The 115,343-nt window shown below is 34.3% G+C and carries 103 protein-coding genes (2 of these 103 cut by a window edge); 60 read left to right on the top strand and 43 right to left on the bottom strand.

Going from position 1 to position 115,343, the window contains the following annotated elements; all coding sequences use genetic code 11:
- The 5 genes from clpB to ASD98_RS15010 all read left to right on the top strand — a co-directional run.
- Positions 1-637, top strand: the final stretch of a protein-coding gene (gene clpB, locus ASD98_RS15030; protein ID WP_056205897.1) for an ATP-dependent chaperone ClpB. 1,967 nt of this gene lie to the left of the window's left edge; only the last 637 of its 2,604 coding nucleotides appear in the window; its start codon lies beyond the left edge, outside the window; its stop codon occupies positions 635-637.
- Positions 638-989: 352 nt separating this feature from the next.
- Complete coding sequence (locus ASD98_RS15025) at positions 990-1,874, top strand: DUF808 domain-containing protein (RefSeq protein WP_056205896.1); 885 nt, start codon at positions 990-992, stop codon at positions 1,872-1,874.
- A gap of 346 nt (positions 1,875-2,220) precedes the next feature.
- On the top strand, positions 2,221-2,634 hold the full coding sequence (locus tag ASD98_RS15020) for a hypothetical protein (protein WP_056205895.1): 414 nt from the start codon (positions 2,221-2,223) through the stop codon (positions 2,632-2,634).
- A gap of 173 nt (positions 2,635-2,807) precedes the next feature.
- Entirely contained in the window at positions 2,808-3,221 is a 414-nt protein-coding gene (locus tag ASD98_RS15015) for a hypothetical protein (RefSeq protein ID WP_056205894.1), read from the top strand.
- A 168-nt stretch (positions 3,222-3,389) separates the two neighbouring features.
- A complete protein-coding gene (locus ASD98_RS15010; RefSeq protein WP_056205893.1) occupies positions 3,390-4,280 on the top strand; it encodes a carbon-nitrogen hydrolase in 891 nt (296 codons plus the stop codon).
- Positions 4,281-4,355: 75 nt separating this feature from the next.
- Here ASD98_RS15010 and ASD98_RS15005 read toward each other — a convergent pair whose 3' ends face one another.
- Positions 4,356-5,615, bottom strand: a complete 1,260-nt coding sequence (locus tag ASD98_RS15005; protein ID WP_056205892.1) for an OmpA family protein — start codon at positions 5,613-5,615, stop codon at positions 4,356-4,358.
- Positions 5,616-5,817: 202 nt separating this feature from the next.
- Positions 5,818-7,338, bottom strand: coding sequence for a choice-of-anchor I family protein (locus tag ASD98_RS15000; RefSeq protein ID WP_056205891.1), 1,521 nt, complete (start codon positions 7,336-7,338; stop codon positions 5,818-5,820).
- 187 nt (positions 7,339-7,525) lie between these two features.
- Here ASD98_RS15000 and ASD98_RS14995 point away from each other — a divergent pair, with 187 nt between their 5' ends.
- Positions 7,526-8,566 (top strand): agmatine/peptidylarginine deiminase, encoded by a 1,041-nt coding sequence (locus tag ASD98_RS14995; protein WP_056205890.1) that lies wholly within the window; start codon positions 7,526-7,528, stop codon positions 8,564-8,566.
- Positions 8,567-9,001: 435 nt separating this feature from the next.
- Here ASD98_RS14995 and fahA read toward each other — a convergent pair whose 3' ends face one another.
- Complete coding sequence (gene fahA, locus ASD98_RS14985) at positions 9,002-10,285, bottom strand: fumarylacetoacetase (protein WP_053472192.1); 1,284 nt, start codon at positions 10,283-10,285, stop codon at positions 9,002-9,004.
- A gap of 109 nt (positions 10,286-10,394) precedes the next feature.
- Here fahA and glyA point away from each other — a divergent pair, with 109 nt between their 5' ends.
- The 5 genes from glyA (at position 10,395) to ASD98_RS14960 (ending at position 14,891) form a co-directional block, all read left to right on the top strand.
- Positions 10,395-11,669: a serine hydroxymethyltransferase gene (gene glyA, locus ASD98_RS14980; RefSeq protein ID WP_056205888.1), complete on the top strand. Its 1,275-nt coding sequence runs from the start codon at positions 10,395-10,397 to the stop codon at positions 11,667-11,669.
- Positions 11,670-11,804: 135 nt separating this feature from the next.
- Positions 11,805-12,398 (top strand): tRNA-(ms[2]io[6]A)-hydroxylase, encoded by a 594-nt coding sequence (locus ASD98_RS14975; RefSeq protein WP_053472194.1) that lies wholly within the window; start codon positions 11,805-11,807, stop codon positions 12,396-12,398.
- A gap of 245 nt (positions 12,399-12,643) precedes the next feature.
- Positions 12,644-13,684: a GMP reductase gene (locus tag ASD98_RS14970; protein WP_056205887.1), complete on the top strand. Its 1,041-nt coding sequence runs from the start codon at positions 12,644-12,646 to the stop codon at positions 13,682-13,684.
- Between the two features lie 18 nt (positions 13,685-13,702).
- Positions 13,703-14,200 (top strand): GNAT family N-acetyltransferase, encoded by a 498-nt coding sequence (locus ASD98_RS14965; RefSeq protein ID WP_056205886.1) that lies wholly within the window; start codon positions 13,703-13,705, stop codon positions 14,198-14,200.
- A 31-nt stretch (positions 14,201-14,231) separates the two neighbouring features.
- Entirely contained in the window at positions 14,232-14,891 is a 660-nt protein-coding gene (locus ASD98_RS14960) for a hypothetical protein (RefSeq protein WP_056205885.1), read from the top strand.
- A gap of 24 nt (positions 14,892-14,915) precedes the next feature.
- Here the strand turns inward: ASD98_RS14960 and ASD98_RS14955 are convergent, their stop codons facing one another.
- Complete coding sequence (locus tag ASD98_RS14955) at positions 14,916-15,494, bottom strand: pentapeptide repeat-containing protein (protein WP_056205884.1); 579 nt, start codon at positions 15,492-15,494, stop codon at positions 14,916-14,918.
- A gap of 136 nt (positions 15,495-15,630) precedes the next feature.
- Between ASD98_RS14955 and aspA the strand changes: the two genes are divergently transcribed.
- From aspA to ASD98_RS14920, 7 genes are all read left to right on the top strand, one after another.
- Positions 15,631-17,040 carry an aspartate ammonia-lyase gene (gene aspA, locus ASD98_RS14950; protein WP_056205883.1) on the top strand — a complete coding sequence of 470 codons (1,410 nt, stop codon included), beginning with the start codon at positions 15,631-15,633 and terminating at the stop codon, positions 17,038-17,040.
- Positions 17,041-17,187: 147 nt separating this feature from the next.
- A complete protein-coding gene (locus tag ASD98_RS14945; protein WP_056205882.1) occupies positions 17,188-18,462 on the top strand; it encodes a BamA/TamA family outer membrane protein in 1,275 nt (424 codons plus the stop codon).
- Between the two features lie 111 nt (positions 18,463-18,573).
- Positions 18,574-19,191, top strand: coding sequence for an outer membrane beta-barrel protein (locus tag ASD98_RS14940; RefSeq protein WP_056205881.1), 618 nt, complete (start codon positions 18,574-18,576; stop codon positions 19,189-19,191).
- Positions 19,192-19,355: 164 nt separating this feature from the next.
- On the top strand, positions 19,356-20,030 hold the full coding sequence (locus ASD98_RS14935; protein WP_056205880.1) for a response regulator transcription factor: 675 nt from the start codon (positions 19,356-19,358) through the stop codon (positions 20,028-20,030).
- 1 nt (position 20,031) lies between these two features.
- Positions 20,032-21,435, top strand: coding sequence for a HAMP domain-containing sensor histidine kinase (locus ASD98_RS14930; RefSeq protein WP_056205879.1), 1,404 nt, complete (start codon positions 20,032-20,034; stop codon positions 21,433-21,435).
- Positions 21,436-21,512: 77 nt separating this feature from the next.
- Entirely contained in the window at positions 21,513-22,232 is a 720-nt protein-coding gene (locus tag ASD98_RS14925; RefSeq protein ID WP_056205878.1) for a hypothetical protein, read from the top strand.
- Between the two features lie 194 nt (positions 22,233-22,426).
- On the top strand, positions 22,427-23,374 hold the full coding sequence (locus ASD98_RS14920; protein WP_056205877.1) for a bestrophin family protein: 948 nt from the start codon (positions 22,427-22,429) through the stop codon (positions 23,372-23,374).
- Positions 23,375-23,450: 76 nt separating this feature from the next.
- Here the strand turns inward: ASD98_RS14920 and ASD98_RS14915 are convergent, their stop codons facing one another.
- Complete coding sequence (locus tag ASD98_RS14915; protein WP_056205876.1) at positions 23,451-24,875, bottom strand: PLP-dependent aminotransferase family protein; 1,425 nt, start codon at positions 24,873-24,875, stop codon at positions 23,451-23,453.
- Between the two features lie 101 nt (positions 24,876-24,976).
- Between ASD98_RS14915 and ASD98_RS14910 the strand changes: the two genes are divergently transcribed.
- Together ASD98_RS14910 and ASD98_RS14905 are read left to right on the top strand one after the other, a co-directional pair.
- Positions 24,977-25,894: an EamA family transporter gene (locus ASD98_RS14910; RefSeq protein ID WP_056206536.1), complete on the top strand. Its 918-nt coding sequence runs from the start codon at positions 24,977-24,979 to the stop codon at positions 25,892-25,894.
- Between the two features lie 303 nt (positions 25,895-26,197).
- Positions 26,198-28,456 carry an acyl-CoA dehydrogenase gene (locus tag ASD98_RS14905; protein WP_056205875.1) on the top strand — a complete coding sequence of 753 codons (2,259 nt, stop codon included), beginning with the start codon at positions 26,198-26,200 and terminating at the stop codon, positions 28,454-28,456.
- A gap of 256 nt (positions 28,457-28,712) precedes the next feature.
- Here the strand turns inward: ASD98_RS14905 and ASD98_RS14900 are convergent, their stop codons facing one another.
- Complete coding sequence (locus tag ASD98_RS14900) at positions 28,713-29,057, bottom strand: 5-carboxymethyl-2-hydroxymuconate Delta-isomerase (RefSeq protein ID WP_056205874.1); 345 nt, start codon at positions 29,055-29,057, stop codon at positions 28,713-28,715.
- 146 nt (positions 29,058-29,203) lie between these two features.
- Between ASD98_RS14900 and ASD98_RS14895 the strand changes: the two genes are divergently transcribed.
- The 4 genes from ASD98_RS14895 to ASD98_RS14880 all read left to right on the top strand — a co-directional run bounded on the left by ASD98_RS14895 (position 29,204) and on the right by ASD98_RS14880 (position 35,274).
- Positions 29,204-30,847, top strand: a complete 1,644-nt coding sequence (locus ASD98_RS14895; protein ID WP_056205873.1) for a DUF6377 domain-containing protein — start codon at positions 29,204-29,206, stop codon at positions 30,845-30,847.
- 206 nt (positions 30,848-31,053) lie between these two features.
- Positions 31,054-33,270 carry a glycoside hydrolase family 3 C-terminal domain-containing protein gene (locus ASD98_RS14890; RefSeq protein ID WP_056205872.1) on the top strand — a complete coding sequence of 739 codons (2,217 nt, stop codon included), beginning with the start codon at positions 31,054-31,056 and terminating at the stop codon, positions 33,268-33,270.
- Between the two features lie 138 nt (positions 33,271-33,408).
- Positions 33,409-34,056: a DUF1349 domain-containing protein gene (locus tag ASD98_RS14885; RefSeq protein WP_056205871.1), complete on the top strand. Its 648-nt coding sequence runs from the start codon at positions 33,409-33,411 to the stop codon at positions 34,054-34,056.
- Between the two features lie 90 nt (positions 34,057-34,146).
- Positions 34,147-35,274 (top strand): acyltransferase, encoded by a 1,128-nt coding sequence (locus tag ASD98_RS14880; protein WP_056205870.1) that lies wholly within the window; start codon positions 34,147-34,149, stop codon positions 35,272-35,274.
- A 342-nt stretch (positions 35,275-35,616) separates the two neighbouring features.
- Here the strand turns inward: ASD98_RS14880 and ASD98_RS14875 are convergent, their stop codons facing one another.
- On the bottom strand, positions 35,617-36,723 hold the full coding sequence (locus tag ASD98_RS14875) for an NADH:flavin oxidoreductase (protein ID WP_056205869.1): 1,107 nt from the start codon (positions 36,721-36,723) through the stop codon (positions 35,617-35,619).
- A 7-nt stretch (positions 36,724-36,730) separates the two neighbouring features.
- Positions 36,731-37,033, bottom strand: a complete 303-nt coding sequence (locus ASD98_RS14870; RefSeq protein ID WP_056205868.1) for a helix-turn-helix transcriptional regulator — start codon at positions 37,031-37,033, stop codon at positions 36,731-36,733.
- Between the two features lie 382 nt (positions 37,034-37,415).
- Here ASD98_RS14870 and ASD98_RS14865 point away from each other — a divergent pair, with 382 nt between their 5' ends.
- A complete protein-coding gene (locus ASD98_RS14865; protein WP_056205867.1) occupies positions 37,416-37,907 on the top strand; it encodes a TlpA disulfide reductase family protein in 492 nt (163 codons plus the stop codon).
- Positions 37,904-38,389, top strand: a complete 486-nt coding sequence (locus ASD98_RS24135; protein ID WP_199866305.1) for a hypothetical protein — start codon at positions 37,904-37,906, stop codon at positions 38,387-38,389. The genes ASD98_RS14865 and ASD98_RS24135 overlap by 4 nt, the downstream gene beginning before the upstream one ends.
- 100 nt (positions 38,390-38,489) lie before the next feature.
- Here the strand turns inward: ASD98_RS24135 and ASD98_RS14855 are convergent, their stop codons facing one another.
- The 5 genes from ASD98_RS14855 to ASD98_RS14835 form a co-directional block, all read right to left on the bottom strand.
- Positions 38,490-39,242 (bottom strand): SDR family oxidoreductase, encoded by a 753-nt coding sequence (locus ASD98_RS14855; RefSeq protein WP_056205865.1) that lies wholly within the window; start codon positions 39,240-39,242, stop codon positions 38,490-38,492.
- 144 nt (positions 39,243-39,386) lie between these two features.
- Entirely contained in the window at positions 39,387-40,793 is a 1,407-nt protein-coding gene (lpdA, locus tag ASD98_RS14850) for a dihydrolipoyl dehydrogenase (protein WP_056205864.1), read from the bottom strand.
- 155 nt (positions 40,794-40,948) lie between these two features.
- Entirely contained in the window at positions 40,949-41,449 is a 501-nt protein-coding gene (locus tag ASD98_RS14845) for a hypothetical protein (protein WP_056205863.1), read from the bottom strand.
- 55 nt (positions 41,450-41,504) lie between these two features.
- Positions 41,505-42,371: a chromate resistance protein ChrB domain-containing protein gene (locus tag ASD98_RS14840; protein ID WP_056205862.1), complete on the bottom strand. Its 867-nt coding sequence runs from the start codon at positions 42,369-42,371 to the stop codon at positions 41,505-41,507.
- A 16-nt stretch (positions 42,372-42,387) separates the two neighbouring features.
- A complete protein-coding gene (locus tag ASD98_RS14835; RefSeq protein WP_056205861.1) occupies positions 42,388-42,771 on the bottom strand; it encodes a hypothetical protein in 384 nt (127 codons plus the stop codon).
- Positions 42,772-42,983: 212 nt separating this feature from the next.
- Here ASD98_RS14835 and galA point away from each other — a divergent pair, with 212 nt between their 5' ends.
- Positions 42,984-45,806, top strand: a complete 2,823-nt coding sequence (galA, locus tag ASD98_RS14830) for a beta-galactosidase GalA (protein ID WP_056205860.1) — start codon at positions 42,984-42,986, stop codon at positions 45,804-45,806.
- 125 nt (positions 45,807-45,931) lie between these two features.
- Here the strand turns inward: galA and ASD98_RS14825 are convergent, their stop codons facing one another.
- Both ASD98_RS14825 and ASD98_RS14820 read right to left on the bottom strand, forming a co-directional pair.
- Positions 45,932-46,912: an L-dopachrome tautomerase-related protein gene (locus ASD98_RS14825; protein WP_056205859.1), complete on the bottom strand. Its 981-nt coding sequence runs from the start codon at positions 46,910-46,912 to the stop codon at positions 45,932-45,934.
- Positions 46,913-47,013: 101 nt separating this feature from the next.
- Positions 47,014-47,601: a Crp/Fnr family transcriptional regulator gene (locus ASD98_RS14820; RefSeq protein WP_056205858.1), complete on the bottom strand. Its 588-nt coding sequence runs from the start codon at positions 47,599-47,601 to the stop codon at positions 47,014-47,016.
- Between the two features lie 236 nt (positions 47,602-47,837).
- Here ASD98_RS14820 and ASD98_RS14815 point away from each other — a divergent pair, with 236 nt between their 5' ends.
- The 3 genes from ASD98_RS14815 to ASD98_RS14805 all read left to right on the top strand — a co-directional run bounded on the left by ASD98_RS14815 (position 47,838) and on the right by ASD98_RS14805 (position 50,493).
- Entirely contained in the window at positions 47,838-48,707 is an 870-nt protein-coding gene (locus ASD98_RS14815; protein ID WP_056205857.1) for an AraC family transcriptional regulator, read from the top strand.
- A gap of 229 nt (positions 48,708-48,936) precedes the next feature.
- A complete protein-coding gene (locus ASD98_RS14810) occupies positions 48,937-49,344 on the top strand; it encodes a cupin domain-containing protein (RefSeq protein WP_056205856.1) in 408 nt (135 codons plus the stop codon).
- A gap of 93 nt (positions 49,345-49,437) precedes the next feature.
- A complete protein-coding gene (locus tag ASD98_RS14805) occupies positions 49,438-50,493 on the top strand; it encodes an NAD(P)-dependent alcohol dehydrogenase (RefSeq protein ID WP_056205855.1) in 1,056 nt (351 codons plus the stop codon).
- 233 nt (positions 50,494-50,726) lie between these two features.
- Here the strand turns inward: ASD98_RS14805 and ASD98_RS14800 are convergent, their stop codons facing one another.
- Positions 50,727-51,314, bottom strand: coding sequence for a DUF4142 domain-containing protein (locus ASD98_RS14800; RefSeq protein WP_056205854.1), 588 nt, complete (start codon positions 51,312-51,314; stop codon positions 50,727-50,729).
- Positions 51,315-51,562: 248 nt separating this feature from the next.
- Here ASD98_RS14800 and ASD98_RS14795 point away from each other — a divergent pair, with 248 nt between their 5' ends.
- From ASD98_RS14795 to ASD98_RS14765, 8 genes are all read left to right on the top strand, one after another.
- Complete coding sequence (locus tag ASD98_RS14795; protein WP_056205853.1) at positions 51,563-52,057, top strand: hypothetical protein; 495 nt, start codon at positions 51,563-51,565, stop codon at positions 52,055-52,057.
- Positions 52,058-52,151: 94 nt separating this feature from the next.
- Positions 52,152-52,796: a hypothetical protein gene (locus ASD98_RS14790; RefSeq protein WP_056205852.1), complete on the top strand. Its 645-nt coding sequence runs from the start codon at positions 52,152-52,154 to the stop codon at positions 52,794-52,796.
- A gap of 4 nt (positions 52,797-52,800) precedes the next feature.
- Positions 52,801-53,670, top strand: a complete 870-nt coding sequence (locus ASD98_RS14785; protein ID WP_056205851.1) for a hypothetical protein — start codon at positions 52,801-52,803, stop codon at positions 53,668-53,670.
- A 42-nt stretch (positions 53,671-53,712) separates the two neighbouring features.
- Positions 53,713-54,405 (top strand): hypothetical protein, encoded by a 693-nt coding sequence (locus tag ASD98_RS14780; protein ID WP_128414847.1) that lies wholly within the window; start codon positions 53,713-53,715, stop codon positions 54,403-54,405.
- A gap of 339 nt (positions 54,406-54,744) precedes the next feature.
- A complete protein-coding gene (locus ASD98_RS14775) occupies positions 54,745-54,984 on the top strand; it encodes a hypothetical protein (protein ID WP_056205849.1) in 240 nt (79 codons plus the stop codon).
- 139 nt (positions 54,985-55,123) lie between these two features.
- Positions 55,124-56,179 (top strand): DNA topoisomerase IB, encoded by a 1,056-nt coding sequence (locus tag ASD98_RS14770; protein ID WP_242412120.1) that lies wholly within the window; start codon positions 55,124-55,126, stop codon positions 56,177-56,179.
- A gap of 83 nt (positions 56,180-56,262) precedes the next feature.
- Positions 56,263-56,424: a DUF1328 family protein gene (locus ASD98_RS23740; protein ID WP_082577870.1), complete on the top strand. Its 162-nt coding sequence runs from the start codon at positions 56,263-56,265 to the stop codon at positions 56,422-56,424.
- 88 nt (positions 56,425-56,512) lie between these two features.
- Positions 56,513-57,160: a DUF5661 family protein gene (locus ASD98_RS14765; RefSeq protein WP_056205847.1), complete on the top strand. Its 648-nt coding sequence runs from the start codon at positions 56,513-56,515 to the stop codon at positions 57,158-57,160.
- Between the two features lie 69 nt (positions 57,161-57,229).
- Here ASD98_RS14765 and ASD98_RS14760 read toward each other — a convergent pair whose 3' ends face one another.
- On the bottom strand, positions 57,230-57,790 hold the full coding sequence (locus ASD98_RS14760) for a hypothetical protein (protein WP_056205846.1): 561 nt from the start codon (positions 57,788-57,790) through the stop codon (positions 57,230-57,232).
- 188 nt (positions 57,791-57,978) lie between these two features.
- On the opposite strand from ASD98_RS14760, the gene ASD98_RS14755 reads away from it, so the two are divergent.
- From ASD98_RS14755 to ASD98_RS14745, 3 genes are all read left to right on the top strand, one after another.
- The gene (locus tag ASD98_RS14755) at positions 57,979-58,551 is read left to right on the top strand and encodes a ferritin-like domain-containing protein (RefSeq protein ID WP_056205845.1); all 573 of its coding nucleotides are present in this window, start codon (positions 57,979-57,981) and stop codon (positions 58,549-58,551) included.
- Between the two features lie 77 nt (positions 58,552-58,628).
- Positions 58,629-59,360: a DNA-formamidopyrimidine glycosylase family protein gene (locus ASD98_RS14750; RefSeq protein WP_056205844.1), complete on the top strand. Its 732-nt coding sequence runs from the start codon at positions 58,629-58,631 to the stop codon at positions 59,358-59,360.
- Positions 59,357-60,070: a DUF72 domain-containing protein gene (locus tag ASD98_RS14745; RefSeq protein ID WP_056205843.1), complete on the top strand. Its 714-nt coding sequence runs from the start codon at positions 59,357-59,359 to the stop codon at positions 60,068-60,070. Before ASD98_RS14750 ends, ASD98_RS14745 begins: the two co-directional genes overlap by 4 nt.
- Before the next feature lie 111 nt (positions 60,071-60,181).
- Here the strand turns inward: ASD98_RS14745 and ASD98_RS14740 are convergent, their stop codons facing one another.
- On the bottom strand, positions 60,182-60,682 hold the full coding sequence (locus ASD98_RS14740; protein ID WP_056205842.1) for a pyridoxamine 5'-phosphate oxidase family protein: 501 nt from the start codon (positions 60,680-60,682) through the stop codon (positions 60,182-60,184).
- A 210-nt stretch (positions 60,683-60,892) separates the two neighbouring features.
- Between ASD98_RS14740 and ASD98_RS14735 the strand changes: the two genes are divergently transcribed.
- The gene (locus ASD98_RS14735) at positions 60,893-61,324 is read left to right on the top strand and encodes a response regulator (protein WP_056205841.1); all 432 of its coding nucleotides are present in this window, start codon (positions 60,893-60,895) and stop codon (positions 61,322-61,324) included.
- Between the two features lie 60 nt (positions 61,325-61,384).
- Here ASD98_RS14735 and ASD98_RS14730 read toward each other — a convergent pair whose 3' ends face one another.
- On the bottom strand, positions 61,385-64,591 hold the full coding sequence (locus tag ASD98_RS14730; RefSeq protein ID WP_056205840.1) for a PAS domain-containing protein: 3,207 nt from the start codon (positions 64,589-64,591) through the stop codon (positions 61,385-61,387).
- A 206-nt stretch (positions 64,592-64,797) separates the two neighbouring features.
- On the opposite strand from ASD98_RS14730, the gene ASD98_RS14725 reads away from it, so the two are divergent.
- A complete protein-coding gene (locus tag ASD98_RS14725) occupies positions 64,798-65,136 on the top strand; it encodes a hypothetical protein (RefSeq protein ID WP_056205839.1) in 339 nt (112 codons plus the stop codon).
- Positions 65,137-65,458: 322 nt separating this feature from the next.
- The gene (locus ASD98_RS14720; RefSeq protein WP_056206534.1) at positions 65,459-66,253 is read left to right on the top strand and encodes a hypothetical protein; all 795 of its coding nucleotides are present in this window, start codon (positions 65,459-65,461) and stop codon (positions 66,251-66,253) included.
- Positions 66,254-66,502: 249 nt separating this feature from the next.
- Here ASD98_RS14720 and ASD98_RS14715 read toward each other — a convergent pair whose 3' ends face one another.
- Both ASD98_RS14715 and ASD98_RS14710 read right to left on the bottom strand, forming a co-directional pair.
- Positions 66,503-66,763 (bottom strand): SemiSWEET family sugar transporter, encoded by a 261-nt coding sequence (locus ASD98_RS14715; RefSeq protein WP_056206533.1) that lies wholly within the window; start codon positions 66,761-66,763, stop codon positions 66,503-66,505.
- A 170-nt stretch (positions 66,764-66,933) separates the two neighbouring features.
- Entirely contained in the window at positions 66,934-67,782 is an 849-nt protein-coding gene (locus tag ASD98_RS14710; RefSeq protein ID WP_056205838.1) for an SDR family oxidoreductase, read from the bottom strand.
- Between the two features lie 371 nt (positions 67,783-68,153).
- Between ASD98_RS14710 and ASD98_RS14705 the strand changes: the two genes are divergently transcribed.
- From ASD98_RS14705 to ASD98_RS14685, 5 genes are all read left to right on the top strand, one after another.
- Positions 68,154-69,368, top strand: coding sequence for a response regulator (locus ASD98_RS14705; RefSeq protein WP_056205837.1), 1,215 nt, complete (start codon positions 68,154-68,156; stop codon positions 69,366-69,368).
- A 15-nt stretch (positions 69,369-69,383) separates the two neighbouring features.
- Complete coding sequence (locus ASD98_RS14700) at positions 69,384-72,956, top strand: response regulator (protein WP_056205836.1); 3,573 nt, start codon at positions 69,384-69,386, stop codon at positions 72,954-72,956.
- A 97-nt stretch (positions 72,957-73,053) separates the two neighbouring features.
- Positions 73,054-73,419: a response regulator gene (locus ASD98_RS14695; RefSeq protein WP_056205835.1), complete on the top strand. Its 366-nt coding sequence runs from the start codon at positions 73,054-73,056 to the stop codon at positions 73,417-73,419.
- 7 nt (positions 73,420-73,426) lie between these two features.
- On the top strand, positions 73,427-74,236 hold the full coding sequence (locus ASD98_RS14690) for a protein-glutamate O-methyltransferase CheR (protein WP_056205834.1): 810 nt from the start codon (positions 73,427-73,429) through the stop codon (positions 74,234-74,236).
- The gene (locus ASD98_RS14685; protein ID WP_056205833.1) at positions 74,218-74,805 is read left to right on the top strand and encodes a chemotaxis protein CheB; all 588 of its coding nucleotides are present in this window, start codon (positions 74,218-74,220) and stop codon (positions 74,803-74,805) included. Before ASD98_RS14690 ends, ASD98_RS14685 begins: the two co-directional genes overlap by 19 nt.
- Here ASD98_RS14685 and ASD98_RS14680 read toward each other — a convergent pair.
- Both ASD98_RS14680 and ASD98_RS14675 read right to left on the bottom strand, forming a co-directional pair.
- Positions 74,802-75,575: a porin family protein gene (locus tag ASD98_RS14680; protein ID WP_056205832.1), complete on the bottom strand. Its 774-nt coding sequence runs from the start codon at positions 75,573-75,575 to the stop codon at positions 74,802-74,804. The two genes, ASD98_RS14685 and ASD98_RS14680, sit on opposite strands and share 4 nt — an antisense overlap.
- Positions 75,576-75,585: 10 nt before the next feature.
- Positions 75,586-76,707 (bottom strand): hypothetical protein, encoded by a 1,122-nt coding sequence (locus ASD98_RS14675; protein ID WP_056205831.1) that lies wholly within the window; start codon positions 76,705-76,707, stop codon positions 75,586-75,588.
- A gap of 269 nt (positions 76,708-76,976) precedes the next feature.
- Between ASD98_RS14675 and ASD98_RS14670 the strand changes: the two genes are divergently transcribed.
- From ASD98_RS14670 to ASD98_RS14650, 5 genes are all read left to right on the top strand, one after another.
- Positions 76,977-77,300, top strand: a complete 324-nt coding sequence (locus ASD98_RS14670) for a DUF6660 family protein (RefSeq protein WP_242412119.1) — start codon at positions 76,977-76,979, stop codon at positions 77,298-77,300.
- Positions 77,301-77,395: 95 nt separating this feature from the next.
- The gene (locus ASD98_RS14665; protein WP_056205830.1) at positions 77,396-80,521 is read left to right on the top strand and encodes an efflux RND transporter permease subunit; all 3,126 of its coding nucleotides are present in this window, start codon (positions 77,396-77,398) and stop codon (positions 80,519-80,521) included.
- Positions 80,522-80,661: 140 nt separating this feature from the next.
- Positions 80,662-81,906 carry a TolC family protein gene (locus tag ASD98_RS14660; RefSeq protein WP_056205829.1) on the top strand — a complete coding sequence of 415 codons (1,245 nt, stop codon included), beginning with the start codon at positions 80,662-80,664 and terminating at the stop codon, positions 81,904-81,906.
- Positions 81,907-81,908: 2 nt separating this feature from the next.
- The gene (locus ASD98_RS14655) at positions 81,909-83,144 is read left to right on the top strand and encodes an efflux RND transporter periplasmic adaptor subunit (RefSeq protein WP_056205828.1); all 1,236 of its coding nucleotides are present in this window, start codon (positions 81,909-81,911) and stop codon (positions 83,142-83,144) included.
- Between the two features lie 367 nt (positions 83,145-83,511).
- Positions 83,512-85,509, top strand: a complete 1,998-nt coding sequence (locus ASD98_RS14650) for a heavy metal translocating P-type ATPase (protein WP_056205827.1) — start codon at positions 83,512-83,514, stop codon at positions 85,507-85,509.
- Positions 85,510-85,553: 44 nt separating this feature from the next.
- Here ASD98_RS14650 and ASD98_RS14645 read toward each other — a convergent pair whose 3' ends face one another.
- The 9 genes from ASD98_RS14645 to ASD98_RS14605 all read right to left on the bottom strand — a co-directional run bounded on the left by ASD98_RS14645 (position 85,554) and on the right by ASD98_RS14605 (position 94,171).
- Positions 85,554-85,970, bottom strand: coding sequence for an arsenate reductase ArsC (locus tag ASD98_RS14645; protein WP_056205826.1), 417 nt, complete (start codon positions 85,968-85,970; stop codon positions 85,554-85,556).
- 130 nt (positions 85,971-86,100) lie between these two features.
- On the bottom strand, positions 86,101-86,574 hold the full coding sequence (locus ASD98_RS14640; RefSeq protein WP_056205825.1) for a DUF6428 family protein: 474 nt from the start codon (positions 86,572-86,574) through the stop codon (positions 86,101-86,103).
- Positions 86,575-86,632: 58 nt separating this feature from the next.
- Positions 86,633-86,959, bottom strand: a complete 327-nt coding sequence (locus tag ASD98_RS14635; RefSeq protein ID WP_056205824.1) for a helix-turn-helix transcriptional regulator — start codon at positions 86,957-86,959, stop codon at positions 86,633-86,635.
- 214 nt (positions 86,960-87,173) lie between these two features.
- A complete protein-coding gene (locus ASD98_RS14630; protein ID WP_056205823.1) occupies positions 87,174-88,511 on the bottom strand; it encodes a DUF3526 domain-containing protein in 1,338 nt (445 codons plus the stop codon).
- Position 88,512: 1 nt separating this feature from the next.
- Positions 88,513-89,964: a DUF3526 domain-containing protein gene (locus ASD98_RS14625; RefSeq protein WP_056205822.1), complete on the bottom strand. Its 1,452-nt coding sequence runs from the start codon at positions 89,962-89,964 to the stop codon at positions 88,513-88,515.
- A 5-nt stretch (positions 89,965-89,969) separates the two neighbouring features.
- A complete protein-coding gene (locus ASD98_RS14620) occupies positions 89,970-92,264 on the bottom strand; it encodes a TonB-dependent siderophore receptor (protein WP_056205821.1) in 2,295 nt (764 codons plus the stop codon).
- A gap of 30 nt (positions 92,265-92,294) precedes the next feature.
- Entirely contained in the window at positions 92,295-92,990 is a 696-nt protein-coding gene (locus ASD98_RS14615; RefSeq protein WP_056205820.1) for an ABC transporter ATP-binding protein, read from the bottom strand.
- A gap of 243 nt (positions 92,991-93,233) precedes the next feature.
- Entirely contained in the window at positions 93,234-93,584 is a 351-nt protein-coding gene (locus ASD98_RS14610) for a hypothetical protein (protein ID WP_056206528.1), read from the bottom strand.
- A gap of 152 nt (positions 93,585-93,736) precedes the next feature.
- Positions 93,737-94,171 (bottom strand): DUF1810 domain-containing protein, encoded by a 435-nt coding sequence (locus ASD98_RS14605; protein ID WP_056205819.1) that lies wholly within the window; start codon positions 94,169-94,171, stop codon positions 93,737-93,739.
- 406 nt (positions 94,172-94,577) lie between these two features.
- On the opposite strand from ASD98_RS14605, the gene ASD98_RS14600 reads away from it, so the two are divergent.
- Positions 94,578-95,327, top strand: coding sequence for a dihydrodipicolinate reductase C-terminal domain-containing protein (locus ASD98_RS14600; protein WP_056205818.1), 750 nt, complete (start codon positions 94,578-94,580; stop codon positions 95,325-95,327).
- A gap of 303 nt (positions 95,328-95,630) precedes the next feature.
- Here the strand turns inward: ASD98_RS14600 and ASD98_RS14595 are convergent, their stop codons facing one another.
- The 3 genes from ASD98_RS14595 to ASD98_RS14585 form a co-directional block, all read right to left on the bottom strand.
- Positions 95,631-97,094 (bottom strand): sulfatase, encoded by a 1,464-nt coding sequence (locus ASD98_RS14595; RefSeq protein ID WP_056205817.1) that lies wholly within the window; start codon positions 97,092-97,094, stop codon positions 95,631-95,633.
- Positions 97,095-97,290: 196 nt separating this feature from the next.
- Positions 97,291-100,209 (bottom strand): PQQ-dependent sugar dehydrogenase, encoded by a 2,919-nt coding sequence (locus ASD98_RS14590; protein WP_056205816.1) that lies wholly within the window; start codon positions 100,207-100,209, stop codon positions 97,291-97,293.
- A gap of 256 nt (positions 100,210-100,465) precedes the next feature.
- Positions 100,466-100,855, bottom strand: a complete 390-nt coding sequence (locus ASD98_RS14585) for a helix-turn-helix domain-containing protein (RefSeq protein ID WP_082577869.1) — start codon at positions 100,853-100,855, stop codon at positions 100,466-100,468.
- A gap of 107 nt (positions 100,856-100,962) precedes the next feature.
- Here ASD98_RS14585 and ASD98_RS14580 point away from each other — a divergent pair, with 107 nt between their 5' ends.
- Positions 100,963-101,571, top strand: coding sequence for an FMN-dependent NADH-azoreductase (locus tag ASD98_RS14580; protein WP_056205815.1), 609 nt, complete (start codon positions 100,963-100,965; stop codon positions 101,569-101,571).
- A 100-nt stretch (positions 101,572-101,671) separates the two neighbouring features.
- Here the strand turns inward: ASD98_RS14580 and ASD98_RS14575 are convergent, their stop codons facing one another.
- A complete protein-coding gene (locus tag ASD98_RS14575) occupies positions 101,672-102,952 on the bottom strand; it encodes an acetyl-CoA C-acetyltransferase (protein ID WP_056205814.1) in 1,281 nt (426 codons plus the stop codon).
- A gap of 216 nt (positions 102,953-103,168) precedes the next feature.
- Between ASD98_RS14575 and ASD98_RS14570 the strand changes: the two genes are divergently transcribed.
- The gene (locus ASD98_RS14570; protein WP_056205813.1) at positions 103,169-105,592 is read left to right on the top strand and encodes a TonB-dependent receptor; all 2,424 of its coding nucleotides are present in this window, start codon (positions 103,169-103,171) and stop codon (positions 105,590-105,592) included.
- Positions 105,593-105,769: 177 nt separating this feature from the next.
- On the opposite strand, the gene ASD98_RS14565 is transcribed toward ASD98_RS14570, so the two are convergent.
- From ASD98_RS14565 to ASD98_RS14555, 3 genes are read right to left on the bottom strand one after another with little or no spacing between them, the layout of a single operon-like run.
- Positions 105,770-106,792, bottom strand: a complete 1,023-nt coding sequence (locus ASD98_RS14565) for an LLM class flavin-dependent oxidoreductase (protein WP_056205812.1) — start codon at positions 106,790-106,792, stop codon at positions 105,770-105,772.
- Positions 106,793-106,846: 54 nt separating this feature from the next.
- Positions 106,847-107,254 carry a DUF1634 domain-containing protein gene (locus ASD98_RS14560; protein WP_082577868.1) on the bottom strand — a complete coding sequence of 136 codons (408 nt, stop codon included), beginning with the start codon at positions 107,252-107,254 and terminating at the stop codon, positions 106,847-106,849.
- On the bottom strand, positions 107,241-108,077 hold the full coding sequence (locus tag ASD98_RS14555) for a sulfite exporter TauE/SafE family protein (protein WP_056205811.1): 837 nt from the start codon (positions 108,075-108,077) through the stop codon (positions 107,241-107,243). The genes ASD98_RS14560 and ASD98_RS14555 overlap by 14 nt, the downstream gene beginning before the upstream one ends.
- 268 nt (positions 108,078-108,345) lie before the next feature.
- Between ASD98_RS14555 and ASD98_RS14550 the strand changes: the two genes are divergently transcribed.
- Complete coding sequence (locus tag ASD98_RS14550; protein WP_056205810.1) at positions 108,346-110,265, top strand: tetratricopeptide repeat protein; 1,920 nt, start codon at positions 108,346-108,348, stop codon at positions 110,263-110,265.
- A gap of 92 nt (positions 110,266-110,357) precedes the next feature.
- Positions 110,358-110,750, top strand: a complete 393-nt coding sequence (locus ASD98_RS14545; RefSeq protein WP_056205809.1) for a hypothetical protein — start codon at positions 110,358-110,360, stop codon at positions 110,748-110,750.
- 437 nt (positions 110,751-111,187) lie between these two features.
- Here the strand turns inward: ASD98_RS14545 and ASD98_RS14540 are convergent, their stop codons facing one another.
- The 4 genes from ASD98_RS14540 to ASD98_RS14525 all read right to left on the bottom strand — a co-directional run bounded on the left by ASD98_RS14540 (position 111,188) and on the right by ASD98_RS14525 (position 114,604).
- Entirely contained in the window at positions 111,188-111,622 is a 435-nt protein-coding gene (locus ASD98_RS14540) for a DoxX family protein (protein ID WP_056205808.1), read from the bottom strand.
- 372 nt (positions 111,623-111,994) lie between these two features.
- Entirely contained in the window at positions 111,995-113,044 is a 1,050-nt protein-coding gene (locus ASD98_RS14535; RefSeq protein WP_128414846.1) for an alpha/beta hydrolase, read from the bottom strand.
- A gap of 78 nt (positions 113,045-113,122) precedes the next feature.
- Positions 113,123-113,992 carry an AraC family transcriptional regulator gene (locus ASD98_RS14530; RefSeq protein ID WP_056205807.1) on the bottom strand — a complete coding sequence of 290 codons (870 nt, stop codon included), beginning with the start codon at positions 113,990-113,992 and terminating at the stop codon, positions 113,123-113,125.
- 51 nt (positions 113,993-114,043) lie between these two features.
- Positions 114,044-114,604, bottom strand: a complete 561-nt coding sequence (locus tag ASD98_RS14525) for a GNAT family N-acetyltransferase (RefSeq protein WP_056205806.1) — start codon at positions 114,602-114,604, stop codon at positions 114,044-114,046.
- A 233-nt stretch (positions 114,605-114,837) separates the two neighbouring features.
- Here ASD98_RS14525 and ASD98_RS14520 point away from each other — a divergent pair, with 233 nt between their 5' ends.
- A protein-coding gene (locus ASD98_RS14520) for a zinc-binding alcohol dehydrogenase family protein (RefSeq protein ID WP_056205805.1) crosses the window boundary here: on the top strand, positions 114,838-115,343 show its 5' portion. 508 nt of this gene lie beyond the right edge of the window; 506 of the gene's 1,014 nt are visible here — the first part of the coding sequence; the start codon lies at positions 114,838-114,840; the stop codon falls past the right edge of the window.

Here is a 115,343-nt window from a genome sequence, read left to right as displayed (position 1 = left end):
AGGAGGTCAATTGACTGAAGCTGTTCGTAGAAAACCGTATTCTGTAATTTTGTTAGACGAGATCGAAAAAGCGCATCCGGATACGTTCAATATTTTATTGCAGGTTTTAGATGAAGGTAGATTGACAGATAATAAAGGCCGTCTTGCTGATTTCAAAAACACGATTATTATTATGACCTCAAATATGGGAAGTCATATTATTCAGGAAAAGTTTGAAAACCTAAAAGGAAGCGTTGAAGCAGCGACAGAAGCCGCTAAAAATGAAGTTTTAGGATTATTGAAACAAACCGTTCGCCCTGAATTTATAAACCGTATCGATGAAATTGTAATGTTTACACCGCTTACAGTTGAGAATATTTCTAAAATTGTAAGCCTGCAATTGAAAAGTGTTACAAAAATGCTGGCGCTGCAAGGTATTACGATGGATGCGACACCAGAAGCAATCGCTTATTTGTCAGACAAAGGATATGATCCGCATTTTGGTGCAAGACCAGTAAAACGTGTGGTTCAGAGAGAAGTACTGAATCAATTGTCAAAAGAAATTCTGGCAGGAAATATAACAACAGACAGCATAATCTTAATAGATGCTTTCGACGGGAAATTGGTTTTTAGAAATCAAACACAACCCGCACTATAATTTGTTTGGTTAATTATTTTTTGAGGAGGAAACACCAGTCGAAAGGCTGGTGTTTTTTTATATCCGTGAATAATGAAACTTTTTTCAAAAGTCATATAAACAGAAATTCTGATTTAATTCTCAAATTTACTATAACATAAAACTAATTATCATGAACAATATATTTAGAGGATTAATCGCGGGATATGGAGCGAAAAAATTAGGCGGCGGATGCTTTGGTACGATACTGGTATTTGTAATTATCTGGCTGTTATTAGGTCAATGCAGTTAATTTTTGAGGAAAAATTAAATCAAAAGTGGTAGATTCGCACAACCAAAATTAATTAGGTTTAAGAATTAAAAATTAAATATAATGGCATCAGGTTTTTTCGTACTATTAGATGATATCGCAGCAATTATGGACGATGTTGCAGTAATGAGTAAAGTTGCAGCAAAAAAAACAGCAGGAATCTTAGGCGATGATTTAGCTGTAAATGCTGAAAAAGCCTCAGGATTTGCATCATCGAGAGAACTTCCGGTATTGTGGGCAATAAGTAAAGGATCTCTTCTTAACAAAATTATTATCTTACCTATCGCTTTTTTATTAAGTGCTTTTTTTCCTGTTGCTATCATTGTAATTTTGGTTCTTGGCGGACTTTTCCTTGCATATGAAGGAGCCGAAAAAATTTACGAATTTATTTTCCCTCATGCACACGAAGAATCAGAAGGAATTACCGAAGAAATTCTAACAGAAGAACAAATTTTAGAAGCCGAAAAAGGCAAAATAAAATCAGCAATTGTAACCGATTTTATATTATCTGTAGAAATCGTAATTATAGCTCTGGGAACTGTTATTGGTAAACCTATTGTGCAGCAAATTGTTGTAACTTCAATAATTGCTTTAATAGCAACTATTGGAGTGTATGGTATCGTAGCTCTTATTGTTAGAATGGATGAAGCGGGTTATAAGCTTATCAAATTTAGTAAAAGAGAAAAAAGTATATCAAAATTCATCGGAAATATTTTAGTTAAAGCGCTTCCATTGGTTATTAAAAGTTTAACTGTAATTGGTACAATAGCTTTAATATTAGTTGCCGGTGGTATCTTCGTGCATTATATTCCATATTTCCATCATTTAGCTGCAGAAATTAATATCCCTTCAATTATAAAAGAATTTGTAATTGGATTGGTTTTAGGACTTGTAGTTTTAGGACTTGTGAATGTCTTCAAAATGATATTCAAAAAGAAAAAACAATAGTTTAAAATAATATTAAATAATTTATGAAACACTAGTCGTAAGGCTGGTGTTTTTTTTTGAAGCAAACCTATCGTTTTCAAATGAGACCAATATTCCCGCTATCCACTATATCTTTTATGGTCTCGTTAAATAAACGAGACCATAAAAGGATACCGTTTCTATCGGGGCTAAACGAGAAAATTTTTGTTTTCATAAGAAATTATGCTTCTTTTTAAAATTATTTTTGTCGAATAAGTTTCTTAATAACAAGTGTTTAATCTTTTTATTATTCAAATTAACATTTAACCAAAGCAACCATTTTATTTATCCTGCATCTTCATATTATAACATTAAATTATTATTTTATATGAAAAGTTTTAAATTAAAATCAGTTTTAGTAGTTTTATTCTTGTCAATTGTATCTTTTTCATGCAATAATGATGATGACGAGAAACCGGCAGACAATCCAGTTTTAAAAGCAGCGTTAGTCACTGGAATTACTGGACCGGCGACTGGAAAAGTTAATGACGAGTTAAGCTATGAGATAACTTACATTGTTGATAATGCTTGTGGAGAATTCGATAAAATTTCTGAAGTAAAAATTGGAACCATAAATGGATTACAGGTTATAGCGAAATACCCAACTGGAGTTTGCACGCAGCAAGTTCCGGATCCTAAAAAGACAGTTTATAAATTTAAGGCAACTGCAAAAGGAACTTTTGATATCAAATTCAAAAAATCAGAAACAGAATTTTTAACTAAGACAGTTGTTATAGACTAAGCATTTCTTAGTAGATTACTTTAGGTGGTAAAACCATTTTGCAAAAGTTTAAATTTTTAAACCGATGTAAAATGGTTTTTATTTTAAGAATATTATAAAATATTTAGCATTTTTTAAAGCAACCTTTGTACTTTAGCCTCATCTTATAACAATAAACAATTAATAAAATTTATATGAAGATTTTTAAATTACAATCGGTTTTAGCAGTGTTTTTTTTAACTGTTTCTTTGGTTTCATGCAGCAGTGACGATAATGGGAAAGAAACACCTCAAACTACTTCTAGAGCAGCAAATGTTACAGCAATCAGCGGGCCGGCGACAGGTAAAGTCAACGTCGAAATTAATTATGAAATATCTTTTATTGTAGATAACGCATGCGGTCAATTTGACAGAATCGCTGATATATCACTTGGTAAAGACGAAGGATTTCAAGTAGAAGCAAAATATCCTTTAACAACTTGTGCAAACCAAACACCAACTGCTTTGCACACAACATATACATTTTTGGCACCATCAAAAGGAACTTATAATATCAAATTCAAAAAATCTGAAACTGAATTTATAACTAAGACAGTAGTTATCGATTAATTGAACTGATTTTTAGGTTGAAAAAACCATCTTACAGCAATTTAATTTTTAAGTTGATGTAAGATGGTTTTTTATTTAGGGATATACTTCGATTTAATTATATCATAAAACACTGAGTTTTTGCCATTCCTCCAAAATTTACTATTTTTGCACTCTAAATTTTATGTCATGTCGAAAAGAAAATATAAAATATCGGTAATTCAGTTAAACCTGAATGATGTAGCCGAAAATAATCTAAAAAAATGTATCAGCTGGGTAAGAGACGCGGCAAGTCAAGGCGCAGAAGTTATCTTACTTCCGGAATTATATAGCAGTCATTATTTTTGCCAAAGCGAAGATGTAGACAATTTTGCATTAGCAGAACCACTTTACAGCACTTCATTTATTGCGTTCAGCGAGTTGGCAAAAGAACTTGGAGTAGTAATTATTGTTCCTTTCTTCGAAAAAAGAATGGCAGGAATTTACCATAACAGCGCTTATATCATCGATACAGATGGTACAGAAGCTGGTTTATACCGTAAAATGCACATTCCGGACGATCCGCATTTCTACGAAAAATTCTACTTCACGCCAGGTGATTTAGGTTTTCAGGCAATAGAAACTAAAAAAGGAACTGTTGGAACATTAATCTGCTGGGATCAATGGTATCCTGAAGCAGCTCGTATTACAGCTTTAAAAGGTGCTGAGGTTTTATTTTATCCAACAGCAATTGGATGGCATCCAAAAGAAAAAGAACAATACGGAGAAAATCAATACGGAGCCTGGATGAATGTAATGAAAGGACACGCCGTTGCAAATGGTGTTTTCGTTGCAGCAGCAAACCGAATTGGTCTTGAAAAATATCTTGAAGGAACAGAAGGAATTCAATTTTGGGGAGCGTCATTTATTGCTGGTCCGCAAGGTGAAATTTTAGCTCAGGCTTCTCACGATAAAGAAGAAATCTTAATTGCTGAGGTTGACTTGGATTTACAGGAAAATGTACGTCAAAACTGGCCATTCTTCAGAGATAGAAGAATTGATGCTTTTGGTGATATTACAAAAAGAGCAATTGATAAATAATCTTATCTATCCTTTATCAAACAAAAAAGGCCGTTTCAAATTATTGAAACGGCCTTTTTTAATGTAATATATAATTTACTTTACCTGAAAAGTAACTCTTCTCACGATTTGACGTGCCTCTTTTGAATTTTTGTTAACGGAAGTATCTTCTCCATTAGCAATTACATTCAATCTTGAAGCATCTATTCCCGCATTAACAGCCACTTTCTTCACAGCTTCAGCTCTTTTTCTTGATAATTCAGTATTGTAACTTGTTTTTCCAATTTCGTCAGCATAACCAATAATATCTGCAGATTTTCCAGGATTATTTTTTAGATATTTCACTAAGAAATCAACACCTGATAAAGAAGCATTTGTTGGTTTAGACGAATTAAAATCAAAATAAACATTTACATATCCTCCATTAATTAATTCTTCAACGGTACTGTTTGTTGCGCCTTTACCGTTTTGTCCGTATGTTTTCTCTAAATAACTTTCCAGCTCATCCGGTACACCATTTTGATTGTTATCAATAGATTGTCCTTTTGTATTTACAGCAACTCCTGCAATTGTATTTGGCTCTAAATCATATAAGTCAGCAACACCATCTTTATCACTGTCAATAAGGCCAGTTTCAATAGTTGTAACCCTGTCTTCTAATTTGTTTAGTCTTTCATTTTCTTCAGAATACCAGTCAGCATGCTTTTCATTTTTACCAAGATAGAAAGTCAAACCAACAGATGCATTTAGTAATATACCGTCAAATGAGCCTGTTGTAGTATTTCCCATTCCGTCAAAATTCCAGTTTTGTCTTCCGTTAATAATTCCGGTAAGATCACCAGTCAAAGCAACTCGGTTACTTAATTTAATTTGTCCTGTCAAACCAGCGATTCCGTGGGCCATATAATCCTGACCGCCAAAACCGGTTTCAGTACTAATTTGCGACACTCCAAAACCTCCATGTGCCAAAATCCCAATAGTATTTGTCCATGTTTCAAAATTTAAGGCACGTCCAACATTAATAACCCCTTGTAAACTAGCACGAACATATCGGCTTTCGAAATCGGGAGTATTGTCTTTTTCAGTAAATTGATCGTATCCAACATCTAACTTTACACCAAATTTTGGATTAAACATATATCGTACACCTAAATCACCATGAAACAAATTCAGGCTTTCAGTAGCATATCCCGGAGTCATGGCTCTTGTTGGTTTATTAACACCACCATTTAATTCGATAGACCATTTATTATATTCAGGCTTTTCAATACTTGGTGTTGTAGACATGGTAGTCATTTGTGCATTTGCAGCGAAGGCTAATAGTAAAAGAGATACAGATGCTAATTTCTTTTTCATAATATCAAAAAATTTAATTCGGCTTTTATTTAAACTCTTAGCAAAAGTAGGGCTGGCATTTTAGGAATGTGTTGTATCCCGTCTTACATAATTCCCATTGTTTTGTCTATGAATCTGAAAATGCGGTAATTAAATTTTTATTTTTAGAAAAAAAAAAGGATAAAATCTAAATTTTACCCTTTTAAGAATTTTAAAATACTGGTTATTTTAAGTCTGGCTGATATATTTTTATAGTTCCGTCGCCTTCGCTGCTTACAACAACTAAACTTCTTTTAGTCGGACTTTTTGAAGCCGGAATAAAAAGAATTCCTTCTGGTGCATCACCCGTTTTTACCGTTTGTAAATATTGAGGCGAGGCAGGATTCGTAACATCATAAGTCATAAAAGCATCAGATCTTTCAAGACCCACAAATAAAATATTCTGATTTCCCATTTTTGTAACAACTACTGCTTCTGGTTCAGAACCTTTATCATCGCTTCGTTTGTCATCATAAGTGCCTAATTCATTTGTTTTTTTATCAACATCATTTTTACTGTCATAAACAATTTTTCCAGTGTTTCCATTCCAAATAGAAAATGATCTTGCACCAAAACTTACCATTTCATCTAAATCGCCATCACCATCAGTATCTCCCATATCAGTAATAAGATTCAATCTTCCTAAATTAGCATCTAGTTTTAAAGTCGCGGCATCAGGAAAAACAGTTGCATCAAGCTTCAGGCTTTTCATACGTTTAATGTCTGTATAAGCATCATATTCTCTTGCGTCACCTTCATTAGCAGTAACAAAGTAAGGAACATTATTAGAAGAAAAATGACTAATAGCATCCGGCATATACAATCCCTTTACTTTCCATGGGCTAAATGCAATTTTATCATCACTATCACTTACATCAATAGCATTTTCTGCCGTATTGTAATCTTTTAATCCCAGAGGATAAATTGCAGTAATAGTTTTTGAAGTCAAATCCACTTTTGCAACACCATTGTTTTCTTGTAAAGTTACCCAAGCTGTTTTTGAATCATCAGAAATTGTAATGTATTCTGGCTCAATATCCTGAGCAAAGCTTTTAGCATACTTAGAAATTCTGAATCCGTCTTTAGCCAATGCCGCTGCCTGGTTACTGAAAGAAGCAAAATCAAGAGTTGTAACACTATAATTGCTAGTTTCGATAATAGAGATAGTTCCGTTTGGGTCTTGCAAATAATCTGTACTTGGCTCACCTTCATTTGCTGTCATAATATATTTTCCATCAGCAGAAAATGTGATCATATCTGGCAAAGCACCCACTGTAACTTGTTTTATTAAGCTGTAATCGCTTGTATTAAAAATAACAACCTTTCCGTTTCCTTGTTTGTTAACCGTTGATTCTAAAGCTACAGCAAGTTTTCCATCATAAACAGAAACACTGTTTGATGCACCTTCATAAGCAGCTAAATCAATTTTACCAATTTTAACCGGTTTTGTTGGGTCGGCTAAATCAATAACATCAATTTGATTAGTTCCGCTGTTATTTACAGTAAAAAGTCTTTTTGTTTTTTCGCAGTAAGCAGAGATTTCAGCAGCAGCAGCTTCTCCAATTTTAATCGAACCAATTTCTTTAAAAGTGGCAGGATTTTCATTTACAACAACTTCCGGTTCTTCGTTGTTAGAGTTTTCATCGTTATTACAGCTTGTCATTAAAAATAAAGCAGCTAATAATGTGATACTAATTTTTTTCATTTGTTAGTTTTTTAGTTTCGCCAAAAGTAATTAGCCAATCTCGGTCAAATATTAAGCCTTCATTATTTAATCTTTAACTTAATTTTTGGAAGATATTCTTTGTGAAATAACACATCATTTTTATTCAGATGTTTTAAAATCCTAACGAATGCTTATCTTTGTACACTTTTAAAAATTAGAACCTTTTATGGCAGCAAATAATAGAAGATTTCCAGCAGAGTGGGAAAAACAACAAGGAATTGTATTATGTTTTCCGCATAACGGTAACGACTGGCCGGGAAAATATGAAGCAGTTCAATGGGCTTTTGTAGAATTTATTAAAAAAGTAGCGACGTTTGAAACTGTTTTTTTGGTTGTAGCCGATGAAAAGCTAAAAGAAAAAGTAGCCGAAATGCTTGAAAGAGCTCGTGCTAACCTTAAAAACATCTCTTATATAATCCATAAAACAAACAGAAGCTGGATGCGTGATTCCGGGCCGATTATTGTAAAAAATGGTTCAAAAAGAGAAGCATTAAATTTCAATTTTAATGGATGGGCGAAATATAAAAACTATCAATTAGATAAATTTGTTCCGGGTAAAGTGGCCGATTTTATTGATGTGCCTTTAACTCAGGTTACTTATAAAGGAAAACCAGTAATCGTTGAAGGCGGTGCAATTGATGTAAATGGAAAAGGAACTTTATTGACTTCTGAAGAATGTTTAATGCACCCAACAATTCAGGTTCGAAATCAAGGTTTTACAAAAGAAGATTACGAAGCGGTTTTTAAAGAATATCTAGGAGTTACCAATGTTATTTGGCTTGGTGACGGAATAGAAGGTGATGATACACACGGGCACATTGATGATTTATGCCGATTCGTAAATGAAGATACAATCGTAACTATTGTAGAAACAGATAAAAACGATTCAAATTACAAACCTTTGCAGGATAATTTGAAACGCTTGCAAAACGCAAAACTAGAAAACGGAAAATCTCCGGTTATTGTAGCGTTACCAATGCCAAAACGTGTTGATTTTGAAGATTTAAGATTACCAGCAAGTTATGCTAATTTCTTAATTTTAAATAATTGTGTTCTGGTTCCGACATTTAATGACAGTTATGACCGTGTAGCTTTAAATATACTTTCAGAATGTTTTCCTGACAGAGAAGTTATCGGAATAAGCTGTATAGATTTCATCTGGGGATTCGGAACATTACATTGTTTAAGCCAGCAGATTCCGGCATAATTTTTTTGCCACGAAGACACAAAGTTTTTTGAACTGTTTTGTAAGGCTAAAGCTAAGTCCAAGTTCCGCAAAGATTTTTGTCAAAGTATTCTATACAGATTTAATCTCGCAAAGTCGCGAAGGTGCAAAGTTTTTTTTAGTTGCTTCCAGTTTTAACTGGAGGTATTTATATTTTAAAAAAAAAAAAGGCTTTAGCCAAACTATTTTTTTGGCTAAAGCCCTTAATTAGACTTTATTTTCCCTCCAGTTAAAACTGGAGGCTATTGATAAATTATAAAAACTTTGCGGCTCTGCGACTTTGCGAGATTCAAAACATTCAGATGAAAAAAATATTTTTAATCTTTTAATCTGTGGCAAAAAAAACATAAAAAAAAACCTTGGCTCTCACCAAGGTTTTTAATTTTTCTATATCTCTTAAGATACTTTATCTGCTCTTCATTGTCTGATGAATGGAGGTAACAGCTGACTCGCAACTTCTCCAAAACCAATTCTAACTTCTGCATTTTCACAGAAACCTCTAATAATTACAGTATCATTATCTTCTATAAATTTACGTTCACTACCATCTTTTAAGGTAAGCGGATTTTTCCCGCCCCAAGTCAATTCTAACATCGAACCAAAACTATCAGGAGTTGGCCCTGAAATCGTTCCTGATCCCATCATATCACCAGAATTTACACGGCATCCGTTTGAAGTATGATGCGCTAATTGCTGACTCATTGACCAGTATAAATATTTGAAATTAGATTTTGAAACCACAGTTTCTTCAGCCTCTTCAGGTTTGATTGAAACCTCTAAATGAATATCAAAAGCTTTTTTTCCTTTTGTTTGTAAATACGGAAGCGGTGATGGATCTTGTTTAGGGCCTTTTGTTCTAAAAGGCTCCAAAGCATCCATAGTTACAATCCAAGGAGAAATTGATGTTGCAAAGTTTTTAGCTAAGAATGGTCCAAGAGGTACATATTCCCATTTTTGAATATCGCGCGCACTCCAGTCATTCAATAAAACCATCCCGAAAATATAATCTTCTGCTTCATACGTTGGGATATTTTCTCCCATAATATTCACATCAGTAGTAATAAAAGCAGTTTCAAGTTCAAAATCTACTAAACGAGACGGACCAAAAACAGGATAATCTCCGCCAGCAGGCATCGTTTGTCCCATTGGTCTGTGAACCGGAATTCCAGACGGAACAATTGTAGAACTTCTTCCGTGATATCCAACCGGGATATGTAACCAGTTTGGCAGAAGCGCATTTTCTGGATCACGGAACATTTTACCAACATTTGTAGCGTGTTCTTTGCTTGAATAAAAATCAGTATAATCACCAATTAAAACGGGCAGTTGCATTTCGACATCGTCGATATTAAAAATAACAATATCGCGGTCTTTTGTTGAATCTCTAAGCTGAGGATTGGTTTCGTCGAAAATATCAGCGATACGATTTCGCACCAGACGCCATGTTTTTTTTCCATCAGAAATAAAATCATTAAGCGTGTCCTGCATAAACATATCATCGGTTAAATCTATTCCTTCAAAATAGTTTAATTGTTGTAAAGCCCCTAAATCTATAGCGTAATCGCCAATTCTAGTTCCTACTGTAACGACATTTTCTTTGGTAAGAAATACACCGAAAGGGATATTTTGAATAGGGAAGTCGCTATTTTCTGGTACTTCTAACCATGATTTTCTTTTAGTATCGTTGGCGGTTATTGGCATGTGAGATGTTAATTATTTGTTGAAAAATTACATGTCAAATATATCATAATCTAACAGTATCACAAACGTTTTTTTGTATTTTTGCAGGAAATTAACGAAAAACGAAGAAATGCAACGCGACGAACAAATTTTTGATCTTATTCTAGAAGAAAAAGATAGACAAATTCACGGATTAGAACTAATTGCTTCAGAAAATTTTGTAAGTGATCAGGTAATGGAAGCAGCCGGGTCTGTTTTAACTAACAAATATGCTGAGGGGTATCCTGGCAAAAGATACTACGGCGGTTGCGAAGTAGTTGACGTTATCGAGCAAATTGCTATTGACAGAGCTAAAGAATTATTTGGTGCTGAATACGCAAACGTACAGCCTCACTCTGGTTCTCAGGCAAATACTGCTGTTTATCACGCATGTTTAAATCCTGGAGATACTATTTTAGGTTTCGATTTATCTCACGGTGGTCACTTAACGCACGGTTCTCCTGTAAACTTTTCAGGACGTTTATACCGTCCGGTTTTTTACGGTGTAGATGCTGAAACTGGTCGTTTAGATTATGATAAAATTCAGGAAATTGCAACTAAAGAACAGCCAAAATTAATCATTGCCGGAGCTTCGGCTTATTCTCGCGATATGGATTTTGAGCGTTTCAGAAAAATTGCAGACAGCGTAGGAGCAATTTTATTTGCTGATATTTCTCACCCTGCAGGTCTTATTGCAAAAGGATTATTAAATGACCCAATTCCACATTGTCATATCGTTTCTACAACGACTCACAAAACATTACGCGGACCTCGTGGAGGTTTGATCTTAATGGGGAAAGATTTCGAAAATCCACAAGGATTAAAAACTCCAAAAGGAGAAATCAGAATGATGTCTTCATTATTGGATTTAGCTGTTTTCCCAGGAAATCAAGGTGGGCCTTTAATGCACATTATCGCTGCTAAAGCAGTTGCTTTTGGTGAAGCATTAAAAGACGAATTCTTTTCTTATGCAATGCAATTACAAAAAAATGCAAATGCAATGGCTGATGCTTTCGTAAAAAGAGGTTACAATATTATTTCTGGCGGAACGGATAACCATATGATGCTTATTGACTTAAGAAATAAAAACATTTCTGGAAAAGAAGCTGAAAACGCATTAGTAAAAGCTGAAATTACTGTAAATAAAAACATGGTTCCTTTTGACGATAAATCACCATTTATCACTTCTGGAATTCGTGTTGGAACAGCTGCAATCACAACTCGTGGTTTAGTTGAAAAAGATATGGAAACTATCGTTGCTTTAATCGATAAAGTTCTTACTGATCATACCAATGAAGACGTTATCGAAGAAGTTGCTGAACAAGTAAACGAATTAATGAGCGAAAGACCGATTTTTGCATACTAAAAATTAGTCGTAAAGTTTTAAAGTCGAAGGTCGAAAGTCTTAGAATAGAATATATTTCTATCTTGGTTTTGATCTTCGACTTTTATTTTTAAGACTTTACAACTTTTGACTTTCAAACTTTAAGACTTAAAAAAAATGGGCGTATTAAGATTACAATTGCCAACCGACCCAAGATGGGTAAATATCGTTGAGAAAAACATAGAAGAAATCTTAACAGATCACGCTTGGTGCGAGCAAAAAGCGGCAACAAACGCAATTACAATCATTACCAATAATTCTGAACATCAGGATTTGGTGAAAGATTTATTGGCTTTAGCCAAAGAAGAAATCGATCATTTCGAGCAGGTTCATAATATCATCATCAAAAGAGGATTAAAATTAGGACGCGAACGTAAAGATGAATACGTAAACGAACTATACCAATACATGAAAAAAAGCGGTGACGGAAGCCGTGTTTCCGGTCTTGTAGAAAGATTATTATTCTCAGCAATGATTGAAGCCAGAAGCTGCGAACGTTTCAAAGTTTTATCTGAAAATATTCAGGACGAAGAATTAGCCGTTTTCTACCGAGAATTAATGGAAAGCGAAGCTGGACACTACACCACATTTATCACTTACGCAAGAAAATACGGAACTGGAATTGACGTTGAAAAACGCTGGAGAGAATGGTTAGAATTTGAAGAATCGATTATTAAAAATTACGGAAAAAACGAGACGATACACGGGTAGTTAAATTAAAATTCCAATTCTAAGAAATCCAAATTCCAAAATAACAGCGTGTAAACTTTTGTGAGTCTCTGTGAAACTCAGTGTGCCTCTGTGAAATTTCAAAAATAAAAATCGGTGTCAAATCCGCGTTTTCGCTTTAGCGAATCTGTGTCATCCGTGTGCCAAAATTAACACCACTTTAAATCTAAAATCTGCAATCTAAACTCTAAAATTTCTATCTTTGGAAGTAACCAAAATTCAAAGCCATGAGAATAGAAACTGATCTGAAATTAGGATTCAAAGACGTAATGATTCGCCCAAAAAGATCAACGCTCAAAAGCAGATCTGAAGTTTCATTAGAACGAAATTTTAAGTTTTTACACAGCACCTCAGATTGGACAGGAATTCCCATAATGGCCGCCAATATGGATACAGTCGGTACTTTTGAAATGGCTCAGGTTTTGGCAAAAGAAAAACTTTTTACCGCCATTCATAAACATTATACTTTAGAAGAATGGAATAGTTTTTTGAAAAATGTAACGCCGGATTTCTACAACTATATAGCCATAAGCACCGGAACCGGAAAAGAAGATTTTGATAAAATAGGTAAAGTTATTACAGTAAATCCGTTGTTGCGGTTTATTTGTATTGATGTGGCAAACGGCTATTCAGAACACTTTGTTCAGTTTTTAAAACAAACCCGAAAACAATATCCCGATAAGGTAATTATTGCAGGAAATGTAGTGACGGGTGAAATGGTCGAAGAATTACTTTTGGCTGGAGCCGATATCGTAAAAGTGGGAATCGGGCCGGGTTCTGTATGCACAACACGTGTCAAAACAGGCGTTGGTTATCCACAGCTTTCTGCCATTATAGAATGTGCCGATGCAGCTCACGGTTTAGGCGGTCATATTATAAGTGATGGCGGCTGTTCAACTCCGGGTGATGTTGCAAAAGCTTTTGGTGCAGGTTCTGATTTTGTAATGTTGGGCGGAATGCTGGCCGGACATACCGAAAGCGGAGGAGAACTAATCGAAATAAATGGCGAAAAATACAAGCAGTTTTACGGAATGAGTTCGGCAACTGCAATGGAAAAACATGTTGGAGGCGTTGCAGAATACAGAGCCAGCGAAGGAAAAACAGTAAAAGTTCCGTTTAAAGGAAATGTTATCGCTACAGTTTTAGACATTTTAGGCGGATTACGAAGCACTTGTACGTATGTCGGAGCATCAAAATTAAAAGAACTTACAAAGCGTACAACTTTCATCCGCGTAAGCGAACAAGAAAATCAGATTTTTACAAATTAAAAAATTTCAAAATATAATATGATTACCATTTCAGAAGCAGGTTTGAATGATATTAAAATAATTCAGGAAATCACGAATATCACTTGGCCGATTACTTATGGCGAAATTTTATCTCAAACACAATTAGATTATATGTTAGGTTTATTTTATTCTGATGAAGCTTTATCAAAGCAAATCGAAAATAAAGAACAATTATTTTATCTAATTTCAGATTCAGAATCTACAATTGGCTTTATCGGAATTGAGCATAACTATAAAAATGAAGCTATAACCAAAATCCATAAAATTTATCTATTGCCTGAAACACAAGGAAAAGGTTACGGAAAAATAGTTTTTGAATCGATTGAAAAATTAGCTCTAGAAAATAATTCAAAAGCTCTTTTATTAAACGTAAACCGCTTTAATACAGCATTAAATTTCTATAAAAAACTAGGTTTTGAAATTAAGGAAACAGTTGATATAGAAATTGGAAATGGCTATTTAATGGAAGATTATGTGATGGAGAAATCATTATAATTAAAATTTTTTAAATATAAATCATCACTAAATGAATTTTATTAAAAGCATTTTAGGTAAGACAAAAAAATACGAATTTGTATTTGATGAAAATGGAAAACACCAACTAGGAGGTGATATGCCAACAGATTTTATAATTCCAAATAATGAATTTAAGTCAAATTTTCAATACTTAGGTTTTATAAATAATGATGATGAAGTTTTCAATTGGCTTCCATTTAAACTAAATTTAATATGTCCAATATATTTAGATATTGATCAAGTTTTTCTCGATTATGAAAACCCAAATCAACCAAAATTACTTTATCCAAAAAACACATCAGAAATTGGAAGTGCATATAAAACGTTAGACTTAAATTCAAAAGTGATTTACGAAGCTCAAAAATTTTCTTTAAGAGAATTTGACGGCGTGACAGAAGATAATGAATTTTACATTAAAGGAATCGCAGGAAAACCGCATTGGGATCAAAAACATGATATTCCGATTTGTCCTAAAACAAATAATAAAATGAAATTTGTCTGCCAATTAACGAGTTGGAACGATGTGCCGACAAAATACACCAATGTTGTTGCAGAGGATGATTATGAACAAAATTTATTTTCAAAGATGAACTTTTGGAGTGATGGAAATTTATATGTTTTTATTGAGCCTAAAGCAAAGACGGTTTGCTATTTTATACAAAATACTTAAAAGCCAGTTTTCTAATGTTTTTATTTATGTCACAATCACATCATGCTTAAACAATAAACCTTTCAATTCCTTCAAAGCAAAAACAGCTTTTTTAAGTTTAGTTTTAGAAGGATCGATCGTATAATTATAACTCGTTTTAAAATCGGTTTTATTGGCGATGACTTTGTCGAATTCTGCACGGTATAAATCGCAGTTGTCAAATAAAACACCAGTCAAATCTGCAGCCATAAAATCTACCGCTATCAGGCTGCAATTGGTAAATGGAGTTCCTTTTATTTTTAAAGTATAAAACTTTGAAAAATCAAGAACGCAGTCATTAAAACGAACTTCAAAAATCAGTTTATCACACATGGCGAAATTTACTTCTTTAATTTCGCATCGATTAAAAGTAACGGTTCTAAAAGCAACATAATTAATTTTGGCTCCGTTAAAAATGCAGTCGTTAAAAACACAATCGATAAAAGTAACGGCTAAAAAAGTGCAGGCAGAAAAGTTACAATTAGTAAAAACGCAGCATTCGAAATCTTTAAAATTAAGATCATCTTTGGCATACATAACCGTATTATATTCTTTATCAAGAAAATATTCGCTCTCTTTTTTCAAGTTTATTTTTAAATTTTTTAAGACCGAAAAGGTAGTAATTTAAGCCAAAATATTATGTAAAAGTTGTGAACAAAATTTAGAAATTGATGTAGCTTTACGCTTATTTTTTAAGTTAAAAAACATCAATTTTAATTATATGGAATCAACAAGAAAGGAGCATGATTTTTTAGGAGAATTAGAAATTCCGAATCATCTGTACTACGGAATCCAGACTTTTAGAGCGGTAGAAAACTTCAATATTACCGGAATTCCAATTTCAAAAGAGCCTTTGTTCATCAAAGCTTTAGGTTATGTAAAAAAAGCGGCAGCTCTTGCAAATAAAGATTGTAATGCAATCGATTTAAAAATTGCCGAAGCTATTTGTTACGGAAGTGATCAGGTTATTGCCGGAAAATTCAATGATGAATTTGTAAGCGATTTAATTCAGGGTGGTGCAGGAACTTCAGTAAACATGAATGCCAATGAAGTAATTGCCAATATCGGGCTTGAATATCTGGGACACAAAAAAGGTGAATACAGTTTTTTGCACCCCAACAATCACGTAAACTGTTCGCAGTCTACAAACGATGCCTATCCATCGGCATTTAGAATTGCGTTGTACTTAAAGATGGATAGCTTTATTAAAACGCTTTCAGGTTTAGAAATTGCTTTTGCTAAAAAAGGAGAGGAGTTTAAAGAAGTTCTAAAAATGGGAAGAACGCAATTGCAAGATGCTGTTCCCATGACTTTAGGACAAGAATTTAAAGCTTACGCTACAACAATTGGCGAAGACATTCAACGCTTAAAAAATGCTCAGGAATTATTGTTAGAAATCAATATGGGCGCAACCGCCATTGGAACAAAAGTAAATGCTCCGGAAGGTTATCCTGAAATTTGTGTTGCTTATTTGGCCAAAGAAGTTGGAATTCCGTTGACACTTTCACCAGACTTAATTGAAGCAACGGTCGATACAGGAGCTTATGTACAGATTATGGGAACTTTAAAACGTTCGGCAGTTAAAATTTCTAAAATCTGTAACGATTTACGTTTATTGAGTTCAGGACCAAGAACAGGTTTAAACGAAATCAATTTACCGGCACGCCAGCCAGGTTCATCGATTATGCCGGGTAAAGTAAATCCGGTAATTCCGGAAGTGGTAAACCAGACTTGCTTTTATGTAATAGGCCAGGATTTAACCGTTACGATGGCGGCAGAAGCAGGACAATTACAGTTGAATGTAATGGAGCCTGTAATTGCTTTTGCAATGTTTACGTCTTTAGATTATCTCTCAAATGCCATTCAAACTTTAATTGATAAATGTATTAATGGAATCACTGCAAATGTTGATCACTGTTACAATATGGTAATGAACAGTATAGGAATCGTAACCCAGTTAAATCCAATTATTGGTTACGAAGAAAGTGCGAGTATTGCGGGCGAGGCTTTAAAAACAAACAAAAGCGTACATCAAATTGCTGTTTTAGAAAGAAAGCTGATTACGCAGGAAAAATGGGATGAAATCTATTCTTTAGAAAATTTAATTCATCCAAAATTTATCACAAAGTAAAAGTGCTATAAAAAATATAATAACAAGCCGTCAATTTACTGACGGCTTTTTTTGTTTTTAATTAAAATGAAGTTATGTAAAGTCTTGAAAATGAATTATATTTACAAGAGGTTTGATTTTTTAAATAGAAATTAAAATTTTTGCCGAATGAAATTCTTAAAAAAAATAAGTTTTCAGCATAAAATTAAAATGGCAGTTCTGCTTTTTCTATTTCCATTATTTATAACGGCTCAAACCGAAACAAATTTTCAAAAAAAAGAAATATGCCCTCCTAAAACTATTTTAGAAATCTTTAAAAAAAGCGACTCTGCCTTAGTTGTTAAACCCACAAAAAATAATTTTTTTCTTGTAATTCCTGCAATTGGTTCACAACCCGCAACGGGGCTTTTTTTTGGTGCCGTTGCGCAATATACTTTCAAAGGAAAACAAGAATCAGATAAATATTCAGTTGCAAATCTTGGTATAACATATACCGTAAAAAAGCAATGGTTGATTAATGTCAAAAACAATATCCTGCTAAAAAACAACCAAATATTTTTAAGCGGCGATTATAGGTTTTATATATTTTCACAACCAAACTACGGACTCGGAACGGATATAATTCCACCCAGACGTGATCAGGAATCTGATTTCAGCATCGATTCTTTGGCACAGGATATGGATTATAATTATTTCAAATTTCATCAAACAGCTTCTTTTGAAGTAAGAAAGAATTTTTATGTAGGCGCAGGAATCAATATTGACTGGTACACCAATATAAAAGACAAAGAATTAGATGTTGAAAACGGAAATTTAACGTATCACTACAATTATAATGAGGAACACGGTTTTGATAATTTAGAATATTTTCTAACCGGAGTAAGTTTTAATATGGTTTACGATTCGAGAGACAATCAGGTAAATTCTTCCCGAGGCTGGTTTGCAAATATCAATTATCGTTTTAATCCGGTATTTTTTGATAATCAAAAATACAGCAACGTTTTGTATGCAGAATATCGGAATTTTATTCCGCTTTCGCAGAAAAATCCTCGTTACATTCTCGGAATTTGGGCTTACGGCCAGTTTGTAACAAGAGGAGATGTTCCGTATTTAAATCTGCCTGCAATTGGCTGGGATCAGCGAAGCAGGAGCGGAGAAGGCTACACACAGGGATTGTTTAGAGGAGATGGACTTGTATATCTTTCAACAGAATTCAGGTTTCCCATAACCTGCAATCAAATGTTTAGCGGTACTGTTTTTACCAATTTTGTAACCGCAAGTAATAACGATAATAATGTATCACTTTTTCATGCCATTCAACCCGCAGCTGGTCTTGGTCTTCGAATATTAATCGATAAAAAAACACGTACCAATCTTATTGTCGACTATTCATGGGGAAATAATTCTAAAGGATTTTACCTAAATGCAGGAGAAACTTTTTGATGTTTGTTTTGTTAAGTGTCTGATATGTTGAATTTTATGTTTTAAAAATGTAAGAATTTACAAGAAAAAACTTAAATTTGTTGTACCATTTAACTTTCAAACACATAATTTATGAAACAGTACGGTTTATTATTAGCTGTATTCCTGTCGGCGATAGGAATGCAGGCTCAGGATGCAAGGTCTTTTTCGCTTAATTTGTATGGTGGTTATAATTTTTCAGATGAGCTGGATTACGACGGTTATTCTGCAACGATTGAAGATGGTTTTCAATACGGAGCAGGATTTGAATATTTCTTTTCAACAAACAATTCTGTTGAGTTAAAGTATTTAAGATCAGATGTAAAAATACCTTTTTATGGTTTGGCAGGAAATCAATTAAATGCTGGCGATGATAAAGGTGCCTTCAATTTTATTTTGGCAGATTTCACACATTATTTTGATACTGGATCAAATTTATTACCTTATTTGGGAGCTGGAGCTGGAGTTGGTATTGTAGAAACACCTCAGGGCGGAAGCGGTACTTATTTTGCATGGGATGTAAAGGGCGGGGTAAAGATTAAAACTGCCTCGACTGTCTCTGTAAATATTAATGCTTATTTACAATCGATGTCAGCAGCAGTTGGAGAGAGTTATTACTGGACTTATATTGGACCAGTTGCGGTTGATGATTATATTTCGACTTTTCAATTTGGACTAGGAGCAGTATTAAGCTTTAATTTTAAAAATTAGAAAAGTTATCGAAATTTATTTCAAAGTATAAGGAAGCATTCGTAAAAGCGGGTGCTTTTTTTATGCTTTTTAAAGTAGTTGTTCATAATTAAATCATAATTTATAACTATTCCGAATAATATTTTTCAACTCAATCCTTATTTTTGTTGTATATACAAATTAATATGAAGTTACTGATAGTCGAAGACGAACCTAATCTTTTATCGATTTTACGGAAAGGATTTGCCGAAAACAACAACGAAGTAAGTGTGGCTCTTGATGGCAAAACTGCCCTTGAAATGATTCATAATTATAACTTTGATGTTGTCGTTTTAGACGTTATGTTACCAGATATTAACGGAATCGAGATTTGCCGAAGGCTTCGTGCCAGCAAAAACTTTGTTCCCATTTTGCTTTTGACTGCTTTGGGAACTTCAGAAAACATTGTTACCGGTCTTAATTCCGGTGCCGATGATTATTTGGTAAAACCATTTAAATTTGGAGAACTCGACGCAAGGGTAAATGCTTTACACAGAAGAGCGCATCAGGAAACGGATAAAATCGACGTCATTACAATTGGCGATTTAGAAATAAACGGGCGTGCGAAAACGGTAAAAAGAGAAGGAGAATCGATAATTTTAACCGCAAAAGAGTTTAAATTACTGTATTATCTGGGAAAAAATGCCGGAAGAATTGTTTCCCGCGATCAGATTTTAGATAATGTTTGGGATATTAATTTTGACATGAACACCAATGTTGTCGATGTATATATTACCTATTTAAGAAAAAAAGTTGATAAACCTTTTAAAACCAAACTTATTCATACGATGAAAGGTTTAGGTTATGTTATAAAGCTATAGAATGGATATTAGAAAAAAAATTACTTTTACCTATGTAGCACTTTCTACCTTTAGTACGCTGCTATTGAGTATAATAGTATTCGTTTTATTTAGAGAGAATAACCGTTACCATTTCTTAAAAAGGTTAGAAGACCGTGCGAAAATTGTAGCATCAATTCACTTTCAGCACGATCCTGAAAAGAGCAAATACTATAGTAATTTAAAGAAAAACGGACTGGAAGAACTTATTGAAGAAGAAGAATATGTTCTTAAAATAAACAGTGCCAATAGTTTTGATTACAACACAAAGCTAAATCTCCCAAATAAGTTTTATTCTAATATTCTGTCAACAGGAAAAGATTACTTTGAAGTTAATAGCAAATATTATCTGGGGCAGGTTTTTACAGAAAGCAATCAAAAATATATTGTAATTGTAGGTGCTCGGGATCGACGCGGAAAAACAACATCTATATATATTATAAAAATATTAGTTTTTGGAGGCATTGGTTTTATACTTCTGGCTTTCTTTTTAGGTCGTTTTCTGGCAAAAAGAGTTATAAATCCGGTAGCAAGAATTACCAAAGAAGTAAACAGAATTAGTGCGTCAAATCTGCATAATAGATTACCATCTATTAAAAACTCGGATGAAATTTCAGATTTGACAGAAACGTTTAATGATATGTTAGACCGACTCGAAACTTCATTTGAAATTCAGGCTAATTTCATTAATAATGCTTCACACGAATTAAAAACACCAATTACAACCATAATTGCTGAGTCAGAAATTATGCTGCTGAAAGAACGTGAGGTAGCAGAATACGTCGAATCATTACAAAATATTTACAGTCAGGCATCAAGATTAGGAAACCTGACCGAAAGCTTATTAAAACTTACTCAAACTGGTTATGACGGAAATAAACAGGTTTTGGATATTGCCAGAATTGATGAATTGTTATTAGAGGTAAAATCAGATTTAGATAAAATTTTTCCGGATAATCGTGTCAGTATTAAAATGAATTTTGCACCGAAAGATTCTAATCTGCTTTTAATTCCGTGTAATAAACCGCTTTTAGAACTGGCGATTAACAACATTATTACCAATGGTGTAAAGTATTCAGATAATAATGAAGTGTTTGTAACCCTTTCTGCCAATCAGGATGCGATTAGAATTTCGATTAACGATATCGGAATTGGAATTCCGCCAGAAGATATTCCGCATTTATACGAACCTTTCTTTCGTGGAAAAATTGCAGCCAAATATATTGGTTACGGTTTAGGACTGCCGCTGGCTTCAAAAATTATTCGTATGCACGATGGTGAAATACAAGTACAGTCTGAACAAAACAAAGGAACGATCGTGACCATCATCTTTAAAAAATCAAATCCTAAAAAGGCCAACATTAAAAAATCTAATGTTGAATCTTAGAAAATTCTAATTTAAGATTAAGACCCTTCTAATTTACAGCCCCTTATTTTGTATGTATAAACTAAAAGATTATACATATGAAAAATTTCCTAATACCTACTACTTTAAAAGATGATACAATTTCTGCTGTAAAATCAGCAATTAGTCAGGCAAAAGAATCAGACTGCGAAATTGTTTTAATGATGGTTTCTGAAACTCCGGATGCTTTTTCATCCTCTAATTTTTTACGTGAAATGAGAACCGGACTTACCAAAAGCCAGGAAGAAGTTCTGGAAACCTGCAGATATATGATTGATCATACTAAAAACTGCAAAATTAAAATCCACAATCAATACGGACTTTCGTCTCCCATTTTTAGAGGAATAATTGAACATTTTGCTGTAAAATTAGTCGTTTTAACGCATTCTTATAAACAAGAAACAAAACGCATCCATCAATATTTGGTACAATTGGCCGCCAATCAAAAATGCCCGATTCTGCATTTAGGAAATGATTTTAAAGAAGATTTCACAAAAGCCCTTTATATAGAAAACAGCGCTGCAAATGTTCATGTAAAAGATATACAGCAGTTTTTAAATGAAAATTTCTCTTATGAAATTGTAAGCCAGACTTCAAAAATTGATGACAATTACGAAACAGCAGCACCTTACTTGACCGAAGCCATTTCGAAATATGAAATTGATTTATTGGTAGAAACCCGCAAAGGAGAAAAAATCAAATTTAAAAAAGTAAAAAAACAAAACATTAATGAAAAACTGGGACTTCCGGTACTTTCATTGTATGAAGAACTTGCTTAGTGACTAAGTAATTAGTCCTTACTCTTAGTAAATAGTAATTATTCCTGCTTTTTAGTCCACATTAATTTGTCTAATGACTTTATTTATAAATGTAAGATTAGATAAATATACTTTAAAGATTATTTTTTTGAATCTAAAACTAATCACTAAGGACTAATTACTAAGAACTAAAAAAACAATTTAAAACCGAAAATATGTTATTAAAGAAAAGAATACCAATGAAGTACGTTCTCGGGAAAATTAAAGTAGAAATGGCTTTAGTGATTGCTTATACCGTTTTATTCGAAATTTTTCATCACTATTTTGTAACGCTTCCCGTAGATATTCCAATTGCGATTCCAACCATGATTGGAACGATTATTTCCTTATTATTAGCCTTTAAGTCCAATCAGGCTTACGATCGCTGGTGGGAAGCAAGAATTGTTTGGGGAGCAGTTGTAAACGATTCCAGAACCTTAATACGTCAGGTTTTGACATTTTATAAAGATCCTGATTTTTCTGTAGAAGCAAGTGAATTCAAAGAAAACTTTGCCAAAAGGCAAATTGCATGGTGTTATAGCTTAGGTCAGGCACTTCGAAATAAAGATGCTATAAAACCCTTAAAAGGTTTAATGAGCGAAGACGAAATTAGATACATCAAGAACCATCAAAATGTTCCTAATGCTATTTTAATGCTTCATGCACGTGATCTTAAAAATGCTAAAAACGAGAAAAGAATCAACATGTATCAACAAGTTGAAATTGATAATACATTATCGCGATTATGCGATGAAATGGGTAAATGCGAGAGAATCAAAAACACAATTTTCCCAACAACATACAGCATGTACATTAGATTAACCTTGTGTTTGTTTATTTTGTTACTGCCTTTTGGATTAACTAGTGTATTGAGCTGGTTTGCTATTCCGTTGATTACTGCCATTGCAGCTGCTTTCTTTTTGATCGAAAGAATGGCGATTCATTTGCAGGATCCATTTGAAAACAGACCAACAGATACGCCGGTTACGACGATTGCCAACACAATCGAAAAAAATATTAAACAAATGCTGAACGAATATCAAAGCGAATTTGATATTCTGAAAGAATTTCATTTAGACGACGAACCTAAGAAAGTCGAAAAAGACGCTTATTTCGTGTTATAAGACTTTAATTTTGGTCTTCTTTAATTGTTGGCTGGACAGTGTATTGGTTAGCACTGTCCAGCTTTTTTTTAATTTCTTAAAGACTTTTTGCTGCCAATCTTCCCAAAGTTCGAATAGATTCCCGCAATTCATTACTCCACGGAAGCCCAAAACTCAAACGCATACAATTCGAAAATTGATCCTGAAAAGAAAAAATTCTTCCGGGAGCAAAGCTAATATTGTGTTTCATAGCTTCCTGATATAAAGCAGCCGTATCAATTTTTTGATCCAATTCAATCCAAAGAAAAAAACCACCCTGAGGCTGACTCACTTTTGTTCCCGGCGGAAAAGATTCTAAAACCGTATTGATATAATGATTACAATTATGGTTTAAGATCTGACGAATTTTACGAAGATGATTTTCATAACGTCCGTTTTTCAAAAAATCACCCACAACTTCATGTGTAATAGTAGGAGAGGAGAGTGTGTGATAAATTTTATTTCTAAGTATTTCTTTTTTAAATTTTCCGGGAGAAACCCAGCCTGCACGATAACCTGGTGCCAGCGTTTTAGATACCGAACTGCAGCAAAGTACAATACCGCTTTCGTCATAAGTTTTACAATTGGTTGGCCGGCTTGAGCCAAAGTATAAATCACCATGAATATCATCTTCAATAAGCGGGATATTGTAAAATTCCATCAATTTTACCACCTCTTTTTTATGCTCAACAGGCATCATACTTCCCGACGGATTACTAAAATTACTCATCAGTAAACAAAGCTTCACTTTTTTAGAAGAAAGCGCTTTTTTCAAAGCCTCTAATTCTATTCCGGTTGTCATATTTGTTGGTAATTCCATGATATATAAACCTAAAGATTTAGCCAATTGCAAAATTCCAAAATAAGCAGGACTTTCTGTAATAATAGTATCTCCCGGCTTAGTCAAAGTCATCAAACAATGCGATATGGCACTTGTACATCCGGGAGTTGTAATAATATCCCTTTCTGTTAAAGAACCGCCCCAGCTAAAAGACCATCTTGCAATTTCTTTTCTTAAGTTAAGATTGCCTTGTACTTCTTCATAACTGGTTCCGCTATTAGGCAGTTGTCGCATTGCCTGAACCATTCCCTTATTTAATTTTGCAATAGGAAGAAGCTCATTAGATGGAAAACCCAAAGATAGCATCGTAATATTTTTATCTGTCATATTACCATAAACCTGATCAATTAAATCCTCTCTGTCAATGTTTTGACATTTTAATATAGGGCTGCTTGGCGAAGGCGCAGGAATAGTTCTGGTCGAAATATTGGTTACATAATAACCAGATTGCGGGCGGGATTCGATGAGCGATCTGCTTTCGACTTCATAATAAGCTTTGCTTACCGTGCTCATGCTGTATCCCGTTTCAGAACAGACTTCTCTAATCGAAGGCAGTTTGTCTCCAACATTTAAAAGGCCGGTTTTTATTTGTTTCTCAATAACATCGGCAAACTGCAAATACAAGTAATTTGAACTTTTCATAAAAATAAACTGTTATGCTGCAATTTACAAAAACTGTATCTGTATTGCTATTTTATTTTTTAGAAATTTGTTTAATCAAAAAAACGAAAAAAGAAACTGTCGTGAAAACAACAAAATACTATATTGCCGCCATTACCTGTTTTGTAATCTGGGGATTTTTCAGTTTGGTTTTAAAACCAATACATGACTATGCTTCTTTAGATATTTTATTCTATCGTGTTTTCAGCTGTAGTATTTTAATGCTCCTGATTGCTTTTACATTTAGACGAAAAAAAGTAAAAGAAGCCATAGCAGTTTTTAAGGCGTTGCCAAAAGCAGAAAAGAGAAAATCGGCTTTGTTAAATATTGGAGGAAGCGTTTTTTTAATGGCCAATTGGTTCACCTTCATTTATGTTATGAATCATGTCAGCGTAAAAGCCACATCTTTAGCTTATTTGGTCTGTCCAATTTTAACCACATTGCTGGCCTATTTTATTTTGCATGAAAAATTAAGTAAAACACAATGGATTGCTGTTGGATTAAGTATTTCCGGATGTTTGCTTTTGTCCTATGCAAACATAATGGATATGTTTTTTAGTATCATAATAGGCTTTACCTATGCTTCTTATTTAGTAAGTCAACGTGTTAACAATGGGTTCGATAAATTTATTGTCCTAACGTTTCATATTACTTTGGCAGCTTTATTTTTAATGCCTTTTTTTCCAGCTTACAGCGGACCGGTTCCAACAGAATTTAAGTTTTATTTCTGTATCGAAACTATTGCCATTTTGTTTACAATTTTTCCGTTGTTTCTCAATTTATATGCGCTTTCAGGAATAAATTCTTCAACCGTTGGAATGCTTTTAAATATCAACCCAATGATTGCTTTTCTTTTGGCAATGTTTTTTTATAAAGAACCATTTGGTATTGTACAAATTATAGCATACGGCATTATTTTTATTGCAGTGTTAGTTTTTAATTCACATCATATTTTTGTCATAAAACAGAAATATATCCTGTCGTCTAAAGATTCTCAGTAAAGTAACTCTTCTATTTTTATTGGTTTAAAATGTAAAATTACGAGAATCTTAACAGGATTTTAAAACAGGAATGAGTATTTTTCATTCCTGTTTTTTTATGCAGTAAAATTAAATATAGGCCACGATTATACAGATTAAAAAGATTTTTTTTTGCCCCGAATTACACGAATTTTCACAAATTCAAATTAATTTAAGGAATTAGTATGAATAAAAATAAATTTGTGGCAAATTTTCAACACAAAGAAAGTAATCCTTTTAATCTGTATAATCTGTGGCAAAAAATAAAAACCGAATCTCTATTATATGAAACCAGCAAAACTTCAAGCTTTTACTCCGTTGTTTTATTTAGTGTGGTCTGATGATCTTTTAACTCAGAAAGAATTTGCTACATTAAAAGAATTTATAAAATCCCAAAAGGCACTTTCAGTCGAAGAACAGGAATATCTTCTGTCTAAAGTTGATATTTCGAATCCGCCTTCGCGAAATGAATTGGCGCAATGGAAACTGGATATTGAAAAAAGTATTCAGGATAAATCCTCTATAAAGTCAATTTTTGATATTGCCGTTGCACTTTCTGATAAAGATTTGGATATTTCATCATTAGAATCAGATTTTACAAAACTCGAAAATGATCTTGGAATTTTAGGTGAAGAAGCACTCCAAAACTTTAAAACAAAAGCGGATTCTTTTACCGCAAATTCTCAAACGACAAGCAATTTTGATATCCAAAAAATAACAGAATTTCTGGACGGAAAAGAAGCTCACATCATAAAAAAAGTAAAATCAATTATTTCAAGACCTGAATTTGCTTACGAAACTTCAACAGATATTAATGTTTTCCGTCAAACGGTTTATAATTGGTGTAAAATTTTAGCCGATGAAAACTTAGGAAATATGGCCTATCCGAAGGAATACGGCGGAGGAGGAAATGTAGAGGATTATTTTGCGATTATGGAAACGCTGAGTTATCACGATTTAAGTCTGGTAATAAAATTTGGCGTTCAGTTCGGGCTTTGGGGAATGAGTGTTCAGTCTCTTGGAACCGAAAAGCATTATGCTAAATATTTAAAGGATATTGGTTCTTTAAAACTTCCGGGTTGTTTCGCCATGACCGAAACACATCATGGATCAAATGTAAAAGGTTTAGAAACTACAGCAACATACAATCATAACGATCAGACTTTTACGATTCATACGCCAGATAAAAATGCCCAAAAAGAATATATTGGGAATGCAGCCGTTCATGGGCAAATGGCAACTGTTTTTGCGAAATTAATAATAGACGATCACGATTATGGTGTAAATGCTTTTGTGGTGCCGCTGCGTGATACAAACGGAAATACGGTAAATGGTGTTACAATTGGTGACTGCGGCCATAAAATGGGATTAAATGGAGTCGACAACGGAACAATTAGTTTTGATAATGTTGTGATTCCGAAAGAAAATATGCTGGATCGTTTTGCTTCTGTAAATGATAAAGGAGAATTCGAAAGTCCAATTCCGAGTGACAACAGAAGATTTTTTACGATGTTAGGAACTTTGGTAGGAGGAAGAATCGGGATTCCGCGTTCGGCATTGGCTGCAGCCAAATCTGGATTAACCATTGCCATTCGCTACAGTGACCAGCGTCGACAATTTGGCCCTGAAGGTGGATCAGAAGTTCCGATTTTAAATTACAGAATGCACCAGCGAAGATTATTGCCGCATTTGGCAAAAACTTATGCGGTTCATTTTGCGCTTCAATATCTCACAAAGAGATTTTTAAACAGAACAGAAAACGAAATGCAGGAAATCGAAGCTCTTGCAGCCGGAATGAAATCCTACTCAACCTGGAGTACACGTGATATTTTGCAGGAATGCCGGGAAGCTTGCGGCGGGAAAGGTTATTTATCTGAAAACCGAATTGACGCCTTAAAAAATGATACCGAAATTTACACCACGTTTGAAGGAGATAATACTGTTTTAATGCAATTGGTGGCTAAAAACCGTTTATCGGAATTCAGAAAATCTTTTGGAGAAATGGGCTCTTTGGGAATCATCAATTATGTATATGAAAACGCCAAAACGGCCATTACAGAAAAAAATCCAATTGCAACCCGAAGATCAGATGACGAACATTTGCTTGACGGCGAATTTCATCTGCAGGCTTTTGTGCACAGAGAGAAAACAATTCTGGCTTCGGCAGCAAGACGTATCAAAAAATTAGTAGATGGCGGTTTAGAAGCTTATGATGCTTTTAATGTTGTACAGCACCAAATGATAGATGTTGCGCAGGCTTATTTGGAACGTATTGTTTTAGAGCAGTTTCAGGAAGCTGTCAAAGAAATCAAAGATGAAAATTCAAAAAATATATTGAGAAAATTATATCAATTATATGCGCTTTCGCAGATAGAAAAAAACAAAGGCTGGTATCTTGAAGATGGTTATATGGAAGCGGTGAAAACAAAAGCAGTCCGCAAACTGGTTAATCAGCTTTGCTGGGATATTCGCCCGGATGCCGTTGCTTTGGTAAATGCTTTTGATATTCCGGAGAGCTGTCTGGCGGCACCAATTGCGGTATAATTTTTTTAAACCATATAAGGTTTTTAAGTTTTTCGACTTTGTCAAAGTTTTAAACTTTGACAAAGTTGATTTTTTTAACGCAATGTTTGTCATTGTGAGTAACAAAGAATCATTGCAAGAAATTTCACAAACAAAATCGCCAATCTTTGTCGAGCCACTAACGAAGATTCCTAGTTCCTCGGAATGACAAGATTGTGTTTGAGTTTTGTTATAGCATTTGAATAATGTAATAATTTTTTTTATACCAATAAACAAGTTAAAACATTTTACTATTGAAATAACCAGCCTTTTGAAAATCGTCTATATTCATAGAAATCGATTTCACCTCAGGAAGAATATTTTTTAGTTGTGTTACAATTGCTTTTGATAAATTGTTTTTTTGTTCTTCATTTCGACCTTCCATTATATAACCAAAAACATGAATGAAATCAGTCAGGGAATTACCATTATTATAATGTGGGAAAGGATTAATGCGAACTTTAATTTCTGGCGCAGTAAAAAGATCTGTCGATAAAGCGGAATTAAAAACTTCCTGCATGATTTCATCAGGAGATTTTAATCTTAATACATTTTCAGAGCAGTCGATAATAAAATTTGGCATTTGATATTAGTTTAGGTTAGAAACTTGCTTTGATCAAAATTATAAAAACATTATCAGTTTTCGTTTATTTTGCAGGATATATAAATAATTCATTTTTCTGTTTACACTTTATTATATTTGTACGTTTCATTTATTTTTAACTCAGTTTGAAAAATCTATTTTTGTTTCTTTTTACCATCTTGATCAGCTTTCCGGTTTTTGCTTCGGAAAGTACAGATGACATTATTGCAAAATTAAATCTGGCGCTAAAAAATAAAGAACATTACGTTCGGTTAAAAGAAGAACGAATCCTCAACTTCAAAAAAATTAAGTCGGATGATTTAACAAAAGAGCAGGAGTACAATTACAATAAAACTTTATATACAGAATACCAGAAATTCAATTCAGATTCGGCTATTTTATACGTAAAAAAGAATCTAAAAATTGCCGATGAACTTCAGGATAAAGATTTGGCAGATTTAGCCAATCTGCAATTAGTTACGCTTTATTCATCTTCAGGAAAATACCGTGAATCTGAAGCAATTTTAAAAAGTATCGACAAAAGCAAATTATCAAAATCACTGCTTCCCAATTACTATGTTTCGTATCGTGAATTTTTTGAACATTATGCGGCAAATAGTTACAGCAAACAATATTTACAGCAAATTCAAAAATACCGTGATTCATTATTAATGATTTTAGATCCAAAATCTATTAATTACCAAATCAATAAAATTCAGCACGATGTATATCATAAAAAACTCGTAAGTGCCCAAAAGCAATTAATGAATCTGCTGAAAAATGCCAGCGAAGATGATCCGCAATATGCCATGATTACGTATTTGCTAGGTAATATTTACGAGCATACACATCAGTTGGAGTTACGAAAAAAATATTATGCACTTTCTGCCACGGCTGATATTAAAAATGCTAATAAAGACAATGCTTCGCTACAAGAACTAGCTTTAGTTTTTTACGAAATTGAAGATGTTGATATGGCGTATAAACTCACACAATCGGCAATTGAAGATGCGCTTTATTGCAATGTGCAGTTTAGAACGCTTTTAATGTCAGAAGTATATTCGATTATCAATACTGTTTATTTAGAAAAAGAAGCCAAGCGAAAAACAGAATTACAGCTTTACTTGCTTTGCATCAGCCTGCTTTCTGTATTTTTAATCATTGCAGTCGTTTACGTTTATAAACAAATGAAAAAGGTTTCGAGAATTCGTGGAGAACTCTACGAAACCAGTCAAAAGTTAGCCGAATTAAATCAGGATATTACCGAAACCAATAATCAGCTGCAGGAACGTAACGCACAATTATCTGAATCGAATCATATCAAAGAAGAATATATTGCACATTTTTTCAGTCTTTGCTCGACTTACATCAATAAACTGGAAAATTACCGAATCATTTTAAATAAAAAGGCAACGGCAAAACAATTTGACGAAATCTATAAAATGCTAAAGTCAACCACTTTGGTTGATACAGAATTGGAAGAATTATATAAAAACTTCGATATCATTTTCCTGAATCTATATCCCACTTTCGTAAAAGACTTTAATGCCCTTTTAATTAAAGAAGAACAAATTGTTTTAAAGCAGGGTGAATTGCTAAATACAGAGCTTCGAATTTTTGCTTTGATTCGTTTAGGAATTAACGACAGCGTAAAAATTGCGGCCTTTCTTCGTTACTCTTTAAGTACAATTTACAATTATCGAACACGGGCTCGAAATAAAGCGGCAGTTTCGAGAAATGATTTTGAAGAAATGGTCATGAAAATTGGTTTAATTACGTTGAAAATCTAAAGATTTATTTTAAAATCACTACTTTTTTTGAGTCTTATTTTTTATTAAAAATTTGATAATCAATCTTTTAATTTTTTAATTCACTACTTTTTTTCGTTTAAAAATTCAAAACGTACTATAACGTTTTAGCTTTACAATATTATTAAAAGGTACGGATGACCACTAGTATCTTTAATTAAATTGAATGCTTAAATAAATTAATAGTTATGTTTAAAAACGTTAAAACAATCGTTGTTTTAGTTTTATTGAGTTCATTCGGATTGAATGCACAAAATAAGGTTCCGGTTTATCTTGATGATAAAAAGCCAATTAGCGAGCGCGTAGAAGATGCGCTTTCAAGAATGACAACCGAAGAGAAAATTGCCATAATTCATGCGCAGTCTAAATTTAGTTCACCTGGTGTAAAACGCCTTGGAATTCCTGAAAACTGGATGACAGACGGACCACACGGAATTCGTACCGAAGTAAAATGGGACGAATGGGATCAGGCAGGATGGACAAATGATTCTTGTATTGCTTTTCCGGCTTTAACCGCACTTTCTTCAACATGGAATAAAGAATTAGCTTCTTTATATGGAAAATCAATTGGTGAAGAAGCTCGTTACCGAAACAAAAACGTACTATTAGGACCTGGAGTTAATATTTACAGAAGCCCGTTAAACGGCCGTAACTTCGAATATATGGGAGAAGATCCGTTTTTAGCTTCAAAAATGGTGGTTCCTTATATTAAAGGAGTTCAGTCTAATGGAGTTGCTGCCTGCGTTAAACACTTTGCTTTAAACAATCAGGAAACAAACCGTAACTCTGTAAACGTAGTGGTTGATGACCGTGCATTGTACGAAATTTATCTTCCGGCTTTTAAAGCGGCTGTGCAAGATGGTGAAGTATGGGCAATTATGGGTTCTTATAACAAATATAAAGGACAGCAATGCTGCCACAACGAATATTTATTAAACGATATTCTTCGCGGAGAATGGGGTTTCAAAGGCGTTGTAGTTTCTGACTGGGGAGGTGTAAACGATACTAAACAAGCTATTCACAATGGTTTGGATATGGAATTTGGTTCTTGGACAAACGGACTTTCTTGGGGAACAAGTAATGCTTATGATAACTATTACTTAGCAAAACCCTATTCTGAAATGATTAGAAAAGGTGAAATCGGAACGAAAGAATTAGACGAAAAAGTACGTCGTGTTTTACGTTTGGCTTTCCTGACTACAATGGATAGAAATCGCCCTTTTGGATCTTTTGGAACAGATGAACACGCTAAAGCAGGTTTGAAAATTGCTCAGGAAGGAATTGTTTTATTACAAAATAATAACAACATTTTACCAATCGATCTTTCTAAAACTAAAAAGATTGCTGTAATTGGTGAAAATGCTATTAAAATGATGACTGTAGGAGGAGGAAGTTCTTCTCTAAAAGCACGTTACGAAATTACACCTCTTGAAGGTTTAAAGAAAAGAATTGGTAATCAGGCTGAAATCGTTTATGCTCGCGGTTACGTTGGAGATCCTACAAGTAACTATAACGGAGTTGTAGCAAAAGTAAGTTTAGAAGAAAAACGTTCTCCTGCTGAATTAACTGCAGAGGCTTTAAAAGTTGCCAAAGATGCTGATATTGTTCTTTTTATTGGAGGTTTGAACAAAAGTGCAAATCAGGATGACGAAGGACACGATCGTAACGGATTGGAACTTTCTTATGGTCAGGATAAGTTAATCAGCGAATTAGCGAAAGTAAATAAGAATATTGTTTACGTAAATATTTCTGGAAATGCGATTGCAATGCCGTGGGTAAAAGAAGTTCCGGGAATTGTTCAGGGATGGTTTTTAGGTACAGAAGCAGGAAATGCTTTGGCCTCGGTTTTAGTTGGAGATGTAAACCCTTCTGGAAAATTATCTTTTACTTTCCCTGTAAAATTATCTGATAACGGCGCACACGCTTTAGGAGAATTTCCGGGTAAAGATGAAGTAAAATACAACGAAGGAATTTTTGTTGGATACCGCTGGGCAGACAAACAAAAAATAAAACCATTGTTCTCTTTCGGTCATGGATTAAGCTACACGACTTTTGCATACGGAAAAGTAACAGCTGATAAAAAACAAATTTCAAGCAGCGATAAAATCACGTTTTCTGTTACTGTAAAAAATACAGGAAGCAGAGAAGGTTCTGAAGTAGTACAGCTTTATATCAGTGATTTAAAATCGTCCTTACCTCGTCCGATTAAAGAATTAAAAGGATTTGAGAAAGTTTCGCTAAAAGCGGGAGAAGAGAAAACAGTTACGTTTACAATCGACAAAACGGCTTTAAGTTTCTTTGATGATAAAAAACACGACTGGGTTGCTGAACCGGGAGCTTTTGAAGCAATCGTTGGTGCGTCTTCAACTGATATAAAATCTAAAGTGGTCTTCTCACTTCAATAATTTCATTATTTCTAAATTGGTTGGTTGTAAAGCTGCAGGTGTAAAAAGTTGCAGCTTTGCTTTATATTTTAGTTATAAGTGAAATGTGAAATGTAAAATGTTAGAAGTTTAAGTATTTTAATCTCATAAAATTATAAAATGAAACGAATATTACTATTTACAGCAGTTTTTACTTTGTTCCAAAACCTTTCGGCGCAAAGCCTGGATAAAATGCAGTGGTTTAATGAACCTGAAAAATGGGAAATTAAAAACAATGCATTAATCATGAATGTAACGGCAAACAGCGATTACTGGAGAATTTCTCACTACGGATTCACGGTTGATGACGCTCCTTTTTATTACGCAACTTACGGCGGAGAATTTGAAGTGAAAGTTAAAATCACCGGAAATTATATCGCCCGTTTTGATCAAATGGGATTAATGATTCGTGTTGATGAAAAAAATTATATCAAAACCGGAGTAGAATTTGTTGATGGAAAATTTAATATCAGCACCGTTGTAACGCACGATAAAAGCGATTGGAGCGTAACCACTCTTGAAAAAGCGCCGCCGTTTATCTGGATTAAAGCCGTTAGAAGATTAGATGCTGTTGAGGTATTTTATTCTTTTGATGATAAAAATTATATAATGACGAGAAATGCTCCTTTACAAGACAATACACCTGTAATGGTTGGACTAATGGCCGCTTCGCCGGACGGAAAAGGTTTTGAAGCTAAATTCGAAAACTTCTCAGTAAAACATTTACCGGATCAGAGAAGATTAGAGTGGCTGAAAAATCATCAGTAATAATTGTTGATGGTGAATTATAAATTAATTCACCGATAACCACCAATAATTAACCATTCACCATTCCACAATTATAAATTAACCATTATTATGAATGATATTACACCAAAAAAACATTACGAAATCTTAGATGGTTTGCGAGGAGTTGCGGCTATTTTAGTTGTTATTTTTCACATTTTTGAAACCTTTAGTGGAGGAAATCGTTTTATACAGATTATCAATCACGGATATTTAGCTGTTGATTTCTTTTTTCTTCTATCAGGATTTGTTGTGGCTTATGCTTATGACGACCGTTGGGGGAAAATGACGCAATGGGAATTCTACAAACGCCGATTAATTCGCTTACAGCCCATGGTGATTATGGGAATGATTATTGGTGCTATATTTTATTATTTTCAGGCCTCAGATATATTGTTTCCACAAATTGCAGGAATGCCAGTGTGGAAATTAATTCTAACAATGTTTATTGGTTTCACCTTACTGCCAATTCCGCCTTCTATGGAAATTAGAGGCTGGGGTGAAATGCATCCTTTAGATGGTCCGGCATGGTCACTTTTTTTCGAATATATCGCAAACATCTTGTACGCCCTAATTTTTCGCAGATTTTCGAATAAAGTGCTGTCAGTTTTTGTGCTGATATTTGCCGGACTGCTAATTAACTATACTGTTTTTGGACCAAAGGGAGATGTAATAGGCGGCTGGTCATTAAATCTGGAACAAATGAATGTTGGTTTTACCCGATTATTGTATCCGTTTTTTGCCGGAGTTTTACTTTCTCGTTTAGGAAAATTAATCCATATAAAAGGTGCATTTTGGGTTTGCAGTATTTTAATCACAACTGTTTTGGCATTGCCAAGATTTGGAGACGAAAATACTTTATGGATGAATGGTTTATACGAATCTTTCGTTATCATTTTAATCTTCCCGCTTATCGTTGCAATAGGAGCGGGCGGACAAATTAAAAGCGCTTTCTCGGCAAAAATATGCAAGCTTTTAGGCGATATCTCATATCCAATTTACATTACACATTATCCACTAATTTATTGGTATACAGCTTGGGTTGTAAACAATAAAGTTTCTCTAGAAGACGGATTCCTTCCAGGAATTGCACTTCTGGCAGCAAGTATTGTTTTGGCTTTCGTTTGTTTAAAATTATACGATGAACCAGTTCGTAACTGGCTTCAGAATAAGTTTCAAAAAAGAAAAGTTTTAAGTTAGGTTCAAAGGTACAGAGGCTCAAAGGAAAAACTTTGTCCATTTGAACCTTTGTTTCTCTGAACCTAGAAAATATTGAATTTCTAATTTTGTTAGTTATAGATATTCAAAAAAAGGGATGAAACTATAAGTTTCATCCCTTTCTATTTTGTAAATTATATTTGATTACATAACCTTGCGTATACGCACTGCTGTGCGTTTCTACGGATATTGATAACGGATAATTGTTGAGGTAAAAGAAAATAAAAAAGGATGAAACTTTATAGTTTCATCCTTTTTGTATATTTAATCCAAAGGAAAAGCTATGTCCCTTTGAACTTTTGTAACTATGAACCTTAAAAAAACTTATTCTAAAACTAATGCTCCTAAAGCTTCTTTGCTGAAACCTTTTAATTGATCCGTTTTTCCGGCTTTAATTTTAGCAGTCCAATTTGGGTCAGATAACAAAGGTCTTCCAACGGCAACCAAATCAAAATCGCCTCTGTCGAAACGTCTGTTTAATTCTTCTAAAGAAGTTGGCTGAGAACTTTCACCGGCAAAAGCACCAAAGAAATCTCCCGAAAGACCAACAGAACCAACTGTAATAGTTGGAGCTCCGGTAACTTTTTTAGCCCATCCTGCAAAATTCAAATCAGAATCTTCAAACTCTGGTTCCCAGAATCTGCGTTGCGAAGCGTGTATAATATCAACTCCGGCATCAACAAGAGGAGTAAGCCAAGCTTCTAATTCCTGCGGATTTTTAGCCAGTTTATAATTGTAATCAGAAGGTTTAAATTGAGAAAAACGCATAATAACGGCAAAATCATTACCTACTTGTTTTCTAACTTCTTTTATCACTTCGATAGCAAAACGATTACGTTCCGGTAAAGTTTTTCCACCGTAAATATCAGTACGTAAATTCGTTTCGGCTCTAAAAAACTGGTCAATTAAATAACCGTGTGCGCCGTGAATTTCAACAGTATCAAAACCTAATCTTTTAGCATCAGCTGCGGCTTGACCAAAAGCAATTATGGTATCTTCAATATCTTTTTCAGTCATGGTAATACCATTTCTAAAATCAGGTCTGTTTAATCCGGAAGGGCCTTCAAAAGGAACTGGCGGGACCCATCCTAAATGGTGATTATCCATAATTCCCATATGCCAGATCTGCGGGCCCATTTTTCCGCCTGCAGCATGAACTTCATCAATAACTTTTTTCCATCCGTTTAAAGAAGCTTCACCGTGAAAATGCGGTACATTAGCATCATTTGATGATGAAGGTCTGTTAATTACAGTTCCTTCAGATAATATTAAACCAACTTCGCCTTCAGCTCTTTTTTGGTAGTAAGCAGCTACATCATCAGTTGGAACTCCGTTTGGAGAAAAAGAGCGCGTCATTGGCGCCATTACGATTCGGTTTTTAAGGTTTAACGTTTTTAAGTTAAACGGCGAAAACAGGTTGTTTGTACTCATAAGTAATTTACAAATTAGATTGAATTAATTTACTGAGTGCTTCAAAGGCACCTTCGTTGCGTTTATAGTAAGTCCATTGTCCAACACGTGTGGCTTCGATGAATCCGGCGCGTTGTAAAATAGACAGATATTCAGATACTGTTGATTGTGTCAAACCGGCTTTGGCCTGAATTTGTCCCACGCAGACTCCGTGTTCAAATCCGCCATGTTCCAGCTGGCTGGGAAAGTTAATTTCGGGTTCCTTAAGCCATTCCAGCATTTGCAGTCTGGATTTATTAGAGAGTGCCTTAAAAATTTCTATATTTTCCATGCAGCAAATATATCGACTTTTCCCGATATATCAATTTAAAGAAATATTTTTATGAAAATTTTATGATGGAGTAGGTAAAATGATGAAGAATTTAGGAAAGAAAAATTATATTTGCTGATGCATTAATCTCGCAAAGACGCGAAGTCGCAAAGTTTTTTTTAATTGCCTCCAGCTTTAGCTGGAGATATTAAGAAAGGTGAGATAAGGGCTTTAGCCAAACTTTATTTTTTTGGCTAAAGCCTTTCAAGCTAATTTTTATAAACCTCCAGCTAAAGCTGGAGGCAATTCATAGAAAAGACTAAAAAAAACTAAAAAAAACTTTGCGACTCTGTGACTTTGCGAGATTAAAAAACATTCCCCAAAACAATAAACTTAATAAACTATGAAAAAAACTCTACTTATTTTAGGATTCTTATGTTGTGTAATAACCAGTTCAAAAGCGCAGGTTGTAGGTACAGATATTGGAGATATAGCACCAGAAATCGATCTTCCTGATACAAAAGGAAACAATGTAGTACTTTCTTCTTTAAGAGGTTCATTAACTTTAGTTGACTTTTGGGCATCTTGGTGTGGACCATGCATTAAAGAACAGCCGACTTTATTAAAATTATACAATGCTTATCCTGATAAGTTTTCAATTTACAGCGTTTCTATGGATACTAAAAAGCCATTATGGCTAGGAGCAATTGCAAAAGGAAAACTGCCTTGGATACAAGTAAGCGATTTAAAATATTGGAAATCTCCGGTTATTGGAGATTATATGCTTCAGTCTGTTCCCTTGAATTTTTTAATAGATAAAAATGGAATTATTCTGGCAAAGAATATTCACGGAAAAGCTTTAGAAGATATGGTTAATAGTTTGTTGACGCCGTGATGCCTAATAAAAAGGAATCAAATCTTTCTTTATCAGACTTCCGTATAAGATTGCAAAATAATATCGAAATTGGTTCTTTAAAAGTGAACTTAAGTCACTTTAGACTATTTCCAATATTTGGCGGCCTAAAACCTTTTTATGGACTTTTTGATGATAAAAGTTTTCGGTTAACTATAAATTCAGCGACATCTCCCACAATTTTTATTGTGAGAGGAAATTACAAGAATATTGACAATAGGGTTAATGTGAATTACGTTGTTGAAGAAAATAGCAAGTTTCAGTTGCTTTGGACAAAATTCTCTCCAGTGTTTTTTCTAATATTCATTAATATATTTTTTCTTTTCTTTGGAAGAGGCCTTAGGCGAGCCACTACAATTGTGAGTTTGTTTCTTCTTATTGTCATTTTCTATTCAAGATGGAAAGAAGAAAGAAAGAGGAAAAAATTAGAGCAAAAATTTATCAGAATTTTTGAAATCGAATAAGAATATTGTAATCTCGATCTTTGTTAAAGTTCCAAACTTAGACAAAGATTAATCGCTAAAAAAAACTTGAAACCTGAACAAAGAAAACCTGAAACAAAACTTAATGTCTCGAATTTATTGCCTGCAAAGCATTTTCTGGAGAAGATAAATATAGTTTATAAAAATCGGAAGTTCCTCCAACGTGAATTTCGTATGTTTCAGTTTCAAAAGCTTTTTTGAGGTCTAAAGCCACATCAGTCGGGCTTATTCCGCTTTCTCCGCCAATTTCTTTAGAGAATTCGGTATTAACTAAAGGCGGCATCAATTCAAAAACCTTTACAATTGGTCGTTTTTCGTGTTTTTCAAGTGAAATTCTTAATACTTGCGAATACGAATGCAGCGCTGCTTTACTAACCGCATAACCCGGAAGGCCAATTCCTGGTGAAAAAGCAGTGATTGAAGACACATTTACAAAAGCTGCTTCGGTTTGTTTTTGAAGTAAAGGCAAAAGTTTTTCAGTTAATCTTACAATAGAAAGATAATTGGTTAAAATTTCTGCGCTGGCTTTTTCAAATGCATTTGCATTGTCATCTGTAAGTTTGTAATAATTGGCCAGACCGGCATTATTGATCACAATGTTCAATGTTGGAAAATCTTTGTTGAGCTGTTCTGTTAGTTTGGCTACATCTTCTTCGTTATTAATATCAGAGACAATAGCACTTACGTTTTTTAAGCTTGAAGCTGCTTTACGGAGTTTTTCAGGATTTCTTCCCGTAATAATTACCTTGTTATCTTCTGAAAATAATTTGGCCATTTCGTATCCAATTCCTGATCCTCCGCCAGTAATAAGAATGGTGTTGTTTGATGTTTTCATAGGGTTTATTTTTTTGTTTCAGGTTTCAAGTTTTCTTTGTTTCAAGCTGGCAGATCTTTGTCAAAGTTTCAAAATCTGACAAAGATTAATCTTCGAAAAGAACTTGAAACCTGAAACAAAGAAAACCTGAAACAAATCAACCCACTAAATATTAATAGCTCCCTGACCGGAAGCAATCATATACGCTTCTTTTAAAGTTTCAGAATAGGTTGGATGAGCATATGAAATTCTGAACATATCTTCATCGGTAACTTCATATTCCATTCCGATGACACCTTGAGCGATCAAATCTGCGGCTCGCGGGCCGATGACATGCATTCCTAAAAGTTCACCGTATTTTGGATCAGACAGAATTTTAGAAAAACCATCTTTTTCCATGGCAGCTCTTGCTCTTGCGCTGGCTGAGAACGGAAATTTTCCAACACGATATTCAATACCTTTTTCTTTTAATTCTTCTTCGGTATAACCAACGGAAGCTACTTCTGGCCAGGTATAAACAACGCCCGGAATTAATTTGTAATTAATATGCGGTTTTTGTCCGTTTATGGTTTCGGCAACAAAAATTCCTTCCTCTTCTGCTTTGTGCGCCAGCATTGCTCCGGCGACAACATCGCCAATAGCGTAAATGTTTTCGGCTTTAGTCTGCAGTTTTTCATTTGTAACAATTCGGCCTTTTGAGTCGACTTCGATATTGGTATTTTCTAAACCTAAACCTTCAGTATAGGGTTTTCTTCCAACGGCAACTAAACAATAATCGGCAGTAATTTCTTGCGGATTATTGGAAGCATCCAAAAAGCTGACCGTTGCATTCTTCCCATTATTTTTGGCCGATTGTACTTTATGGCTTAATAAAATCTTGATATTTTGTTTGGTGAAAATCTTTTTGAGTTCTTTTCCGAGATCTTTGTCCATTGTTGGGATCAGGCTGTCAAAATATTCTATTATTGTGATCTCAACACCAATTCTGGCATAAATAGAAGCCATTTCTACGCCAATTACGCCTCCGCCAATAATCACGATGCTTTTTGGTTTTTCTGGTAATGAAAGTGCTTCTGTTGAAGTTATAATTCGGTTTTTATCGATTTCAACTCCCGGAATCGTTGCTGGTTTTGAGCCTGTTGCAATAATAAAATAAGTTGAAGTAATTTTAGTTGAATTGCCATCGTTATGTTTCACGCTTATTTCAGAATTATTTAAAAAAGAGCCAATTCCTTCAAAAACCTCGATTTTGTTTTTCTTCATTAAAAAATTAAGCCCGGCAATATTCTGCTCCACGACTTCGCCTTTTCTTTTAATTAACTGTTTGAAATCTAAGCTTAATTTTCCGGTTAGAATTCCGTGTGTTGCAAATTTGGTTTCGGCAGTATGATAATGTTCTGTACTGTCAAGTAATGCTTTTGTGGGGATGCAGCCAACATTCGTACAGGTTCCTCCTAAAGCTTTATATTTTTCTACAAGAGCAGTTTTGTAGCCTAATTGCGAACAGCGAATTGCCGATGCATAACCGCCAGGACCAGAACCAATAACAACGATATCAAATTTTGTTTCCATAAATGAATTTTTTAAATAATTAAAAGAACATTTTAGACTTTAACCAATAAGCAATCCATATGCCTTTGTTTAAGTTGTTGAAATTTAATGATTTAAAAGTATTCTGAAAAATAATTTGCTGTATTTCGTTATTTAAAAAGTTGAATTCGTGATATTTAAAAAGCAATTCCAAATTGAAAACCAACTGTAAAAGAGGCTGGATGATCATTACCAAAACGAACAGGCAGCGGAACAGCCACAAAATAACTGCAATTATCGCTTTTGATAACCGTTTTATTAATCACAGGAGTTATACCATATCTGCCGCTGCTTTCAAAAGCGGCTCTTCCGGCGAAAGTGTATCCGTTTCCAAGGGCGACTAAAACGCCGGGATGAAATAATAAATTAGTCACTTTATCGCTGTCTCCCTGCACTCTGATATTGGGAACAACTTCAAAAGAAAAACCTATTTTTTGACTCTTCCAAATATTGATTCCGGTAGGAAAACCTACTGCATAGTAATCTCTAAAATTCACACTTGTTTGTTCATTGCTAAAAGTTGTAATAGGGTGCATAATTCCAAAATAACCCGTAATTTTTGGATAGGTAGTTTGGGAAAATGCATTAAAACTTAAAGAGAATAAAGCGATTACGAAAATGTGCCTGAATGAAATCATGATAGTTTTGTTAATTAAACAAAACTAACTGCAATGTAAATCTAGAAATAGAATGCTATTTACCTTTTGTATCTGAATTACTTTTTAAGGTGTTTTTTCTATAAGAAGAAGGATTTTTACCTGTTTGAAGTTTAAATATCCTTGTAAAATGACTTTGATCTGAGAATCCTGTCATGTAGGCAATTTCAGTTAAGGTATAAGTCGAATTTTGAATTAGATTTATGGCTTTTTCAATGCGCAGTTTTCGAACATATTCGCCAAAATTTAAATCTTCAAAATATTTAGAAAACTCTCTTGATAAATAGGACGGATTTAGTTCTAAATCATTGGATATTTTCTTTAAATCAAAAGTAAACTGCGTATCTATTTGATCCTGAATTATATTTTTTAATTCTTTAACCCATAAAGGCGTTTTTTGACTGCTTTTTTTCTCAATTAAAAACTTATTGTAAACTTCGTGAAGTAAATTTTCGAACGGACTATTTTGCAGATGATTTTGCTTATGCAAGTGCTTTGCCCAGCTGTATAATGCATCGTAGAGTTTTAATCCGGTTTCTAATAATTCGGCATCGTTTGTAATATTGTGCGAGAGCCCGGCAGAAATTGCCCAGAGTCCGGCGGCTTCTTTTGCAAGATCGTGGCGGTCGGTATCGGCGCCACGAACAATTTTTGCCATAATTAAAACCGCAGGATCGGCAATTTGATATTTTTTTATAATGTAATCAAAAGTACATTCTTCATTATAATGCGTAAATTCTACTTCCGGGATATCAAACGGAATCGCATTTAATTCTTTCGCTTTCTCTAAAACTTCACTAAACGGAACATAAATAAATTCGGCATCCGCATCAACAAAATTCTTTATTAACCATGGGCAGGCGATTCTGTCAATTTTAGGCCTTTCGCGCGTGATCCATTTCATTTAGTAAAGCTAAAAATTAATCATTTTCTGAAGCAGTTTTCTTTACACCGCCAAAACTCGTTTTCATCAATTCTCTAATCTGAAATTGCGTTTTATTTCGGGTTACACTTTTCCATTCGTCGAAATCATAAATATGAATTTGATCGGCATGCGGATTTGTTACAAAGAAAAGTCTTGATATTGAATATTTATAATATTTCAATTCATGCGAAATGTGGCGGTCGGGTACGACAATAAGAATCGTATCCCAATCCAGAAAATTTTTGGGAACATCATCTCTTTCTGTTAATCCAAGAGATTCAAAAAAGGCCAATATCTTTTGATCATTATTCTTATCGATTTTTTCATCGATACGTTTAATGGTGCTAAGAAGCTTTTTTTCATCTTTAATAACACTCATAATTATCTCTGTTTTTTTTTAAATTTTATATAAAATTACATCAAATCAAAATTATTTTAGAAAGTATCGCCAATAGAATGATTCTAAATTTTTTAATCACCATTTTCAGGCAGGTTATCAGAACTTATTGTATATCTTTTGATAAAATACTATTAAATTAAGTCATTTTTATGCCATAATTTTATCGTTCTAACTTTACCAAACCACGTTTTATGAAAATTATTTCCCTTAAAAGAATTTTTCTGTCTGTCAGTTTTTTACTTTCCTGTTTGGCATTCGCCCAAAATAAACCAGAAAGAGAATCGATTTTAATTGATAAAGACTGGCGTTTTTTGTTTGGTCATTTATACGATACAGAAAAGGATTTTGGGCATGCAGCAGGATATTTTTCATACTTAACAAAAACGGGTTTCGGCGATGGCCCGGCAGCAAAAGATTTTGATGACCGTGCGTGGAGAAAATTAGATTTACCACACGATTGGGCTGTCGAACAGGAGTTTAGTAAAAAAGGAAGTTTCAGCCACGGATTTAAAACGGCAGGAAAAGGGTTTCCTGAAAAAAGTATTGGCTGGTACCGAAAGAAAATCAATATTCCGGAAACCGATAATGGAAAAATTATCAGCCTGAAATTTGACGGCGTTTTTAGAAATTCAAAAGTATTTTTTAACGGCTATTATCTGGGAACAGAACAAAGCGGTTATAACGGATTTGAATATGATGTAACGGCTTATGTTAATTATGGCGGAGAAAACACAATTGTTGTTCGTGCCGATGCATCAATGGAAGAAGGCTGGTTTTATGAAGGCGCGGGGATTTACAGGCATGTCTATTTACAGAAAACAAATCCGGTTCATATTACAGAAAACGGAACTTATATAATTTCTGAACTTAAAAATGACGGAGCTGATGTTATTGCCGATGTTTCGATTGAAAATAAAGGAAATTATAAAGGATCGATTGAAATTGTTCAGACTATTTTTAATGCTGAAAATAAACAAATTGCAAATTTTTCTGAAAATATATTAGCTCCTGAATTTTACAAAACAATTACGCATAGTTCCAAATTATATGTTGAAAATCCGCTTTTGTGGAGTATTGATTCGCCAAATTTATATCGTTTGGTTACCCAGATTAAACAAAACGGAAAAATAATTGATTATTATGAAACCAATTTTGGAATTCGAACTATGGAGTTTGATCCTGAAAATGGTTTTTTTCTTAACGGAAAATCTTTAAAATTAAAAGGAACAAACAATCATCAGGATCATGCGGGAATAGGAACGGCATTGCCAGATGAAATTCAGTATTACCGAATTAAAAAACTGAAAGAAATGGGGGCGAATGCCTATCGCTGTTCACATCATCCGCCAACGCCTGAATTACTGAAAGCCTGCGATGAATTGGGAATGCTCGTAATTGATGAAACACGTTTAATGGGAATCAACGATTATCATTTGAATGATTTAAAACGAATGATGGAGCGCGACCGAAATCATCCGAGCATTTTTTGCTGGTCGGTTGGAAATGAAGAATGGAATATTGAAGGTAATATTGTGGGTGAACGTATTACGAATATCATGCAGAATTTTGCAAAAAGCATCGACCCAACAAGACCTGTAACAGTCGGAATCAGCAGCGGATTTAAAAGCGGAATTTCGTCTGTAGTAGAAATTATGGGTTATAATTATCTTGGAAACGGCGATATCGATGCACATAGAAATCAGTTTAAAAACCAACCCGGAATGGGAACGGAGGAAGGTTCGACTTTTGCAACGCGAGGAATTTATTTTACAGATGATGCCAAACATTATCAAAGTGCCTACGACAGAAAACCAGGCCCAAGTTTTTACAGTATTGAAGAAGGCTGGAAGTTTTATGCTGAAAGGCCTTACTTGGCCGGAATATTCATTTGGACAGGTTTTGATTATCGCGGAGAGCCAACGCCTTATGGCTGGCCATCAGTAACTTCGTATTTTGGAATGATGGATGTTTGCGGTTTTCCGAAAGATAATGTGTTTTATTTAAAATCGTGGTGGGGAACGCAGCCGGTTTTGCATATTATGCCACATTGGAACTGGAGTGGAATGGAAGGCCAAGAAATTGATGTATGGGTGCATTCTAATTGTGATGAAGTAGAACTTTTCTTAAACAAAAAAAGTCTCGGCAAAAAGAAAATGGAACAAAACAGCCATTTAGAATGGAAAGTGAATTACATACCCGGAACTCTGGAAGCGATTGGATACAAAAATGGAAAAAAAGTATTAACAGAAACTCAGAAAACGACCGGAAAAGCTGAAAATATTAAACTTTCTGTAGATAAAGAAAATGTCCCAAATTCAAAAACTACGGTTGTTACGGTTGAGGTTACAGATAAAAATGGGCTGCATGTTCCAACGGCAAATAATGAAATTACTTTTTCGATAAAAGGAGGAAAGATTTTGGGAGTAGGAAATGGTGATCCGACTTCTTTAGAAAAAGAGCAATTTTTGGATGATACTTCATTAGTTCAAATAACTAATTTTCAGGAGCAAAAAACAACTACAGCAACTTTGCCTCATGAATTGCCAAATTATCCCGAAAACGATTGGAAAACAGCTTTTAAAGATCGGGATTATAAAAACCAAGCACCATCTTACATTTATAGAGGTGAATTTGATCTCAAAAACAATTTGGCTTCAAATGTTGTGAGTTTCTTTTACAAGAAAATAGGAATAGAAACAGTAGTTTTTATTAATGGAAAGAAAGTGAATGCAAGTACGGAGGATTCTCAAAAGTATATTTTAGATTCGGCCATTTTAAAAGAAGGTAAAAATACAATTTATATCGCAGTGACTCCATTACAAAAAATAAAAGACTGGGACGTAATGAATACAGATCCGGGAATTATTCAGGTTGTAACGCCAACTGAACCTTGGAAAAGAAAACTTTTTAATGGCTATGCACAAATCATAATCCAAAAGGATGAAAATGCGAAAGAAGTTATTTTATCTGCTTCCGCGAAAGAATTAAGAGCAGGAAATTTGAATTTGAAATAAGTTTCACGCAGATTTTGCAGATTTAAGCAGATTTATAAAGATTTTTACTTTTCATAATAATCCAAATAAAAAAATAATCTGCTTAAATCTGCAAAATCTGCGTGAAAAAAACTTAACGTATCTTTTTATTTTATTCTCTGAATATCATAAGAAGACTGCGTTTTATCTCCGCCCAATAGTTTACCCAATTTAGAACTTATCACATAAACATTTCCATCTGAAGCCAAAGCTGCAGTTGTTGGAAAATCTTCTTTACCAACATTGGTTTCACTAATTTTTGAAGCACTTTTCCAGTTATTATTGCTCGAAAAAGTATAGGTTTTGCCTAACGCCAATCCATTTTCAACAATAACCAGATTATTGTTTTTGTCTAATTCTATTCCGTCAGGAGCACTGAATACTGCACCTTGAACTTCGGTAATACTTGAAGGATCAGAAATAGAAATTTTAAATAATTTAGAATCATCTGTTTTTACCGCCAGTAAATAACCATCGGGATGAAAGACAATTCCATTTAAACCAAACTGATTGGGAGCAGGTTGGAATAATTTATTCGTAACAAATAAGGATGCAGTAAAACTGGTGTCAATTTTATAGATATTGGGAGAAAATGAATCAGTAATATAAATAGTTCCGTCGGTATCTACTGCAATATCATTTAGGCAGGATCCGGCATTTGGCGTAAAATTTTTCAAATCAATTTCCTTAATTAATGCACCCGAAGTAAGATTAAAAATACTTACTGTTGCAATCGTTCCAGCACTTGTGGCAGCACTTTTTTGAGAGATTCCCAAATCGGCGTTCGCGACAATTAATCGGTTTCGGCTTTCATCTGTATAGATTCCTGTTGGTAAAACTAATTTATTGCTTGTGGCAAAAACAGTAGTTTCTCCTTTTGAGTTCATCGAATAAACGGCGCCTTTGTACAATGAACTGAATAAGAATTTTTCGTTTTTAGAATCGTAATCAATTCCTTCAGGATAAAGACCAATATCTGTTACGGTATATTTACTTTGAAGGGAAACAGGAATTGCTGCAGGTTTTTTTTCGCTGTCACAAGCGATGAAAAGAATTGAAAAAGCTGTAATTAAAATAGAATTTTTCATTTTTATTTAATTGAAATTATTTGTCCTTATTGACATTGCAAATCTGGGACAGAACAAGAAAAATAAAAATGAACTGGTTTAGGAAATTTGGTTGAACTAGTTTAACTTTTTAAAGTTTTTCGATTGCGTATTTTACTCAAATACTCCGTGCTAAAACCAAGGTAAGAGGCTAATGCATATTGAGGAACACGTTTAGCGATTTCGGCATATTTACTTATAAATTCATCGTAACGTTCTTCGGCAGTTTTGGTGAAATTAGATAAAAGTCTTTTTTGCTGAAAAGCAAGCGAACGCTGCGTTATAATACGTTCGAATTTTTCAAGTTTTGGGATTTCGCGTAGAAATTTTTGCTCGTCTTCATATTCAATTTGAATCAAAATCGAATCTTCCAATGCTTCAACAAACAGTGTAGCAGGTTCCTGATAAATTAAACTGCTATAGTCTGAAATCCACCAATCTTCAATAGCAAAGGATAATGTATGCTCTTTTCCTTCGTTATCGACTAAATAACCTCTAAAAGCGCCTTTTACAACATAACTTTTGTGTTTACAAACAAAACCAGGCTGTACAATAAACTGTCTTTTTTTGACTTTGGTAATTTTCAAAAAAGAAGCCAGATGCTTTTTTTCATCATCTGTCAACTCAACATATCTTGAAATATAATCTATAACGGGTAGTAAATCCTTCATGTAAACAAAGATAAAAGTTTTGTTTCAGGTTTGATGTTTCAGGTTTTCTTTGTTTCAAGTTAATCTAATCGTAAAAGCTGTGTGCAGAGAAAAATAAACTTTGCGACCTTGCGACTTTGCGAGATTCTTTGATTCCAGCTTAAAAAAAACTTAGTGAACTTTGCGGTAAAAACCTGAAACTTGAAACCTGAAACAAAAAAACAAAAAATAATATTTGATTTTCATAACTTTGCAAAATGAATAATCAGATAGAAACTCAGAATTGCGATTTTACTTCAGATTTAAAGCTGAAAGGTTTTAAAGTATATCAGATAAACGGAGATCAAAGTAAAATTCCTGTGTATAGCCGCAGGGATTTTTATAAAATCTGCATTAATACCAGTAAAAGTATTATACAATATGCTGACCGCGGAATAGAAACCGACGGTACTATTCTGTTTTTCGGTAATCCGATTATTCCATATTCATGGGAAACTATTTCTGAAGGATACGAAGGTTATGCTTGTGTTTTTACAGAAGAATTCTTGAAAGTAAAAGACCGTTCAGAAACACTTCATGAATCGCCTTTGTTTAAAATAGGAGGAACTCCTATTTTTTCTTTAAATGCTGAACAAAAGATCTTTATAGATTCTTTGTTTCAGAAAATGATCAAAGAATATGAAACCGATTATGTTTTTAAAGATGATTTAATGCGCAGTTATGTCAATTTAATTATTCACGAATCGATGAAAATGCAGCCGTCAGAAAACTTCTTTAAACATAAAAATGCTTCTGCCAGAATTACATCTTTATTTTTAGAATTATTAGAAAGACAATTTCCGGTAGAAACTAAAAATGAACCTCTGGCTTTAAAAACGCCTCAGGATTATGCGCAGAGTCTTGCCGTACACGTCAATCATTTAAATCGTTCTGTAAAAGAAATTACAGGAAAACCAACAACGGCGCATATTACCGAGAGAATTATCAGCGAAGCAAAAGCTTTATTGCAGCATACTGACTGGAGTATCTCAGACATTGGTTATTCGCTTGGTTTTGAATATCCGAGTTATTTCAATAATTATTTTAAAAGACTTACAGGAACGATTCCAAAATCGTTAAGAATGTGAAATTGTTTCAATTTCATAATTTTTTGTTTGAATATTGTTATTTACGAGAAGCATTGCCTTCCTAATTTTGCCTTGAAATTACAACACTAAAATAATTTATCAGTTTTTAACAGACTAAATAAATACTTCATAAAGCGGATTCTAGCTTTTTAAATTTAGTTTATAATTCTGATAATGAATAATATAAGTAGTTTTAAATAAAGTCAATCTCAAAAAAATAACTAAATTTATGTCAACAAATTATTCAGCCGTTATCGAAGAAGGAAAAGTCCCTAGTGCATATATGACGGGCGACGTTTCCTATAAGAAGCAAAGCAGTGATATTCATCCTGAAAATACTGTTATTAAGGAAGTTACTTTTGAACCTTGCGCAAGAAGCAACTGGCATATCAATGCAAGTCTGCACATGCTTATTGCAAAAGATGGAATAGGTTACTATCAGGAAAGAGGAAAAGCAGCTCGTATACTTCTTAAAGATGAAGTAGTTACGATTTTGCCTGGAGTAGAACATTGGTATGGAGCAACTCCATTTGACAAGTTCTCGTATGTTGCCATTATCACAGAAATTGATAAAGGCCATGGAACCTGGTTAGAAAAAGTAACCGATCGAGAGTATTTACTTTTAAGTAGTCACTAGTTCTAAGTTGCTAAGATTCTAAGGTTCTAAGTTTTTTGAAACCTGAAACTTGAAACCTGAAACAACCAAAACCTGAAACAAAAAACAAACTATATGGAAACAAAAAACATAAAAGCTTTTGGTACAGAAGCTGCCGAAGCTCCTTTGCAAACATTAGACATTCAGCGCCGCGCTGTACTGGCACATGATGTTGAAATTGAAATTTTGTACTGCGGAATTTGCCATTCTGATTTGCATTCTGCAAGAAACGAATGGCACGGAACTATTTATCCAATTGTTCCCGGACATGAAATCGTAGGCCGAATTGTAAAAGTAGGTGACCACGTTAAAAATTTCAAAGTTGGAGAACTTGCCGGAGTAGGATGTATGGTTGATTCATGCAGAGAATGTGAGAATTGCAAAAATGATTTAGAGCAATATTGTGATGAAGGAAGCATTTTGACCTTCAATTCTCCAGACAAACATTTAGATGGAATACAGACTTTTGGAGGTTATTCTGAAAGTATTGTGGTTGATGAAAGTTTTGTGCTCCACATTTCAGATAAATTAGATCTTGCGGGAGTCGCACCTTTATTATGTGCAGGAATCACAACTTATTCTCCTTTAAAACACTGGAAAGTTGGTCCTGGTCAAAAAGTTGGAATCGTTGGTATTGGCGGTTTAGGTCACATGGGAATCAAATTAGCAAAAGCTATGGGCGCTCATGTTGTAGTGTTTACCACTAATTTATCTAAAACAGAAGATGCAAAACGTTTAGGTGCAGATGAGGTAGTTTTATCTACAGATCCCGATCAAATGGCACTGCATGCTAAAAGTTTAAATTTTATCTTAGACTGCGTTTCTGCAGAACATAATATCGATTCCTACTTAAATTTACTAAAAGTAGACGGAACCTTAACTTTAGTTGGTGCGCCAATGGATCCGCTTCCGGTAACGTCATTCAGTCTTATATTAGGAAGAAGAAGTTTCGCAGGTTCTGCAATTGGCGGAATCGCTGAAACTCAGGAAATGCTGGACTTCTGTGCAGAACACAACATTACTGCCGATATTGAAGTAATTGGTGTAAATGATGTAAACAACGCTTACGAAAGATTATTAAAAGGAGATATCAAATATCGTTTTGTAATTGATATGGCTTCTTTACAATAAGTTGCTAAGGTTCTAAGATTCTAAGTTTTTTCTTAGCATCTTAGAACCTTAGAACCTTAGCATCTTAGAATCTTTTAAAAAAACAAACCCCTTCAAGCAATTCAACTCTTGAAGGGGTTTTTAGCAAAGATTTGGGGTTCTTAGATTTTAAGATGCTCAAAAGCATAATTACTTAGAATCTTAGAAACTCAGAACCTTAGCCTCTTAAAAATAAATAACCAATTAAATTTATTTTACTTTTTGTCCAGATTTTGTTTCAGCATTTTAGCATGTTCTAAGTGTGCTGTTAAACCCGCAATATTATTTGAGGCCCAAAGTTTAACATCTTCATCGTGTGCATCTTTTGATGCTTTTTGAAGTTTGTCAATTGCTTTTTCGTGACCGTCGATCATCATATCGGCGAATTTTTTATCAAAATCAAGACCTGATTTTTCATTTAGTTTGTTGTATTCTTCCTGTCCTTCTTCAGTAAGGGAATTTGGCAGTGTAAAGTTTTTAGCTTTTGCCAAAGCACTTACTTCAGATGCCGATTTAGTATGCTCATCAACAAGCATTTTTCCAAATTTTTTCACTTCGGAATTTGTGCTTTTTTGCTGTGCCAATTTTCCTATTTCGATTTCGGCCAGGTTAATTTCAGCCTGATCTACTAAAAACTCCGAATCGTCTTCTTTACTGTCAATTGAGTCAAATTTGGCTTCATTAGCATCTTCTGCAACTTCTTTTGGATCTTCTTGTTTGGTTTCATTTTTACACGAATTCAGGAATATAATAATAAGTCCCGCTCCTAAAATTGCTTTACTGGCTAATAATATCTTTTTCATGATTTTATAGTTTAAATGTTATGATGTAAAATTATTCAGAACTTGTAAGAATGACTTACAGGATTTTTAGAGATTGTTATATGATTTGGATGCTGAATAATAAACCAGTATTTATACGTATTATTTGATTTTAATTTATTGGTATACTTGCTGCATTAATTTTGTTATTATGGATTTCCATAAAGAAGGTTAATTATAAAGTTGAATATTTGTCTTTTAAATTATTATAAACTTTAAAAAACGGTAACATGAAGAAAATTTTATTCCCTCTAATTATCATAATTTTCATTTCTTGCAATAACACAAAAAATGATAATGTGACTATAGTTGAAAAAAACACTGTTGTAGAAAAACAAATTGTAGTTAATCTTAAACAAATCGCTGGAAAAAAGAAAACAGAAGTAGACAAGGTTCTTGGAAAACCTGATAGGGTGGAACCATTTTCTGAAAGAAGTACACCTTGTAAAAATATTCCATGTGAGAAGGCTTATTATCAAAAAGATAAATATGAAATTATATTTATTAACGAAAAAGCAGATTGGATAACAATTAATAATTTATCAGAATATGATTTGAACGAAGATAATATTGAGATATTCGGACTTCCAGTTACTACACCAGAATTTAGTAATCCACAAGATCTAATAAGATGGAAAGATATAGATGGCATAAATGAAATTAATATTTTTAATGATGGGTCAGGCAAAATTTCTTATGCATATATAAAGGTGAAAACAGAATAAAAAACGAATTTTTAAATTAAATTAAGTTTGAACTATTGTATTTTCGCCCAATATTTGGCACCATCAAAACAAATCATTTTTAAATAATCCCTAAATGAAAAATAAGTCATTCAAATCTTTAACCCGTATTTTATTTTTATCTGCTTTTATTTTGTGTTGTTCTGTATCTACATTAACGGCTCAGAAAATGACTTTTAATCCAAAGAAAACAGACAATGGATTAATTTTCGGATCAATTACTTTTCCGGAAGAAAAAGCAAAGTTTAATGGGTATTTTATGCTGATTAGTTATAAATCAACTGACCCTAAAACAGCCAGAAAGAATTCAAAAGAAGTACGTTTTATTCCTGCACAGATTACAAGAATGAGGCACAAAGGAGATTTGGATAATGGTTTGACCTATCTTTTTGCGGTTGAAAAGCCAGAAAGTGAGTATGAAATCACAAATATTAGACTCTTTACAAATAGTGGTATTGCATTTCTTCAAAGAAATGATAATGTAAATGGTTTTTCAATTCCTTTTAAAGTAAACAAAGGAGAGATTTTGTATGTTGGAAATATACGATTTAATGAAAATGCTTTTAAACAATCTGCTAAAGATGCTAAAACCATGGTTATTTATCAAAATAATTTTGAAAAAGATCTTGCAGGAATTAAAAAAGCAGAGCCATTTGTTTATTGGGACGCCGCAAAAAAGGATGATTCTATTCAAATTTCTTATGGGGAAGTATTAGAATAATCATATGAAACAAAAAATCACCTTATTATTTCTGTTAATAACAACTTTTCTATCAGCCCAAATAACCTACACAGGATTTATTGATAAATATCCAATTGAATTTGTAACCTATATTTCGGATGGAGAAGGAACGGCAATTTATGCTTATTCTAATTTTGATACTCCTATTTCTTTAAGCGCTAAGCTTAAAGGTAGTACATTAATATTTACCGAAAAAGACAAAAATGATAAAGAAAGTGCCCAATTAACTTTTCAGAATTACAATTCAAAAAGCACTCAATTAAATGGAAGCTGGAAAGACTTAAATTCAGGCAAAGAACTTCAAATTCAGCTTAATAAAACATTTGATATCGATTCTAAGAAAATAACTGAATGGAGTAATAAGGAAATTTTACAGCCGGTTTCTTTTAAGGACAAATACTTTAAATTAGTGTTGTCTAAAGGAAAAGATGATTATGAAGCAAAAGTAACCGGTATTAAAATCATCGAAAAAAAGACAGATAAAGTACTTCAGAAATTTGATTTAGAATGTCAACTCCTTGGCTTAAATAACATAGATATTGATGATTACAATTTTGATGGAATAGAAGATTTTTCTGTTTATGAAGGAGGTACTGCAGGTCCGGATAGTACGAGTTTGTATTTTCTGTATAATCCCAAAACAGGAAAATATTTTGAAAGTGATTTTAGCGGAACGTCTTTAGAATTTGACAGCAAAACCAAACGAATTCATGAACATAACCAATGCTGCGCCGGTACGAGTGTTATGGAAGCAGAATATAAAGTGGTCAATAATAAGATGGTTTTAATAAAAAAGACTTGTTTTAAGTATGACCAGAAATTGAATGGTTTGAAAAAGGTTAAGTGTGATTAAATGTTGTTTTTAACAATTTTCGTAATTCAAAATAATCGCAAAATGAAAAAATTATACATATCCTTATTATTACTTGTAAATCTTACAGTTTCCGCGCAAGCATATTTCCCAGGTTTTGATAATTTGTTTTTGGGTAATAATACAGATGAATCACTTTTTAGCCCAGAACTTAATTATTTTAGAGATGGATTAAAAGTAACAAGTAAATTGTTGTTTATTAAAGATTTGCAAACTGATTCCAATAGATCTGCCGCATTTTATAGTTTTCAAGTTATTCCGAGATCTGATTTGCAGTATGATTTTTTAAATAGTGGAGTATTTTTAAAATTCAATGTAAATGCTAAAGAAAAATATCCATCATTTGATGTTATTTTTAATGAATTTGTAAATGAAGATAAAGAAAGCGGTAACGGAAGAATCGATTTATACAATACAGGACTTTCTATATTGTTTAGTGAAACGGATGTAAAAGTATTTGATTTTCAAAAAAAGACCTCTCTAAAAGACCTCAAAGCAGAGTTTTTAATTTCAGGTATTGAATACAAAATTGATAAGGCAAACTTAGAAATTGTCTTTAAAGGTAATTTTACTACTGATATTAATATTAAAGGAAAGAAAATTAAAAAAGAAATTCTCTCAAAATTAACTTTAAACGCAGATAAAGAAGGTTTTGGTATTTCTTACATGGATCCAAAAAGCAATAAGAAAAAATATATAGTTGAGAAAGATATATAGTCAAGAAGTATATCAAAACAAAAAAATCCCATTCATATAATGAATGGGATTTTTTTGTTTAAATCCTCAATGAATTTGTCATTTCGACGAAGGAGAAATCGCACTCGCATATCGACAAAGATTGGCGCTTTTCTTTGCGGAGTTACTTACGGAGATTTCTCCTTCGTCGAAATGACAAGATTGAGGCTAATCTAAAATCTAAAATCTGTAATCTAAAATATCTATCAATCTACAATCTTAATTATGAAAGTAATAATCAAAATTGTATAACAGAAAAATCTTTCTTTTTGGGAACTTTGACTTAACCATACAACTATTACTAATCTAAATTTTTACGTCATGCCAGATCCAAGAATTAAAAACGAAGCACAATACGAAGCTCTTGTAAGCAAGGGGTATAGTAAAGAGAAATCGGCGCGTATAGCCAATACGCCAGATGCGGGAGAAAAAGGCGGAAGAGCAAGGCCTTATGAAGAATGGACAAAAGATGAACTCTATCAACAAGCAAGAAAAGTGGGTGTTTCAGGACGTTCTTACATGAATAAAAAAAGTTTAATCAAATCACTCAGAACAAATTAAAATAAAATGCCGCAGATTTCGCAGATTCTCTCAGATTATGTGAAAAGAAAAGAAATGAAAATGAAAAAAAATCTTTTGAATCTGTGAAATCTGTGGCAAAAAAGATACGACCATGAATACCGCCAGAACCCAAAAACTAATGACACAACTAATTAAAACACCACATTTGGTGTTAGAAAAATTAGAATTAGTTTATGTAAACAATCAAAATTTACCAATTGAAAGATGTCAGGGAGATGATGGTTTTATTTATAAAAAAAACGGACGATGTATTAAGCAGAAAAGCGAAATAAAGCGTTTTAACAGCTTGGTTTTGCCGCCGGCCTGGGTAAATGTAAAAATCACGGACTTATCAAACGGGCATTTACAAGCAGTGGGTTTAGATGTTAAAAACAGAAAACAATATCGGTATCATCCAAAATGGAATTTAATCCGCAATCAAACCAAGTTTTATAAAATCGCAGAATTCGGACAAAAGCTTCCCTCTATACGAAAACAAGTGGATATCGATTTGGAACAAAAAGAATGGTCGAAAGATAAAGTAATTGCCTTGGTGATTCGGTTAATGGAAGAAACCCATATCCGAATTGGAAATGAAAAATACGCCAAAGACAATAAATCATACGGACTTTCGACTTTGCGAAAAAGACATATCAACATCAATAAAAATTCCCTCCGGTTTGAATTCATCGGAAAAAAAGGAAAACAACACACAATTACCACAAGAAACAAACAATTGATCAAACTGGTGAGTCGCTGCGAAGAAATTCCGGGTTGGGAAGTTTTTAAATATTACGATAAAAACGGCGAAAGAAAGGTTTTAGACAGTCACATGGTCAATGAATATCTGCACAATATTTCGGGCGAATATTTTAGTGCCAAAGACTTTAGAACATGGGCCGCCTCCATCATATTCTTTGAAAGTTTGATGGAATTAGGAATTACATCTGATGAAAAAGAAATCAAAAAAAATATTGTTTTGGCTTATGATGCCACAGCAGAAGCACTCGGAAATACCAGAAATGTCTGCAAGAATTATTACGTTCATCCACTGTTGGTTACAACTTATGAAGACGGTTCGATTCAGCAGTATTTTGATAAAGTAAAAAAGAGCCGCAGTACGAAAAAATACTTTTCAAGAAGTGAAAGTGTCTTTGCAGAACTGATCGAGAATTATCAGGTCAATTTACTGTAATAATCTAAGAGTTAATGCATCTCTTTCAAAAGCATAAAGTTTGAAAAGCAAACAAAATCAATATTAACTAAAAATCAATTATTATGTTACGTTGGACAGTCTTATTTATTATTCTGGCAATCATTGCAGGAATATTTGGTTTTGGCGGAATTGCCGCTGGAGCCGCTAGTATAGCAAAAATTTTATTTTTTATTTTCTTAGTGTTATTTATTATTTCGCTAATCAGCGGAAGAAGAAGTGTTTAATACAAGAATTCAGTAAAATAAGAACGAAATTAAAAACGGCACATATATCTCGGTAAATGTGTCGTTTATCTTTTAAAAATATCAAATTATGGGAACTAAAAGCGGTGCTTATCAAGACGTTTATATTAAAAGACAAGACGAAATGGTAAGTTTAAAAAATGATGTAACAGATTTTTGCGAAAAATACATCAAACCTGTACATCCAGAAAACTGGGATTGGTCGACACGTGATTTCGAAAATCCTGAAAACGATCCAACAATTGCCGAAGCCAGAGCAATAGGAAATGTAGTTTACAACGATTTATTAGACGGAAAACAAACTGATGTCGATCTTTCGACAATGGATAATGTCGAAGCAATTAAGGCCTATTTGAATCCAGAAAGCAAACATGCCGATTTTAATATGGAGGAATTTGCCTTTGCCTTAAAAGTCGAACTCGAACACGGAAAAATAAGGGATGTAAACGTAACCAACAATCATCCGTTTTTAACGGCGATGATTGCGCTTGCTCACATGACCGAGAGTTTAACGTATTATAAACGCTTAAAAGTAATGGAAGCCGAAGGGGAAATCTATGAAATAATGCGCAAAATTGAGAATTCGGAAACCGGAAAAGAAGACTGGTATAAAGAATTGGGCAAAGCCGAAAAAGAATTGACCGAAGCCAGATCAGGATTAGTAGAACGTTTACAAAAAATGGATGATATTCCTGTTTTGGAAAAAATTGGCGATTAAAATTCAAATAGCATAAAAAAGCCGCTAAGTTTCAATCTTAACGGCTTTATATTTCAGTTTCCTGAAAAATTACAATCTTCTTTTATCTTCTTCTGTATAATCATCGTCTTCCTGAACGTCATCTTCAACATAATCGTTGTTTTCTTCTTCGTCATCTTCATCGTCAATGTCTTCAAGATCATCTTCAGTTTCGCTAAAGTCATTTTCGAAAGTGTCGGAAGGATTATCGAATTCGTCATTTTCAAGGTCTTCATCCAGATCCTCGTCTAAATCTTCTTCAATGTATTCGTCTTCGTCCTCATCGTAATCTTCATCACGAGCATCATCTTCTTCTAAAACAACTTCATAAATATCGTCGTTATTATCTTCAAGATCTCTGTCTTTATGGAAATCATCATCTAAATCATCCAAATCGTCGTCGTATACGCCCGATATCTCATCGGGATTAGGCTTGTTAGGGTTATGACCATTTCGAACTGTATAACCACGTTCTGCGTCTTCTGCACGGCTGTTTTGAGTTTCTCTTGTATTTAAATCATAAAGTTCCTCATTCATAACCGTATTTCTATCTGAAGCCGGGCTTCCGGGATCTCTTGGAAAAGTATCGTTTCTTTTATCTGTAGTATTCATGATGTCTTATTTTTAATATTTTACATATACAAATCTAATTCTGAAACCGAAAGATTTTCTTATAGAATTACTAAATGTAATTGTATAATTAACAGATGTTTAGAATGAAAGTTAATTCAAAAATGTTATAACCCTGCTGATAATCAAGAAGGTAATTTTATCAAATATTAATCATAAAAAAAATTACCATGAAAACTACAGATCAGAAGAAAGAAACTACAACAAAAGAAACCGTTAAAAAAGGAGTTACAAAACCAAAATCAAACGCAGCGGCGGGTTTAGCAGAATTATTTGAAGACAGTCTTAAAGATATTTACTGGGCAGAAAAGGCTTTAACAAAAGCGCTTCCAACAATGGCTAAAAATGCTACTTCAGCAGAATTGATCGATGCCATCAATAATCATTTAACCGAAACAGAAGAACACGTAACACGTTTAGAAAAGGTTTTTGATCTTATTGGAAAAAAAGCAACTGCTAAAAAATGCGATGCAATGGAAGGTTTAATCGAAGAAGGGAAAGGAATTCTTGAAGAAACGGAGATTGGTGTTGTTCGTGATGCGGGAATTATTGCCGCAAGTCAAAAAATCGAACATTATGAAATTGCAACCTATGGAACTTTAAGACAGTTTGCCGAAACGCTGGGTTATGAAGAAGCTGCAGTTTTATTAGAGCAAACCCTTGATGAAGAAAAAGGAGCCGATAAATTATTGACTGAAGTTGCTGTAAATGCCGTAAATCTTGAAGCCGCAGAAGCAGAGTAAGATTGAAAATATCAGATTAAAAGTGCAGTCTTAGAAAACTGCACTTTTTTTTCATTAAAAATTTAAAATTAAAGTATATGCCCGAAGGTCCGTCAATATTGATTTTAAAAGAAGAAGCACAGCAATTTGCAGGAAAAAAAATAATAGAAGTTTCCGGAAACTCCAGTATAGATTTAGAGTGTTTGAGGGATAAAATAATTTTATCTTTTAAAACCTGGGGAAAGCATTTCTTGATTTGTTTTGATGATTTCACAATCAAAATTCACTTAATGATGTTTGGAACCTACCGAATTAATGAAAAAAAGGATACTGCACCAAGGTTGCATTTAAGGTTTTCAAGTGGCGAAATCAACTTTTATACCTGTTCTGTAAAGGTTTTAGAAGGTTCAATAAATCAATATTACGATTGGAGCGAAGATGTTTTAAATGAAAACTGGGATCCAAAAAAGGCTAAACGAAGTCTGGATAAAATTCCGAATGAAAGGATCTGCGATGCAATTTTAGACCAAAATATATTTTCGGGAGTAGGGAATATTATCAAAAATGAAGTTTTGTATAGATGTTTTATTCATCCGGAATCTTTGGTTGGAAAAATTCCTTCTGAAAAAATCGACGAACTTATAGCCGAATGTTCAATTTATAGTTTTGAATTTTTGTATTGGAAAAAGAAATTTGAACTCAAAAAACATTGGCTTGCGTATTCTCAAAAAGAATGCAAAAGATGCAATTTGCCATTCATAAAAAAAACGACAGGGAAGAAAAACCGTCGAAGTTTTTTTTGTAGTAACTGCCAACAACTCCATATATGAAAAATGAAATTTTAATAGGATGTTCAAGCTACAATAATCGCTATTGGAAGGGAATTTTCTATCCTGACAATCTGACATACTCGAAGTGGTTTGAGTTTTATTGCCAGTACTTTAGCACGTATGAGTTCAACGGAAGCTTTTATAAGTTTCCGACGCTTAGAATCTTTAATAACTGGTACGATAAAGCACCCGAAAATTTTCTTTTTTCGGTAAAAGCGCCCAAAGAAATTACACATATCAAACAATTTTTAGATTGCGAAAATCTGCTTTCAGAATTTTATAATGTCTGTGAAAATGGTTTAAAAGAAAAGCTCTCCTGCGTGTTATTTCAGTTTCCGCCCAGTTATTATTTTACTTCAGAAAGATTACAGCAAATTATTAGCAATTTAGATTTAAAATTTAAAAACGTAATTGAATTTCGCCATAAATCCTGGTGGAATCAAGAGGTTTGGGATGCTTTTTTAGAAAATAATATTACGTTTTGCAGTGTAAGTCATCCGCAACTGCCACAAACAATCTTCAAAAATTTTCCGCTTATTTACATTCGTTTACACGGGATTCCTAATATGTTTTATTCAAGTTATTCACTTGAAGAATTACTTTATATAAAAAATGAAACTATCTTAAAATCAGGATTTATATATTTTAATAATACGGCAAGTGAAGCAGGGATTTTGAATGCTTTGGAGATGAAGAAGATTATGATTTAACCGCAAAGTCCGCAAAGGTTTTACGCAAAGCACGCAAATAAATTAATCTTCGCGAACCTTGCGTAAAACCTTTGCGGACTTTGCGGTTAAAAATATTTGTGGTTTAAAAAACTACAATTTCAAATTTCCTTCAATTCCGTCATCCATGACTTTACCAGTTACAAAAGCTGCGGTCATTTTTGCAATAGCGACAATTTTACCGTTTTTATTGTTCCAGTAATAGCCGTCTTCTGGTGTTACAGTAATTACACTTAAATTCGGATCGTCTTCGCCGCCCGGCATCCAGACTTTTACAATCGGGTCGTATAATTCTTTGATTGTTTCTCTGTCGTACGAAATTGTTGCAGTTCCGTGTAAAGTCAGGAATTTATCGTGTGGTTCAGAGAAGAATAATTCAACTTGCGGATTCATTGTAATCTCAGCATTGTGACTGCTGTTTCGGTCAGATAAAAACCAAAGGCGTCCCAAATCATCTACTTTTTGAACAGACATTGGTCTTGACTGCAGTCTGTCGCTGTTGTAAGTGCAAAACATGCAAGTTTTTATGTTTTCTGCTAATTCTTTGATTTTATCAGCAGCTAAATTTTCTGTAAGGTCTTTATGATCTCCCATAGCTTTATGATTTTATATTTATATTTTGATTTAAAAGTATTTAAAACATGATATAACAAAATTGAGGTTTTTGCTGCCGAGTGGGTTACAGAATTATATTTTTAAATTATTATATTTCAATTAACTAATTTTGTGCGAATTTCTAAACAAATTGTTTTGTTTTGCTAATTTTTAGCTATCTTTGAAGAAACAGATTTACCCAGAAAACATATGAAAGAATGGACAATATTCTACACAGATGATGATGAAGACGATTTAAGTATATTTACAGACGCTGTGGAGTCATTATCACAAGATATTAACCTTCAGACCTACTCAGGTGGAGAAAAGCTCTTAAATGCTGTTTATAATCCGCCGCCAACTCCTAGTGTAATTTTTTTAGATTTGAATATGCCTGGAAAAAATGGTTTTGATGTCTTAAACGAGCTGAAAGGTTCTAAAGAAAAAAGTGATATTCCGGTAATTATTTTTTCAACATCAAATGAACCAAGTATTATAGAGAAATGTCTTAATCTGGGTGCAAATTATTTCATCACAAAACCGGTTTTAATGAAAGATATTATAAAGTCTATAGAGCATTCGCTTACTATAAATTGGAAAGAGTTTGTTCCTGATAAAAAGACTTTTGTGTATAAATTGTAATAATAACATGCAGAAAATTAAAACACCAAACTTATTTGCTAAAATTAGTTTGGTGTTTTTTTATAGCTCAGGCAGGAAAACCTCAAAAGCTGCACCTTGTCCTTTTTCACTTTTTGCTTTTATGATACCCTTATGGTTTTCAACAATTTTTTTTACGATTGCCAGGCCAATTCCGGTTCCGGAGAATTCACTTTCGGTATTTAATCTTTGGAAAACTTCAAAAATTCGTTCTTTATATTCGTCATCAAAACCAATTCCGTTATCTGTAATTCTTAAACAGAAGTAATTTTTTTCAGGATAATCAACTTTAAAATTCAGTTTATTTCCAAGAACTCGGCGGGCTTTAATTTCAATACGAGGCGGAATATCTTTACGGGAAAACTTCAAAGCATTTCCAATTAAATTATGCAATAACTGCCTAAATTGAAAAGGCATGACCGTTCCTTCTCCTAAAGGATAAAGATCAATAACAGCATTTTTTTCTTCAATACGTTCAGAAAAATCCATTAAAACCTCTTCTACAATTTCATCTAAATTGGTTTTTACAAAAATCCTTTCGGCAGAATTTGTTCTGGAATAAGTGAGTAGATCCTGAATAAGTATCTGCATTCTTTTGGCAGAAACTTCAATTCGCTCTAAATAAGTTTTGGCTTTCGCCGAAATATTCTGATCGTCTAACTCTGCTAAACGGCTCGCAAAAGTTTGGATTTTTCGAAGCGGTTCCTGTAAATCGTGACTAGAAATATAAGCAAAAGACTGCAGTTCAATGTTCATATTAATCAAATCACGGTTTTTAAGTTCAAGCTCTTCAGTTCGATCATGAACCTGCTTTTCAAGCTGATTTGTAAAATCCTTTTGATCCTGAATATCAGAACTCGTACCTACCCACATTTGAATCTTTCCTTCAGCATTTCTTTGCGGAATAGCCCGGCTAAACTGCCAGCGGTAAATACCATCATGACGACGAAAACGATGCTCAAATAAAAATTCTTCTCCCGTTTTTATAGCCTGCATCCAAATGTTGATGTTTTCTTCGCGATCATCAGGATGTATGACTTGCAGCCAGCCATTTTGATCAACGTCGGCTTTTGTGATACCGCAAAAATCATAAAGTGATTGATTAAAATAATCCAGATTTCCCATTGCATCGCTAGTCCATACAAACTGAGGCATTGAATCAGCAAGAACCCGGAATTTTTTTTCACTTTTCATTAAAGTTTCCTGTCTGTTCTTTTCCTCTGTAATGTCTATTACAGTTCCCAGCATTTTGACAGGATTTTTTAATTCGTCAAAAAATATTTTTCCATGAACACGAATCCATGCAATGCTGTCATCTGGTTTTAAAACTCGTGCTTCATATTTGTAAATATTAGTTTTTAAAGCAATTTCATAAGCTTTTTGAATTGCATCCAAATCTTCAGGAACAATGCGTGACAAAACCTGTGGACGTGATATTTTGATGTCTTTTGGAAGACCAAACAATTTGGGCAGATTATCAGAATAAATCAATTCCTGAGTTGGAATATTTAAATCCCAGGTTACAATTTCGGCAATTTCAGATGCTAAACGGGCTCTTTCTTCGGCATCCTCCACTTTTTTCCTTGCTTCAACTTTCTCTGTAACATCGTTTACATTAATCATAATCGATGATATATCTCCATTTTTTTCGTACAAAGGCGTGTATTGATAATCCAGATAAAACTTTTCTAATTTTCCTTTAATATCAATAAACGCAACAGATTCGTTTTCACGAATCGTTTTTCCGTTGTGCAGTACTTCATTAAGTAATTGGGGATATTTTTGATCTAAGAGCTCAGGAAACACCTCTAAAGCAGGTTTGCCAATAGTTTCATCAGGATCTTTTTGCCAGATGTCATTATGCATTGCTGTGTTAGCCAATTCAATAATATGATCTTTTCCCTTAAAAATAGTCATGGCAATAGGAGACTGCATTACAAGATTTCGAAATGCTTTTTCACTTTCGGCCAGATAATATCGGGCTTTTACAGATTCTGTAACTTCATAACCTACAACAATTACGCCCGTTACAGCATCATTTTCTTCTCTTAAAGGATGAAAAACCAAATTGAAATAACAATCTTCCTGTTTCCCATATCGGTTTAAAGTAACCAGCAGTTCGTTTGAAAAATAAGGTATCCCGTTTTCATAAACCTGTAAAAGCAGTGGGTGAACCGTTTCTTTGGCTTCGGGCAGATATTCAAAAACCGATTTATTAAGCGTTTGTTCTTCCGTTTTATCTACAATTTGCAAATAAGTTTCATTTGCCATTTCTACTAATAAATCTGCTCCTTTGAGAATGGCGATTCCAAGCGGAACTTGTCTGACAATATTCTTAAAACGTTTTTCGCTTTCTTCTATGGCATTACGCGCCGTAACCTGAAGCGTAACATCGTTTGCAATGGCAACAATTCCTGAAATCGTTCCGTCGGGTTCTTTTAGCGCTTCATAAACAACATTAATAAAAGTGTTTACGACTTTGCCATTTCTGGTAAGTTTTACAGGAAGTTCATTTGCCGTAAATCTTTTACCTGTTTCATAAACATTCAACAAAATCTCTTCTAAACCCTGACCCGTGGCTTCCGGCAAAGACTTAAAAATAGGTTTATTGAGTACTTCATGCTCTTTGCGTTCCCAAATTTCAAGCATAAGCTCATTCGCAATTTCTACAACAAAATCCTTTCCTCTAAAAATACACATCGCATTTGGAGTCTGCAGGATATTATCTCTGTAACGTTTGTTGCTTTCTTCTAAATTTTTATGAATGTTAACTTTGTCGGTGGTTTCGTTACAGATCACCAAAACTCCGTCAATTTTGCCATCATCATTTGTAACCGGACTGTAACTGAAAGTCCAGTAAACATCCTCCATTTTTCCATTTCGGTAAATAGGCAGTAATAAATCTTCGTGCCATGTTGCTTCGCCTTCAGTCAAAACCTGATCAATTAACGGACCGATAAAATCCCAGATTTCAAGCCAGTATTCAGCGCCTTTCTGGCCTAATATAGCGGGATGCTTGCCATCGTTTCCAAGACTTGGGCGATAGGCATCATTATAAAAACAGATATGTTCCGGTCCCCAAAATAAAAACATGGGGAATTTTGAGTTTAAAAGAATTCCTAAAGTAGTACGAAGACTCTGCGGCCATGTATCGACAGCACCAACAGGAGTTTTGCTCCAGTCTTTGGCACGGGTTAATGCGCCCATTTCGCCTCCTTTTGCCAGGAAATCTTGATTTGTATTGTTCATTAAAAATTTGTTTTTGTTTTGATTGAAACAATAAATTTTATGTAATAAATATAGAGTTTTATAAAGCTATTTCGATTAAAATCTAAAATTATAAAAATAAATTTTGATTTTTTTTTGGTTTTTTGAATGAGCTAACATTAAAATTAATAGAGTTAATTTTCATTGATTTTAATGATGAAATTTGAATTAACAAAATCAGTGAAATCATGAAAAGAGAACAAAAACACGAAACCGACTATATAAAGAAATACCAGGATGAAGGCTATACAAAGAATTACTTATTTGAAAATGGCTGTTTAATCGATTCAGAAACTAAATACGCTTATAAGCCAGATGAAATTTATATTGTAGCGCATCACCGTTATGAAGGAATGAGCGATCCGGATGATATGTCCATTTTATATATTATTGAAACAAAAGATCAGGAAAAAGGAACACATTTGTTAGGATACGGTCCAATGGCAGATTTAGAAGAAGCTGAATTTTTTAAAGATATTCCGAAGAAAAATTATTCAAAAAACGCAGACATTAGTGAACTTACATAAAATAAAATAGATAAGTATTTTTATTTTGCTGAGGAGCAGTTGTTCCAGATTTATTCTGGAGCAGCTGTTTTTTCTTTTAAGATACTAAGGTTCTAAGGTGCTGAGATGCTAAGTTTTTTAATCTTGCAGCATAAACCTTAGAATCTTAGTATCTCAGCACCTTAGAACCTTTCCATAAAATTATGAAATTTCTGATTGAAATTGTATAAGGATTTGATTTGCAATAAGTACGAAATTTGGATTATAGAAAATGAGAAAAAAACCAAAAGTTGTTTTTGTATGGAAAATAAAAATACAAACCACTTTCTTAAAACCAAAGCAAATGAAAAAACTTTACATAAATACCGGAGGATTTGATGCCGTTTTTAACGATTTAAAAGATAGTCTTAATGGTGAACTAACGGCTAATAACAATGAATACAATTTAGATATTAAATCAAAGTGGACAAAAGGCTCCATAAAAGGAAACCGATTTGACGATAAAGTGCTGTTCATGCATTTTGACCTTGAATTTAATGAGGAAGTTAGTTTAAGTATCGAATCTTTTAAAACAGCTCCCGTCTTTTTTGTTTACTGTGAAAACGGAAATGTAAGCCATAGTTTTGGTGCAAATGGAGAAAAGAAGGTTTTAAGCAAAAAACAATCGGCTGTTTTAAGCAATTCATCAGTTATAAATAGTGTTTTGTATTTTGAAAGCCACAAGCGTATCCAGTTTACATTACTGGGAATGCCAACAATTGAAAATAAAAATATAGAATTAACGACTCAGGTTAAACAACGTTTTACAAACGATTCAGGAAATTATATTTACATAGGAAAAGAGAATTCAAGAATCTCAGAAAGAATAAAAGAATACAAAACAGTGCCGCAAAAAGGAATTGTGGGAACACTGCTTAAAAAAAGTATTCTAAAAAATATTGTTGAAATAGAGGTGGAGCAGCACAGTTTTAATTATCTAAGAACATTTGATCCCGTTGTTAATCTGGCAATGAAACCGATTAATGAAATCAAACGAATTTCAACCATGAATTTTTCTGAAATACTCGCCGCAGCAAGACATTTTAGAGCAAAATACCATTTTTCATTTAAACCATACAATCAAAAATTAGCTAGCTAACAAGCATTATATATATTAACTACTATTACGAAAAAAAACAGCTTTTCCTAAAAAGGCTGTTTTTTTTTAAGCTGCTAAGAGGCTGTTCTAAGGTTCTAAGTTTTTGCTCACGAGTTTTACTGATTTAAGCAGGTTTGCGCTGGTTTTGTTTTTTTACGCAGGTTTAATTTGATTTGTGTTGAGCTTTAATCTCGCAAAAAAAACTTAGAAACTTAGAAACTTAGAACCTTAGCATCTCCGTTCCTTAGGTTACTCTTTCTCATAATAAATAATAAAATAAACCATAACGAGATTGAGGCATAAAGAAACACTGTTTGTAATTATTATGGGAAGATCTTCTTTTAAAATTCCGTAAATTATCCAGACTGCTATTCCAAAAGTCAGGATTCCGAAAGTTTTAAGCGATATATCCTTTACTTTTTTGGTTTTCCAAACCTTTAAAATCTGCGGAATTGTAGATAGTGTAATGCAAGCTCCCGCAAATAATCCTATGCTATCTATGTAGTTCATTTTTTTAAGGTTCTGAGGTTTTGTTTTTGAATCTCGCAAAGTCGCAGAGTCGCAAAGTTTTATTCTTAAATAAGTTTTACAATTAAATAAAAGCCTTTGCGACTCTGCGACTTTGCGAGATTAAATAAGCACAGTAAGGAAAAAAACTTTGTGCTCTTTGCGTTAAAAAATCATCCACCAACTAATTCTCCGCCGTTAATATGAATAAACTGGCCGGTAATATAACTACTGTCTTCACAGGCCAGAAATACGTAGGCAGGTCCAACTTCAGAAGGTTGTCCGGCTCTTTCCATCGGATTATCTTTTCCAAAATCTGAAAGCTTGTCAAAGCTTGCCACAATCAACGGTGTCCAGATTGGACCTGGCGCAACGCCGTTTACCCTGATTTTTCTTTTCGCAAGCATTGTCGACAATGATCTCGTGAAACTTACAATAGCACCTTTTGTACTCGAATAATCAACTAAATGTTCGCTGCCGCGATACGCAGTTACAGAACTTGTGTTAATAATTGTATCGCCTTCTTTCAAGTACGGAAGTGCCGCCTTAGTAATATAGAAATACGGATAAATATTGGTTTCAAATGTTTTATGCAATTGTGCTGCGGTAATTTTTTCCAGTTCGTTTTGCGGAAATTGAATGGCAGCATTATTCACCAAAACATTTATGGTTTTAAAAGTTGTAATACACTTTTTAATAGCCGTTTTGCAGAATTTCTCATCTTTCAAATCTCCGCTTATAAGCAGACATTGCTGACCTTCTTTTTCGATCATTTCTTTGGTTTCCTTTGCATCTTTGTCTTCTTTTAAGTATACAATGGCAATATTGGCACCTTCACGCGCAAAATGTACGGCAGCGCTTCGGCCAATTCCGCTGTCACCGCCGGTTATAAAAGCAGTTTTACCAAGAAGTTTTCCACTTCCGGCGTAATTCTCTCTTATAATTTCCGGTTCGGGATTCATTTTATGTTCGTTTCCCGGAAGCTCTTGTTTTTGTTCCGGAAAGTTTTTAGGCTTTTTCATAATACAGGAATTTTAAACAACTGATTTAGTATTAAAGTTAGCTGAATGAAGAATGAAAAAGAGACTGTAACAAATTTTTGATTGCCTCAATAAATTAAAATGAAAGAAAAAAGCTATGATTGTTTTGCATTTTATTTAAAAATGTAATCTTTAATAAGCTGACTTTCATAAATTCAATTAGATTATGTAACAAGACATGGGAATTATGTAACGAATTAGATACGGATGTAAAAGTGAATGTATCTTTTTTTTCTAAATTTGAAAGTTTGACCAACTATATTTAAAATAGGATCAGATATTTTAAATAAGAACCTTTTCAAACCAATGATTCAATTTTTTTTAACTCGTAACGCTTTATTCCCCATAACAGCATGGTATTAATTGTTGATGATATCAAGGCAAATATTATTGCCTTAAAGAAAACATTAGAACTTCACAACATCGACGTAGATACCGCCGAATCTGGTGAAGAAGCCTTAAAGAAAATTTTAAAAACAAACTACTGTCTTATCATTATGGATGTTCAGATGCCCGGACTTGACGGCTTCGAAGTGGTAAAAATCCTTTCCGGAAACAAACGAACCAAAGACATTCCCGTAATTTTTCTTTCGGCATTAAACATCGAAAAGAAATACATCTTTAAAGGTTATGAAAGCGGTGCAGTAGAATACATTACAAAACCTGTTGATACTGATTTACTGATGCTGAAGGTAAAAACTTTTATCAAAATCTATGAGCAGCAAAATGAGCTAAAAGGCATAAAAGACCTTCTTTCGAAAGAAATCAAAATTAGAAAAGAAGCACAGGACAATCTCGAAATCAAAATCGCAGAAAGAACCAAAGAATTGGTTTTGAAAAACGAAGAACTAGAGATGAAAAACCACGAATTACAGCAGTTTGCCTGGGTGGTATCGCATGATTTGAATGAACCTATAAGGAAAATCCAGATCTTCATTAAAATAATCAAAGAGCTTTATTTAAAAGAAGATGAAAAGGGAATTGATTATGTAGACAGAACCATAAAATCTGCCGAAAGAATGCAGACTCTTATTACTGATCTTCTCGCATATTCCAGATTATCAGCGCAGGTTAAACCAGAAATTACAGATCTTAATGTAGTTTTACAGGAAGTTCTTTCGGATTTTGATTATTTGATTGAAAGAAAAAATGCCACAGTAAAAGCTACAGAACTCCCCACAATAGACAGTATTCCGAGTCAGCTTCGACAAGTATTTCAGAATTTGATTGGAAATGCCCTTAAATTCTCGGGCGGTGATGAACCTCCATTAATTGAAATTACAGCAGAATTAATTGCCGATAAATCTTTTGACAGCCCAACCGCACCGGAAGGAAAGTATTGCAGAATTATGGTAAAAGATAACGGAATTGGTTTTGATGAAATTTATCTGGATCGAATTTTTATTATTTTTCAGAGTTTAAATGACAGACAGACTTATGAAGGAACCGGAATTGGTCTGGCAATCGCAAAAAAAATAATAGAAAAACATAACGGATTAATAACGGCGAAAAGTGAAGTGGGCAAAGGTGCCAGCTTTATTATTGTTCTTCCCTTAAAATACGAATAAATACAATTTAAAACCATGAATGGTAACTTTAAAAGAAATCTCCTAATTAGTTCGTTAGTTTCATTATTAGTGCTTACAATCAGTTCTGTTGCTTCGTTTATCAGCATCAAAAGCTTGTTAAACAGTAATTTCTGGGTAAATCATACTCAGGATGTTATTTACAACTTAAACGAGGGTTCGGCGATAATTACAGAAGCGCAAACAAGTATGCGCGGTTATTTATTAACCGGCGATGAGCAGTTTGTAGACCGATTTAATGAATCTGAGGCCAAATCAAATACGTACTTTGAAAAACTGGAAGATCTTACAATTGATAATCCTACACAGCAAAAACTGTTAACCGATTTAACAAACAAGCGTTCCGGGTTTTTTAAATACCTGAACAATCAAATCGTAAAAAAGCGTTTAAACAAAGAAACACTGATCTTCGACTTAAACGAAGGCAGGGTAATGATGAGCGATATGCGAGCGGTTATCAAAAAAATAGAAGGTACAGAACAAAAACTTCTGGAAGAGCGAAATGCTAGCTCAGAACGTTATGGCTATTACAGTTTAATTTTAATTATAGTCGCCTTTTTTATTGCCTTTTTAATTTCAATTGTTTTCCTTATCAGAATTCTCAAAGATTACAACGAACGTTCTGCACTGCAAAAAGAACTGGAGAGAAAAGATATTGAAACGGCGCAGAGAATTGAAGCAATTAGTACGATTGCAACAAATATTTCAAAAGGAAACTACGATATTCGTGTAGACGATACAAAGGCAGATGCACTTGGAAGTGTAGGAGAATCTTTGAACACAATGGGAGTTTCTCTTAAAAATTCATTTGATCTGCTTTCTCAAAAAGAATGGCTTCAAACGGGAATTGCTGAGTTAAATAACACCATGCTGGGCGAAAAATCATTACAGAAACTTTCAAAAGATATTATTGAGTTTTTATGTCAGTATACTAACAGCAGTGCCGGGGTTTTATATGTTATTGAAGAAAATGAATTAGTATCTTCTGGAGGATATAGTTATATACCAAGTAAAAACCGTGAGCGTATTCAAAAAGGCGAAGGTTTAATTGGTCAGGCGATTTCATCTGGAAAAATATTAGAATTAAAAACACTATCTCCAAACGATATTCAAATTAATTATGCTTTAGGACAAGTTAAACCTACACATATTGTAGCAGTTCCGCTTCAAGATAACAAAGTTGAGGGTGCGGTTGAATTAGCGAGTATTTACGGTTTTTCTGAACTGCATTTAGAATTTTTACGAAGCGTTGCCAATAACATTGGAATTGCTTTAAAATCAACTCAAAACAGAAAAAGAGTATTAGAGCTGCTGGAAGAAACAAAATCGCAGTCTGAAGAGCTTCAGACACAACACAGCGAACTGGAAGCTATTAATGCCGAATTAGAAGCGCAGACAGAAAAACTGCAGGCTTCTGAAGAAGAATTACGAGTACAGCAGGAAGAATTGGAACAAACCAATGAAGAACTTTCTGAAAGAAGTGTTTTACTGGAAGAAAAAAATAATGAAATTCAAAAGAAATCAGAAGCCTTAGAATTAACAACGCGTTATAAATCAGAATTTTTGGCCAATATGTCACACGAATTAAGAACGCCTCTTAATTCAATTCTGCTATTAAGCCGTTTATTATCAGAGAACAATAACAAAAGCATGAACAATGAAGAAATTGAGTTTGCCAAAGTTATTCAGAGTTCAGGAAACAGTTTATTGGGTTTAATTGATGAAATTCTGGATTTATCTAAAATCGAAGCCGGTAAAATGGAATTAGAGTTTTTAGATATTTCGACCAAAGAAATCACAGACGCACTTTGGAATCTCTTTAATCTGGTAGCCAAAGAAAAAGGAATTGAATTTGAAATTATTTCTAAAGAAGCGCCAATTGTCATTAAAACAGACAAAATGCGTTTGGAACAAATTCTAAAAAACCTGATTTCAAACGCTATTAAATTTACAGAAAAAGGAAAAGTAACGCTTGAAATCAAGATCAATACAGATGATGATAAAATTATCTGTTTTATTGTAAAAGATACCGGAATAGGAATTCCGCTGGAAAAACAACCGCTTATTTTCGAAGCATTCCAGCAGGCCGATGGTTCAACAAAACGTAAATACGGCGGAACAGGTTTAGGATTATCGATCAGCAGAGAACTTGCAAAATTACTTAAAGGAGAAATTATCCTGCACAGTAAAGTTAACGAAGGAAGTACTTTTACCTTATGTCTTCCGGTTTATGGTTCTTCTCCTTACAAAACTAATGTGGAGAAAATACCGCCAACAGCATTTGTAGAATTAGAACCTGAAAAAGAAGAAAGTACACCTGCAAAAAAATACATTAGTTCAACTATTCCCGATGAAATAGATGATGATAGAAATGAAATAAGAGAAGGGGATAAAGTAATTTTAATTGTTGAAGACGATATCAATTTTGCAAAATCACTTTTGGCCTTTTCACGAAACAAAGGTTATAAAGCAATTGTAGCCGTAAGAGGCGATCATGCCCTAAACTTTACGTTGCTGTACAAACCCGTTGGTGTCTTGTTAGATATTGAACTTCCGGTAAAAAGCGGCTGGGAAGTTCTGGAAGAATTAAAAAATCATGCCGAAACCAAACATATTCCCGTTCATATTATGTCATCGCATAAACTGAAACAGGAAAGTTTATTAAAAGGCGCAGTAGATTTCTTAGATAAACCGGTAGCATTTGACAAAATTCCGGATGTGTTTTTAAGAATCGAACATATCATTAATAAAGAAGCGCAAAAGGTTTTAATTATTGAAGATAACCCGAAACATGCCAAAGCATTGTCTTATTTCTTAGAAACGTATAATATCAATTCTGAGATAAAAAGTGAAGTTTCAGACGGGATTCAGGCTTTAAGCAAAACAGAAGTAGACTGCGTAATTCTTGATATGGGAATTCCGGATAAACAAGCGTATCAAATTCTGGATGGCGTGAAGAAAAATCCGGGACTGGGAAAACTTCCGGTAATTGTCTTTACAGGAAAAAGTTTATCACTAAAAGAAGAAGTAAAAATTAAGAAATATGCTGATTCTATTATTGTTAAAACGGCACATTCCTACCAAAGAATGTTAGATGAAGTGTCGCTGTTCCTGCATTTAGTTGAAGATAAAAAAGACGGAAAAGACAAAAAAGACGGACATAAAAAGCTAAATTTACTTAACAATATTCTGCACGATAAAAAAGTGCTGATTGTTGATGATGATGTTCGTAATATTTATTCGCTTACAAAAGCTTTAGAAGTATTTAAAATGACAATCATTACGGCTTTTGATGGAAATGACGCCATTAAAGTTTTAAGCGAAAATCCAGATACCGATGTTGTTTTATTAGACATGATGATGCCGCATATGGACGGTTACGAAACAGCCGAAAAAATACGTGCCAATCCGAAGTTTTTAACTTTACCTGTAATTGCCGTAACAGCAAAAGCAATGACAGGAGACAGAGAAAAATGTATAAAAGCAGGAGCATCAGATTATATTACAAAACCGGTAGATGTTGACCAGCTATTGTCGTTATTGCGAGTATGGCTTTATGATAAAGTTTAAAAATTAAGATAAAGTGTATGCCGCAGATTTCACAGATTAAAAGGATTTTTATCTGTGCTAATCTTTGAAATCTGCGACAGAAAAAATATAAAAGAATATGAGTAAAAAACGACTTTTAATTGTAGATGACGATCCAAGAAATATTTTTGCATTAGAGCATACTTTGCGTGTCAAGTCATACGATTGTTTGTCTTGTACAAGTGCAGAAGAAGCATTGAAATTATTAGAATCTGATGAAAATATTGATGGTGTTTTAATCGATATGATGATGCCCGAAATGGATGGATATGATGCCATTCCGTTAATAAAAGCTATTCCGTCAAGAAAATCGACTTTTGTTGTTGCAGTTACAGCTCAGGCTATGACGGGCGACAAAGAAAAATGCTTAGAGGCCGGAGCAGATGATTACATTTCTAAACCGGTAGATGTTGATAAGTTACTGCTTGTTTTAAGCAAAATTTGAATGAATTATGATCGAGGATATTGAACTGGAAACACTTATCAATGAGGTTTATGAATATTATGGTTTTGATTTTGGAAGTTATTCCAGAGCATCATTAAAAAGACGCGTATACAGAGTATATCAATTAGGCGGCTTTGAGCATTTTCATGAATTTCTTTCAAGAGTTCGTTATGATCCTGAGTATTACAAAAAAATGGTCGATGAAATCACGGTTAATGTAACAGAAATGTTTCGTGACCCGGCATTTTACAGCATTTTAAGAAATGAAATTTTACCACTCCTAGGAACAAAACCTTTTATCAGATTATGGCACGCCGGCTGTTCTACCGGCGAAGAAGTTTATTCTATGGCCATAATGCTTAAAGAAGCTGGTTTACTGCATAAATCCCTTATTTATGCTACAGATATTAATGCAACGGTTTTAGAAACAGCCAAAAAAGGAATTTTCCCGCTCAGAATGATGAAAGAGTATTCACAAAACTATCGTGATGCGGGAGGACAGGAAGACTTTTCGAGTTATTATACCGCCAATTATGGCATTGCAAAGTTTAATGAAGAGTTGTCTCAAAAAATGGTATATTCACAGCACAATTTAGTTTCAGATACTTCATTCAATGAGTTTGATATTATTTTGTGCCGTAATGTTTTAATTTATTTTGATAACGAACTTCAAAAAAGAGTCATTAATTTATTTGATGAAAGTTTAGCTGTTTTAGGTTTTCTGGCCTTAGGCACAAAAGAAACTATAAAATATTCTATTTCTCCCGGCAAATACAAACAGTTTGAAAAAGAGAAAATATGGAGGAAAATAAGATAATATCAAACTGCAGATTAGTAATAATAGGAGGATCGGCAGGGAGTTTAAATGCCTTAATGCAAATTTTACCCGAATTAACAACACTCCATCATTATGCGATCGTAATTGTTGTACATCGCAAAAGTACAGATGACCAGACTCTGGAAGAATTAATAGCCTTGAAATCAAGCATTCCTGTAAAACCAATAGAAGATAAAACTATTCTTAAACCCGGTTTTGTATACATTGCGCCGTCAAATTATCATTTATTATTCGAAAAAGACGATACATTGGCATTGGATACCTCAGAAAAAATCAATTACAGCCGTCCAAGCATAGATGTTTCTTTTGAATCGGCAGCAGAAATCTACGGAAGTTCTTTAGTTGGAATTCTATTTTCGGGTTCCAATACAGACGGAACCTTAGGATTACAGGCAATTCAAGACTCTGGAGGGAAAATTGTAGTACAAAATCCCCTTTCTGCAGACATGCCTTTTATGCCTAATAATGCTATAGTTTATACAAAACCTGATCTTGTTCTAAACAACGAAGAAATACTGGAATTACTAAATTCAATAAATACTGATTAGTTTTTAGGTTTAGGCATTTCATCTTCCGGAAGAATAACTTTGTTGAGTTCAGCTTCTTTTTCAGCACGTCTTTGCGCTGCTTTTCCTTTTCCGATAGGTATTCCGGCAGTTAGATATAAAGATCTGTTATATACATTAGGTCCGTCACCTTTCATAACAGGAACCAATCCGTAATAATATTGAATAGTGATGTTTAATCCGTTGCCCACATTCATATGATATCCCGTTCCAAAAGCAATTCCGGCATCAATAACCCTGATTTGATCCCGAATCTTTTTCTTGTAAACAACATCATTATCATTAATCTCATTTTTAAATTGATCAAAAGCAGAAGCCAAAAGACCCAACTGGGGTCCTGCTTTAAGATAAATTCGATTTTTAAACTGATACTTAATCAAAATAGGAACATTAAAATATCGAATTTCACGATCAACAGTTCCACCTGCAAAAGTGTTATCCAGATTTTCATCTTCTAAAGAATAAACAGGAATTTGCCGCGCGCCCATGGGAGATTTTACAATTACCCCCGTATTAATCATCCAGGCCGGATTTTGCTTTGATTTTATATCAAAATAAAAACCAAGATTAAACCCGGGATTTAATCCGGTACTATCAAGGTTAGAGATATCAGAAAGATTGATACCGCCTTCTAAACCAAATTCTAAAAAAGGAGAATTCAGTTTATCACCAAAAATCAAAGAAATTAAAACCTGAGATTTCATCTGATTCATACAAAAAAAAGCGACGAGTAATACAAAACCTTTTTTCATACAGATTGGTTTATAATCCAAAACGATACTGAAGTCCAAATAAAACCTGTGTACGACTGGCTAAGAAACCTGTTTCCAGCCTAAGCATTATATGTTTATTATATTGAAATTGCGTTCCAACAATAAAATTCCACATATCTTTTGGTCTTTTTTGCAGCGAATACTGAATAGTAGACTGATCAGCAGTACTCAAAGCTCCGTCTAAAGTTGTTAAAAACGTGCTGGCTCTTTCTAAAGCACGATTGGCAGTATTATGTTTGGCAATGTTACCAGGATTAGCCTGCTGTGCAGGAGTTAAACCATCCCACCACGTATCGACTTTTGTTTGGTTTTCAGATACTTTAGCCAAACCAGTATCCACTTTACCCTGTGCAGTACTCAAATCAAAAATATCTGATAAGGCAATATTCCCATTAGTACCTCCATTAATGTGAACCCTAAAACCGCCAACCCAAACCGCAATATTTTGTTCCGGTTTATGAAACTTAAAAGTTTTACCTAGCCGAGGACCAAAAACATAAGAAAACGCAGGTTTATCAAGTGCACTTATATCGGTCCAGGCCATATTCATGTCTAATGCCAGCCAACCGCCGCCAATACCAATTGTAGGTGTCATACCAAAACCAAAAGTAGTAGCATCAAAATTGGCGGATGTTCCAAACGATGCAACTTCAGACCAATTATTGTCGGCATCAGGAACCCAGATTCCGGCATTAATTTTTGTTGTTGTATTGGCTTTACCAATAAGACCATAAATATTTAAAAAAGGAAGTAACCAAATGTCCGGTCGTATGGTTAATGCACCTGCCTCGACAGAAGATTTTTCGAAGCGTACTATTTCATCAAGATTGTAAAGCGGGCCATTGTTAAAACCAACTTCCAAATTGCTTATAACAATCTCAGAATCCTGCCAAAAGTAGTTTACAGATAATCCTGCAGAATAGGGTAAATTATATCCCTTTTGGGCTACTTTTTCACCCCAAATAGGCAGAGCGTAAGGATATTTTTCTACTTTAAGACTGTCTTTTAATTCCTGGTTTTTTTCACCTACGATTTTATCGGTATAAACCTGACCGAAAAAAGGTACACTAAATAATAAAAAAAGGGCTGATATTAGTTTTTTACATTTCATTGATTAGAGTGTTAATTGATTAAAATAAAACTGCTTGTAATAAATATGTACTAATGTATTCTGAGGGAATTTCGGCTTATCTTTTGTTTTTAATGGTGTATAAAATAAAAGTGTTAAGGGGTATTATATGGGTTAATTAGTGTTAAAGTTAACTAAAATTTCCTTTAAAGAGTATTATTTTTTAATAAATATGCTTAAAAATCAATCTATTATAAGTTTTTTGAGGACAGATAGAATAGCGAACAGAATAATATATTATTTTTACATTCATGAAATGGATAGCAATTGTAATGTCAATTTATTTGATGGCACTTTCAAATATGCCCTGCGCAGATATGGAAGTGAACAGTGCGATGCATAAAACAGCCCAGTTTTCTTCAGAAGAAAATCATTCGCACGACAAAGACAACGATTTATGTTCTCCATTTTGTGCCTGTAATTGCTGCGGCGCACAAGTGCTAAGTTACCAGATAGCGGCAAGCTTTGAATTTCCTTCGGCTTACACAAAAATTTCAATTCCTTTACCGAGTTACAATTCTGTATTTACTTCTAATTTCTACGGAAGTATTTGGCAGCCCCCTCAAATAGTATAATGATGTCCCGATAAATCGGGATTGAGAACTGTGGATTTTCCACAAATGTATCAGACAAACTTTTGTCTAATTTCTCATTTCATTATATATATCAAATGCTAGATAAAATCATTCAGTTTAGTATACGAAACAAATTCGTTATACTATTATTTACCCTCGTTTTAATAGCTTGGGGAAGCTATTCGCTTAAACAATTACCGCTTGATGCGCTGCCGGACGTGACTAACAATCAGGTTCAGATTATTACCACAGCGCCCACTTTGGCAAGTCAGGAAGTCGAGCAGTTAATTACATATCCGTTAGAACAAGCCGTAAAAACAGTTCCGGATATCATAGAACTCCGCAGTATTTCCCGTTTTGGTTTATCTGTGGTAACCGTTGTTTTTGAAGACAATGTTGATATTTACTGGGCCCGTGAACAAATATTTCAACGCTTAAAACAAGCCGAAGAAAACATTCCTGCTTATGCAGGTTCGCCAGAATTAGCGCCAATAACTACAGGTCTAGGCGAAATTTACCAATATGATGTGTATGCCAAAAAAGGCTACGAAAACAAATACGACGCAGTAAAACTAAGAACTATTCAGGATTGGATTATTATTCCGCAATTACAGGGAATACGGGGTGTTGCCGATGTAAGTACATGGGGCGGAAAACTAAAACAATATGAAATTGCCGTAAACCCCAATACGCTAAATAGCCTGGGTGTTACCATTACCGAAATTTTCGATGCCTTAGAAAAAAACAACCAAAATACCGGAGGCGCTTATATAGAAAAAGATCAATATGCTTATTTTATTCGTGGTGTCGGAATTGCTAAAGGCGTAAAAGACCTTGGAAATGTAGTAGTTAAAAACCGAAACGGTTCTCCTGTTTTGGTTCGCGATGTAGCGCAGGTTCGCGAAGGCGTTGCATTGCGTTATGGTGCATCAACAAAAGATGGAAAAGGAGAAATAGTTTCGGGTTTAGTTTTAATGCTGAAAGGCGAAAACTCCAGCGCTGTTGTTAACAGGATCAAAGAAAGAATGATTCAGATAAATAAAAGCCTGCCTGAAGGAGTTACAGCCGAAGCCTTTATTGACCGAGGAAAACTCGTTGATAATGCGATTGGAACTGTTACCAAAAACTTACTTGAAGGAGCTTTAATCGTCATTTTTGTTCTGATTCTATTTTTAGGAAATCTTCGTGCCGGATTGATAGTTGCTTCGGTAATTCCGCTGGCGATGCTATTTGCTATTATTTTGATGAATGCTTTTGGGGTAAGCGGAAATTTAATGAGCTTGGGTGCCATAGATTTCGGAATTATTGTCGATGGTGCCGTTATTATTGTAGAAGCTTCAATGCATCATCTGCAAAAACTCAAACGTAAAAAGGAACTTTCGCAGGAAGAAATGGATGCTGAAATTTACAATTCGGCTTCAAAAATCAGGAATAGTGCGGCTTTTGGAGAAATCATTATTCTGATTGTTTACCTGCCCATTCTGGCTTTAATAGGAACAGAGGGTAAAATGTTTAAACCAATGGCCATGACTGTTGGGTTTGCCGTAATTGGTGCGTTTATACTTTCGTTGACCTATGTGCCAATGATGAGCGCATTGTTTCTTTCGAAGAAAACAGAACATAAAGAAAATTTTAGCGACAAAATGATGCTTTGGTTTGAAAGTTTATACACTCCATTTTTAAATAAAGCGTTGCAGTTTAAAAAAGTTGTTTTAGGAATTTCTCTCGGATTATTTGCTTTAGGATTAATTGTTTTCCAGAATATGGGTGGTGAATTTATCCCAACCATCGAAGAAGGTGATTTAGCCATTAACGCTTCAATTATGACCGGAAGTTCGCTTACGCAGATGGTGGAAACTACAACCAAATACGAACAGATTCTAAAAGCTAAATTTCCTGAAATAAAAACCATCGTAACCAAAATAGGCAGCGGTGAAATCCCAACCGATCCAATGCCCATTGAAAGCGGCGATTTGATTATTGTTTTAAAAGACAAAAAAGAATGGAAAGGCAAATACCATAATTGGGAAGAACTGGCAAATGCCATGAAAGAAGAAATGGAAGTAATTCCGGGTGCTAACATCGAAATTTCACAGCCAATTCAAATGCGTTTTAACGAATTAATGACCGGAAGCCGAAGCGATATTGCCATCAAAATCTTTGGAGATGATCTGGAAATCTTAGATTCAAAAGCATCAGGATTGATTTCGAAAATAAAAGGCATTGAAGGAATTGGCGACTTAAAAGCAGATAAAGTAACTGGTTTGCCTCAAATTACAATAAAATACGATTACAATAAAATTGCTTTGTATGGATTGAACATTTCAGATATTAATCAAATTATTCGTTCATCGTTTGCGGGAGAAAGTGCCGGAAAAATCTACGAAGAAAGCAAACGATTTGATGTCGTGGTAAGAATGGATCAGGATAATCGAGCCGATATTACTGATGTCAGCAACTTGTTTATTCCTCTGCCAAACGGTCAGCAGGTACCGCTTTCGCAAGTTGCAACTGTAGATTACGAGCAAGGACCGGTTCAGGTTGTTCGTGAAGATGGAAAACGAAGAATAACCGTTGGTTTAAACGTTCGTGGAAGAGATATTAAAACCGTTGTAGAAGAGATTCAGCAGAAACTCGACAAAAATTTCAAACTCCCTGCGGGATATTATATAACATATGGCGGACAATTTGAAAATTTAATCGAAGCCACAAAACGACTTTCGATAGCATTACCTATTGCTTTAGGTTTGATTTTAATCTTGCTTTATTTTACATTCAAGAGTTATAAACAGGCACTTTTAATTTTTACAGCGATTCCGTTATCTGCCATTGGAGGTGTATTTGCACTTTCGCTGAGAGGAATGCCGTTTAGTATTTCGGCCGGAATTGGATTTATTGCCTTATTCGGAATTGCGGTTCTTAACGGAATTGTCCTGATTTCGTATTTCAATCAATTAAAATCAGAAGGAATTTTTGATCCGCTTCAAAGAGTTTTAATCGGAACCAAAACCAGATTGCGCCCTGTTTTAATGACAGCGGCTGTAGCGTCCTTAGGATTTTTACCAATGGCATTATCTACAAGCGGCGGGGCAGAAGTACAAAAACCTTTAGCAACGGTAGTGATTGGCGGCTTAATCTCGGCAACCTTATTAACCTTAATCGTTTTACCGATCCTGTATTTAATGTTAGAGAAGTTTAACCGTAAAGAGATAATTAGATAATTAGAAAATGGGATAATTAGAGGATTATTATTCGAGGTAAAATGATTTTTCACGCAGATTTAATTTTAAAATGATAAATAATAATCTGCGCATATCTGCTTAAATCCTTTTAAATCTGCGTGAAACAAAAAAATAAAATAATGAAAAAGTTACTATATAATTTAAGAACAATAAACTTTGCGAACTTCGCGCATCCCTTGCGAACTTTGCGGTTAAGTGCATTCCTATTCGTTACATTCGTTTCGCAGGCCCAACAAAAGATTACTTTAGAAAAAGCCCTGGAACTTGCTAAATCAAACAACATCGATTTAAAAATCGCCGATAAAGAAATAGAAAAACAAACTGTTTTGAAGAAAACAGCTTTTCAACCAGATCCGCTTCAGGTTCAATATCAAGGCGGGCAGTTCAACAGCGTTGATTTTGATCATAATGTTTCGGTACAGCAATTCTTCCCGTTAGGAAATGTTACAAAAGCAAACAGACAATTGCAGGAAGAACTTGCGAAATTGGCCGAAAAACGAAAAGCGTTATCTTCTTACGAACTCGAAAAAGCTGTGACTTTGGCCTATTATCAATATTTATACGGAATTTCAATTCAAAAATTAAACTCAGAATTGAATGAAATTTACACTAAATTCCTAAAGAATGCCGAACTCCGATTTAAAACCGGAGAAAGCGGGAATATTGAAGTAATAAGTGCCAAAGCCAAAGTAAAAGAAATCGAAACCCAAAAGGAACAATTAAATTACGATTTGGCTATTTACCAAAAACAGCTGCAGTTTTTTGTGCAGACGAATGAAAATATAATTCCAGATGAAACGACTTCGCTGCAATATCCCTTCATAGAAAACAAAGATTCTAAAGCCGAAATACTATTATCGGATTTTTACCAACAGCAGATTTCGGTTTATCAAAAAGAAGCCGGAACGTTTAAAGCAAACCGAATACCTAAATTAGGTTTAGGCTATTTTGCCCAAACGATCAATACGGAATCATTGTTTCAGGGCTTCACAGCCGGACTTCAGATTCCGATTTTTGGAGGTGTAAATACAGCAAAAGCAAAAGCTTCGGAAATTAGTATTTCGCAGTCACAATTGGCATTAGACAAAAACAAAATTATCCTGAATCTGCAAAAAGAAGAATTGCAGAATAACTTTCAAAAACAGCAGAAAAACCTGGATTATTATCAAAATGAAGGCTTGCAATACGCCAACCAGATTATTGATACTGCTCAAAAAAGTTATGCCAACGGCGATATGAGTTATTGGTCGTATATCAGTTTTTTAAATCAGGCCATCGATATTAAAAAACAACTTGCAGAAGCCACGCACAGTTTTAATCAAAGTGCTATCGAACTCCAATTTCCAACTATCAAAAACAATTAAAAATGAAAGATATACTGAATTATTTAACCGCAAAGAGCGTAAAGATTTTAACGCAAAGTTCGCAAAGTTTCATTTCCTTGCGTGCCTTGCGCTTTGCTCTTGCGTGCCTTGCGGTTACCTTAATCGCATGCAGCGAAAAAAAGACCGAAGAAACGCATGAAGAAGAAAAATCACAGACAGAAGCTGCATTAACGGAATCTCAATATAAAACCGTAGGCATTGAAACAGGATTTGTTGAAGAAAGAAACCTTAATAAAATCATTAAAGCCAATGGTTACACCACAGTTCCGCCTCAAAATTCGGCTGAGGTTTCGACTTTAATCGGCGGAACGGTGAAAGATATTTATGTTTTAGAAGGAACGTTTGTCAATAAAGGAAAAGTTTTAGCAACAATTCAAAATCTGGAAGTGATTGAAATCCAGGAAGATTATCATTCGGCTGCAGCCAATGTTGAATATTTGCAATTAGAATACAACCGACAGAAAACATTGAGTGATGAAAATGTAAATCCGAGGAAAACATTTCAGGAAGTAAAAGCCAAATTAGCTGCCGAAAGAGCAAGAGCACAGGCAGCAAAAAATAAGTTGGAAGCTTTGCATGTTGGTACAAAAGGAAGTTCATCTTTAGTGCCAATTGTTGCGCCTATAAGCGGTTATGTTGGAAAAATCAGCATTGCCAAAGGCGCTTTTGCACAAACAGGAGTTTCTTTGTTTGAGGTTGTAGATAATAGTCAGATGCATTTGGATTTGAATGTTTATGAAAAAGATCTGGGCTCGATTTCTATTGGTCAGGTAATTGATTTTGTGCTGACCAATCAATCGAATAAATCTATTAAAGGAAAGATTTTCGGAATCAATAAATCCTTTTCTAACGAAAGTAAAACCGTTGCGGTTCATGCCAAAATTGATCCCGCTGATGCTAAAGATTTGATTTCGGGAATGTATGTTTCGGCAAACATCAATATTGTAAATGCCACCGTTCCGGCTTTACCAAAAGACGCCGTTGTTCGAAATGCCGATAAGTATTTTGTTTTTGTACAGGAAGAAGAACATAAAAATGAGAAAACAAAAGAAACAGAAATTCATTTTAAAGCGATTGAAGTAATTCCCGGCACAACAGATTTAGGCTTTACAGAAATTAAGTTTGTTGATAGAATTGCTACGGATGCAAAAATTGTTACAAAAGGTGCTTTTTATTTACTGTCTGCAATGAAGGGTGGAGGAGAGCATGAGCACTAGGTTATTTGCCACAAAGGCACTAAGACGCTAAGTTTTTTTTAAGCTGAAGGGAAATAATCTCGCAAAGTCGCAGAGCCGCAAAGTTTTTTAATCTTTAGGCTGTATTAATTGCCTCCAGCTTTAGCTGGAGGTACTAAAGCCTTTTCTGTTTCTTATCTTAGTACCTCCAGCTAAAGCCGGAGGCAATTGAAAAAAACTTTGCGGCTCTGCGACTTTGCGAGATTATTTCACCCCAGCTAAAAAACCTTTGTGCCTTAGTGTCGTAGCAAAAACGAGATTAAAAACATTTTTACTTAAGAGTAATTACCACAAAATGATTAAATTTAGAGCATATTTAGACAAAGTTTAAACAAGAAACTTTTCCTCCATGATACATCAAGATTTAGAAGTAAAAAATACTAAAAATAAAACAAAACCATCCTGCTGCTGTTCGCATGACGAACCCGTACACTCTGAAGATGATGGACATGATCACGGCCACAGTCACGAACATGAAGCCGAAGGCAGTTTACTTAAATTATTCATACCATCGATCTTATCTTTTATCTTATTACTTATCGGAATTGGATTTGATAACTATTTCCCTCAAACCTGGTTTTCAGGATATGTTAGAATTGCGTGGTATATAGTAGCTTATCTTCCGGTTGGACTTCCGGTTTTACGAGAAGCTTATGAAAGCATTATAAAAGGTGATGTCTTTTCAGAATTTTTTCTGATGTGTATTGCTACTATTGGAGCTTTTGCGATAGGGGAATATCCTGAAGGGGTTGCTGTTATGCTTTTTTATACCATTGGAGAAACATTTCAGGGAATGGCGGTCAGCAAAGCAAAATCTAATATTAAAAGTTTACTGGACCAGCGCCCGGATGAGGTTACTATTTTAGAAAATAATATTGCAGTAAAAATAAAGGCCAAAGATGCTAAAATAGGCGATATCATTCAGCTTAAAGCGGGAGAAAAACTAGGTTTAGACGGCGAATTATTATCAGATTTGGCTTCGTTTAATACCGCAGCTTTAACGGGAGAAAGTAAACCCGATACCAAAAAGAAAGGCGATACGGTCTTAGCTGGAATGATAAACGGAAATACTATTGCACAAATAAAAGTGACAACGGCTTACAACGATAGTAAATTGTCTAAAATCCTGGAAATGGTTCAGAATGCGACGGCAAAAAAAGCTCCTGCCGAATTGTTTATTCGCAAGTTTGCCAAAATTTATACACCAATAGTAGTGTATCTTGCAATTGCAATATGTTTACTGCCAATACTTTTTGTCGATAATTACGTTTTTAGCGACTGGTTGTACAGAGCTTTGGTGTTTCTGGTTATTTCTTGTCCGTGTGCTTTGGTTATCAGTATTCCGCTAGGTTATTTTGGAGGAATTGGAGCTGCAAGTAAAAACGGAATTCTATTTAAAGGAAGTAATTATCTGGATAGTATTTCGAAGATTCAGAATGTGGTTATGGACAAAACCGGAACAATGACGGAAGGCGTTTTTAAAGTGCAGGAAGTTATCATAAAATCTGATTTTGATAAAGAGGAAATCCTGAAACTGGTTAATGTTCTGGAAAGGCATAGCACACATCCGGTGGCGACGGCAATTCACGATTACGTCGGATCAATTGATTCGGCAATAGAATTAAAAAACGTCGAAGAGATATCCGGACACGGATTAAAAGCAGAAGTAAACGGAAAAGAATTGCATGTTGGGAATTTCAAACTGCTGGATAAATTTAATATTCCTTATGATATAGACCCAGGTTCTGTAGTTTATACCACAATTGCTATTGCTTACGATCAGAAATTTGCAGGTTATTTAACTATTGCCGATGAAATCAAAGCAGATGCTCCCGAAGCAGTTTCTAAGCTAAAAGCATTAGGCGTAAAAGTTACAATGTTAAGCGGAGACAAAACGAATGTGGTTCAATTTGTAGCCGATAAACTAGGAATTACAAAAGCTTTCGGAGACTTACTTCCAGAAGATAAAGTCAATAAAGTAAACGAAATCAAAGCTAAAAACGAAACTGTAGCATTTGTTGGTGATGGTGTAAATGATGCGCCTGTAATTGCATTAAGTACCGTAGGAATTGCAATGGGAGGTTTAGGAAGTGACGCTGCAATAGAAACCGCCGATGTTGTAATTCAGGATGATAAACCCAGTAAAATTGCAATGGCAATCAATATTGGAAAACAAACCAAAAAAATTGTATGGCAGAATATTGGTTTAGCTTTCGTCGTAAAGGCTTTTGTACTGATTCTCGGTGCCGGTGGACTGGCCACAATGTGGGAAGCTGTTTTTGCAGATGTTGGAGTGGCTTTATTAGCGATATTAAATGCCGTTAGAATTCAGAAGATGAAGTTCTAACATAAAAAAGCAGTGATTAAAGATTTATTCACTGCTTTTTTGAATTAAAAATTATCTCTCGAAAACTGTTCGCAAAATGCTCTTATCGTTTGTCTTACTGTTCTAAACTCCTGTAAAATTTCTTCTTCAGTTCCTGTTGCTTTGGCAGGATCATTAAAGTTTTGATGTAATTTTTGAGCTTTTGAAGGAAAGAACGGGCAGCGTTCTTTTGCATTATCACAAACCGTAATTACAAAATCAAAATCTATATTTTGGTATTCATCAACATGATTTGAAGTATGGTTAGAAATGTCAATTCCATCTTCTTTCATGGTTATAACAGCCCTTGGATTAACTCCGTGAGTTTCTATTCCGGCACTGTAAACCTGAGCTTTATCGCCTAAAAAGTGTTTTAAATAACCTTCGGCAATCTGACTTCTGCAGCTATTTCCTGTACAGAGTACTAAAATGTTTTTTGTCATAATTTAAACTAGTAACCAAATGATATTGATGATACAGAATTTTGGCTCAAAACCAAAAATAAGCTGCAGCACAATTACAGATGTTGTGATAATAATTGGTTTCTTGTACTTTAGTATTTTCTGTTTCATTTTAACAACAGCCTGAATTTGGCGAGCAGCTATTGGCTTCGCTTTTGTAGAGTTCCGTTAAAGCTAATTTTTCTTTTGATGCAGGAACGCCGCATGCTTCTTGTGCCAGACAAGCTGTAGTTTTGTTTTTTAGAATAAAATGAGTTCCGTTAAATTCTAAATCATATCTTCCAATTGTTTCATTTTGATATTCAACTTCAATTTCAAAATCTTCAATATTTAATTTTTCTTCTGATAATTTGATGATATGCAGAAGTTTGCCTGGTTTCAATCTGTGTTCAAAATCATTTGCATTCCACAATTGAAAATTAACGGCACTTTCATGACGAATCACACCCCCGCAGTCAATGAAATTTTTACTTGTAGTTCCAATTTCAGTTACATGAAAGTGTTCAGGAACGAAAGCCCCGTTTTCTAATTGAAATGTCACATTTTCCAGATTTGGAAGAATGTTTTTAATGTCTGATAGTTTCATTCGTTTTTGTTTTTATAGTTATAATGCAATATTACGATATAGTTATTCAAAAAAAGGTTTAACAGCATTTCTGTTCTTTTGTAACAGTAATAACATTTGAAAAATAAGCTTTTAAAATATCAAAAGTAGTTTCGTCAATGCAGTAACAAATAGCATTTCCTTCAATATTTCCTTTTATAAGTCCCGCATTTTTTAATTCTTTTAAATGCTGCGAAACGGTTGGCTGGGCAAGTGGAAGTTCATTTACAATATCACCGCAAATACATTCATTTACCTTCAAAAGATATTCAATAATAGCAATTCTTGCAGGATGCCCCAAGGCTTTTGCTATTGTAGCGATCTGATTTTGTTTTTCTGTAAAATGTTCTGTTTTAGTAGCTCCCATTTTATTTTAAATTTCAATATAGCAATATTACGATAAAGTTTTTTAAAGAACAAAACTTTTAATGAATATTTTATTTACCGCAAAGAGTGCAAAGATTTTGTACTAGAACGTTTTAAAAACTCAAAGTTCACAAAGCTATGTGTATAAATATAGCTTTGCGAACTTTGCGAAAAAAACGTTGCGCCCTTTGCGGTAAAAAAACAGTTTTATAAAATTAGCGTTTAAAATTTCTCCATCCAAAACCAATCAGTAACAGGTTAAAAAGCAGTAAGGGTAAAAATGCTTTTACATAACTTGTTTCTGATTTATCAGTAAACATTTCTACTTTAAAATTTTTCCATTTTTGCTGATCTACAAGAGCATTATCAAATATTTTAGGATAAAAATGCAGCCTTAGTTTTTCGTGAAATTGTTTGGTTTCTTTTAGAAATAAAAGCTGGTTTCGTAAGTCTGATTTTGCAATTTCATTCAATTGAATCTGAGTATGAAGCGTTGGAATAAATTGTGCAATCCATTCGCTGGCATTATTTCGCTGTTCTAATTTTGATTCTAACTCTTTAGATTGTATGGCAGATTCATCATCGCCCATTTGCTGCATCGCATAATACCAAAGCCAGCTGAATTCGGTTTCCGGCAATGGATAATGTTTAAACTGCGGATAATGTTTGTAGAATTTATCCAGCGTTTCCTGCTTATCCATATCCCATTTTTCGTGGTAGGCATTTCGCTGTGTAAGCGTTAATTCTAAAGCTTCGGGAACTTTGTATTTGTTGATGATATAGGTATTGATTCCAGCCGGAAGAATAATAATCAGAAACAGCCAGATCGTTAATAAAATAACAGCATTGAAGTTTGAATTTTTATTAAGAGAAACAATAAAAAAACAAACCGAAAACCAAAACAAAATGTACAAAACTGCGATTCCGTAAAATAGAATAAACGCCTTGTCAATTGGAATTTGCAGAAGTAAAACCGCAATTAAAAGTAGTAAAGACAAAAGGCCAATTAAACTTAAAATACGAACATAAAACAATTTTAAAATATATAAAAAGGTATTCGGACTTTGGGTTGCCACGATTTTCCAGGTTCCTGATTCTTTTTCTTCGGAAATAATATTATACGAAAAAGCGATAATCAAAAGCGGAAACAGATACAAAAGCACAAAGCTAAAGTCGATATTTCCCGATAAAAGATTACTCGGATTATTGAGTTCAGAATCGTATTTCTGAGCTTCCAATCCGCGAATCGTAACACTTTGAATCGATGGATTTACGTCACGCTGTCCAATTGCCAAACTGCTAATTGGTAAAGTGTTATTAACCAATGAAAACTTTATATAATAGAGCAGGAGGCCGATTTCATCTTTATGGAAAGCAGTATTTCTGGCAATATGTTCTTTTTGATAAACAGCTGCTTCTGCAATATTACTTTGTTGCTTTTCCTGAAACTGACGACCAATTAAAAGACTTATAAAGCCAATGATTAATAAAAAAAGTAAGCCAATTTTGGTACCTTTTGAGCGTATGAAATTTTTAAATAAGAGAACTAACATATTAAATGGCTTTTAGGTTTTTAGCAGCAATTTTGATCAAAACAAACAGCAGAATTATCCATAGTAATATGGATATGACAGCAATGATTTCGGTCTTTAAGACTTCCCAAACTGGTTTTGGTTCATAATGAAATTCTTCAATAATGGTCCAATGTTTTTTGTCGATTGTTAAAGGTTTATCGTTTGGTCCGGGTTTTTTATTGCTGATGTATTTGATCTGTAACGCATTCATTTTCTGCGCCATATTGTAGCGGTATTTTTCGGCTTGCTGCTGAAAATCGATGTACGAATCATAATCCGTATTGGATAATCCCATCGATAGATTTTTCATTGCGATGTACGGATTTACGAACGATACGGCTTCAGAAAAACTGTTTTGTCTGTCGTAAATTTTTAGAAGATCTTCTAAATGTTTATTATAAATATTGGAGCTGATTCTTTCGCCTTCGGTCATAATAAATCCTGAATAATTAAAAGGAAGTTTTTGAACCGAATCAACTTTGTAAACGCTTAATAAAGAATCTTTTATGGCTTTATAATGCAAATCATTTGGATTATGACTGTCGCCTTGTTTCAGTATATCTTTTTCAATATCACTGTTAAAGCGGATTTTCGAAGGCGCTTGATACAAATAGCCTCCAATTGCCTGAGTTGTTCTTGGCAGAATAATGGTCAAAATCAGCCAGATTCCAATTAAAGAAACCAATGCTTTTTTTGAGGTTTTGCTTGATGCCGAAACTAAAACCGCAAGAACACAAAAGAACATCAGATAAATAAAATGAAACCCAATAAACAACAGCATTTTGATCATTTCATCTGCTGAAATAGAGAAGTTTTGAAGTATTAACCAAATCAAAACCAAAACAATAATGGTTGGAACAAAAAGCAGCATAACCACACTTGCAATTCCAAGTATTTTGCCAAACAAAAGCTGTTTCCAATTGATTCCCTGACTTAAAAGTATTTTTAAAGTTCCGTTTTCTCTTTCGTATGCCACAGAATTAAATCCAATAAAAAAGATCAACAAAGGCAGTAAAACCTGCAAAACCATGGCAATGCTGATTTCGCCAAAACGGAGCATACTGTTTGAAAATCCGGCTTCAGAGAAATTGGCTGTATTTTGTTTGTGCGCTTCCAGAAAAATCGCATTTCCGAAAAACGGCTCCATTCCGAATTCAAAAACGCTTAAAGAAGTACTTTTTCTAAAAGCAAAATTCCCATAATGTGCCATTCTATGCGGATTTTTATCTGGATTTTTCAACCAGTCTTCGCGAGATTCATGCTGATATTTTTCGCTGGTTTCGTTCTGGCTTTTGTAATTATCCCAACCCGAAAACGCAGCAAATAAAAGCAGTGCGCCAATAAAAAGTGCAATAATATAAATGGCCGAGTTTTTAAAAACAGAATTTTTAAAATGCCTGGCTATAAGGATTTCAGTATGTAATAATTTCATATAAATTAAAATTTATAAGTTACAGTAAGGCTTACATTTCGTGGACTTCCGGGAAATAAGCGTAAATAATTCTGCGCGCCAAGCCAATACGTTTTGTTTAATAAATTGCCGGCATTTACAGCAATCTGTACATTACTTTTGCTTGGTTTGTAGAACAAAGCGGCATCAAAAATGGTAAAATCAGGAAGTGTAAAATCTCTGGTAAACCAAGGCACTTTACTGCTTTGGTACTGCATTCCAAAACCAATTCCTAAATCCTGCAAAGCAGAATCGGCTTTAAAATTGTAACGTGTCCATAAATTGGCACTATTTTTTGGCGTGTTTTGTTTTCTTGCACCAATTAAAGATGCGTCTCGGTCGTTTGTAATTTCAGCATCAATATAACTGTAAGAAGCATTTATCTGCCAGTCAGGTGTAATATAACCTGCTAAGTCGCATTCAAAACCACGGCTTCGTTCTGCACCTCTGGTAACCAATAAATCCGGATTTGCAGGATCATTGGCATTCATCAAAATATTGCGCTGTCTAATTTCATAAACCGCGGCGTTGAAACTCATTGAGTTGTTTAAAAAAGTAGTTTTTATTCCCACTTCTTTCAAGTCGCTTTCCAGCGGATCAAATAAACTTCCGGCTGGCAATGAACCGGTTTGAGGCATCAAAGTAACCGTATTCGATTGTGGCTGATACCCTTCGAGATAAGTTGTGTATACATTTATTGCACTGTTTACGGCATAAGTAATCCCAACTCTAGGCAGCAAGGCCGATTTTTTGACTTTTAATTCGTTGCTGGTTTCATAGTTCGTAATATCCTCAAACCATTCGTTTCGCAGTCCCAATAAAAAAGTAAATTTTTCCCATTGAATCTGATCCTGGATATAAATAGCATTCGTTCTCGTTAAAGCCGATGGTAATGCTGTTCTAACATTCAGCGTATAATCTTCGGGGCTTGTAATTTTGTAAATAGGATTATTCAAATTAAAATATTCCACATTTGGTTTTGGCATTACAACGCCGTCAACCGTAATGGTTTGATAATTTGAGGCATTCGCCAAAACAAAAGAACTGGCAACCGTACCGTCTTTTAATAAATAACCTCTCGCCGCATTTTGCCCTCCGCCTTTGTTTTTGTTCCAGCTGCTTAAATCGTAACCCGTTAATAATTTATGATAGAGTTTTCCCGTTTTGAAATCAAAGTTTAAATAGGCATTCAAATTGTCGATATCCCAGTTTTGCTTGCGCTGCACAAACTGCATCATCGCCATACTCGTAACAGACTGGTTGTTTATATCGACTGCAAATGCATTTGTAGTTCTATGCTCCTGAAGATCCTCTGTCCAGGTTTGTTTCATATACGAAGCATTAAAACCAATTTTAGAATTGAATTTATGTGTAAAATTGGTCATCAAAATCATTTCTTTTGATTTAAAGAAATCACTTGGCGATCCCAGATTTAAACTGATGGGGGTTTTATTTAAACTTGTTTTTCCGGCAACGGCACCAAAAATAGGCTGGCCTCTGTCAAGATTCCCATTCATATCGCTCAAAATCAATTCGGTATTTATCGCTGTTTTTTCATTTGGAATATAACTGAAGGAAGGCGAGATCAAAAACGATTTATTATTGACTAAATCACGAAAGGATTTTGCCTGTTGATAGGCACCGTTTACACGATACAAAAGTGTTTTTGATTCGTTTAAAGGGCCTGTAAAATCAAGAGTCCCGCGTAAAGTGCTGAAACTGCCTACGCTCATGCTGATTTCCTTTCGCTCAATTGCCAAAGGCTTTTTGGTCACCATATTGATACTTCCGCCAGGATCTACAGAAGAAAATGTCGCACTCGACGGGCCTTTTATTACTTCAACACGTTCAATATTGCTCGTTAAAGGCTGTAAAAAATAATATTGACGCGTTCGCATTCCGTTGATAATCTGTCCTTCTTCATTTTGGCTGATACCACGAATGGTGTATTGATTGTAATAACTTGCCGGAATTACGCCGCTTGCCATTTTTACAGCATCGGCAAGGTAAAAAGCACCTTTATCCGTAATGAGTTCTTTGGTTATAGTTGAAATTGACTGCGGAATATCTTTGTTTAAGGCTGCAGTTTTTGTGGCGGCAAACGAATAGTCGCTGGTATACTTTTTGGTTGAACGTCCCACGATTTCAACGGTTTGCAATTCGTTTTTGGTCATTTTAACAGAATCTTGAACAATACTGTCTGTATTTCTTTTGTTAACAGTCTGAGATTGTATGGAATGCGTGGCAGTTATTAAAAATAAAAAGAGAATTAAATGTTTCATTTTAGGTTTTGATTGGAAATATTTTTTCCTTTAAACGGTTTGTAAATACAAATCTTCAAGTTCGTTTGCTGAGATTTTAGCAGCTTCGATTACCGTGACTAAATTTCCCTGCTTCATGATGCCAATGTGAGAAGCTACTTCTCTGGCTCTGAAAATGTCATGCGTTGCCATTAAAATTGCTGTTCCGTCGGCAGAAAGCTCTTTTAAAATCTGCGAAAATTCATTAGAAGCTTTTGGATCTAAACCGCTTGTAGGCTCATCTAACAAAAGCACTTTTGCTTTTTTGGCAATCGCAATGGCAATTCCCACTTTTTGGCGCATTCCTTTAGAATATCCACCTAAGTTTTGCTCGTGCGCTGCGGCCTGCAAACCGGCTTTATTCAGGAAATAAGTTAATTCTCCTGCAGAATATTTGAATCCGGCCAGTGACGAAAAGAATTTTAAGTTTTCCAAACCAGTTAAATTTGGATAGAGCATTACGGTTTCAGGAATGTAAGCGATGTGTTTTTTTGTTTCCTGATTATTTTGAGTAACCGAAATGTTATTAATTTCTAATTCTCCCGATGTTGGTTCAATAAAGCCTAAAAAAAGATTGATTGTAGTTGTTTTGCCGGCGCCGTTTTGTCCTAAAAGTGCAAAAATTTCGCCTTCGTTTATGGTTAAGTTTAAGGAATTCAAAGCGGTATAGTCACCATACTTTTTGGTGAGATTTTTTGCTGTAAGCATAGTTTTTATGAATTTGGTAAATTGATTTTTTAAACAGATATAGAAAACTCATGCTTTTACTTGATTTGTAAAGGCTTGATTATGATTTTTCTATTTTGAGAAGTGATAATTTACTACAAGAATTTAAAGGCTGATTTGAATTCAAATACATGAATCAAACAACTGTAAAGCAGTATTTCTTTTTACCAATTTATTGAATAGGTAAAAAGCTGTTTTTATTTTAAATAAGTAAAATGTAGTAAATTAAATAAATGCCGGAGGTGCGCGCAGTGCAAAGAGACTGCCTTTAAAAAATGCCGAATAAACCTTCGAATAAAAAAATCTATAAGAAGTTTCGACTGTTATTTTCTGAAATAATAAGGGCTGAAAAGAGTTTGGAATAAACGTGCTAAAGGCAAAATGGCAAATATGACAATTAGCATCCACAGAATGACTGTGCGTTATTTGCTTTTGCCCGGCGGTATATTTATGCTCACAGTGTTTTTCTGAGGTCTGCCTTAAAATATGTTCGTAGGAATGAACAGTCTGAAACAGCATGGCGAACAATACTGCAAAAGACATCAGTAAATTTACAACTACGATTTTCTTTTTCATTCGGTGGTATTTCTGCTGCGCCATTTAACCTTTTAATTATGAAGTAAACAAACGCAACAGTGTTGCAAATATAAATACTTAATTTAGAAATGCACTAATTTCAGCTTTATATTTTTGATGATAATATTGTAAAGTGACTGTATTTATTGATTTTACAAATTACTGTACAATAGTTGCAGCGTGTGAAAATCAGAAGATCCATCAAAGTATTTATGCAGAACTTCCTGAAAAACAGGTTCTGTATTTTGAATGCTTGCAAAAAGCGTCATACAGGATTGTAATTTTTCAACATCGGGCGTGCCAAATATATCTTCAGCATCCAGTTCGTCTTTTTTGACCAATTCGGCTGTTATTTCAATAAGATGTTTTCCTAGAATTGGATGCTCGAGAAAAGCAATTGCTTCATCTGCATTTTTAATTTCGTAGAATTTTGAAGTATCGCTGGAACCCATACCTTTTATCTGTGGAAAAATAAACCACATCCACGGAGATTCTTTTTTACCTTTCTTAATTTCATCAAGAGCAGTTAGATACAATTTGTTTTGAGCATCTAAAAACCGAAGTAATTCTTTATTGTTGTAAGCCATTATTTACTTTATTGATTTGGGGGTATCAGATCATAAAACTACAGAAAATATGTTTACTTGTACATTACTAAATCCTTTTTTTACTGCTATTTTTTTCGAATATTACGAACAAAAATTGTTGAAAAAAATGCCGTAAAAATTTAGCTGCAAAAAGATAAATGACAATCCAAAAAGTTCATTCAAATTTCATATGAACAAAAATCAAATAACAAAATATTTCCTGTTAACAAACATTCTAAATGTTATAAATAGCAATTTTTACTAGATGCCTTGTTATAATTTTTCTATTTTTATGAAACAGGGTTATTTGCCAGGATTAATTTTAAGCAATTTCTTCAATTGTATTTTCTTCCTGGAATACCCAATTTCTGCTAACGAGTTTCATACTCAAATTAAAAAATAAAATATGAAAATAGGATTAATCGGATTCGGAAAGACTGGAAAATCAGTAGCATCAATATTACTGGAAAATAAAAAATTCTCGCTGGAATGGGTTTTAAGACAAAGCAAGGTTTTAGAACACAGGTCTGTTCCTGAATTTTTTGGAATTGAGTCTAAAGAACCTGGTTTAATTTATTCAAGTTCAAATACAAGTATTGACGATTTATTGGAGAAACATCCTGTAGACGCTATTATTGATTTTTCTTCAAATGAAGGAATTTATATTTATGGGGAATCGGCAGCGAAGAAAAACGTAAAGATTATTTCTGCCATATCACATTATAAAGATAAAGAGCTGAAACTGCTTAAAAAACTTGCTGATAAAACAACTGTTTTTTGGTCTCCAAATATTACTTTGGGTGTGAATTATTTATTGTTTGCTGCCAAGTTTTTAAAGAAAATTGCGCCTTGGGTTGATATCGAAGTAAACGAAGAACATTTTAAGAAAAAAGAAGGAACATCTGGAACTGCCATAAAAATTGCCGAAGCACTTGATGTTGAAAAAGATAATATTAATTCGGTTAGGGCAGGTGGAATAGTTGGGAAACATGAAGTTATCTTTGGATTTCCGTATCAAACCGTTCGTTTAATTCATGAATCGATTTCGAGGGAAGCTTTTGGGAATGGTGTTGTTTTTGTTGCCGAGAATTTAAAAGACAAGAAAAAAGGGTTGTACAATTTTGAAGATATTTTATCGCCTTATTTTGCTGTTTAGATCTTTTTAAGGTGCAGAGTTGCAAAGGAGCAGAGGTACAAAGGTGCAAAGTTTTTAATCTCGCAAAGTCGCAGAGTCGCAAAGTTTTAATTTAAGGATTAATTACCTCCAGCTTTAACTGGAGGTTTTTATTTAGATAACAAAAAGGCTTTATCCAAACTTTACTAGTTCGGCTAAAGCCTTTTTTTGCTTATATTTCTCCATCCGGCTAAAGCTGGACGCTATTGAACCTTTTTTCTAAACAAAAACTTTGCGACTCTGCGACTTTGCGAGAGATTTTCCATCTTACATTTCACAAAAACCTCATTCAACAATCGCAGGTTTTCTAACATTCTTTCCGGTTTTATTAGTCAAATCATCACCAAGATCTTCTCTGGCAGTTTCGGCTATTTTTTGAATTTGGGCTACAATTTCAGGATATAATTCCTGAACATCGCGAATTTCACCCGGATCATGCGCCAGATCATACAAAGCGAGCGGAACTTCAACTACAGCGCCTTTGCCCCGTAAACCGCCTTTTCCCTGCAGGTTTTTGTTGTATGATGTGCTTTTGTGCGGGAAAACCAGTTTCCAGTGTTTATATCGTATGGCTTCAAGATTATTGCTTCCTACGCCAAAATAATAATAGAAAGTATCTCTTGGACCTTTATTTGTTTTTCCTGTCAGTAAAGAAAGAAAATCCAGGCCGTCAATTTTATTCTCAGGTAAAGCAGATCCAGTTATGTCGGCAATAGTTGGCAGCAAATCCATGTTGGTCAAAAGCGATCCATTTACAGTGCCGCCTTCTATTTTACCGGGCCAGCGAATCAAAAACGGAACTCTGGTTCCGCCTTCCCAAGTAGTTGCTTTTCCTTCTCTAAAACCTCCTGATGATCCTGCATTGTCACCAAAAAAGAGCCACGGACCATTATCACTGGTTACAATTACGACCGTATTTTTAGTAAGCCCTTCATTGTCTAATGTTTTTAATATTTCGCCAATAGACCAGTCAATTTCCATAATAACATCTCCAAAAAGCCCCAGTTCGCTTTTGCCTTTAAATTTGTCTGAAACGGCCAAAGGTGCATGCGGCAAAGGATGTGTGAGATATAAAAAGAACGGCTGTTTTTTATTTTTTTTGATAAAACCCACTGCTTTTTCGGTAAAAAGTATAGTTAATTTAGATGCTTCTTTAATATTTCTAATAGTATCTACAACAGTTGTATTGCTGATTAATGGAAGAGGAGGAAAGCTGGAACGCAGATCTTTAGAGTCTGTTACCAATGAATAACCGTCGTAATCAATAGGCCAGACATCATGCGAATACGGAATTCCGAAAAACTCGTCAAATCCATAATTTGTAGGCCAGTACGGTAAATTATTTCCTAAATGCCATTTTCCGTAATTAGCCGTTTTATAGCCTGATTTTTTCAAAAGCGAAGCTATCGTTTCTTCTTTTGGATTAAGGGCATGTTTTGCTCCCGGAAGCAATACGCCCGACATTCCAATTCGGTTTGGATAACATCCCGTTAATAACGCTGCTCTTGATGCTGTACAAATAGCCTGACCAGCGTTAAAATTAGTCAAACGCATTCCTTCCTTCGCTACCTGATTAAAGTGCGGAGTAGGGATTCCGGTCATTCCATAAGGTTCAGTATCTCCATAACCCATATCATCCATATTGATAATAACGATATTGGGTTTTGAATTTTGATTTTTGCTTTGGGCAGTTATTTTACTGCTGATGAAAAGAATTACTAATAAAAGCAGCATTAGACTTTTTCTCATAATTTGTGTGGTATTGGGATAGTTACTACAAATATAACCCGCAAAAATGAAAAGTATTCTTCTTGGGAAAACTCTTTTGTTGAAAATAAATGCAAAATTGTTATTTCCTGAAAAGTAAAATCCGACAGGCTTTTAAAACCTGTCGGATTTATTATGTAGATTGTTTTCTAAATATTGATTTTATTATAAAAGAAAATTATTGTTTGCTTATTGGGATTGCCTTACTGGCTGCATTAGTTTTTATAAAATAAATTCCCGTTGCTTGTTCAGAGATCGAAATTACATTTCCTTTACCTTGTTTAATTTTACTTCCCGTAGCAGAAAACACAGTCCATTCCAACTCTTTTGACAAATGAAATATTCCTTTTGATGGATTTGGATAAACTACAATTGCATTTGGTTCTGCATTTGGGTTTTCAACTCCAAGGTGGCAGTCGTGAACCATATAAGTCACATCTTTTGTATTACTTCCTTCTGAATTATTTACGGTAAGTGAAACTTCTTTATCTCCTTCTGTAGAATAAGTTACCGTGTGCGGTCCAATTCCGGTTGCTGTTGCAGGCTGTGCGCCGGCTCCAAAATTCCACGAATAGGTATCAATTGTACCAATAGAAACAGAAGTGAAGGTAACAGGTTCATTTTCGCATCCCATTTGTGGTGTAAATTCAAAATCAGCTACTGGGCTGGTAATTCCAGACAATATAAATTCCATTTTGTTTACGTTAATGTCATTTTCATCAAAATATAAAGTAATGACATGATTACCCTGTGTTAAAGCAATATTAGGAACTACAACTGTCTGCCATGCCTGAAAACCTCCCGTATTTGGGATATTAATAATTCCGGTAACGTTTACACCGTCTACTTCAAGATGTAATTTTCGGTTAATATAAGGTGTAGATACTCTTAAATTGATAGCATAATTTCCGCTGGTACTTACTCTTGCAGAATATTTCAGCCATTCGTCTTTTGCTACATAGGCAAGGTTAAATCCGCCTTCGTTACAAGCTTCAGTTCCTACGCCGTCGCCAGCTCTGTACACATTATCACCGCCGCCGTTTTTGTCCAGAAAAGCACCTGGTCCAACGTCATAATTTTCTGCTTCAATAATTCCCGGAATCTGAGCAACTAATCCCTGATATGGTGCATTTTGAAGCGTAGTTGCGGTGTAAAATGCCGTATAAGTAATCGTTCCTGTTGCCGGTGCTTTAAAAGTTTGATTTGCTGCTCCGCCCTGACTCCAATGATCAAAATCGTAACGAATATTTTCAATGTACTGCGGTGTTGGTGCATTTAAAGTTTGTACCGCTGCATTTGCCACAACTTGTTTTGTAGAAGGCGCCGTAACAGGTTTTTGATTGAATTCTAAATTAAGGGGTACTGGTGAACTTGTTGCAGTAACATCAACCAAATTAGGTTTAATATCAACAAAAGTGGTAGCGGTTAAACCATCGCTGTCGGTTACTTTTACAGTAAATCTGTACCAGACATTTGGTGTTTTTTCACCTTGATTTGATGCTGTAAAGTTTCCTTCTTTTACGCCTTGCGGACTTCCTCCCGGATGCGAATGTCCGGCTCCCGGAATATCTTCGTGAAAAAGATCAATACTCCATGAAAAGGCACTTGCAGGTAAAGTTCCGTCTTCAACATCGGTTGCTGTGGCTTCAAAATGAACTACATCATCAGCATTCCATTTTAATGATGGAAGAGGAGATATAATTGTTACGGTTGGTTTATTACTGAATGGTTTTACGGTTAATGTTGCCGGATTACTGGTTACATCTCCGGCAGTATTGGTTACAATAACTCTGTAAGCACCTGCATTTGCATTTGTTACATTTGGAATTGTATAACTTGCTCCGGTTGCTCCGTTAATATCGGCATTGTTAAACTGCCATTGATACGTTAAACCTATTCCGCTTGCTGAAACTGTAAAAGTTACCGGATCCGTTTCCATTATACTTTGAGAAACCGGATGATTTACAATTGTTGGTGCAGCGGTTGCTATATAGTCTAATTTAATTAAAGAACCATTATTTCCGTATTCACAGTAATAAATGAAGCCATCATTTCCTAACATCATACCCAATACCTGAAACTCTGGTGCTGAATAAAATTCAGTCGAAACGGGATTGGCAACATTGGGATCAAACCAGCGAATTGCATTTCGGACAAAATCTTTAATAATAAATTTTCCATCTAAATTAGGATAACGTGAAATTGTTGGATTATACAAAACACCGTTAGTTAGAGCATTTCCGATACTTCCGGTTGCGTAGGTAAATATTGGATTAGTAAATAAATCAGTTTCAGTTTGCATTCCGTCGCCTCCCTGCGGATGTCCCCAGGCATAATTGCGAATAGTTGGATTGCTTATTTCATTAATTTCTTCCCATGAAGTTCCAACGTCCAGCACAAATAATTTATTGACTTTTGCATTGGGAACCAATCTCCACGGATTTCTAAACCCGTAAACCCAAATACTTTGTCTTTGTACAGAACCGCTTCCGTAAAATGGATTTCCAGGAGCTGGCAGTCCGTCTTCTGTAATACGAAGAATTTTTCCTTTATAAGTGTCTAAATTCTGCGAATTAGTATTTTCCTGACTATCACCAACGGTTACATAAAGAAACCCGTTAAAGAATTTTAAATCCCCGCCATTATGAAATCCGTTGCCAATAGGCTCTAAAAGTAAAACTTCCTGCCTGCTTACTACTTGGTTAGCATTGTCAATTTTAATTCTTTCAATTCGATGTCTGACAGGTTCTCCTACTGGTTTTATAGAATAAAAAACATAAATATAACCGTTTGTCGCAAAGTCAGGGTGCAGTGTCAATCCCAGTAATCCTTGTTCGTTATCTGTTATAGTAGGGACGGTAAATACGTTTGTAACAGCATTGTTTTGAAACACTTTTACAATACCGCCTCGTTCTGCTATAAAAATTCTTCCGTCAGAAGATTGCTCCAGCGAAAGTCCTTCTTTGATAACTGCAGTGGGAGCAACGTTTTGGGTGATGTACTGCGAATAGGATTGCGATGAAATCAATAAAGCAAAAGCTATTATTAGATGACTAAGCAATTTATTTTTAATGTTAAATTGTAGATTTTTTCTCATAATTATTCAGAATTTTTAGTGATTTGGGTAACCAAATTTAAACTTTTTCTGTATAATTATTTTGTTTACTAAAATTTCTTTACGATATCGATTTAGTGATAAATGCTGTAGATAAAGTATTTAATAAAAAGTAACTTGAAGTTTTAATCTCGCAAAGGCGCGTAGTCGCTAAGTTTTTTTTTACGTAGATTTTGCAGATTTTAAATCATTTTAATCTTTTCGTCTGTGGCTAAAATACTTTTGGTAATAGATTTTCTTATTTGCCGATAATTTCTTTTCTGTGCAAGGCTCCCCAGTCTTTTAAGGCCATAATAACATCTGTAAGCGATTGACTATGTTCTGTTCGTGAATATTCGACCGTTGGCGGAAAAGTATCATACACAGTTCTGGTAACAAGTTTATTTATTTCAAGATCTTTTAGTTCTTTGGAAAGCATTTTATCTGTAATTCCGTTGATGTCTTTAGAGATTTCTTTGAAACGTTTTGGCCTGTCAGACAAAGCAATTAAAATGGGCAGTTTCCATCTTCCGCTTAAAACTTCTAATGCATCTCTTACAGGCAATAATGCTGCCATGCACTCTTGTGGTCTGCAGTCTTTGTCGTCTTTTTTGTGTGTTTTTGCCGGTGCTTTTACTTCTGTTTCCATATTTATCACATTACTATCCTCAAGGATAGCGCTATCCTTGAGGATAGTACTATAAAAGAGATAGCAAATGTAGATAAGTTTGTATCGTAAAACAAATAATTTAAATCATGAGCCAAAAAATTCTACGCATAATTACCAGTACAAACGGAGATACTTCGTTTAGTAATCAATTATCAAATGCTATTATCGAAAAATTAGCAATACAAACAGAAACCGAAGTACAGACACTTGACCTTACTAAAACACCTTTACCTTATTTAACCAATTCGCATATTAGTGCTGTTTACGCACCTGCAGAAACACATACAGAAGACCAGTCGAATGCTCTTAAACATTCTGATGCAGCTATAAAAACTTTATTAGAATCTGATGTAATTGTGATTGGTGTGCCTTTGTATAACTTTGGAATTCCTGCAGTTTTAAAAGGATGGATCGATCAGGTTGCCAGAGCAGGGAAGACCTTTAGTTATGGAGCAGAAGGCCCAAAAGGATTAGTGACGGATAAAAAAGTGTATTTATCAATCGCTTCCGGAGCCATATTTTCTGAAGGCCCATACAAAAGCTACGATTTCTCTGAGTCGTATCTTAGAACTGTATTAGCCTTTTTAGGGATGACAGATGTGACAACTTTCCGAGTTGAGGGAACTGCAATTCCTGATTTTGCCGAAAACGCTTTGCCAAAAGCTTTATCTTCTGTTGAGGAATTTGCTTTTTAAAAAATGGAGAGAAATTAAAAAATCCGCTGAATCTGTTAAATCTGCGTGCAAAAATTACTCACGCAGACTTAGCGGATTTATAAAATGAAATTGAAAAATATTATTTTTCAATTATCATGGTTACTCCTTGTCCGCCTGCGGCGCATATAGAAACAAATCCTCTACCTGAACCCTTTTCATTTAATAATTTTGCCATAACGCCAATTATTCTTCCTCCGGTTGCGGCAAAAGGATGCGCGGCTGCAAGACTGCTTCCTTTTACATTTAGTTTTTCCCTGTCGATTGCGCCAAGAGTTTTCTTCAAACCTAATTCGGCACTCAATTCCGGGCTTTCCCAAATTTTTAAAGTCGCTAAAACCTGAGCGGCAAAAGCTTCGTGAATTTCATAATAATCGAAATCCTGTAGATTTAATTCGGCTTTTTCAAGCATTCTGCTGGCGGCAAATAAAGGTGCCAATAAAAGATTCTGCTGATTTTTTACATATTCAATCGCCGCAATTTCAGCAAATGTAATATAAGCAAGAATTGGTAACCCGCGTTCTTTTGCCCATTCTTCGCTGGCTAAAAGTACGCACGACGCACCGTCAGTTAAAGGAGTCGAATTTCCTGCGGTTAAAGTCCCGTTTGCTTTATCAAAAGCAGGATTTAATTTCGCAAGCTTTTCTATACTGCTGTCTTTTCTCAGATTGTTATCTCTTTCAAGTCCGTTAAAAGGCGTAATCATATCATCAAAAAAACCTTCGTCATAAGCTTTTGCCATATTCAAATGACTTTTAAGTGCGAGATTGTCCTGATCTTCTCTTGAAATTTTATAATATTTTGCCGTAATCTCTGTATGTCCGCCCATTGAAAGCCCGGTTTGTGATTCTTCATTTCTCGGAACTAGCGGAGAAAAATCTTTTGGACGAAGCTTTAAAAAGGCTTTAATTTTTTCTCCCAATGATTTTGCCAGTCGGGCTTTAAGCAGCGTTTTTCTCAATTTTTCACTTACAGCAATTGGCATATCGCTAATAGAATCGACACCGCCGGCAATTCCGGATTCTATCTGGCCGAGTGCAATTTTATTGGCAATATAAACAGCACTTTCAATTCCAGTGTCGCAGGCTTGCTGTAAATCGCAGGCAGGAGTAGCGGGATCGAGTGCGGTTTTCATAACACATTCTCTGATCAGGTTCATGTCATAAGAATGTTTTATTACGGCACCTCCGGCAACTTCGCCTAATAATTGTCCCTTTAAATTGTATTTATCAATAAGCCCGTTTAAGGCTGCGGTCATCATTTCCTGATTTCCAACATTTGTATAAGCAGTATTAGCCCTTGCAAACGGAATTCGATTATAACCTACAATAGCAACTTTTCTAACTGTTTTTGTGGTATTCATTGATTATGTTTTTTGTTGTAGAAATCTATTTTGAGGATTAAAGATAAGTATACTTCCTCAATTATTTGCTTTCTCAAGAAGTTTATAAAGTTTTAAGTGTAAAAATATCACTAAACAATCATAATATTTTATATTTATTTAGAATAATTAAAAATAATTTGGAAAACCCAGCATTACCATTTACTTTTGCCAAACAAAACTTAAAATAGTACTAAAATGAGTATAAATATCATGAAAAAAGTTTGTTTTTTGATGGTTCTTTTGACTTCAATAAATGCAATGAGTCAGGAATTAGGAAAAGTAAACGGAAAGATTTCTTTAAGCGGTAACGAACCGGTACCGGGTGTTTCTATAGTTCTGAAAGGAACAAGATATTCGGCTGTTACAAATGACAATGGTCAATATGAAATTAAAAATGTTAAGCCGGGTTCTTACACGATTAGTGTTCGTGCAGTTGGAATTCATGCCGTTGAAAACACAGTCGTAGTAACTGCAAAACAGACGACTACAAAAAACTTTGTGCTTTCTGAAAGCCAGGAAGATCTTGATGAAGTTGTTATTACAAAAAATAAATACAAACAAGACAAACCGTCATTGTCATTACGTCTTCAGACTCCGGTATTAGAAATTCCGCAAAACGTACAAATTGTAAGTGCTCAGACTTTAAAAGATCAGCAGATTACAAGTATGAGCGACGGTGTTATTCGTAACGTGAGTGGTGCTGTACGTTTAGAGCACTGGGGAGATTTATATACCAATATTACCATGCGCGGTTCGCAGATTCAGGCTTTTCGTAACGGATTTAATGTGGTTTCTTCTTTTTGGGGCCCTTTAACGGAAGATATGAGCTTTGTTGACCATATCGAATTTGTAAAAGGCCCTGCAGGATTCATGCTTTCAAGTGGAGACCCAAGCGGACTTTATAATGTGGTTACTAAAAAACCAACGGGAATTACTAAAGGTGAAGTTACTGCAATTGGCGGAAGCTATGATTTTTACAGAGTAAGTCTTGATCTTGACGGAAAATTAGATAAAAAAGGAAAATTACTTTACAGATTTAACGGAGCTGCTCAAAACAAAGGTTCTCACCGCGCTTTTGAACACAATAACCGTTATGCAATTGCTCCGGTTATTTCATACCAAATTGACGATAAAACAAAAATTTCGGCAGAATATAATTTTCAATATGCAAATATGACCGAAGTGGGTTCTTATTATGTATTTGGCCCGGCTTCTGGCGGATATGGAACACTTCCTGTAGGATTTACAATGACACAGCCGGGATTACCTGATACCAATATTCAGGATCACAGCGGTTACCTGACTTTCGAACATAAATTTGATGAAAACTGGAAACTTACGGCTCAGACTTCTTATTTTAAATACATTCAGCAAGGTTACAGCTCTTGGCCAAGTTTAGTTGGTCCAGCTGATATAGATACTGATGGAGACGATGTTCCGGATGTTTCTATTGGAACAGGAGATATCATTAGAAATGTTGGTATCTGGGATGCAGAAAGCAATATGTATTTAGGGCAGATTTTTGTTAACGGAAAATTTAATACAGGTCCTATAACTCATAAAGTATTAGGAGGAGTAGATTTAGGAAGTAAAGATTATATGGCAGATTGGGGACAATCTCATGATCTTGATACTTTAGATAAACCTTTTAATGTATATAATCCAAATTATGGAACACCGGCAAACGGACTGCCAGCTTTTGATCACGAAACACCTCTTAGCCAGAGAGCGGGCGGACTTATGAGTTCAGAATATGCTGCGGGTTATGTTCAGGATGAAGTTGGTTTTTTTGAAAATAAACTGAGATTGACTCTTGCAGCGAGATATACCTGGATCAGCCAGTCAGCTTGGGGAGAAGTTCAGGAAGACAGCCACATTACACCTCGTGCCGGACTTAGTTTTTCTATAGATCCAAACACAGCTGTTTACGGATTGTACGATCAGGCTTTTACACCTCAATCGGGTATTACGCAAAATGGAGATCCAATAAAACCTCTTACTGGTAATAATATTGAGTTTGGTATTAAGAGAGATTGGTTTGACGGATCATGGAACACTTCACTTTCAGCATACAGAATCATAAAAGAAAATGAACTTACTTCAGACCCAACTAACGGACCAAATGATGTATTCAAGGTTATTTTAGGAAAAAAGAGAGCAGAAGGTGTTGAATTTGATGTTAGAGGAAAATTATTTGACGGTCTTAACCTTATTGCCAACTATGCTTTTACAGAATCTATTGTTCTTGATTCTAATGTTTCGGCTATTAAGGAAGGTTCTATTGTTCCGGGTTATGCAAAACATACTGCAAATGCATGGTTAAATTATACCGTTCAAGGCGGTGCACTTAAAGGTTTTGGTGCTTCTATTGGAGGTTCTTTCCTTGCAGGACGTCAAACAGATACGTGGAGTGAAGGTTTAGAAAAACTTCCAAATTATTTTAGACTTGACGGAGGTTTATCTTATGAAACGGGTAAATTTAAAGTTACCGGAAACGTATTTAATATCTTAGACAAATACCTTTACAGCGGTTCTTACTACGAGTGGTTAAATGCTTACTACTGGCAGACAGAACAGCCAATTAATTTTAGAATTGGAGTTACGTACAAATTATTCTAATTTTTTATAGGTTCAAAGGTTGAAAGGGACAAAGGTTCAAAGTTTTTTTGAAAATTTGTCCACGGATTTGACGGATTAAACAGATTTACACAGTTTTATTTTTTCTATATGTTAAAAAAGAATCTCTGTGTAAATCTGTTTAATCTGTTTAATCTGTGGCCCAAAAAACACAAAATATTATCCTTTCTTAATCAAAGGAATAAGTTTTGTTCCGATGAGTTCTATGGCATTCATTAATTGTGAATGCGTTAATCCGGCATTATCCATTTGGAAAGTAAATCTTTCGACACCTCCAAGTGCTTCGCTGTGGCGTAAAATTTTCTCTGCAGCTCTTTCCGGACTTCCAACAATTAAAACACCTAAGTCATCAATTAATCCATCAAATTTACCTTTTGTTACCGGAGGCCAGCCCCTCTCATATCCTAGTTTTGTCCACAATTCGGCATAACCCGGATAATATTCTTCGATTGCTTTTTCGGTTGTGTTGGAAACATATCCCGGCGAATGCAATCCAACTTTTAGTTCATGCGGTTTAAAGCCTGCCGCTTTTCCGGCCTCACGATATAAATCAATTAAAGGTTTAAAACGGTGCGTTTGTCCGCCAATAACAGCAGCCATTAAAGGCAAACCTAAACTTCCGGCTCTGATAAAAGATTCCGGAGTGCCGCCAACTCCAAGCCAAATCGGCATTTTTTCCTGCAAAGCTCTCGGATAAACCGGAAGATTATTCAGTTCAGGGCGGAATTTTCCGTACCAGGTTATAAACTCATTGTCCCTAATTTGCAAAAGCAATTCGAGTTTTTCTTTAAAAAGCGCATCATAATCATTAAGATCATATCCAAAAAGAGGATAAGCTTCAATAGCAGATCCGCGACCGACAACAATTTCGGTTCTACCTTTAGAAATTAAATCTAAAGTGGCAAAACTTTGATAAACCCTAACCGGGTCAGCAGCACTTAAAACCGTTACCGCACTTGCCAGTCTGATATTTTTTGTTCTTGCCGCAGCCGCACTCAAAATTACCGCTGTTGCCGAATCCAGAAATTCTTTTTTATGATGTTCTCCAATCCCGAAAACATCCAGTCCAACCTGATCTGCAAATTCAATTCTCTGCAGCAGTTGTTCCATTGCGTCAACACTGCTCAAAGTGTTGTTGTCGCCGTACATTGCCGAAGCAAAACTATCGATTCCTATTTCCATAAAATGTTTTAAATTCCAATCAATATTAAATTCCAAAGTCTGAATTCTAAAATTCTAATGCGAGAAACCAAATGAAATACTGGTTATAATAATCAGAATAACAATTAGCGTAATAACAACATATAAATAATCTTTCTCAATCATAAAAGAGAAAAGAGAAAGTAAAACCCTAAAAACCGGTGTTAAAAACAATAATATAATTCCGAAGAAAATCAAAAATTCACCGCTTCCCGAAATTACACCATTCACAACCGCTGCGATTACTTCAAATATATTTCGGTCATTTTCTTTAAAAACAGAATAATCTTCAATGTCATTTCCGTGGTGCATTAAATAAACAATTCCGCCAATAAAGGCTACTGAAAGTGAAATCCAGACACCGTAGCGTAATAAGTTTCCAATAATAGTTTGAAAATCTTTTTCTCCAAATTTTTCGTCCGTCATAACTTTAGATTTTTCCATTAAGTCCATTATAAATCATATTAACTGCTAATACAAAAATTAAACAGGCAAAAAATATTCTAAGTTTTTTAGGATTTGTTCTAACCAAAATTTTTGCTCCGGCCATTGCGCCAAACAAAACACCAATAACAACCGGCATACAAATTCCCGGTTCAATATATCCTTTTTGAATGTAAATTACAGAACTCGCCATTGCCGTAACGCCCATCATAAAATTACTGGTTGTGGTAGAAACCTTAAACGGAATTCGCATAATATTATCCATTGCAATAACTTTAAAAGCACCGGAACCAATTCCTAATAAACCAGACATCATTCCGGCAATTCCCATCATGCTGAAACCGCCAATAACATTTTTGGTTCCGTAGCTTATCACTTGTCCGTCGTGCGTTGGGTAAGTTCCCTGAAGTTTTAAGTTTTTAGCCAGCGGACTTGATTCTAAAACAATATGTTCTTCTTTTTTGCGAAGCGAATTTATAGCTGAGAAAATCAATGTAAGTCCGAATAAAACTGCGATAAATGAAGTAGGAGCAATGGTAGAAAGTAAAGCACCGCAAACGGCCCCGATTGTTGTGGCGATTTCCAGAAAAATTCCGAGGCGCATATTGGTTATTCCTTCCTTAACATAAGCCGCCGCAGAACCCGAAGAAGTCGCAATTACCGAAACTAAAGCCGCTCCAATTGCATAATGAATATCAACACCAAGAATAATAGTTAGAAGTGGAATAATAATTATGCCGCCTCCCAAGCCTGATAATGAACCAATAAAGCCTGCTAAAAAAGCACCAAGCAGCATTATCAGGGTAAAAGTAAGTACTGTCATTAAGATAAATTTTGTTTGACGCTAATTTACGAATACATATTTGTTCGTGACCTTAAATATAGCTTAAAAATGATTTTAATGGTGAATGGTGAATTATGAGTTTTCAGTCGTAGTCTCAGTACGTAGAAACTTTGTCAAAGTTAATGTGACTACAAATTATCAATTTACAATTCACCATTCACAATTCAAAAAATCATCATTTATAATGACTTCTCCACTATAACGAACTTTTACATTTGCGGTTTTAAAATTGAAGAATAAAAGTATCATGAAAAATTACCGTTCGTATAAAAGAGTTGATCCCGTTTATTTTAGCGGCGAAATTTTCTTTCCTGTCGGATTATTGTTTGTTGCCGCGCTTATAAGTTATTTTCTATTGTATTTTATCGGACTTGGTTTTGCGGTATTTTTTAATGCTGCCATTTCCTGGTGTGGTTATTTTTACTTTTATTATTACGCAAAATCCAGTGCCAGTATCAGTTTCGAATTTGTGTTTGGCGTGATCATGATAACCGCATTGCTGCTTTTTGTAGATTATGGCGTTTATGCTCTGGTCATGTATCAAAAAACAGGAATTTTTAACGGATTGTATTTTTCAATATGGTTTGCAGTTTTACTTGGTGCTCCGTTGGTTTATTATGCACATTATTTTGGTTCGAATCATTATGCACAAGTTAACCTGGCTAGTACTTACTTTAAAGCTTTTTTCAGCGTTTATCATGACCGCGAACTTTTAATGTATATTGATTCGGCTGCATTTGTCAATTCTTCAAAATATTTAATTTCAGATATAAAACTGGAAAATAATATTTGTTTTTATTCTGAGGAAGAGCTGGCGAAAATGGAAACCCAAACTAAATATTACCATTTGCAACAATCCGCTTTTTCTGGTTTAATTCATATTCCGTTTGATACAGATCGTTTTCAGATTTCATGGTTTTCTATAGTTGAAGATCGATATTATAAGATTGATGTTCCGTTTCCTATCGATAAATTAGAAATCGAAGAAGAAAAATATCCGCTAGATGAACCCAAAAACATTCGAGGTAAAAAGTCTAAGCGAATATATCTTCATATTTACCAAAACGGAGGCTTTAAATTATACAGCGACGATACGGTTTTACTGGACTTCGAAGCCAATAATCCAACCGAAATAAGTGAAGAACTGAAGCAAGAAAAAATTATCACACATCGTCGTTCTCATAATTATTATGATAACGAAGAGCATTTTTCTAAATTAATTGAAAGTATAAAAAACTCCAATAATATTCAGGAACGTTTTGAATTAAAAGATAAGCTGGTAGTTTGGAATTTAGAATTTGAAGGTTTAGACAAACGCAATTATCTGGAAATAAACGACAACTATTTCAAATATTATAAAATAGAAAAAGAAGATATTGCACAGCCGGCTTTAAGACATTTACCTAAAAAAATCATTTTTGTACACAGGGGTTCCTACTTGCGAACCTGGATGAGAGTACATATCGATGTTCAGAAATTGAATCAGAAAATTGAAGAAGTTTTGTCAGCCGGCTCAGAAAATCAGGTTTTGTTTTTCCTTGATTTTAAAGATGCTGCGGCAAAAGATTTAGTTTTTACAGTTTTGGCAAATGATAAAAAAGTAATTTTTACCGATTGGGAAATTGAAATAGATGAATACAGAAAAAAAGAAATTGACGAAGAACAGCAGGAGAAAAAAGATGACGATACCAAAAGAGCCCTTTTAAAAGAAGGCTGGGATTTTGTTTTTGCCAAAAATTACGAAGAAGCACAAAAGAAATGTGATACTTTATTGGCCATAGACCCGCAGTATGCTTCGGCTTATTTTCTCGAAACAAGAATACTTTGGTATACAAAAGGTTTTGAAGCCAGTTTTAATAAAAGACAATATTATTTTGCAAAAACACAGCACGAACCTCCGGTAAACGCTCTTATCTACAATAATTACGGCTGCATTTTAGATAGAGAACTGCGATACGAAGAATCTCTTCCATACTTTGAAAAAGCAATTGAGATAAATCCGAAAGAGCCCATTTTTGTATGCAATCTTGGCGAAATGTATTATAAATTAAAAGAACCAGAAAAGGCATTAAAAGAAGCCAGAAGAGCCAAAATGATGGGGTATGAATCGGCTATGTTAACCGAAATTATAACTAATAAAGGTAAAATTGATTTGATAAATCAGTAATAAATACCGAAATCAAAATCACTATAAATAGTGATGCCGGATAAAAATACAGAAGATAAATTTGCGCCAATAATTAATCAATCAAATTAAATATGGGATTAGCAGAAAAACGTTTAGCAGAATCGATTAAAGTAGAAAAACTTCCGGCTTTTGAAGCAAAACTAAAAGAAAGAGCGGGTTATGATATTAAAGTAGATATTGACTGGAATACTTTTACAGCGTATGACGAATATCCTTTATCAAGACTGGATATTGTTTTTGACGACGTAGAATCTTTCGTTAAAAAAATCTGTTCTGATGATATGGGAAAAGAAGCGCTTAAGGATAAACTAAGTACCATTCGTTTAACAAATTCTGAAAATAATGATGACGTTAAAATGGAATTAAAAGACGACACCTTGTTTTTAACCGTGCAATTGGTGCAGTCTTCTTTTAATTCTCAAACGGATTCTCAAATAGCTAATTATGTAGAAACACTTTTGTAGGTATTGGTGTTTTTAAATATTTTGTGGGGCAAAACGGGGTAGAGTAATCTATCCCGTTTTCGTTTTTATATTTTATTATCAGCCGCAAAAGCAGTTTTACCAATTGTAGAAAGCAATAAGGCGCTCTTGTTATTATTTTTTGCCTGTTTTTAATGAAAACTTAAGTAGTCGTTTTTTTGATATCCGGCTATCATTCCATTAGGAATGTTTCATAGGTAGAAAAAAAGTAGAGACCATCGATATTTACATTCCGTAGGAATGTTTGATATTTCAGATTATTAAAAAATGATATAGCGATGTCAAAATCAAACGTTCCTACGGAACGTAAACAATGATAGCAATATAATTTTCTACCTATGAAATGTTCATAAGGAACAAAGAAAAATATAAAATAAAAAGAGCTTGTCTCAACCTTTTAGACAATCTCTTTTGTTTTTTTATATTTTATTATCAGCCGCAAAAGCAGTTTTACCAATTGTAGAAAGCAATAAAGCCGCGGCAGCACTTGTTAAAACAGAATAATCAAATGGCGCTTTTACTGAAACAGAAATTGCCATTGCAAATGCAAAAACAAGCATTAAACCAGCAGTTCCTAACGCAGCGATTCTGGTTTTAAATCCGAAAAATAACAATATAGAAAATAGAATCTCAAAAAATGTTGCAATTGCTCCTAATACTTCTGCAGTCGATTTACTTGCTAAAGAATTAAGTGTCTGTGTATAAAGAACAAAATTTTCCCAGTTTCCCCATGCAACACCGTTAGAACCGGGTGCTCCCCAAAGTCCAAATCGGTCAGCAACTGCTGATAACATTGTAATTCCTAAAACTATTCTTAAAACTAAACCTGCTTCTAATGTTGTTATGTTTTTCATTCTGTGTATTATTTGTTTCTCAAATTGGGAGATTAAACGAATGCTTTTCCAACTAAAAAAAGTTGTCAAATCATTTTTATAACGATATTCTAAGCTTCAAATTGTTTAAAAATGAGGATTAACATTTGATCTTGATTTTTTTCAAGGCTTTTTTATGAAGAATCATCATTTCTAATGATTTTTACTATTGAATGAAAATCTACATTTGTCACAGGATTTTTTGTTTTTATTTTTAGAAGTTCTGAAAATTAACTTGCAACGTAATCATCAGCAGCTTCTTTTTAAAATAGACTTCTATTTTAAGTATTAGTAAAGTAAAAAAAGGGATAGAATTAATTTTCTATCCCTTTTTGTTTTAAAATGTCTAAATTCTTATTTCAATGTAGTTTTAATTACAACTGCAGCCTGTTGAATCGCAGTTTGTATAGCAGGAACATTTGCAATTGGATTTAAAAGTCCGTAATCGTGAATCAATCCGTTGTATCTTGTTAAAGTTACAGGAACTCCTGCTTCGTTTAATTTTCTTGCATACGCTTCACCTTCATCTCTTAAAACATCATTTTCAGCAGTTTGAACTAGTGCAGGAGGTAAGTTTTTCAATTCTTCTAAACTTGCTTGCAATGGAGAAGCATATTTTTCATTTCTTTTTGAAGCGTCTGGCAAGTAATTATCCCAAAACCATTTCATCATATTTTTAGTCAAGAAACGTCCGTTAGCATATAAATTATAAGATTCAGTTTCAAAATTAGCATCGGTTACCGGCCATAATAAAACCTGTAATTTAATATGAGGACCTTTTTTATCTTTTGCCATTAAAGTAATCGCAGCAGACATATTTCCTCCAACACTATTCCCCACAACAGCCAGGTTTTTACCGTTTACCCCAATTTCTTTTCCGTTTTCGGCTACCCATTGTGTTGCTGCGTAAATTTCATTAATCGCCACAGGATATTGAGCTTCAGGAGAAGGTGTATAATCAGGGAAAACAGCAACTGCACCACTTTCTACAACCAAATCCCTAACCAGCCTTCTGTGAGTTGGATAATCCCCTAAAACCCATCCACCGCCATGAATAAAGATAAATACCGGAGCATTTGCTTTTGCGCCTTTAGGTTTTGTAATATGGATTTTTACTTTTAAACCGTTTTGAGAAATTACTCTTTCAGATTCTTCGATACCAGAATAATCCACTTCAACTGATTTTTGTGCACCAACTAAAACATTACGTGCGTCTGCGACAGATAATTGTTCCAAAGGTTTTCCGTCACCTGAATTTAATGCGTTTAAAAATCCTCTGACTTCTGTAAAAATTTCCGGGTCATTTTGACCTTTAAATTGTCTTTCTTGTGCTGAAGCAATTGTATTTACGATTAACAATGCTGCAATAAATAAACCCTGTTGTAATACTTTAATAGTTTTCATATCTTTTATGATTTTATCATTTATAATTTGATAGGACAAAGATATGGCGGTAATAAGGCTGTAAAAATAGACAAAAGTCTATTCTAATTGTACATTTTTCCCTTGAAGGTATTTTTTCTTGAAATTGGATGGAGTGTCGCCAACTTTATTGGTAAAAAGTCGGTTAAAATAAGCCGGATCTTCATATCCGAGCTGGTAAGCAATCTCTTTTACACTTAAGGAAGAATAGCCCAAAAGCCTTTTGGCTTCCAGAATGATGCGGTCTTTAATAATATCGTTAGGCTGAGTAAGTTCTAAACGATTGAATTTATTAGAAAGCGTTTTTGGAGCAACCCCCAAGATATCAGCATAATCGGCAACGGTATGTTTGGTTCTGAAATGAATTTCGACCAATCGGCTGAAATCTCTAAAGAAATCCATTTCCTTAGAAGGTTCATCGTTTAAAACGCCCAATTGCTGTATTTTCCAGATTCGGGTTGCTTTAATAATAAGCTGTTTCAAATACGTTCGAATCATTTCTTCCAGAGAAGAATCGGGAGCATCAAATTCTTCCTGAATCTGATTGTAAATTCCTTCTACAAATAAAACTTCCTTATCAGGCAGTGCTGTCATTGGCATTTCAAAAATATTATTGAATAACAATCCGTCGCAGGCAACCTCGGCATCATGAATTTGTACACAATAAAAGTCGCGGTTATAATACATAAAATAACCTTGCTTTTTTCCTTCCTTATTAATCTGTAAATATTGATTGCTGTTTATAAAAAACAGCGAAGGGCTGGAAGTTTGGTATTGTTTAAAGTCAATTGTTATTTCATAACCTTCCGGCAAATACAACACCTTAATATAGGCTTTGTAATCATCACCATTAATTTCCTCAACAGTTTCCTGATTAAGAATTAAAAATCCCAGTTTTTTATAATTAGATTCAAATATTTGGTGGTTCATTACAGCCTGTTTTGGTTTAAAATTACTAATTTTCTTTGGCAGAGCCGAATTTTAATTTGCACTTATTTGAAGATGATCGAGCTTTTTCCCAACCAATTTTTTTTCGCCCACAACTTTAAATCCAAGTTTTAAATAAAGATTTTTCGCCAGCGGATTATCTTCATCAACCAATAATCCTAAAGTCTGTTTATTTTTATGCACATATTCTTCAATCAGAAACTGAAGTATTTTAGAACCAATTCCTTTTCCTCGATGATGAGGATTTACGCCCAATGTATCGATATAGAATTCTCCGGCTTGGCTTTCGAATTCGGGATCAAATTCAGAATTAAAATTTGTTCTTACATATTCCACAATTGGATTGCGTAATACTTCTAAATCAGCACCATTATAAATATTTACTGCGCCAATGATTTCATTATCGGCTTCAGCCACAAAACAATTTTGATAGGAATATTGGTTATTTTCTTTTTCAACGAAATACTGTAGAAAATCTTTCGCAGCAGCGTAATCTTTTTTAGCAATAAACTTGTAAATGAGATCTTCCATTGCCAGTAATAAAATAGGAGCGATGTGTTTTGAATCGGATATATTGGCTTTTCTGATAATCATTTTGAAGAGATTTTTAAGGCAAATTTACTTTTTAAAAATGTTTTTCACACAGATTTAAAAGAGATTTAAGCAGATAAACGCAGATCTTTTTTAATCTGCCTAAATCTGCAAAATCTGCGTGAAATAAAAAATCATTGCCGAATTTGTACCAATATAAAATAAAAATATACCAGTTTTAAGATTCAAACCACTCGTATCTTTGTTAGTATATTTTAATTAAAATTTAAAAAACGATGAAAGCAATAGGATTCAAATCATCATTACCCATAGAAGAAAAAGACAGTTTTATAGAATTTGAAACTGCAAAACCAATCCCCGGAGCACACGATTTATTAGTGAAAATTGATGCAATTTCAGTTAACCCGGTTGATTTTAAAATTCGTCAGAGCGGTGCAAAAGATACAGTTTTAGAAACGGCGAAAATTATTGGCTGGGATGCTGTGGGAATTGTACAAGCAGTTGGTGAGAAAGTAACTTTATTTGAAGTTGGAGATCCGGTTTATTACGCCGGAGATTTAACAAAACAAGGAAGCAACGCCGAATTTCAAATTATTGACGAAAGAATTGTAGGCAATAAACCAACATCATTAACCAATGCAGAAGCTGCCGTGATTCCGTTAACCGGTTTAACAGCCTGGGAAATTCTTTTTGACCGAATTAGAATCAATCCTGAAAAAGACAAAGGAAAATCTATTTTGATTATAGGAGGTGCCGGCGGTGTTGGCTCTATTGCTATTCA

Source organism: Flavobacterium sp. Root186 (genome assembly GCF_001428525.1).
GTDB lineage: Bacteria > Bacteroidota > Bacteroidia > Flavobacteriales > Flavobacteriaceae > Flavobacterium.
Note: the sequence above shows the minus strand (reverse complement) of the source record. Positions and strands in the feature narration are given on the sequence as shown.

What these genes read in the sequence shown, in the direction of transcription:
- ASD98_RS15025 (WP_056205896.1), top strand. Translation starts at nt 990, where the DNA reads ATGGCATCAGGTTTTTTCGTACTATTAGATGATATCGCAGCAATTATG.
- ASD98_RS15020 (WP_056205895.1), top strand. Translation starts at nt 2,221, where the DNA reads ATGAAAAGTTTTAAATTAAAATCAGTTTTAGTAGTTTTATTCTTGTCA.
- ASD98_RS15015 (WP_056205894.1), top strand. Translation starts at nt 2,808, where the DNA reads ATGAAGATTTTTAAATTACAATCGGTTTTAGCAGTGTTTTTTTTAACT.
- ASD98_RS15010 (WP_056205893.1), top strand. Translation starts at nt 3,390, where the DNA reads ATGTCGAAAAGAAAATATAAAATATCGGTAATTCAGTTAAACCTGAAT.
- ASD98_RS15005 (WP_056205892.1), bottom strand. Translation starts at nt 5,615, where the DNA reads ATGAAAAAGAAATTAGCATCTGTATCTCTTTTACTATTAGCCTTCGCT.
- ASD98_RS15000 (WP_056205891.1), bottom strand. Translation starts at nt 7,338, where the DNA reads ATGAAAAAAATTAGTATCACATTATTAGCTGCTTTATTTTTAATGACA.
- ASD98_RS14995 (WP_056205890.1), top strand. Translation starts at nt 7,526, where the DNA reads ATGGCAGCAAATAATAGAAGATTTCCAGCAGAGTGGGAAAAACAACAA.
- fahA (WP_053472192.1), bottom strand. Translation starts at nt 10,285, where the DNA reads ATGCCAATAACCGCCAACGATACTAAAAGAAAATCATGGTTAGAAGTA.
- glyA (WP_056205888.1), top strand. Translation starts at nt 10,395, where the DNA reads ATGCAACGCGACGAACAAATTTTTGATCTTATTCTAGAAGAAAAAGAT.
- ASD98_RS14975 (WP_053472194.1), top strand. Translation starts at nt 11,805, where the DNA reads ATGGGCGTATTAAGATTACAATTGCCAACCGACCCAAGATGGGTAAAT.
- ASD98_RS14970 (WP_056205887.1), top strand. Translation starts at nt 12,644, where the DNA reads ATGAGAATAGAAACTGATCTGAAATTAGGATTCAAAGACGTAATGATT.
- ASD98_RS14965 (WP_056205886.1), top strand. Translation starts at nt 13,703, where the DNA reads ATGATTACCATTTCAGAAGCAGGTTTGAATGATATTAAAATAATTCAG.
- ASD98_RS14960 (WP_056205885.1), top strand. Translation starts at nt 14,232, where the DNA reads ATGAATTTTATTAAAAGCATTTTAGGTAAGACAAAAAAATACGAATTT.
- aspA (WP_056205883.1), top strand. Translation starts at nt 15,631, where the DNA reads ATGGAATCAACAAGAAAGGAGCATGATTTTTTAGGAGAATTAGAAATT.
- ASD98_RS14945 (WP_056205882.1), top strand. Translation starts at nt 17,188, where the DNA reads ATGAAATTCTTAAAAAAAATAAGTTTTCAGCATAAAATTAAAATGGCA.
- ASD98_RS14940 (WP_056205881.1), top strand. Translation starts at nt 18,574, where the DNA reads ATGAAACAGTACGGTTTATTATTAGCTGTATTCCTGTCGGCGATAGGA.
- ASD98_RS14935 (WP_056205880.1), top strand. Translation starts at nt 19,356, where the DNA reads ATGAAGTTACTGATAGTCGAAGACGAACCTAATCTTTTATCGATTTTA.
- ASD98_RS14930 (WP_056205879.1), top strand. Translation starts at nt 20,032, where the DNA reads ATGGATATTAGAAAAAAAATTACTTTTACCTATGTAGCACTTTCTACC.
- ASD98_RS14925 (WP_056205878.1), top strand. Translation starts at nt 21,513, where the DNA reads ATGAAAAATTTCCTAATACCTACTACTTTAAAAGATGATACAATTTCT.
- ASD98_RS14920 (WP_056205877.1), top strand. Translation starts at nt 22,427, where the DNA reads ATGTTATTAAAGAAAAGAATACCAATGAAGTACGTTCTCGGGAAAATT.
- ASD98_RS14915 (WP_056205876.1), bottom strand. Translation starts at nt 24,875, where the DNA reads ATGAAAAGTTCAAATTACTTGTATTTGCAGTTTGCCGATGTTATTGAG.
- ASD98_RS14905 (WP_056205875.1), top strand. Translation starts at nt 26,198, where the DNA reads ATGAAACCAGCAAAACTTCAAGCTTTTACTCCGTTGTTTTATTTAGTG.
- ASD98_RS14900 (WP_056205874.1), bottom strand. Translation starts at nt 29,057, where the DNA reads ATGCCAAATTTTATTATCGACTGCTCTGAAAATGTATTAAGATTAAAA.
- ASD98_RS14890 (WP_056205872.1), top strand. Translation starts at nt 31,054, where the DNA reads ATGTTTAAAAACGTTAAAACAATCGTTGTTTTAGTTTTATTGAGTTCA.
- ASD98_RS14885 (WP_056205871.1), top strand. Translation starts at nt 33,409, where the DNA reads ATGAAACGAATATTACTATTTACAGCAGTTTTTACTTTGTTCCAAAAC.
- ASD98_RS14880 (WP_056205870.1), top strand. Translation starts at nt 34,147, where the DNA reads ATGAATGATATTACACCAAAAAAACATTACGAAATCTTAGATGGTTTG.
- ASD98_RS14875 (WP_056205869.1), bottom strand. Translation starts at nt 36,723, where the DNA reads ATGAGTACAAACAACCTGTTTTCGCCGTTTAACTTAAAAACGTTAAAC.
- ASD98_RS14870 (WP_056205868.1), bottom strand. Translation starts at nt 37,033, where the DNA reads ATGGAAAATATAGAAATTTTTAAGGCACTCTCTAATAAATCCAGACTG.
- ASD98_RS14865 (WP_056205867.1), top strand. Translation starts at nt 37,416, where the DNA reads ATGAAAAAAACTCTACTTATTTTAGGATTCTTATGTTGTGTAATAACC.
- ASD98_RS14855 (WP_056205865.1), bottom strand. Translation starts at nt 39,242, where the DNA reads ATGAAAACATCAAACAACACCATTCTTATTACTGGCGGAGGATCAGGA.
- lpdA (WP_056205864.1), bottom strand. Translation starts at nt 40,793, where the DNA reads ATGGAAACAAAATTTGATATCGTTGTTATTGGTTCTGGTCCTGGCGGT.
- ASD98_RS14845 (WP_056205863.1), bottom strand. Translation starts at nt 41,449, where the DNA reads ATGATTTCATTCAGGCACATTTTCGTAATCGCTTTATTCTCTTTAAGT.
- ASD98_RS14840 (WP_056205862.1), bottom strand. Translation starts at nt 42,371, where the DNA reads ATGAAATGGATCACGCGCGAAAGGCCTAAAATTGACAGAATCGCCTGC.
- ASD98_RS14835 (WP_056205861.1), bottom strand. Translation starts at nt 42,771, where the DNA reads ATGAGTGTTATTAAAGATGAAAAAAAGCTTCTTAGCACCATTAAACGT.
- galA (WP_056205860.1), top strand. Translation starts at nt 42,984, where the DNA reads ATGAAAATTATTTCCCTTAAAAGAATTTTTCTGTCTGTCAGTTTTTTA.
- ASD98_RS14825 (WP_056205859.1), bottom strand. Translation starts at nt 46,912, where the DNA reads ATGAAAAATTCTATTTTAATTACAGCTTTTTCAATTCTTTTCATCGCT.
- ASD98_RS14820 (WP_056205858.1), bottom strand. Translation starts at nt 47,601, where the DNA reads ATGAAGGATTTACTACCCGTTATAGATTATATTTCAAGATATGTTGAG.
- ASD98_RS14815 (WP_056205857.1), top strand. Translation starts at nt 47,838, where the DNA reads ATGAATAATCAGATAGAAACTCAGAATTGCGATTTTACTTCAGATTTA.
- ASD98_RS14810 (WP_056205856.1), top strand. Translation starts at nt 48,937, where the DNA reads ATGTCAACAAATTATTCAGCCGTTATCGAAGAAGGAAAAGTCCCTAGT.
- ASD98_RS14805 (WP_056205855.1), top strand. Translation starts at nt 49,438, where the DNA reads ATGGAAACAAAAAACATAAAAGCTTTTGGTACAGAAGCTGCCGAAGCT.
- ASD98_RS14800 (WP_056205854.1), bottom strand. Translation starts at nt 51,314, where the DNA reads ATGAAAAAGATATTATTAGCCAGTAAAGCAATTTTAGGAGCGGGACTT.
- ASD98_RS14795 (WP_056205853.1), top strand. Translation starts at nt 51,563, where the DNA reads ATGAAGAAAATTTTATTCCCTCTAATTATCATAATTTTCATTTCTTGC.
- ASD98_RS14790 (WP_056205852.1), top strand. Translation starts at nt 52,152, where the DNA reads ATGAAAAATAAGTCATTCAAATCTTTAACCCGTATTTTATTTTTATCT.
- ASD98_RS14785 (WP_056205851.1), top strand. Translation starts at nt 52,801, where the DNA reads ATGAAACAAAAAATCACCTTATTATTTCTGTTAATAACAACTTTTCTA.
- ASD98_RS14780 (WP_128414847.1), top strand. Translation starts at nt 53,713, where the DNA reads ATGAAAAAATTATACATATCCTTATTATTACTTGTAAATCTTACAGTT.
- ASD98_RS14775 (WP_056205849.1), top strand. Translation starts at nt 54,745, where the DNA reads ATGCCAGATCCAAGAATTAAAAACGAAGCACAATACGAAGCTCTTGTA.
- ASD98_RS14770 (WP_242412120.1), top strand. Translation starts at nt 55,124, where the DNA reads ATGACACAACTAATTAAAACACCACATTTGGTGTTAGAAAAATTAGAA.
- ASD98_RS23740 (WP_082577870.1), top strand. Translation starts at nt 56,263, where the DNA reads ATGTTACGTTGGACAGTCTTATTTATTATTCTGGCAATCATTGCAGGA.
- ASD98_RS14765 (WP_056205847.1), top strand. Translation starts at nt 56,513, where the DNA reads ATGGGAACTAAAAGCGGTGCTTATCAAGACGTTTATATTAAAAGACAA.
- ASD98_RS14760 (WP_056205846.1), bottom strand. Translation starts at nt 57,790, where the DNA reads ATGAATACTACAGATAAAAGAAACGATACTTTTCCAAGAGATCCCGGA.
- ASD98_RS14755 (WP_056205845.1), top strand. Translation starts at nt 57,979, where the DNA reads ATGAAAACTACAGATCAGAAGAAAGAAACTACAACAAAAGAAACCGTT.
- ASD98_RS14750 (WP_056205844.1), top strand. Translation starts at nt 58,629, where the DNA reads ATGCCCGAAGGTCCGTCAATATTGATTTTAAAAGAAGAAGCACAGCAA.
- ASD98_RS14745 (WP_056205843.1), top strand. Translation starts at nt 59,357, where the DNA reads ATGAAAAATGAAATTTTAATAGGATGTTCAAGCTACAATAATCGCTAT.
- ASD98_RS14740 (WP_056205842.1), bottom strand. Translation starts at nt 60,682, where the DNA reads ATGGGAGATCATAAAGACCTTACAGAAAATTTAGCTGCTGATAAAATC.
- ASD98_RS14735 (WP_056205841.1), top strand. Translation starts at nt 60,893, where the DNA reads ATGAAAGAATGGACAATATTCTACACAGATGATGATGAAGACGATTTA.
- ASD98_RS14730 (WP_056205840.1), bottom strand. Translation starts at nt 64,591, where the DNA reads ATGAACAATACAAATCAAGATTTCCTGGCAAAAGGAGGCGAAATGGGC.
- ASD98_RS14725 (WP_056205839.1), top strand. Translation starts at nt 64,798, where the DNA reads ATGAAAAGAGAACAAAAACACGAAACCGACTATATAAAGAAATACCAG.
- ASD98_RS14720 (WP_056206534.1), top strand. Translation starts at nt 65,459, where the DNA reads ATGAAAAAACTTTACATAAATACCGGAGGATTTGATGCCGTTTTTAAC.
- ASD98_RS14715 (WP_056206533.1), bottom strand. Translation starts at nt 66,763, where the DNA reads ATGAACTACATAGATAGCATAGGATTATTTGCGGGAGCTTGCATTACA.
- ASD98_RS14710 (WP_056205838.1), bottom strand. Translation starts at nt 67,782, where the DNA reads ATGAAAAAGCCTAAAAACTTTCCGGAACAAAAACAAGAGCTTCCGGGA.
- ASD98_RS14705 (WP_056205837.1), top strand. Translation starts at nt 68,154, where the DNA reads ATGGTATTAATTGTTGATGATATCAAGGCAAATATTATTGCCTTAAAG.
- ASD98_RS14700 (WP_056205836.1), top strand. Translation starts at nt 69,384, where the DNA reads ATGAATGGTAACTTTAAAAGAAATCTCCTAATTAGTTCGTTAGTTTCA.
- ASD98_RS14695 (WP_056205835.1), top strand. Translation starts at nt 73,054, where the DNA reads ATGAGTAAAAAACGACTTTTAATTGTAGATGACGATCCAAGAAATATT.
- ASD98_RS14690 (WP_056205834.1), top strand. Translation starts at nt 73,427, where the DNA reads ATGATCGAGGATATTGAACTGGAAACACTTATCAATGAGGTTTATGAA.
- ASD98_RS14685 (WP_056205833.1), top strand. Translation starts at nt 74,218, where the DNA reads ATGGAGGAAAATAAGATAATATCAAACTGCAGATTAGTAATAATAGGA.
- ASD98_RS14680 (WP_056205832.1), bottom strand. Translation starts at nt 75,575, where the DNA reads ATGAAAAAAGGTTTTGTATTACTCGTCGCTTTTTTTTGTATGAATCAG.
- ASD98_RS14675 (WP_056205831.1), bottom strand. Translation starts at nt 76,707, where the DNA reads ATGAAATGTAAAAAACTAATATCAGCCCTTTTTTTATTATTTAGTGTA.
- ASD98_RS14670 (WP_242412119.1), top strand. Translation starts at nt 76,977, where the DNA reads ATGAAATGGATAGCAATTGTAATGTCAATTTATTTGATGGCACTTTCA.
- ASD98_RS14665 (WP_056205830.1), top strand. Translation starts at nt 77,396, where the DNA reads ATGCTAGATAAAATCATTCAGTTTAGTATACGAAACAAATTCGTTATA.
- ASD98_RS14660 (WP_056205829.1), top strand. Translation starts at nt 80,662, where the DNA reads ATGAAAAAGTTACTATATAATTTAAGAACAATAAACTTTGCGAACTTC.
- ASD98_RS14655 (WP_056205828.1), top strand. Translation starts at nt 81,909, where the DNA reads ATGAAAGATATACTGAATTATTTAACCGCAAAGAGCGTAAAGATTTTA.
- ASD98_RS14650 (WP_056205827.1), top strand. Translation starts at nt 83,512, where the DNA reads ATGATACATCAAGATTTAGAAGTAAAAAATACTAAAAATAAAACAAAA.
- ASD98_RS14645 (WP_056205826.1), bottom strand. Translation starts at nt 85,970, where the DNA reads ATGACAAAAAACATTTTAGTACTCTGTACAGGAAATAGCTGCAGAAGT.
- ASD98_RS14640 (WP_056205825.1), bottom strand. Translation starts at nt 86,574, where the DNA reads ATGAAACTATCAGACATTAAAAACATTCTTCCAAATCTGGAAAATGTG.
- ASD98_RS14635 (WP_056205824.1), bottom strand. Translation starts at nt 86,959, where the DNA reads ATGGGAGCTACTAAAACAGAACATTTTACAGAAAAACAAAATCAGATC.
- ASD98_RS14630 (WP_056205823.1), bottom strand. Translation starts at nt 88,511, where the DNA reads ATGTTAGTTCTCTTATTTAAAAATTTCATACGCTCAAAAGGTACCAAA.
- ASD98_RS14625 (WP_056205822.1), bottom strand. Translation starts at nt 89,964, where the DNA reads ATGAAATTATTACATACTGAAATCCTTATAGCCAGGCATTTTAAAAAT.
- ASD98_RS14620 (WP_056205821.1), bottom strand. Translation starts at nt 92,264, where the DNA reads ATGAAACATTTAATTCTCTTTTTATTTTTAATAACTGCCACGCATTCC.
- ASD98_RS14615 (WP_056205820.1), bottom strand. Translation starts at nt 92,990, where the DNA reads ATGCTTACAGCAAAAAATCTCACCAAAAAGTATGGTGACTATACCGCT.
- ASD98_RS14610 (WP_056206528.1), bottom strand. Translation starts at nt 93,584, where the DNA reads ATGAAAAAGAAAATCGTAGTTGTAAATTTACTGATGTCTTTTGCAGTA.
- ASD98_RS14605 (WP_056205819.1), bottom strand. Translation starts at nt 94,171, where the DNA reads ATGGCTTACAACAATAAAGAATTACTTCGGTTTTTAGATGCTCAAAAC.
- ASD98_RS14600 (WP_056205818.1), top strand. Translation starts at nt 94,578, where the DNA reads ATGAAAATAGGATTAATCGGATTCGGAAAGACTGGAAAATCAGTAGCA.
- ASD98_RS14595 (WP_056205817.1), bottom strand. Translation starts at nt 97,094, where the DNA reads ATGAGAAAAAGTCTAATGCTGCTTTTATTAGTAATTCTTTTCATCAGC.
- ASD98_RS14590 (WP_056205816.1), bottom strand. Translation starts at nt 100,209, where the DNA reads ATGAGAAAAAATCTACAATTTAACATTAAAAATAAATTGCTTAGTCAT.
- ASD98_RS14585 (WP_082577869.1), bottom strand. Translation starts at nt 100,855, where the DNA reads ATGGAAACAGAAGTAAAAGCACCGGCAAAAACACACAAAAAAGACGAC.
- ASD98_RS14580 (WP_056205815.1), top strand. Translation starts at nt 100,963, where the DNA reads ATGAGCCAAAAAATTCTACGCATAATTACCAGTACAAACGGAGATACT.
- ASD98_RS14575 (WP_056205814.1), bottom strand. Translation starts at nt 102,952, where the DNA reads ATGAATACCACAAAAACAGTTAGAAAAGTTGCTATTGTAGGTTATAAT.
- ASD98_RS14570 (WP_056205813.1), top strand. Translation starts at nt 103,169, where the DNA reads ATGAGTATAAATATCATGAAAAAAGTTTGTTTTTTGATGGTTCTTTTG.
- ASD98_RS14565 (WP_056205812.1), bottom strand. Translation starts at nt 106,792, where the DNA reads ATGGAAATAGGAATCGATAGTTTTGCTTCGGCAATGTACGGCGACAAC.
- ASD98_RS14560 (WP_082577868.1), bottom strand. Translation starts at nt 107,254, where the DNA reads ATGGAAAAATCTAAAGTTATGACGGACGAAAAATTTGGAGAAAAAGAT.
- ASD98_RS14555 (WP_056205811.1), bottom strand. Translation starts at nt 108,077, where the DNA reads ATGACAGTACTTACTTTTACCCTGATAATGCTGCTTGGTGCTTTTTTA.
- ASD98_RS14550 (WP_056205810.1), top strand. Translation starts at nt 108,346, where the DNA reads ATGAAAAATTACCGTTCGTATAAAAGAGTTGATCCCGTTTATTTTAGC.
- ASD98_RS14545 (WP_056205809.1), top strand. Translation starts at nt 110,358, where the DNA reads ATGGGATTAGCAGAAAAACGTTTAGCAGAATCGATTAAAGTAGAAAAA.
- ASD98_RS14540 (WP_056205808.1), bottom strand. Translation starts at nt 111,622, where the DNA reads ATGAAAAACATAACAACATTAGAAGCAGGTTTAGTTTTAAGAATAGTT.
- ASD98_RS14535 (WP_128414846.1), bottom strand. Translation starts at nt 113,044, where the DNA reads ATGAAAACTATTAAAGTATTACAACAGGGTTTATTTATTGCAGCATTG.
- ASD98_RS14530 (WP_056205807.1), bottom strand. Translation starts at nt 113,992, where the DNA reads ATGAACCACCAAATATTTGAATCTAATTATAAAAAACTGGGATTTTTA.
- ASD98_RS14525 (WP_056205806.1), bottom strand. Translation starts at nt 114,604, where the DNA reads ATGATTATCAGAAAAGCCAATATATCCGATTCAAAACACATCGCTCCT.